The organism is Agrobacterium sp. O3.4 (assembly GCF_041414895.1).
GTDB lineage: Bacteria > Pseudomonadota > Alphaproteobacteria > Rhizobiales > Rhizobiaceae > Agrobacterium > Agrobacterium cucumeris.
Window position 1 is genome coordinate 115069 of record NZ_JALPZP010000004.1, and the last position, 115343, is coordinate 230411.

Here is a 115343-nt window from a genome sequence, read left to right on the forward strand (position 1 = left end):
GAATGGCGCGGAAACGCTCCGCCGCCCGGTCGTCGGATTGAGGTCATCGAGCGCGCCGGCTGCGATCTCAACCCACTCGATCCGTCGTCCGCCGAAGATCGCCTGCGGTTGATGTCCTATGTCTGGGCCGACCAGACCGACAGGCTGGAGCGAACGGCAGCGGCTCTACAGATTGCGGTGGAGAACGGCTTGCACGTCGAAAAGGCCGACGCTATCGACTGGCTGAAACGCCGCCTTGCCACACCACATTCGGGTGCCACCCATGTCGTCTACCATTCCGTCGCCTGGCAATATCTGCCGGATGCCTTGAAGCAGGCCGGCGAAGCCTTGATTGCCGAGGCAGGCGCCCGCGCCACGCCCGAGGCTCCGCTTGCCCGCCTGCAGATGGAGGCGGACCAGACGCCGGGCAGCGCCGCGATTACCCTGCAAATCTGGCCAACCGGCGAGAAACAGGAAATCGGCCGCGCCGATTTTCATGGGCGATGGGTGGAATGGCGCGGCTGGAAAAACCAGTCGATTTAAACCACCACGTCCTCAGCCGCCTCCTGCAGCAGCCCGCCGACATAATCGGCGAAGGAGCGCCAGCATTCCACCCGGAACGTATCATCCGCCGTGCGCAACAGCACCACTTCCGCCTTGCCGAAAACCGTGCGTGAGCAGGCCCCGACCGGGAATTTTGCAGGCGAAAGATTCTGCGGGCAACCGGCATTAAGTGCGGCTTCCGCGCCGGGACCGGAGATGATGACGGCTGTATTGCGGTGAGAAACATCGGTTGCCGAAAACAGGCCGGAGACGCCGGAGAGCATGGCCATCAGATCGCTCTCACCCTGATCGATCACCAGCCATTCATCCGGGCCGAGCCAGAGAGCGGAACGCAGACCTGACGTAACGGCGCTTTTCGGGCTCGTGGGCAAAGAAAGACCAAGCGCTTCCGACAATGCCGGCACGGCGCTTTCCCGTGCGCGCAGCGACAGCCGTGATGCGGAAGCAGCAGGTTTTAACGAGACGAAGGGCGAGCCGCCATGGAAATCCTCAAGCACGGATTTGCGTTTTGCGTGAAGCATATCAGCCATTGAGACGGGCTCCTTCCTTGTCGAGGAAGACCATGTCGGTCACTTCGACGGCAATGGTTTTATCGGCGAGCGGGATATAAAGCGTTTCGCCCATGCGCGCCCTGCCATCCGCCACCAGCGCAAAGGCAATGGAATGGCCGAGATTTTCCGACCAGTAGGCGGAGGTGACATGGCCGAGCATGGTCATGGGTTTCGGCTGATTCGGATCAACAACGATCTGGCCGCCTTCTTCCGGGACGGTCAGCCTGTCCTTCGTCTTCAGACCCACCAGCTGCTTACGGCCGGAGCGTGTGAGATCGGGGCGCTTGAGACCGCGAATACCGACGAAATCCGTCTTCTTCTTGGAAACCGCCCAGTTGAGCCCGGCATCATCAGGCGTCACCGTGCCGTCGGTATCCTGCCCGACGATGATATAGCCCTTTTCAGCACGCAGGATATGCATGGTCTCGGTGCCATAAAGGCAACCGCCAACGGCTTCGGCCCTTTCCCGGATGGCAGACCAGACGGCTGCGCCGTAATCGGCCGGAACGTTGATTTCGAAACCAAGCTCGCCGGTGAAGGAAACCCGGAAAAGCCGCGTCGGCACGCCGCAGAACTTGCCCTCGGCCACCGCCATATGCGGGAAGGCTTCCGGCGACAGATCGATGCCCTCGACGAAAGGCGCGATCACCTCGCGTGCCTTTGGCCCCTGCACGGCAATGACAGCCCATTGTTCGGTGGCCGAGGTTAGCCAGACGTTGAGATCGGGGAACTCGGTCTGGAGATAATCCTCCATGTGCTGCAGCACACGCGGCGCGCCGCCGGTCGTCGTCGTCACATGGAAACGGTCCTCGGCAAGCCGCCCGACGACGCCATCATCATAAACGAAGCCGTCTTCACGGGTCATGATGCCATAACGGCAGCGACCGGGTTTCAGCGTATCCCAGGCGTTTGTGTAGATGAGGTTGAGGAACTTCGCCGCGTCAGGGCCGACCACCTCAATCTTGCCGAGAGTCGAGGCATCGAAGACGCCAACGCTGTCTCGCACCGTCTTGCACTCCCGGTTCAGCGCTTCATGCATGTCCTCACCCGCGCGCGGGAAAAACCAGGCGCGTTTCCAGTTTCCGACATCCTCGAACACCGCACCTGCTGCCGCCTCTTCATCGTGCATCGGCGTCTTGCGGGCCGGGTCAAACAGCGCGCCGCGCGAATGATTGATGAGTGTGCCGAAGGTGACCGGCGTATAGGGCTGGCGGAAAGTGGTGAGGCCGACCTTCGGCAAATCCCGACCCAGCGCTTCGGATGCGATGGCGAGCCCGTGCATGTTGGACATCTTGCCCTGATCCGACGCCATGCCATTGGTGGTGAAGCGTTTGATATGCTCGACGGAATGCATGCCCTCTCGCACGGCAAGGCGAATATCCTTGGCGCAGACATCATGCTGGAAATCGATGAAGGCCTTAACCCCGGTTCCTTCACCCGCGCCTTCGGCCGCGCCGATCATGCCGCCGGTCCAGTCACGGGTATTCTCGCCGGAAAACTCCACGGCGGAACCGCCTGCGGCAGCCGCCTCGGCAATCAGTGCGGAGAGATCGTCCGTGCCGTTGCAGGTGCCGATGGAAACACAGTCCTGCACATGGATGTCAGGCAGGAAGCGCTGGTTAGCCGCGTCAAACTTCAGCTTGCCGCGCGATTGCGAAAAGAGATGTACAGACGGGGTCCAGCCGGCGGAAACCACGAGCGCATCAATGGCGATCTTGCGTTTGTTCGAGCCGCCATTACGGCCAACGGTCATGGACGACACGCGCAGGCGCCCGACGGTATCATAAACGCTGTGGCCCGCCAGCACCTCGATGCCAAGTGCCCGTGCCTCATCCAGCAGCAGCCGATCCGGGTTCTCGCGGCAATCGACGATGGCGGCGATCTTCACACCGGCTTTCTTAAGGTCGAAAGCCGTTTCATAGGCCGAATCATGGGCGGTGTAGACACCCACATTATGGCCGACAGCCACCCCATAGTGATTGAGATAGGTGCGTGCGGCCGAGGCCAGCATGATGCCGGGACGGTCGTTATTGGCGAAGACCATGTGGCGCTCGATCGCGCCTGCGGCCAGAACGACCTTTTTGGCACGCACCTGCCACAGCCGCTCGCGCGGCTGGTGTCTGGCGGGCGTGGCAAGATGATCGGTCACGCGCTCCGCCAGCGCCACGAAATTGTAGTTGTAATAACCGAAGGCCGTCGTGCGGGTCAGAACACGGACGTTAGGCAGGGATTTCAGTTCGGCGAGAACCTTCTGCGCCCATTCATAGCCGGGCAGGCCATCGATAACCGCCCCCGTGTCGAAGCGCAGCGCGCCGCCGATTTCTGCATTCTCATCCACCAGAATGACGCTGATGCCGGTTTTCGCCGCAGCAAGCGCCGCTGTCAGACCGGCAACGCCACCACCGGCCACCAACAGGTCACAATGGGCATAACGGCCGGAGTAATGATCCGCATCCGGTTCGCTCGGCGCTTTGCCAAGACCGGCAGCACGGCGGATGATCGGCTCGTAAATCTTGTGCCAGGCGGCCTTCGGCCACATGAAAGTTTTGTAGTAGAAACCAGCCGCAAACATCGGCGAAAGGAAGTCGTTGATCGCGCTGATATCGAAGGACAGCGACGGAAAGCGGTTCTGTGAGGCGATGATCGCGCCATCGAACACATCCTGCACCGTTGCGCGCACATTGGGCTGCTTGCGCATGCTGTCGCGTGAGACGTCGATCAGCGCATTCGGCTCTTCCGGCCCTGCAGACAGAAAGCCGCGCGGCCGGTGATATTTGAACGAGCGGCCGATCAGATGCACGCCGTTTGCGAGAAGCGCTGAGGCAACCGTGTCGCCTTCAAGCGCAGAGTAAATCTTGCCATCAAAGGTAAAGCGCGCGGTTCTGGCGGGCGTCAGGCGACCTGCACCCTTGATACGATAATCGCCGCTCATCGAGCCGCTCCCTTTTCTGCGGAAAGAACCGTCTCGGCATCCGGTTTTGGCTCACCAGCCTTGTAGGTCATCAGAAATTTGTCGCTGACGGAATCGCGGGCGGCGTTAAAGAACCGGCCGCAGCCATGGATATGCCGCCAGCGCTCAAAAACGAGACCCTTGTCATTGTCGCGGATGAAGAAATATTCGGCGAAAGCCTCGTCCGAGATATCGGCGATATTTTCAGGCCGCGCGATATGAGCTTCGCCCGCCCAGCGGAATTCCAGTTCGGAACGGTCTTCCCCGCAATAGGGGCAATGGATCAGAAGCATCGTCGTTCCACCTACAGAGAATTTTCCGGAAGGACGCTTCCGGCGGGTTGGTCACAGAGCCGCTTTCCCATTGCCACGAAGGGGGAAAGCCGCGTCAGAAGCTGCGCGAAATTATCGAAGGGACGTAGCGCCGAGGCCCGGCCCATATTGACGATGGCAACCGCCATCATGTCGGTGTCGATCGCGAAGGGATAGTCCTGCTCGCCATCCTCCTTCTCGCCGACGAAATAGACCATCTTGTCCGCGAGACTTGGAGCACACAGCAGCAGGCCTTTTTCCGCCACGAAAGGCCAGTCTTTCTCACCCTGCATCTTCGCAATTTTCTGGCTGCGAAAATCCTTGGCCTCGGGAATGATGCTGCCGACGGGCACGGCCGCGGCCGCGCCAGACATATTGATCGCGAGCACAGCCGCCGCCAGCATCAATGCGCCACCGCGGCGGCGGCGGCCTCATCGATAAGCCGGCCGGTGCGGAACCGGTCGAGTGTCAGCCCGGCGGCAAGGCGATGCGGTTCGCCGCGGGCAATGAGGTGGGCAAAGAGATTGGCGGAACCCGGTGTCGCCTTGAAACCACCCGTACCCCAGCCGCAATTAACGAAGAGGTTCGGCACCGGCGTCACGCTCTGGATGGCCGAACGATCCGGTGTGTTGTCGGTAATGCCGCCCCATTGCCGCATCATCTTGACGCGACGGAATATCGGGAACAGCTCGCAGATGGCATCGAGCGTATGGGTGATGATCTGCAGGCCGCCGGTCTGGGAATAGGAATTATACTGGTCGGTCCCCGCACCGATGACCAGCTCCCCCTTGTCGGACTGCGAAATATAGGCGTGAACCGTATTGGACATCACGACGCAAGGGAAGATCGGCTTCAGCGGCTCTGACACCAGCGCCTGCAGCGGGTTGGAATGCAGGGGCACCCGCACATCCGCCATCTTCATGAGAACCGAAGAGTGGCCGGCGGCGGAAACGCCGATCTTCTTGGCACCGATGAAACCGCGATTGGTTTCGACGCCCGTCACTGCACCGTCCGGTCCGCGCCTGATGGCCGTGACCTCGCAATTCTGGATTATGTGCACACCGCGATCGGAGGCGGCGCGGGCATAACCCCAGGCCACCGCATCATGGCGCGCCGTGCCGCCACGACGCTGGAGTGCTGCACCATTGATCGGATAGCGCGCATTTCCGGAAATATCGAGCGGCGGACAATAGGCTTTCGCTTGCTCCGGCGTCAGCCATTCATTGTCGATGCCATAAAGACGGTTGGCATTGATGTGCCGGCTGAAGGACTGCCGGTCGTGAATATTGTGCGACAGCATCATCACGCCACGCGCCGAATACATGACGTTGTAATTGAGGTCCTGGCTCAGGCCTTCCCACAGTTTGAGGGAATGCTCGTAAATATCCATGCTCTCTTCATAGAGATAGTTGGAGCGGATGATGGTGGTGTTGCGGCCGGTATTGCCGCCGCCAAGCCAGCCCTTTTCCAGCACCGCGACATTGGTGATGCCGTGTTCCTTGGCAAGATAATAGGCAGCCCCCAGACCGTGGCCGCCGCCGCCGATGATGATGACGTCATAATCCTTGCGCGGCTCGGGTGATGCCCATTGCGCATCCCACCCTTTATGACCCCTGAGCGCCTCACGCGCCACGGCAAAAACGGAATATTTGCGCATTCGCAATCTGCTCCTCAAGAACCGGCCAGAAACCGGAAGCATAGTTCCGGCCCGTATCATACACATGGCAAATCGGGATGGGAGGCAATATCCATTTTGCGACGCCGCAATGCTTTTGTTTCGACATGGCGGTGAGAATGGCGGAGGGGTCGCATTTTAGCTGTTGTTTGCGGGTTATCGGCTGGACTTGGCGTAAATGATCTGATAATGCACGACACCAATCGCACGGCTAAAAGGCCAAGCGAACGATTTTGTGTTTGCGTGCGAATGCCTTTATTCGCACAGCAAGATAACCAAACTAAAGGAACGGGTTTAACGTGCAGGTACTAGTCCGCGACAATAACGTTGATCAGGCGCTTCGCGCCCTCAAGAAAAAGATGCAGCGCGAAGGCATTTTCCGTGAAATGAAAATGCGCGATTACTACGAAAAGCCCTCCCAGAAGCGCGCCCGCGAAAAGGCTGAAGCCGTTCGCCGCGTTCGCAAGCTGGCACGTAAGCGCGCACAGCGCGAAGGTCTGATTGCGGCCCCGCGCGCGAGCCGTTAATAGGCCGTCTTTTGGACGTTTTTGAATGCTTGTTGGGCGGGGGCGATCAATTCGCCGCCGCTCTTTGTGTTTGTGGTCGGAGACAAATCGTGGGACAACGATTATGAGACCGGCCTGCGAGGGAACCCACACCGAATGATCGCTGTCGATGCCTGTGTTGTGAAAAACTCCGATGCCTCCACGCGCCGGGTGCCATTGAAAAACAACAGGGGGTTTCGCGCTTCTCTGGTCGTCTGCACCGTGCTTGCCGGTCTTTCCGGTTGCGCCACATCCAACCAGACGGAAGACGTGTTCAGGATAGACCGCGCCCAGGGCTCGCAGGAAAACATCGCCTCGCTCACCTCGGTCATCAACGCCAATCCGCAGGATCCGGAAGGCTACAATGTTCGTGGCTCCGCTTACGGCCGCGCCGGTGATTCCCGCCGCGCCATCGAAGACTTCAACAAGGCACTGCAGCTGAACCCGCGCTTCTACCAGGCTTATGCCAACCGCGCGCTCGTTTATCGCAACTCCGGTCAGCAGCAGCAGGCCCTGCAGGACTATAACGCCGCCCTGCAGATCAATGCGAGCTACGATGTGGCGCTGATCGGCCGTGGCAATCTTTACCGCCAGTCGGGACGGGTCAACGAAGCCTTCAACGACTTCTCCCGCGCCATCGAGCTTGAAACCACCGACGGACGCGCATGGCACAATCGCGGCCTGATCTACCAGCTGCGCAACCAGCACGCGCAGGCCATCGAGGACTTCTCCAAGGCGATTTCCCTGTCATCCACCTCGCCGGAACCCTATAACGGCCGTGGCCTCTCCTATGTCGCCTTGAATGACGATGAAAATGCCTTCGCGGATTTCAATCACGCCATTTCGCTTGATGGCAATGTCGCCGAATCCTGGGCCAACCAGGCGTTGGTCTATGAGCGGCGCGGCGAGATGGCCAAGGCCGCCAAGTCCTATTCCCACGCGGCGCGGCTCGATCCGAAATACAAGCCGGCGCTCGATGGTGTTGCCCGCACACGCGGTGCCAGCGCCTCCTGAAGCCAGACAGACGCCAACAAAAAAGCCGGCGGTGCACAGCACCCGCCGGCTTTTTCATGAGAAAACCAAAGCCTCAATGGCTGTCGCGACGCGCCTCGGGGGCAGCATCGCCCGACCACAATTCGGCCTGCACCGCGTTTTGAAATTCCATGACCTCGCGCCGCATGGCAGCGTCCTCATAGCCTAGTCCCGTCAGATAGGCGGCCAGCTCACGGCACTCCCTGCGCCAGAAATCATTCGCCTCCACACCATGCAGACGGTCAAGCATGGTTGCACACCGTTTTACGTCGGAAATGCGGTTCTTTGCCGGAAAGGCGATTACTTCTGAACTCGTCGTCACGCGGGCACCCTGCTCTTCGAGGAATCAATACCGACTTTTTAAAGGCGAGATGGTTAACGAAGTCTGCAGGGCGGCGACGACAGCCCGCAATAGCCGGTCAAAGAGCGATTCTATGCCTGTCGAAGCCAGAAACCGGGTTTCAAAACAGACCCGCCAGAGGGAAATCATCGATTACAAGGAATTTACCAATCAAGATTACCGAAATTTCATGCTGCGCCAGATAGAAGAAGTATATGTGTGTTGAAACAACACCAGTCTCATCGTATATTTCTTGCAAAGAAAAAAAATGCCGCAGCGCAGCCAAAAACGGAGAAATCGTTCTCGGGAGGAGAGCACCATGTATGCACCTCGTGTTTTTTTCAGCATGATCGGTGCATTGCTTACCTTTGCGGTTGCTACATATTTCATTCACGGATCGTTCTATACGGCGTTCATCCAGACCATCATCTGTGCCGTCCTTCTGCAAGTCGGTTATTTTATTGTAATTCTGGTTCTGGTCGCCCGCGAAAAGCGCCGGTTGCGTGAGACATTCGCGCATGATCGCAGCGCTGAAACCATGACGGCCGAGACAGCCAAAAGCGCCCCGCCGCATGGCGCGAAACTGAGCGATATGTGAGCTTTCAAACCTCGGCTTTTGTTGCGTCGCAAAAATATCGCTTGCATCCATATCCCTGACACTTTCTGCTGGCCAAATCCTGACGGTCGTCAAAGCATAAGGACATCCCATGGTGAGTGGTTCACAGCCCGTTTGCGTCATCATCGCTGCGAAAAATGCCTCTGAAACGATCGATATCGCCATCCGCTCCGCGCTTGTGGAACCGGAGGTCGGCGAAGTGGTGGTGATCGACGATGGTTCCACCGATACGACAAGCGATGTCGCGCATGCGGCAGATGACGGTACCGGTCGCTTGCGGGTCGTCCGCTTCGACGTCAATCGCGGACCTTCCGCTGCCCGCAACCATGCAATCTCCATTTCCTCTGCGCCGCTCATCAGCATTCTCGATGCGGACGACTTCTTTTTCAGAGGCCGTTTCACCGCCATGCTGGCCGATGACGACTGGGATCTGGTCGCCGACAATATCGCCTTCATCCAGCAATCGGTTCCGGGCGCATCCTCAATGCAGCCGGCGCGCTTTGAACCTGAGGCCCGGTTTCTGTCGCTTGCGGAATTCGTGGAAGGCAATATTTCCAGACCCGGCGTGGAGCGCGGAGAGACGGGTTTCCTGAAACCGGTGATACGCCGCGACTTTCTCGACAAACATGCGCTGCGCTACGACGAGGCCCTGCGGCTGGGCGAAGATTACGAGCTTTACGTTCGCGCGCTTGCCGCCGGTGCGCGTTACAAGGTCATCCGCCATTGCGGTTACGGCGCGATCGTGCGCGGCAATTCGCTGAGCGGACGTCACAGCACCGAGGACCTTCGCCGCTTATACGAGGCGGACAGGGCCATCCTTGCCGGCTGCAGGCTGTCCGCCGATGAGGCCGCGATCCTTCGAGAACATGAAAAACATATCCGCGCCAAATTTGAGCTTCGCCATTTTCTCGATGCGAAAAAGCAGAAAGGCATGGGCGGCGCGCTGACCCACGCTCTTGCGCGTCTGCCTGCCCTGCCCGCCATCACGCGCGGTATCCTGACCGACAAGACCGCGCGTTTCCGCAAGCCGTCGCAGCCGGTGCGGGATGTGCGATATCTTCTGGATGGCACACCGGTTTCGTGAGGGAAGAATGGACTGGATTGGGCAACACCGCGCTCAATACTCTGACGTCATCCTCGGGCCTGCCCCGAGGATCTAATCACGTCGCATAAAATCGGTCGGCTGCGGATCCTCGGGACAAGCCCGAGGATGACGACGAAGAGGTCGGTGACCTCTCTTCCAGGCAAACTTTACCCCATCCGGTGCTTTCGCCCCTAGAGATAATCCCGCTTGATCGTTTCCAGCACGGCGGAAAAACGCTCCTTGCGTTCTTCCAGCCTGCCATCCGGGCTGAGACGCGGCTCCGCCCGGCTTGCCTGCCAGAGCGCCAGGGTGGAAGGTGCAGCCAGCACCTGCTTTGCCAGTTTGCGCAGCGACATCGATTGCGTTTCCTGCGACCGCACCAGCACATCACCCTCATGCGCGGAGCTCTCATGCACCGAGACTGAGCCTGTCTCGGCAATAACAGGGGCTGGCGGCGGCGGAAAATTCATGCCCCAGAAGCGCGAGCCCTTTTTTGCCGCCTCGGCACGGGTGGAAACCGGTACGTAACGCGGCTGATATTCCACGCCGACGGTGCCTGCCCAATCGCTCCATTTGAAGCTGTTGATCGAGGGGGATGTGCTGACCGCCACCCATGGCACGCGGAAGGCATCGGCAAGGATTGCACCATGCATGGATTCGGCGACGATGAATTCCGACTGGGCAATGGCACGGATGACCGCCTTCGCCTCGCCGCGCGGGTCGAGATAGGTCAGCCCCGCCGGTTCGCACACCGTTTCCCACATGCCGAATTCCGCCGATTCCCAATGGGGAACGAAGGTCTTCTTGTGGATTTTCGGAAGGCCTTTGAAGTCCGGCATCTCGGTGACCATGACGGCGGGATCGACGATGCCCATTTCTGGCGAAAGCCCGAGCTTGGCGGCGGTTTTTTCGCCGCGCACGCAGCGAATATCCCAGAACCCGGTGCCCGTATCCGGCACCGCGCCATAACCATAACCGCTGCCGATCACCAGCTTGCGCTGCTTTGCCGGCAGCAGGGTGTCGTTGAGAACGGTGCCGACACCGACGAGCATCACATCGTCATGCACATCGCGCAGGCCCGGAAGCAGAAAATCCCACAGCCACAGATTGAGATCGTCACCGAAATTGCCATGATGCGATTCCCAGTGGTAAGGTTTCATGAGGTCACTCCTGGGTGAAAAACATATAAATTCTTGCAGGCGAGAATTCGCTCATCTTGTGCGAACGATTTTTCCTGCACCGAGCTCAAAAGCGGCCCGAAGAAGTGCGGGATCGCGCATTGCCCACTTCAGGAGCAACCCGAACTCGGGAATTTTACGCCGTTTCAGATTGCCCGCCTGGCTCCACAGCGCCTGTTTACGGGCCGTGTTTTTATAGGAAGCGATTGACGCCACATCGGCCGGCCGACGGGAAAAACGTCCCTCCAGAGTGTCGAGCGCTACCCAGGTATTGAACTGCTGGCGCAGGAATTCCGGCGAGGTATTGTCGATGCTGTGGAAGATATTGACGCCCATGCCGCGCATCGCACCGGCATCGTCACATAGAAGCGTCCGCTTCGATGCAAGGATGCAATCGCAAAAAAACAGCACATCTTCCGCAGCCAGTCTCAGCGCCGGATCGAAGCGTATCTTTTCAAACAGCGGACGGCCGATCACCATGCAGGAGAGGTGCAGGAAACTCCAGTTGCGCAGCATGACGCTTGCGAGATCCGGTAGTTCGATCACCAGCGGCTTCTCGGAAAGCCTTGCCGCACCTTCGTTCTTTTCCAGTTCCGAAATGGCAAAATGGTAATAAAATTCGTCACTTGCCTGCATCGATGCCCAGTAGCACTCGCCGCGATAGGTCTCAAGCGCGAAGGCAGCATTCTGCAGATGATCGGGCGTCCAGATATCGTCGGAATCGAGAAAAGCGACGTAGTCGCTACCAGCAGGCACATTGACGAGACCGGTATTGCGCGCGCCGCCAGGCCCGCCATTGGCCTGCTTAATGACAAGAATCCGGTCTTTCTCACCCTGCGAAAGTTCCGCAAGTTCGCTTTCGATCGGATATGGCGATTCGTCATCGACGATGACAAGATCGAAATCCTGGTAAGTCTGCGCAAAAACCGATGCGAGTGCACGTCCAAGAATTCCGTGCTGCTTTTGGTAATAGGGAATGACGACAGTAAATCTTGCCATTGTTTCGCCCCTTGCGTTGATCAAGAAGTGTCGGGCCCGATCCTAAAAGCGGCCCCGATGGTATCGGCAACTCCCAACCGGCGATCCTCCCCGCCGGCCTCCAGAAACAGGATGCTTGTATGCCCCCAGCTCCAAATGTAAAGACCATCACCACCAATGTGGGGTGGAGCGTCCTGTCAAAAACAGGGACATTCGGGCTTAAGTTTGTCACGGTCCCCATTCTCGCAAGACTGCTTTCCCCGGAAGAATTCGGCGTCGTCGCGGTAGGACTTACGGTTGTACAGTTCCTGACCATGATTGCCGGCGCGGGGCTGACATCGGCGCTGATTGTCGAAAAGGAAGAAGATATGGATACGATCCATACCGTCTTCTGGGCCAATCTGGCGATTTCCTGCACCATGGCCGCTGTTCTTTACATCTTCGCGGAATTTTTCGGCGGGCTGCTGGGCGCAGTGGAGAGCGCTTATCTCCTGCGCATCATGGCGTTTCTCATTCCGCTGCAGCTGGCCGGTGATGTCGCCTATTCGCTGCTTGCCCGGCGCATGAACTTCAGCAAGGACGCGCTGTGGAGCATGGCATCGGAAAGCATCGCGGCGGTGGTCGCAGTGGCTCTGGCGCTTCTTGGCTTCGGGGTCTGGGCGCTCATCATCCAGCTTTTCGCAGCTGCCCTCATCCGGCTTGTCGGGCTTTATGCCGTTTCCCGTTATTGCCCGCGCTTCGTCATGAAACCGCGCCGTCTGGTGCCGCTGCTCGGCTTCAGCTCCGGCCTGATGGGGTCGGAAATCGCCAACTTCGTCACCTTCCAGTCGCCGATGGTGGTGATCGCCCGGCATCTTGGCCTTGCCGATGCCGGCGCCTATTCCGCCTCCAACCGCTTTGCCAGCATTCCCAATCAGGTGGTACTATCCGCCGTCATGGGGGTTTTGTTTCCCGCCTTCAGCCGAATGATGGACGATCCGCAGCGCCGTCGCGACGCCCTGATGTTCAGCACGCAGGTGCTGACCGTGCTGCTTGCGCCGATGATGTTCGGCCTCTGGGCAGTGGCCGAACCGGCCATGCTGGTCATCTTCGGGCAAAACTGGGCCTATGCCTGGCCGGTCCTCGGTCTGCTCGCCCTGTCGAAAGCCATTTTGACACCGTGCAGCACCTTCATCCCGTATTTGAAGGGTGCGGGTTACGGCCGTGTACTGTTCTGGTCTGCGACGCTCCGCGCCATCGTGACCACGCTAGCCGTCTGGCTCGCCGCGATTTATGGCACGCTGATAGATGCCATGGTTTGGCTCTGCATCGTCAATGCGGTGACGCTGGTCGCCTATTCCTGGGCGGTGTTCAAGGCAAGCGACACGCCGTTTCTCCGCGGCCTCTATGTCAGCAGCAGGCCAATGATCGCAGCGTTGATCATGGCGGTTTCGGTGCGTTATCTGCTTCATGTGCTTGCAGACCGCATCCCGAGCGCCACCCTTCAGGTTCTCGTCGGCGCGGCCGTCGGCGGCGTCATCTATGCGTTGCTGATCCTGTTGACGGAACGCGCGCTGCTGGGGAAAATTCTCGGAATGGTGAAATCGCGGCGCATGCGGGGTGCCGCAACCCAAGGTTAGAAATCTCACGAAAAAACGCGCCTCATTTCCGCCGTTAAGCCACCTTGTCGCGGTGATTTCATTGAACTCGACAAGGTGGCGCCGCCCCTCTTTTTGCAGCGCAACATCACGACAAATGACAAATTCACACGCTTCAGCGATTTTTAACGATGCGTGATTTTTAAAAAACTCTATTTATTTCAGCACTTTGATTTTTCTCGGCCGCAGAAATAGCGCTAAGGCCAGACAATCACCCGCAAAATCTAATCTTGTGTTTTTCCCGCGTCGCCACATTTTATCCCAAAGTCGAAACCAGACTTTCCAGTGCGGGCTTAAGTTCGCTCTGGTTGCAACGCGGCGTGGGGAGACGCCGCCCAATAGGGGTGACTGATGTGACTGTCGATCAGAACCTATCCTCCCGTATCAATTTGATGCGCATATTGTTGATTTCAGGAATCGTGTTCGTCCATGTGCCGCACGATGCCGAAACCAGCCCATTTCTTGGCCTTTATGGCTTCTTTGACTGGCTGCGGGTTTTTCTGGGAGATGCGCTGTTTCGCATTGGCGTGCCCTGTCTCAGCGCCATTTCCGGTTACCTGCTGTTTCGCCGCGGCATGAGCGGTTTCGATTATCCGGCGACGATCCGCTCCAAGTCGAAAACCGTGCTGCTGCCCTTCCTTCTGTGGAATGGCGCACTGTTTGCCGCCGTGCTGCTTATCCAGCTGTTCGACCTTGGCGTCGGCTATTTCCCTGATCTGTGGAACGCCAGCCCGCGGGAAATCATTAGTCACGGAACGGCGCTTGAAGAGCTGCCGGTCAACGTGCCGCTGTATTTCCTGCGTGATCTCTTTGTCTGCATTCTGCTGTCGCCGGTGCTTGCCTTTCTGATGCGCCGTTTCGCGCTGCCAACGCTGGCAATCCTGCTCATCATCACCGCCATGCCTGATTTGACGATCTTCATCGTTCAGAAGAAATCCATCCTTTTCAGTTTTTCGCTCGGCATTGCACTTGCCCTGCATCGGGTCGATGTCAAGGCACTCGATCCTTACGCCGTGCCGATCATGGCGCTGACCTTTGCCGCTTCGGCCATGCTGGCCACCGGCCTTTATTTCACCGGCCCGGAATTCACCTTCTGGCTCAACATGTCGCGCAATCTTTTGGCCGTCTTCGGCGCGCTCGGCTTCTGGGTCTCTTCCTCGATACTGATCCGCAGCCGGCTTGGCCAGCGGCTTGCCGAGACCGGCAGCCTGAGCTTCTGGATATTCTGCGCCCATTATCCGTTGCTCGTCATCATGTGGATGGTGTGGAACAGGGGCGGGCCGGATTTCTATCCCGCCTTCTATATCAGCGCGACGCTGTCGGCCTTTGCCATTCTGGTGGTCAGCAACGCCCAGACCCGCAAATACCTGCCGGCCGTCTATGGCGTATTGACGGGAAGCCGCAACGGCAAATCCAAGCCGAAAGCCGATTTTGCGGCAAAACGGGGCGCCATCATCGGCCCGCCCACATCCGAAACACTTTATTCGCAACGACAGAGGTGAACCAATGACAACATTTGTCACCCGCGTTCAGACACGCATTCTTCTCGCCGCAGCCCTCTCGGCCACGGCTTTGGCAGCACCGCTTCATGCACAGGAAGGCAACGGCACGTCCTTCATCGAGAACTTCGACCAGATGGACAGAAGCTTCTGGTATGTCTCCGATGGCTGGAACAACGGCGCGCATCAGAACTGCACCTGGTCGAAGAAGCTGGCGACGGTGGAAAACGGCCAGCTCACGCTTGGTTTCGAGGAAGCCAAGGCCGGGGAGCGCAATTTCGCCTGCGGTGAAATCCAGACCAAGGGCCGTTATCGCTATGGCACCTATGAGGCACGCATGAAGGCTGCCACCGGCTCCGGGCTGAACTCCGCCTTCTTCACCTATATCGGCCCGACCGATAAAAAGCCGCATGATGAAATCGACTTCGAGGTGCTGGGCAGGAATACGGGCCAGGTACAGCTGAACCAGTATATTTCCGCCAAGGGCGGCAATGAGAAGCTGGTGCCGGTGGAAGGCGGAGCCGATGCCGGTTTCAATGATTACGCCTTCGTCTGGGAGCCGCAGCGCCTGCGTTATTACGTCAACGGCAAGCTCGTCCATGAAGTGACCGACGAGACGAAAATCCCGCAAAACGCCCAGAAGATTTTCTTCAGCCTGTGGGGCACCGACACGCTGAAGGACTGGATGGGCAAATTTTCCTACTCCGGCGCGACGCAGATGGTCGTTGATCGTTTTGCCTTCACCGCGCTCGGCGACAAATGCCAGTTTCCAGAGTCCATCGCCTGCGCCCTTAACTAACGGCATTTTTTATCGATCCGCTTTTTTGAACCAAACGGAATCTGCTGCGTCTTTGACGCATGAACCAACCGGAACCCCGCATGACCCATGTTCTATATCTCGCGCATGATCTGTCGGACCCCGCCATTCGCCGGCGGGTGCTGACCCTGCTTGCGGGTGGGGCGCGCGTCACGCTGGCCGGCTTCCGGCGCGGACAGAACCGGCTGGCAGAGATTGAAGGCGTCATACCCGTTGTGCTTGGGGAAACCGCCGACGGGCAGTTTCTGCAGCGCATGGCGGCGGTAGCGAAAGCCAGCCTTTCGCTGGGCAAAACCCTGCACGATATCCCCACGCCCGATGTCATTCTTGCCAGAAACCTGGAAATGCTGGCGCTGGCAAAACGCGCCATGTCGATCTATGCCCGGCAGCCGGCGCTGGTTTATGAATGTCTCGACATTCACCGCCTGCTTCTCAACAAGGGCAAGCCCGGACAGATGCTGAATGCCGCGCAGCGTTATTTCGCCCGCGACGCCAAACTGCTGGTGACGAGTTCCCCGGCTTTCGTGGAGCATTATTTCAAGCCGGTTTCCGGTCTTAATCTTCCCGTGCTGCTGCAGGAAAACAAGGTGCTGGCGCTTGACACCACCGTTGCCGCCACGCCGCAACCGCGCCCGCCCGCCCCGGGTGAGCCATGGAAAATCGGCTGGTTCGGCGCGCTTCGCTGCCGCAAATCGCTCGAAATCCTTGCCGAATTCGCGAAGCGCATGGATGGCAGGGTCGAAATCATCCTGCGCGGTCGGCCGGCCTATTCGGAATTTTCAGATTTCGACGGCTTCGTGGCTGCCGCTCCGCATGTGCATTTCCATGGGCCTTACAAGAACCCCGAAGACCTTGCCGCCATCTATAACGAGGTGCAGTTCACCTGGGCGATCGACTTTTTCGAGGAGGGCCAGAATTCCAGCTGGCTGCTGCCCAACCGGCTGTATGAGGGCTGCCTTTATGGCACCCTGCCGATTGCGCTTGCCGGCACGGAAACCGCCCGCTTCATCAACAGGCGCGATATCGGCTTTGTCCTGCAGAATGCCCGCCCGGAGGACCTCGCCGCCCTGTTCGGCCAGATGACGCCGCAAACTTACGCGGACGCCTTCGACACCCTCTCGGCAATAGACAGCAAACAATGGCTCACCGACCGCGACGATTGCCGTCAGCTGGTCCAGCACTTGTCCTCACTTGCAAAATCCGCCTCCGGCCATGCCCGTGAAGCGCAGTTTTCACCCGTGTAATGCGTAGGGGGCAAATCATGGAAGGTCGTGGCAATTCCGGCATCAGAACATTGATCGTCATTCCCTGCCTCAACGAGGCAACTACGATCGAAGGGCTGCTCAACAAGTTCACCGTCGCAATGCAGGGGCGTCTTTTCCGCATCGTGGTTGCCGATGGCGGCAGTACGGATGGAACACGCGATATCGTCACCGCCTTTGCGGCAAAGGACGAGCGCGTCACGCTGCTTGCCAATCCGAAGCGCATCCAGAGCGCCGGTATCAACCTTGCCGTCGCCACCTTCGGCGAGGATTTCGATTATCTCATCCGCATCGATGCCCATGGCGATTATCCCGATGATTATTGCCAGCGGCTGATCGAGGATGCGGAGCGCACCGGCGCGGATTCCGTTGTCGTCGCCATGGATACGGTCGGCCACGGCCTGTTCCAGAAGGCGACGGCCATCGCCCAGAATTCCAAGCTCGGCAATGGCGGCTCCAAGCACCGCGAAGGCGCGAAAGGCCACTGGATAGACCATGGCCACCACGCATTGATGCGGATTGCCGCTTTCGATGCAGTCGGCGGTTATGACGAGAGCTTCAGCCACAATGAGGATGCCGAGCTGGACTTCCGGCTGCGCAAATCCGGTTTCCGCATCTGGATGACCGACAAGACCCGCATGACCTATTATCCGCGCGCCAGCGTCATGCCGCTGTTCCGGCAATATCTCGCCTATGGCCGCGGCCGGGCGAAGAACCTGTTGAAACATCGCTCCATTCCGAAAATCCGCCAGATGATTCCGCTCGCCGTCCTGCCGGTCTCCATCTTTGCCTTGCTGTCGCTTGTGCACTGGGCCGCACTTATTCCGCTTGGCCTCTGGATCGCCGCATGTGTCGGTTATGGCTTGTGGATGGCAATTGGTCAGAAAAACCCATACGGCCCGCTCGCCGCCTTTTCGGCGATGGTGATGCATCTGGCCTGGTCCACCGGCTTCTGGCTGGAACTCCTGAAATTCCGGGGAAGAAAGGCTGTCTCATGACCGACAACACCGTCACCCGCCCAGATGATTCGAAAACCGTCGATATCGGCATCTGCACCTACAGACGCCCGGCACTCGTCGCCACACTTCTGTCACTCTTCGAGCTCGACGTGCCGGAAGGCGTGACAGTTCGGCTGATTGTCGCGGATAATGATGAGGAGCCGAGTGCCAGGGCAAGCGTCGATCGGCTGCGCGAAACTGCCCCCTTCGAGATCACCTATGTGCATTGCCCGAAATCGAATATTTCGATTGCCCGCAATGCCTGCCTGTCGGAATGCAAGGCGGATTATCTGGCCTTTATCGACGATGACGAAACCGCCCCGCCGCATTGGCTGGCCGCCCTTCTGGAAAAGGCCGATGAAACCGGTGCGGAAACCGTTCTCGGCCCGGTGACGGCCGTCTACCGCGAAAACGCGCCGGGCTGGATGAAACGCGGTGATTTCCACTCCACGGTTCCGGTCTGGGTGAACGGCGAGATCATCACCGGTTATACCTGCAACACGCTGCTTAAGATGGATGCGCCCTCGGTGAAAGGCCGGCGCTTCGCGCTGGCGCTCGGCCAGAGCGGTGGCGAAGACACCCATTTCTTCTCGCATCTTCACGCCGCCGGCGGCCGTATCGTCTTTGCGGAAGATGCCATGCTGTCGGAGCCGGTGCCGGAAAATCGCGCAAGTTTCATGTGGCTTGCCAAACGCCGCTTCCGCTCCGGCCAGACCCATGGCCGGGTGCTGGCTGAAAAGAAACCCGGTGCACGCCGTGTGGTTCAGGTGCTGAAGGCAGGTTCGAAAGTGGTCTATTGCGCCGCCTTCGCCGCATTGAACAGCTTTAACGCCGTTCGCCGCAACCGCTATGCGCTGCGCGGCGCGCTGCATATGGGCTCTGTGAGCGGCGCCTTCGGCGTGCGTGAAATCCGCCAATATGGCGCGGTGGAGGCGACCTGATGGAGAACCTTGCCCCGTCGCCCGATATCAGCTTCGTCATCGCCGCCTATAATGCCGCCGATACGATTGAAGCCGCCGTTCAAAGCGCGCTCGGCCAGCAGGGTGTGACGCTGGAAGTGATCGTCGTCGACGACCGTTCCACCGATGACACCATTGCACTCGTGGAAGGTATCGCCGTCATCGACCCGCGTGTCCGCCTGCTTGCTCTTGCCGAAAATCTCGGACCGGGCGGTGCCCGCAATGCCGGCATCGAAGCCGCGACCGGACGCTGGATCGCGGTGCTCGATTCCGACGATGTCATTCGCCCGGAGCGTTCCGCCTGCATGATGTGCCGGGCGGAAGCCGCAGGTGCGGCGATTGCGGTCGATAATCTCGATGTCGTCTATACCGATGGCAGGCCGATGGAGACGATGTTTCCGGAAGAGTTTCTGGAGGAACGGGCGGTTCTCACCCTTGAGGACTTCATTTCCTCCAACATCCTGTTCCGCGCCACTTTCAACTTTGGCTATATGAAGCCGATGTTCCGGCGCGATTTCCTCAATGCCGAGGGACTGCGTTTCCGCGAGGATATCCGCATTGGCGAGGATTACATCCTGCTCGCCTCGGCGCTCGCCACCGGTGGTCTCTGCGTCATCGAACCTAAACCGGGTTACATCTACAATATCCGCGAAGGCTCGATTTCGCGCGTGCTCGAGCTTCATCACGTCGAAGCGATGATGCGGGCGGATCAGGAATTCCTGAGCCATTACACTTTGCTGCCGGCCGCCATGGATGCGCAGCAGGCGAGAGCCCGCAGCCTGCAGCTGGCACATAATTTTTTGACATTGGTGGAAAACATCAAGAGCCGTTCGGTACTCGGCGCCTTGAAGACCACGATAAGGGATCCTGCCGTGCTGGGGCATTTGCGAATGCCGATTGCAGTGCGGCTGAGGAGGCTGCGGGACGCCATGTTTGCGCCCGCAGCAAATACAGGGGTGAAAAGACAGATTTCGTGAAATTTGCGCGTGGACGAAATCTGCGCGGGGACTGGGGACAGATCAAACCTTGATGAAGGAGAACGCGATGGACCTGAACAAAACTGTCAGAAAAGCCGTCATTCCCGTAGCTGGCAACGGCACACGGTTTTTGCCCGCCACCAAGGCGATGCCAAAGGAAATGTTGACGATCGTCGACCGGCCGGTCGTGCAATATGCTGTCGACGAGGCCATGCAGGCCGGCATCGAGCATATTATTTTTGTGACCAGCCGCAACAAGACCGCCATCGAAGACTATTTCGACAGCGCGCCGGAGCTCATCAATACGCTCACCCGCTCCGGCAAGACCGTTCAGGTATTGCAGCTGGAAAAGATGCTGCCGGTTGCCGGCACGGTGAGCTATACGCGCCAGCAGGTGCCCCTCGGTCTCGGCCACGCCGTCTGGTGCGCGCGTGAACTGGTGGGCAAGGAGCCTTTCGCCCTGCTTCTGCCTGACATGGTGTCCTACGGCGCACGCGGCTGCATCGCTGGCCTGATGGAACTTTATGACGAAGTCGGCGGCAATATTCTCGGCGTCGAGGAATGCCTGCCGGAAGAAGTGTCGTCCTATGGTGTCGTTGGCGTCGGCCAGAAGGTCAATCACGGCTTCGCCGTCACCGAAATGGTCGAAAAGCCGGAACCATCCAAGGCGCCTTCAAATTATTACCTGAATGGCCGTTATATTCTGCAGCCGGAAATCTTCGATATTCTTGCGAAGCAGGAACGCGGTGCGGGCAATGAAATCCAGCTGACCGACGGCATGAAGCGGCTTGCCGAAAAGCAGGCTTTCCATGCGCAGAAATATGGTGGTCGCACCTTTGACTGCGGCAGCAAGCAGGGCTTCATCGCCGCCAATGTCGCTTTCTCGCTTATGCGCGCCGACATGGAGGCGCAGGTTCTCGCTTCCGTGAAGGAACTGGTGGCAAACCACGAAAGCCGCGTTCGGGCGGCCTGACTTTAATCGCGCCGCCGGGGAGGCGGCCGGCGCACCAATAACGGGGGGCGGGAAGGCGAGCCAGGGCTCGGCTTCCCGCGTACCATTTTTAATTCACAAGGTAGGTCCATGCACCACAAGACCTTTAAATCCAACATCGGTTTTCCGGAGTCCGGCAAGGATTCCGACACGTTTATCGACCTCGACCGCCTGTGGGCCGCCGTGGTACGCCGTGCCAATGTCATTGCCGCTTCGGTCATCGCCGCCGTGGTTCTGGCCGGCCTTTATCTGGTGCTTGCGACCCCCGTTTACACCGCGATGACGCAGGTGCTGCTGGATGAAAGCCTTTCCCGTTATGCGGAAGAGGAATCGCCGGTGCCCGCCGCGCAGATCGTCGACAACCGCATCGCCAGCGCCGTGGAAATTTTGAAATCCAAGGAAATGGCGCTGACCGTGGTCGACAAGGCCAAGCTTGATGAGAACGACATCATCGTCAATCCGCCGATGTCGCCGGTCGAGCTCGTCAAATCCTCCGTGCGCGGCGTGCTTGATCTCGTCCTGCCCGGCGACCCACCCGCCTCCGAAGCCGCGATCCGCGCCGGACGCCGCGAAAAGGCGGCTGCCGTGCTGCAGCAGTCGCTGACAGTGGAACGCGTCGGCCGCAGCTCGGTCATTGCCATCTCCACCCGCTCGACCGACCGCCAGCTTGCCGCGCAGATCGCCAAGACCTATGCGCAGGCCTACCTCACAGAACAACTGAACGCCAATTTCGACGCCAGCGAACGCGCCTCGGTATGGCTGCAGGAGCGCATGACCGACCTTAACCAGCGCGCCCAGGCGGCGGAGCTTGCGGTGCAGAAATTCAAGTCGGACAACAACATCGTCTCCTCGCGCGGCGAGCTGATGTCGGAAGGCCAGCTTGCTGATCTGAACGGCCAGTTGATTGCCGCTCAGGCGGATGCCGCAACGGCCTCGGCCCGCTATAACCAGTACAAGTCGATTATCGACCGGGGACCTGACGTGGCTGTCGATAACGCCGTTGTTTCGGCACGCGACACCGACAATTCGGTCATTCAGGATCTTCGCAAGCGCTACATCACCATTTCTGACCGGCAGCAGGGCATCGTCCAGCAATTCGGCGCGGACCATCCGCAGGCCGTTGCGCTGGACGCCGAGAAGAAAGAGGTTTCGCGGCAGATCTATCAGGAACTGCAGCAGCTGACCGGCAGCCTGAAGAACGAATACGACGTTGCCAATTCCCGCGTGCAGTCGCTGCGCGACAATATCGAAGGCGTTGCGGGCCGCAACTCGCAGGCCAATATCACCATGGTGCAATTGCGCGAGCTCGAGCAGCGCGCAACCGCGCTGCGCACGCTTTACCAGTCCTATCTCGGCCGTTTCGAGGAAGCCTCGCAGAAGCAGTCGCTGCCGATCGCAAAGGCCCGCATCATCTCCGAAGCCGGTCTGCCGACCGCACCGTCCAGTCCGAAAAAGACCATGACCATGGCGCTTTCGGTCATTCTCGGCCTGATGCTGGGCGGCGGTATCGCAGCACTTCTCGAGTTCCGCGACCGGTTTTTCCACACCGGCAACGATGTGCGCGACAATCTGCGCATGCGTTTTCTGGGCTACCTGCCGTTTATCGGCGAAAGGGGCGTGGAAACAGCAAAACCGGGCACCAGCGCCGCCACCCCCGGCGGCGAAAATGCCACGCTTGATGAAAGCGGCCAGGTCTCGTTCCAGAAGATGCTGCGCCTTGCGGTCGACAGCCCGCGCTCCAGCTTTGCAGAGACCCTGCGCAACGTGAAACTGACGGCAGATGTCGTCATTCAGGAACGCCAGTGCCGGGTCATCGGTGTCATTTCCTGCCTGCCGAACGAAGGCAAGTCTGTCGTGGCGCTCAATCTGGCCGGGCTGATCGCCTCCACCGGCAAGCGCACGCTGGTGGTGGATGCCGATATCCGCAATCCCGGCCTCAGCCGCATGCTGACCACACGGCAATCCGCCGGTCTGGTGGAAGTCGTCCTCGACGAGGTTCCGTGGACACAGGCGGTGAAGGTGGATACGCGCACGAAAATGGGCATCCTGCCGGTTTCTACCAGCAACCAGTTCGCCCATTCCAGCGAATTGCTGGCTTCTTCCGGCATGCGCAAATTCATCGACCAGGCGCGTGAGGCCTGCGACTACATCATCGTCGACCTTGCACCCGTGGTCCCCGTCATCGACGCCAAGGCCTTTGCACCGCAGGTGGACGGTTTCGTTTTCGTCACCGAATGGGGCAAGACGCCGATCCAGATGGTGCAGAACCTGATGGCCAACGAACCGCAAATCGCCAACAAGACGCTGGGCATCGTGCTCAACAAGACCGACATGACGGAATTGCAGCGTTATGCCGGCCCGGGTGGCTCGGAACATTATCACGAGAGCTTCTCGGCCTATTACGGCGACGCAAAGCCGCCGGTAAAGGAAAATGCGTAATGGTTGAGATTTAACAGGCCGGTTGCATCCCCACTCCGTCACCCCGGCCCCCGAGCCGGGGTCCAGCCAGCCCAAGTCCTTGGGCTGAAAAGAAGACTTGGCGCCGCGCAGACGCGCGGCGGCTGGATGCCGGATCTAGTCCGGCATGACGGAAGAATCACAAATTCCCCCATTCCACCCATGGTATTGCCCGCCGAAATTGCGCATTGATGGCGTGAAGCTAAAATCGCAAGCAGGACCAGTTTCATGTCATCACCCATCGCCTTTGTTTCGCGGATGAATGCGGAAGCGGAAACCGTCTGGAAGCACGCACTTCGTGCCGCCATGCCGCAGGAGGAAATCCTCTCCTTTTCCGAATTGACCAGCGAACAGAGAGGGGCCGTGGATTTCGCCATCGTCGCCAATCCCGATCCGGCCGACATTGCCGCATTGCCGGGCCTGACATGGATTCACAGCCTGTGGGCGGGCGTTGAGCGGCTGGTGCTGGAACTGGGCAACAAGGCGCCACCCATCGTCCGGCTGAAGGATCCGGAGCTTTCGCGCGTCATGGCCGAAGCCGTGCTGGCTTGGACCTATTATCTGCAACGCGACATGCCGGCCTATCGCGACAACCAGCAGAAGGCGCTCTGGCAGGAATTAGACTATCGCCATCCGCGCGAGATGACCATCGGCCTTCTCGGCCTCGGCGCGCTTGGCACCGCTGCGGCGGAACGCCTAAGCCACGCCGGCTTCAACGTTTCAGGCTGGAGCCGTTCGGTCAAGGCGATCGACGGCGTGGAAACGCTGACCGGCGATGACGGGCTGCAGGCACTGCTGGAAAAAAGCGACATCCTCGTCTGCCTCGTGCCGCTCACCGATGCCACACGCGGCCTTCTCGATGCCGGCCGTCTTGCCGTGATGAAAGACGGCGCAGCGCTCATCAACTTCGCCCGGGGTGCAGTCATCATTGCCGAAGACCTGATTGCGGCGCTCGATTCCGGCAGGCTTTCACATGCCGTGCTCGATGTTTTCGAGCAGGAACCATTGCCCGCCTCTTCCGCCTTCTGGCAGCACCCGAAAGTCACCGTCCTGCCGCACATTTCCGCGCCGACAAGCCGCGAAAGTTCAGCCCGGATCGTTGCCGGCAATGTTCGCACATGGCGCGAAACAGGTTCGCTGCCGGAAACGGTGGATATGACGCGTGGTTACTGACCCCGCAAAAAACGACAGGCGGCCTATTCGGCCGCCACCGTTCCGCCCGCATGGGCCAATTCGACAGCCGAGATGATCTGCTGTTCATCATAGGGCTTGGTCAGCAGTACCGCATTTTCCGGCGCACCTTCGGGCAGATGGCTATCACCCGTCGCAAAAACCACGGCCAGGCCTGGTTTGCGGTGCAGGGCCTCCACCGCCAGTTCGCCACCCTTCATGTCTGGCAGGCCGATATCGGTGACGAGAACATCAATATGTTCCGCCTCGACCACCTTCAGCGCCTGTGCCGCATTTCCGGCCTCAACGACGATGAAGCCGCTATCGGACAACATCTCCAACGAATTCATCCGGATCAATTCGTCGTCTTCGACCAGAAGGACGCGTATCGCGCTGTTTTCGTTTTTCGAGGGTCGCGCAGCTTCGGCTGGCTTTGAATGACCCGATGCAGATGCCGCCCGTGCCTTTGACGACGAAACCTGTTTGCGATTGGCGATGACGTGGCGAATGCGCCGCGCCAGCGCTTCGCGCGTATAGGGCTTGGAGAGAAGTTCCACCCCGGCATCCAGCTTGCCACCATGCACGATGGAATTTTCCGTATAACCCGAGGTAAAGAGAACGGCGAGATTGGGCAGTCGTTCCTGTGCGCGGCGCGCCATTTCCCGGCTTTTCAAAGGCCCCGGCATCACCACATCGGTGAAGATGACATCGATCGGGATGCCACTTTCCACCACCGTCAGACCCGCCTGCGCATCGCGGGCGGTGAGTACACGGTAACCGAGATCGCTCAGCGTCTCGACAACGGTGCTACGCACCTCTTCATCATCCTCAACGACAAGGATGGTTTCCGTCCCGCCCTCGACGGGACCGGTATGCACCACCACTTCACGGTCTTCGTCGGCAGCCGAGCGCGGCAGATACATCTTGACCGTCGTGCCCTGCCCCAGCTCACTGTAGATATTGACGTGGCCACTGGACTGTTTCGCAAAACCATAGACCATCGAGAGGCCAAGGCCAGTGCCCTTGCCCTCCGGTTTGGTGGAAAAGAACGGCTCGAAGACCTTTTCCAGAATTTCCGGCGACATGCCGGAGCCGGTGTCGGTGACGGCGAGCATGACATATTGACCCGCCGAAACCTCCGAATGTTTGCGGGCATAATCACGATCGAGAACCGCATTGCCGACCTCGATCGTCAGCTTGCCGTGCCCTTCCATGGCATCGCGCGCATTGATCGCCAGATTGAGCAGCGCATTTTCCACCTGGTTGGGGTCGGCATAGGTGTTCCACAGACCACCGGAGGTGATGACTTCCACCTCGATCGCCTCGCCGAGTGAACGGCGCAGCAGATCATCCATGCCGGTGACAAAACGGGCGATGTTGATGACACGCGGTTCCAGCGCCTGACGCCGCCCGAAGGCCAGCAGCTGGCTGGCGAGCTTTGCGCCACGATGGACGCCGGCAAGCGCGTTTTCCAGCCGCCGCTCGGCCCGTTCATTGCCGATCACATCCTTCGACAGCAATTGCAGATTGCCCGCAATCACCTGAAGGAGGTTGTTGAAATCATGCGCCACGCCGCCGGTCAGCTGACCGATGGACTCCATTTTCTGCGCCTGCTGCAGGGCCCTTTCCGTCTGGCGACGTTCGGCCATTTCCGTCTCGACACGGGCTTCGAGGCCTTCGTTCAACTGGCGAAGCTGCTCTTCCGCCCGGATGCGATGGCGTATCTCGCGCTCGAGATTGCTGGCATGCTCCTTGAGGGTATTTTCCGCCCGCCGCTGTTCGGTAATATCGGTGTGGACACCCACCCATTCGGCAATGGCGCCGGCCTTGTCGAAAATCGGCACGCCGCGGATCGCAAAGGTGCGGTAGACGCCGTCATGACGGCGCACGCGATGTTCCCACACATAGGTGTCCCTGGCGGAAACCGCCTTTTTCCAGCTTTCGAGCGAATGTTCGCGGTCGTCAGGATGAACCGCCTCAACCCAGCCGGCACCCTGATATTCCTCGAAGCTCTGGCCGGTCAGCGCGCCCCAGGCGGGCTGCTCCCCCAGCATCCTGCCATCGGCGCTATTGGTCCACAACACGCCATGCACGGCATCCACCGCCGCACGGAAGCGGTTGTTGCTGAGCAGGATTTCCTGCTCGGACCGCTTGCGGTCCTCGATATCAATGATCAGTACATAGATGCCGTCGATCGAGCCATCGGCGATGTAGCGCGGAATATAACGGATTTCAGCGGCGCGGGTGGTGCCGTCCGGCCTGCGGATCGAGGTATCGGAAACGATCTTTTCACCGGCAAGCGCCCGGTCGAGATAGGCCCGTCGCGCCTCGAAAAACGCCTCGCCGACGATTTCGGGAACGCTGCGGCCAATCACCTCGTCGGCGCTGCGGCCGAACCATTCCAGATAACCGTCATTGGCGAATTTATAGACATAATCGCGATCGACATATCCCACCAGGATCGGCAGGGCGTTGGTAAGCCGGCTCAGTTCCTTGCGGCTCTGTTCCAGCGCCTCCACCGCCTTCACCTTGTCGGTGTTTTCAAGCACGGTGCATAAAACACCGTCCACCGACCCGCCCTCATTATAGATCGGCGTGTAAAACAGGTCGAAAATGACCTCTTCCGGTAGGCCATTGCGCATCAGCGTCATTGGCTGGTCACGATAGGCCATGACCTCGCCGCGAAAGCCGGCTTCCAGAATGCGGCTGTTCCAGTCCCATATTTCCGGCCAGATGCCGGGCACGGTTTGTCCCAGCGCCCGAGGGTGATAGTTGCCGGCGATCTCCGCATAACCGTCATTATAGATCATCACGTGATCCGCACCCCACATCAGCACCTGCGGAATGGGAGAATTAACGACGGAATTGGCTTTTTGCCTCAGATTTTGCGGCCAGTCGCAGATAGGCCCGAGCGATGTCTTCGACCAGTCAAAGCGGCGCACAAGTTCGCCCGTTTCACCGCCACCGATCGGCCATACCGGGGTAGCACGAAGATTGGTCATTCACATCACCACAAAAACCGAGAGGAAATCTCCCGTAATACACAACCGGATAAAAGTCCAAGAAAACAAAAACTTCCATTTATTGTTCCCGGCTTTTCGAAATTTCGGAAAAGTTCCATTTTTTTACAGCATGTCAGCCGGTGCATCCGGCTAGGCTGCGGAACATCGCCGCCCGATGTCGCAAATTTAGCACCTGCACCCGCCGCAGCAGGCATTTGCCGGGCAATTGATTGACAATTGCCATCCTCAATACGCCAGAAATTGCCGCAAACGGGATGGCAACAGAGCAATTATTAACGCTCAATACGCGTGCTGACGGTCGCGGTGCCGTTTGCACGCGGGTCTTCGCCACACCGCGACCAGAGGGAACAACAATGAAAATACTTTTGGGTGCCACAATACTTTCCGCCGGCTTCGCCTTTTCAGGCGGCGTAGCCTTTGCCGCCGACTGTGGAAACGTGACCATTGCCAGCATGAACTGGCAATCCGCCGAAGTCGCCGCCAATCTCGATAAATTCATTCTTGAAAATGGCTATGGATGTTCCGCCGAAATCGTCACCGGCGACACCGTACCAACCCTGACCTCCATGGCCGAAAAGGGCCAGCCGGACATCGCCCCCGAAGCCTGGGTCAGCCTGCAGCCGGAAATCGTCAAGCAGGGGCTGGAAGGCGGCAAGGTTGTCGCGGCCGCCAAGATCCTGTCGGATGGCGCCGTTCAGGGCTGGTGGATTCCGAAATATCTGGCCGACGCCAATCCCGATCTCAAGACCATTCCAGACCTCTTCAAGCATCCCGAACTCTTCCCCTCCCCCGAGGACAAGGCAAAGGGCGCCGTCTATAACGGCCCGCAGGGCTGGGGCGGCACGGTTGTCACAGCGCAATTGTTCAAGGCGTTCGGTGGTGAAAAGGCCGGCTTCACCCTCATCGATACGGGTTCTGCCGCCGGTCTCGACGGCTCCATCGCCAAGGCTTACGAAGCGAAGCAGCCATGGGTCGGTTATTATTGGGCGCCAACCTCGCTGCTCGGCAAATATGAGATGGTGAAGCTGGGTTTCGGCACGGAATATGACGCGGCCGAATGGAAACGCTGCACTTCGATTGCCGACTGTGCAGACCCCAAGCCGAACGCCTGGCAGGTGGACGATGTCCAGACGCTGGTCAGCAAGACTTTTGCCGACCGTGCCGGCCCGGCCATGGACTATCTGAACAAGCGCGCCTGGACCAACGCTACCGTCAACAAGCTGATTGCCTGGATGACCGATAATCAGGCGACCGGCGAAGATGGTGCCAAGCAATTCCTGAAGGAAAACGAAGCGCTCTGGACGGGCTGGGTGTCTCCTGAAGTCGCACAAAAGGTCAAGGCCGCCCTTTAAGGTCGGCCCGGCATATCTGCCCGGCAACCGGCGTCCGCCAGAGGCGGCGCCGAACCACATCGATGCCCGAAAACCAGCCGGTTCTCAAAAAAGCACGATGCGCCGGTTCCACAGGAATAGAGCGTCCCGCCTGGCGTCACCGACGATGCGGGCAGCGCTCTGGCGATTTTACTCCCGGAGCGCAGAGGATATTGATCCCCGCCTCCGGTTCGTCATGGAGAACAGGATATGGAATGGCTTTTCAAATTTCCGGCCATGAATGACGATGCCCTGCGTGCGCTGAAAAAAGTCATCGACGAGGGGTTCCGGGCATTTACCCGAACCTATGGCAGCGCAATAGAGGGGCTGTTCACGCCCCTTCAGAGCTTCCTCATCTGGGCGGAAAGGCTTTTGATCGGCGCACCCTGGCCGGTCGTTATTCTTATTGTCGGCGTGCTCGCCTGGTTCGCCAGCCGCAGCGCCACCATTGTTGCCCTCTGTTGCGGCATTCTCTTCGCCATCGGCTGGTTCGGCATGTGGGAAGACACGATGAAGACGATTTCGATGATCTTCGTCTGCGCCGTGCTGTCCATCGTCATCGGCCTGCCGATCGGCATCGCCATGGCGCGCTCCAACCGCCTGCAGAACGTGGTCAATCCCGTTCTCGACGTGATGCAGACGATGCCGAGTTTCGTCTATCTCATTCCCGTCGTCATGCTGCTCGGCATCGGCCGCGTGCCCGGTGTCATCGCCGTCGTCATCTACGCCATTCCGCCGATGATCCGGCTCACCAATCTCGGCATCCGCATGGTCGACCGTGATGTGCTGGAGGCGGCGGACGCTTTCGGTTCTTCTAAGCGCCAGAAGCTTTTCAAGGTGCAGCTGCCGCTGGCGCTGCCCACCATCATGGCCGGTATCAACCAGACCATTATGATGGCGCTTGCCATGGTCGTCATCGCCTCCATGATCGGCGTGCAGGGCCTCGGCCAGCCGGTGCTGAAGGCCATCGCCAACCAGTATTTCACGCTCGGCGTATTCAACGGGCTTGCCATTGTCGGCATCGCCATCATCTTCGACCGCATCAGCCAGGCCTATGGCCTTCGCCTGCAAAAACACCGGGAAGTGGCGCATGGCTAGTCAATCGATCGAAATTCGCAGCCTCTACAAGATTTTCGGCTCCAAGGCGGCGGACTATGTCGAACCCGTCAAAGCCGGCATGTCCAAGACGGAACTCAACGCCAAACATGGCCATGTGCTCGGCCTGCGTGATATCAACATCACCATGCCGGGTGGGCAGATCACCGTCATCATGGGCCTTTCCGGCTCAGGCAAATCGACGCTGATCCGCCACGTCAACCGGCTGATCGACCCGACAGCCGGCGAAATCCTCTACGGCGGAACCGACGTCTGTCGCCTGAACGAAGCGGAACTCCTGGAATTTCGCCGCCACAAGACGGCGATGGTGTTCCAGAAATTCGGCCTCCTGCCACATCGCAACGTGCTGCAGAATGTCGTCTACGGTCTTGAAGTGCAGGGCATCGACAAGCGCGAGCGGGAAGAGCGGGCCGAAGTCTGGATCCGGCGCGTGGGGCTGGAGGGATTTTCCAGCCATTATCCGAACCAGCTTTCCGGCGGCATGCAGCAACGCGTTGGCCTTGCCCGGGCGCTTACCAACAATGCAGAAATTCTGCTGATGGACGAAGCCTATTCGGCGCTCGATCCGCTGATCCGTGTCGACATGCAGACGGTACTGCTGGAGTTGCAGAAAGAATTGAAGAAAACCGTTGTCTTCATCACCCACGATCTCGATGAGGCGCTGCGGCTGGGCGACAAGATCGCCATTCTGCGTGACGGCGAAATCATCCAGCAGGGCACGGCGGCCGAAATCGTCATGTCGCCGGCCGACAGCTATATCGAGGCCTTCGTGGAAGAGGTCAATCGCGGCCGGGTCATCCGCCTCGGCGCCATTGTCCAGCCGGAATTTTCCGGCCAGTCGCGGCTTCAGCTCGATGCGGACATGACGGTTGAAGAAGGCCTGCGCGCCCTCGTGCGGGAAAATGTCGGCAGCGCTGTGGTCGTGGGGGAAAACGGCAAGGTGCTTGGCTCGGTTACCACGGATGCCATCATGCGCTGCCTTGTCAGGACTGCCTCTGGCGAGGAAGCGGGGATGGCGGAACGGCTGTCAGGCTGAGCTTGCAAGCCACCTGGCCATTCCGTTCGCCGCCGCCTTGCCGGTGGCGAAACAGGCGGTCAGCAGGTAACCGCCGGTCGGCGCTTCCCAGTCCAGCATTTCCCCGGCAGCGAATATGCCGGGGAGCTTTTGCAGCATGTAATTTTCATCGAGGCCACCCCAGGCGATACCGCCTGCCGATGAAATTGCCTCGCCAATCGGCCTCGGTCTCAGAAGCGGTATTTCCGCATGTTTCATTCTCGCTGCGACGAAATCATCCGGCATGGCCGCTATATCGGGAAAGATGTCCCGCAGCAGCCCGACCTTGACGGCGGAGAGACCAGCCGCCTTGCGCATGCGGTTTGCAAAACTCTCCTTCCGTCCGAGCTTCGCCAGATCCCGGCTGAGGCGTTCCACCGTGCGTCCGGGGGCAAGATCAACGGTGAGCGAGGCCTTGCCCGCCTGTTCCAGCCGGTCGCGCAGGGCGGCGGAATGGGCATAAACCACGCTACCCTCAATGCCGTGTTTCGTGATCACGAACTCGCCCTGAAACGCTCCGGCCGGTGAAATGGTGATGGTGGATTTCACCGCCTCACCGGCAAAACGCTGGCGGAAAACATCGCTCCATTCAACGTCGAATCCGCAATTGGCGGGACGGAACGGAGAAAACTCCACGCCTTTGGCCACCAGCGCCGGAACCCATGCGGCATCGGACCCAAGACGCGGCCAGCTTGCGCCGCCGAGCGCCAGAAGCACGGCATCGGCCTTAACTTCAACCGCGCCTGCCGGCGTCTCAAAAACCAGTTGATCGCCGGAAAGGCCTGTCCAGCGATGCCGTGTCCTGATGGTAACACCTTGCGTTTCCAGCCGGGCGAGCCAGGCGCGCAGCAACGGCGAGGCTTTCATGGCCTTTGGGAACACCCGGCCCGATGTGCCGACAAAAGTCTCCTGCCCCAACCCATGCGCCCAGTCACGCAACATGTCAGGCATGAAATCATCAAGAGCAGCGCGCAGCCCCGGTTCGGCATCGCCAAAACGATGGCGAAAACTGTCGTAATCTTCGGCATGGGTGATGTTGAGGCCGGATTTTCCAGCCATCAGCAATTTACGCGCCACGGTTGGCATCGCCTCGAACACTGTCACGGTGTGGCCCGCGGCCGAGAGCATTTCGGCCGCCATCAGCCCCGCCGGCCCACCGCCGACAATCGCGACCTGCCTCGCCTTTGCCAAAACCCTCTCCATCACCATCTTCGCCATTGAGAGCCTTATACCGATTTCCGTATGTGAATATATGCGATATTGAACGGCCATGTTCACGCTCGACCGCCCCGTTACCTTTTCACAGGATATCAAGAAAAGCCGTTTCATCGCCTTTGCCGCCCCGATAACCGGCGAGGAAGATGCAAAAAGCTTCCTCGTGGCGCATTCGGACCTTGATGCCAACCACAATTGCTGGGCGTGGCGCACCGGTCAGACCTATCGTTTCAGCGATGACGGCGAACCCTCGGGGACGGCCGGGAAGCCGATCCTTCAGGCCATTGACGGCCAACAGCTGGATAATGTCGCCGTTCTCGTCATCCGCTGGTTCGGCGGCATCCTGCTCGGCAGCGGTGGCCTGATGCGCGCCTATGGCGGCACGGCGGCGGCCTGTCTTCGGCTTGGCGAGACCTCGCCGGTCATCGCCTATGTCAGCGCCACGCTGAGCTGCCCCTTCTCCGATCTGGCGCTCGTAAAATCACGCCTTTCCGCCACGCGGAACCTGCGGCTGGAGAGGGAGGATTTCACCGGCACCGGTGCGGATATGCTGCTTTCCGTTCCGGTAGAGGAAGCCGAACGGCTCACCCGGCTTTTAAGCGACCTGACCAGCGGGCGCGTCAATCTCCACATTCCCGACTAGCACGCCTGTCCGAATGCGAGATTCGTGCTAAGGAAGCGCCATGTCATCTGAGCTTTCCAACCCCGTCTACAATCCGCCGCTCGAGCCCTGGCTCACCATTGTCCACCAGGATGATGATCTGCTGGTGCTGGACAAGCCGAGCGGGCTTCTGTCCGTGCCCGGGCGTGATCCGGCGCTCTTCGATAGCCTGATGACGCGGGTGCAGAAACAGTTTCCGAAAGCGCTGATGATCAACCGGCTCGACAAGGACACATCGGGCATCGTGCTGATGTCGTTGAACCGCAGGGCCCATGCCGCCATCGCCGCCCAGTTCGAGAACCGTGAGACGCGTAAATCCTATGTGGCCGTCGTCTGGGGTACGGTCACGGATGAAGCGGGCGAGGTGGACCTGCCGCTGGCGATCGATCCCGATAACAAACCGCGCCACCGCGTGGACCATGAAAATGGCAAGCCGGCGCAAAGCCTGTGGCGGGTGCTGAAACGATTGCCGCTTCCGGCAACCCGGCTGGCACTTACGCCCCTCACCGGCCGCACCCATCAGTTGCGTGTGCATATGAAGGCGCTCGGCCATCCGATTCTCGGCGATGAATTTTATGCCGATGGCGAGGCGCTCGCGGCCGCGCCACGCCTGATGTTGCATGCGCAGGAGGTCGGCTTCCGCCATCCCGATGGCCGTGACGTCACCTATACCGTGCCCTGCCCGTTCTGAGGCCTGCGATGAAAGAACAAGACGAAAGCTTCGTGGTGGATTTTGTCGGCGGTGCGGTCGGGCACCGTTTCCGCTCCGGCGAGGGGCGCGGGCAGGCCCTGCCCAAAGCCGCCGGTTTTACCAAGGGCCGCACGCCAAAAATCGTCGACGCCACGGCGGGGCTGGGGCGAGATGCCTTCCTGCTTGCCTCGCTCGGGGCGGAGGTTACCCTAATCGAACGCTCACCGGGCATGCATACCCATCTGGCGGACGGCATTCGCCGCGCATTGGAGGCAGGCGGCGCCTATGCCGAGGCAGCAGCACGCATGACGCTACTGCAGGGCGATTCACGCCAGCTATTGCAAGAACTGTCACCCGAGGTGGTGATCGTCGATCCCATGCATCCGCCGCGCCACAACACGGCGCTTGTGAAAAAAGAGATGCGGGTGCTGAGAGAACTGGTGGGTTCCGATCCCGATCAGGTGGAACTGATGGAAGCGGCGCTTGAACATGCAACAAAGCGGGTGGTTCTGAAATGGCCATTGCGCGCCGAGCCCATGCCGGGCATCCGCAAGCCGTCGCATCAGATAATGGGCAAGAATACCCGTTATGATGTCTTCATGATCTTCGGAAAATCTCTTGATCCCGAGGAATGATCAGCGGAAGCTCGGCTTGCGCTGCGCATTCATCAGAAGCTCGTGCCGCGAGGCGAACTCACCGAACAGCTTCCTGAGCCTCGTCTCCTCCGCCTTGTCCAGCCGGTAACGGCGGCAGAATTCCGCGACGTTCAGGATCGGTTTGGTTCTGTTCCCGTTTATGGTCTTGTTACCGATGATTTGCATGGCGTCCTCCGTCTGACAGAGGCCAAACGTGACGGCGGGCTTCCGGTTCCCTATCAATTCGCATGGATGAGAAAAGGGCGTGCGACAGTACACGACCTCATCAAGTTTTCTTGAAACTCTCGCAGGAAACGAAATCCTCCCCAAATGGTTCTCTGCCTGACGTAAACGAAGGAAGGGAGACCCATGTTCCACAACAACCGATTTCTGAGTTCGACGATCTTATGTGCGCTGCTTGCCGTGCCACTTGCCGGCGCTGCCCATGCACAGACCGCCCCGGCTGCCGAGACGAAACGGGCCAATGCGCCGGATCAGAAGCCGGCTTTCGAGGGCCAGACGCGCGCGCCGCAGGCGGACGCCCAGCCAAATGTTGAAAAAACCGTTGTCGCCGAGGGTCTGCCGCACCTCTGGTCGATGGAATTCCTGCCCGATGGCCGCATGATCGTCGCCGCGAAGGAAGGCGCCATGCATATCGTCGCTGATGGCAAGGCAGGCCCCGCGATAGAGGGTGTGCCTGAGGTGGCATCCGCTGGACAGGGTGGTCTCCTCGACATCGCGCTGGCTCCGGATTTCGAGACATCGCGTAAAATCTTCTTTTCCTTCTCCGAACCGCGTGATGGCGGCAACGGCACCTCCGTCGCCTTAGCCAAGCTGACCGAAGATGGCGGTGCGGCAAAACTGGAAGATGTCTCGGTGATTTTCCGCCAGATGCCCACCTATGACGGCGACAAGCATTTCGGCTCCCGCCTCGTCTTCGGCCCTGACAACGAACTTTACGTCACCGTCGGCGAACGTTCGGATGCGACGCCGCGCGTGCAGGCGCAGGATCTGTCGAGTGGTCTTGGCAAGGTCTTCCGCATTGATGCCGAAGGCAAGGCTTTCGAGGGCAACCCCTTCGCCGGCCAGCAGAATACGCTGCCGGAAATCTGGAGCTATGGCCACCGCAACCTGCAGGCCGCAGCACTTGATGGAGAGGGCAGGCTCTGGACCGTGGAACATGGCCCGAAGGGCGGCGATGAGCTGAACATGCCGAAAGCGGGCCTCAATTACGGCTGGCCGGTTATCACCTATGGCGTCGAATATAGCGGCCGGTCGGTTGGCGAAGGCGCCACCGCCAAGGAAGGCATGGAACAGCCGGTCTATTATTGGGACCCGGTCATCGGCCCTTCCGGCATGGCCTATTATGGCGGCGACCAGATTCCGGAATGGAAGGGCGCCTTCATTGTCGGTGGTCTGGTGAGCCAGGGTCTCGTCATCCTGCATATCGATGGCGACAAGGTCGCGACCGAAAGCCGGCTACCGCTTGAAGCGCGCATCCGCGACGTCAAGATCGGGCCGGATGGTGCAGTTTATGCCGTAACCGAACAGCGGGGCGGCAACTCGCAGATTCTCCGGATTGCCAAAGCCAGCTGAAAAACGATCGGCCGCAAAAACTGATGATCAAAGCAACAGGCCGCCGGAACGAAGGCGGCCTGTTTTTCGTTTGCCGCAGCGTGAAACCTGCCGGAAAAAACCATGCCACAACCGCCCACCCGCCTTCTTGCCAAAATCGGACTTGCCTATGTCAACGATCAGGAACCGGGGATAGCCCGCGAAAGGCGCGGGCGCGGTTTCTGCTACCGGCTGCCGGGCGGTGAACTTCTCTCCGACGGCATCGAACTGAAGCGCATCAAATCGCTCGGTGTGCCGCCAGCCTACCGGGACGTGTGGATATGCATTGATCCATCAGGACATTTACAGGCCACCGGCTTTGATGCGCGTGGGCGAAAACAATATCGGTATCATCCCGACTGGCATGCGCTGCGTGGCGAGACGAAATTCTTCCAGCTCAAGAGTTTCGGCAAGGCGTTGCCCGCCATTCGTCGCCGCGCAATGGCCGATATTGGCAAGCAGGACCATGGGGAGGAAATGACGCTGGCAGCGCTCACCCTCCTTCTTGACGCCGCCTATCTGCGCGTCGGCAACCGCTCCTATCTCGAAACCAACGGCACCTATGGCGCGACGACCCTGCTCAAACGGCACGTCTCCTTCGGTGAAACCATCGAATTGCGCTTCGCCGCCAAGGGCGGGCAAAAAGTGAAACGGCAACTGCGCCACCCCCGCCTTCAGAAAATCCTCGAGGAAATCGCCGATTTGCCCGGCAAGGAACTCTTCGTCTGGCAGGATAGCGAAAACCGGGTGCATTCGGTCGATTCCAGCGATCTCAACGCTTACCTTTCCCGCACCGGCGGAGCCGGTATTTCCGCCAAGACCTTCCGCACCTGGGGCGGTACGCTTGCGGCCTTCTGCGATGCGATGGAGCACGTGGCGGCAGGGGAAAAACCAAGCATAAAGGGCATGTGTCAGGCGGCAGCGACTGAGCTTTCCAATACTCCCGCCATCTGCCGCAAAAGTTACGTGCACCCTGCCGTGCTCGAAATTGCGACGGAGGAAAAGGCACAGAAAAAGCTTGGCCGCATTTTGAAAGTCGGGGCAAAGCCCGTCTCTGGCCTCAGGGCGGATGAAAGACGGCTGCTTGCCTTCCTGCCGTGAGGCTCAGCGGCTACCCGCCCACTCCGCCAGTTCCCGCTCGGCCCTTTCCAGCGCGCTGTAATTCAAAAGCTTTCGCAGGAAGGCCACCGTGACGGCGCGGGTTCTAAGATTATACCGGCCTTCCGCATCGTCATCACCCGGCGCCTGATGCACGTTCAGCTTTTCATAGAGGCTTTGCAGCCGGTTCTGCACGCTGCGCAGCGACAGATTACGGCGGCGCGCAATTGCCTTGTCGGTGAGGCCGAGCGCGACATCCACAAGGATTTCATATTCGGAATCGGTAAAGCCATGCGCCTTGCCGAGGCTCTTTTCCTGCAGGCCGCGCACTTCCCGGTCTATCACGCATTGCGCCTCGATGAAGATGCTGCGCAGCGCCAGCCGCAGCCGGTCATCGGAGGCCGATTTCAGCACGTAACCATAGGCGGCACCCTCGGGCACGATGCGGGAAACGCCGCGCACATAGGCCTCGTCAGAATAGTTGGACCAGAACAGGATGCGTGTATCCGGCCTCTCCTTCCAGATGGTGCGCGCCGCCTCGATGCCGTTGCGCTCGTTCATCTGCAAATCCATGACGATATGGGCGGCCCGGTTCTCCCGCGCCAGCTTTTCGCCGGTTCTGCCGTTGGACGCTTCCAGCACCTTGTCGCATTCCGGCAGGGCGGCACGCACGGCCTCATTGAGATAGGCGCGGTGCAGCGCATCGTCTTCAACGATCAGCACGTCCATGTCACACATCCTCCCGCCGGTCGAAAGCGCTTTCCGGCAGCGTCACGGTAATGCGGGTTCCGGCTCCCGCGCCGTTGCCGCCGATATCGAACCGCGCTGAAATCAGCCGCGCGCGCGTCTTCATGTTGCCGATGCCGAGACCGCCGGACGCCCCGCCGCCGCCACCGCCACTGCCGTCATCACTGACAATCACCCGCAAACCGCCATCGACGGAGGAAAGCGTCACGGCAATGGTTTCCGGCTGGGCATGGCGGATGGCATTATTGACCGCCTCCTGCACGATGCGGAACAACGAGATGGCCACCGTCTTGTCGAGCGTTTCCACCAGCCCGTCGGTCTTATCGGTTACCGACCATTCAATCACATATCCGCTGTCACGAACGGAGCGATCGACATAGGTCTCGATGGCCTGCACGACGCCGAACAATTGTAGAATGGAGGGTTTCGCCTCCTCGATGATCTCGCGCAGGTCCTGCATGCAGTGTTGAAGGCTGCGCACCACCGGCTCCAGCATCTCGCCCGAAACGTCGGCGGCATGGCTCATGCGTTCGATACGCCGCGCCAGCCGTGTGAGATCCGCCAGCGTCTGGTCGTGCAAATCCATGCCAATGCGCTGCCGCTCGGCCTCCAGCGCCTCGGTCAATTGCAGGGCGCCCAGCCGCAGGCCCTCTTCGCGGGCATTGGCGCGCGCCTCCTCGATGGCAGACCTTTTCGCCTGCTCGGCGGCGCGGATGGCGTAGAAATAGGGCGCCAGCAAATCCGCAACCGCGCGGGCATTGGCGACATCCTCCACCGTATAGGCATCCGACTGATGTGAGGAACAGCTGAGCGCGCCGATGATATCGCCATGCACCTTCATCGGCACATGCAGGCGGCTATGCAGGCCAAGTTCGATGATCGGGCTTGAAAACGAGCCTTCGAAATGAAAGCGCGGATCGGCGCAGGCATCGCCGCTCAAAAGATATTCGACCGCACCTGACAGCAGGGACCGGATCGGACTGCCGGTCAACAGCGCAGGCGGCTGCCGGCTCCAGGCGCTGACCAGACCGCTCTCATAGGCAATATGGTATTTGTCATCCAGCTGCTTGATGCAGACATCCATATGGTCATGCGGGATGATATGGCTGATCTCTGTCGCAACCGCCTGAATGATGGCATTGAATTCCAGCTGCCCGGCAAGCAGCCGCGAAATGCCCATATAGTGGTGAAAGAGCGCGCTTTTCGGCGTATCCAGCATATGCGGACGCCCTCCCAAGCGCCTGCCTTCGACCATTGCGGCTGACATGACCCGTCAGAACGCCGCATCATCCATTCTGCGCCGGGCAAGGCCGTTTCGTCCTGCGGGTTCCCGCATGCTTTCTGCGGAAACCCGCAGGAAGATTGCCGTGATCCGCCTATACAAGCCAAATCTTCTTGGTCATTCTCGCTTGTACTGGGGAACGGAGCTCCAGTGCAACGGGATTTCGTCTGCTGCGGAGGAGATTTGCGGCGGGTGAGGGTTCCGGCCCCGAAAGGGCAAGCCACCAGGGAGGAAAATCAATGGCTTTCAGGAAGATGCTTCTGGCGTCGGCCGCTGTCGCGTGCGCAGCCTTGCCGATCACCGCTCATGCCGATACGTCGGCCAAAAAAATCGCGCTTTCGAACAATTACGCAGGCAATTCCTGGCGTCAGGCGATGCTGACCAGCTGGGACAAGATCACCAAACAGGCTGTCGCCGACAAGCAGGTCGCGGCCGCCGACGCCTTCACGACCGCCGAAAACCAGGCGACCGAACAGGCGGCGCAAATCCAGAACCTCATTTTGCAGGGTTATGACGCCATCGTCATCAACGCCGCTTCGCCGACTGCCCTCAACGGCGCGGTGAAGGAAGCCTGTGATGCCGGCATTATCGTCGTATCTTTCGACGGCATCGTCACCGAGCCCTGCGCATGGCGTATCGCGGTGGATTTCAAGGCGATGGGCGAAAGCCAGATCGACTATCTGGCCAAGGCCATGCCGAAGGGTGGCAATCTGCTCGAAATTCGCGGTCTTGCCGGCGTTTCGGTGGATGACGAAATCCATGCCGGCATCGCCGCCGGTGTCGCCAAGAACCCGCAGTTCAAGATCGTCGGTTCGGTCAATGGCGACTGGGCACAGGATGTCGCGCAGCGCGCCGTTGCCGGTATCCTGCCAAGCCTTCCCGAAGTTGCCGCGGTGGTGACGCAGGGTGGTGACGGCTACGGTGCCGCACAGGCCTTCGCCGCCGCCAAGCGCCCGACACCCACCATCGTCATGGGCAACCGTGAAGACGAGCTGCAATGGTGGAAACAGCAGAAGGACGCAAGCGGTTACGAGACCATGTCCGTCTCCATCGCCCCCGGCGTTTCGACGCTGGCTTTCTGGGTGGCGCAGCAAATCCTCGACGGCAAGGATGTGAAGAAGGATCTGACCGTTCCATTCCTGCGCATCGACCAGGCCAATCTTGAGGAAAACCTCAAGACTACCCAGAAGGGCGGCGTGGCGAATGTCGAATATTCGCAGGCGGACGCACAGAAGGCCATCGCCGCCAAATAGGCGAGCCGGTTCACAACAGATAGCTGCGGCGCTCCGAAACGGGTGTCGCGGCAACTACCGATATTATCCGATTTTCACATCACTGGCGTAATTGCTCATGAATGACATCATCGAGGCGGAAGAGGTCGTCGCCGCACGCGGCGTCAAGGTCGTGTTCGGCGCCGTGCGCGCGCTGGATGGAGCCGATCTCATCATCCGTGCCGGGGAATGCCTCGGGCTCGTCGGCCATAATGGCGCGGGAAAATCCACCATCGTCAACGTCATCAATGGCGGGCTGACGCCACATGAAGGTTCCGTTTCCTATCGCGGCGAGCAAGGCCGGCATGGCATCGCCGCCGCCCGCGCAAGTGGCGTGCGCTGCGTGTTTCAGGAACTGTCGCTCTGCCCGAACCTCACGATCAGCGAAAATGTCCGCATCATGCATGCCGCAATCGGCGGCCGAAACTGGCGCGGCCGGGCGCTGACGACGATCCGGCAGACACTGGATGAAATTTTCCCCGGCCACGGCATCGATTGCGAGCTGACGATTGCCGAATTGTCCATCGCCGAACGGCAGATGGTGGAAATCGCCATCAATTTCTGCCGGACCCCGGAGACGCCAAGACTGGTGATCCTCGATGAACCGACGTCTTCGCTCGATGCCGGCCTTGCCGAACAGTTGATGGATTATGTCCGCCGTTTCGTGCGCGAGGGTGGCTCCGTCCTGCTGATCTCGCATATTCTCGGGGAAATTCTTTCGACGGCCACCCGTATCGTCGTCATGAAGGACGGCCGGGTGGTGGCCGACCGGAAGGCGGCGGAATTCACCACCCGCTCTCTGGTCGAAGCCATGGGCAGCGTCGTCAAGGAACAGGACAGGCGGCGGGGAGAAAGCCGCAAGGCAGGCGAAAAAGTGCTCTCCATGCCGGCGCGGCGCGGCGAAGGCCTCGCCTTCGAGGCCTTTCGCGGCGAGATCATCGGCCTTGCCGGCCTCGGCGGCCACGGCCAGACTGAAGCATTGCTCGATCTTTACCTTGCGCAGAACAACAGCTGGCTGCCGTCGCGAAAGACCGATATCGCCTTCGTGGCGGGCGACCGCAGTCTGAACGGCACCTTCCCGCTCTGGAGCATCCTGAAGAACCTTTCCATCGCCTCGCTCAGGGATATTTCATCGGCAGGCATGGTGGACAGGGACAAGGAAAAGGCGGTCGGCGCGCAGTGGAAACAGCGCATCGAAATCCGCACGCCCGATATGGGCAACAAGATCCTCTCGCTCTCCGGCGGCAACCAGCAAAAGGTGCTTTTCGCCCGTGCGCTCGCCACCACCGCCAGCACGGTTTTGATGGACGACCCGATGCGCGGCGTCGATATCGGCACCAAACAGGAGGTCTATGACATCTTGAGAACCGAAGCTTCCCACGGCCGCACCTTCATCTGGTATTCCACCGAAATGGATGAAATCCGCCTTTGCGACCGGGTCTATGTGTTCCGCGACGGCGCCATTCAGGCGGAACTCGTTGGCGATGACATTACCGAGCAGAATGTGCTGGCCGCCTCCTTTGCCGGCGAGGACCACGCATGAAACTCTCGGCAAACGCACTCCGCCTCATCATTCCCGCCGCCTCGCTCGCCTTCCTGCTTGCTGCCGTCTTTTACATGCAGCCGCGCGCCATGAGCTATACCGGCATGAACCTGCTGTTCAATCTGGCGGTGCCGATCGCACTTGCCACCATTGCGCAGATGCTGATCATGTCGGTCAACGATCTTGACCTGTCGATGGGCACCTTCGTCAGTTTCTGCGCCTGCGTCACCGCCACCTTCCTGCAGACGACGCCACTGCTGGGGATCGCGATCTTTGCCGGCGCGATTGCGGTTTATGCCGCACTCGGGGCCATCATCCATATCCGTGCCCTGCCCTCCATCGTCGTCACACTCGGCATGAGCTTCGTCTGGGGCGGTCTGGCCGTGCTCATTCTGCCCTCTCCTGGTGGTCAGGCCCCCGCCTTCATTCGGGCACTGATGACAGCCAAACCACCGCTGGTGCCGATCGCCATCGTCGCCAGCATCCTGATCGCGGTCGTCGCGCATTACATCGTCATGCGCTCCTCCTTCGGCGTTTTGATGCGTGGCGTCGGCGGCAATTTCCGCTCCGTCGAGCGTTCTGGCTGGTCGGTGGTCGGCATCCGCGCCGCCACCTTTGCGCTGGCCGGTTTCTTCGCGGTGCTGTCGGGCATCGCCCTTGTCGGACTGACGACCGCGGCTGACGCCAATATCGCCCTGCGTTACACGCTGCTGTCGATTGCCGGCGTGATCCTCGGCGGCGGTGAATTTGTCGGCGGAAGGGTGTCGCCCATCGGCGCTGTCATCGGCGCGCTGACGCTGACGCTTGCCGGCTCTTTCCTGTCCTTCATGCGCATTTCGCCGGACTGGCAGATCGGCGCGCAGGGCGCGATCCTCATCATCGTGCTTGCCTTGCGCATCCTGCTCAACCGTCTTGAAAAGCGGGAGAAAAATCAATGAACGGGCTGTCATCCCTCACGAAAAAACCATGGATCTGGTCTTTCGCCGCAACGGCTGCGGTGTGGATCATCACCGTGCTCTTCACCGGCGGCGCAAGTTCCTTCGGCCTGTCGCATGCAGCACTCACCTTCGCGGCCTTTTCCGTCATCGTCGGCATCGGCCAGATGTTCGTCATCACGCTCGGGCCGGGCAATATCGACCTCTGCGTACCCGCGACAATGACGCTGTCAGGCACGCTGGCGCTGAAATTCATGGATGTGTCCGATGGTCTCATTCTGCCCGGACTGCTGATCGCCATCCTGATCGGCATCGCCATCGGCATCGGCAATTATGCGCTGATCAAGCTCTTGCGCATCCCGCCGATCATCGCGACGCTATCGATGAGCTTCATCGTGCAATCCATCGCCATCTGGTCGAACCGCGGTCTGCGTATCAAGCCGCCTGAGACACTGGCGACATTCGCGATATCAAGCTCTTTCGGCATTCCGAACGTCGCACTTGTCGCGTTGCTGCTCTCGGTCGTCGCCTGGCTGCTGCTAGATCGCACTTTCTATGGGCGCTGGATTTCCGCGATCGGCCAGAGCACCTTTGCCGCCCGCATGACCGGCATTCCGGTGGATGGCACCCGTTTCGTCACCTATGTGCTTTGCGCGGTGCTGGCGGCGATTGCCGGTTATCTTCTCGCCAGCTTCTCCGGCGGTGCTGCGCTCAACATGGGTTCGGAATATCTGCTGATGTCGATCGCCGTGGTCGTCATCGGCGGAACGGCGGTGGCGGGTGGGGATTCCAACGTGCCCGGCATCTGGGGCGCCTCGCTCTTCATGTTCCTGGTGGTTTCGATGCTGAATACCTATGGTTTCGGCGCCGGCATCCGCCTCATCCTCACCGGCCTCATCATCATTTCAGTCATTCTTCTGGCAAGCGGCCCCAAGGCCACGCGCTGACCCCAAACAACAAGCCCACAAGCGGACCACGCTCATGACCACAGACAACACCTCCCCTTACGAAATCCACGACGACCGCTTCCGCCATCTGATCGTCGGCAATGCCGAGCTGGAAGAGCTTTATTCCGGCTGCCGCTGGGCCGAAGGCCCTGTGTGGTTCGCCGATCTGAACTGCCTGCTATTCAGCGACATTCCCAATCAGCGCATGCTGCGCTGGGTGCCGGATGGCGGCATCTCGGTGTTCCGCCACCCCTCCAACTTCACCAACGGCAACACACGTGACCGGCAGGGACGACTGGTTTCCTGCGAACATGGCGGCCGCCGCGTTACCCGCACCGAAGTCGACGGATCGATCACGGTTCTCGCCGACAGCTATGGCGGCAAACGGCTCAATTCGCCCAACGATGTGGTGGTGAAATCAGACGGCAGCATCTGGTTCACCGACCCCACCTACGGCATTCTCTCCGACTACGAGGGCTACAAGGCCGAGCCGGAACAGAAGACTCGCAATGTCTACCGGCTCGATCCCGCAACCGGAAAGATCGACATCGCCATCGATGACTTCATGCAGCCGAACGGCCTTGCCTTCTCGCCGGATGAAACGAAACTCTATATCGCCGACAGCTCCTACAGCCACGATGTCTCCCGCCCGCGCCATATCCGCGTCTTCGACGTGGTGGACGGCGTAAAGCTCACCAATGGCCGGGAATTCTGCAATCTCGACAATGGCCTGCCGGACGGATTCCGTCTGGATACGGCCGGCAATCTGTGGACCAGCGCCGGTGATGGCGTTCACTGCTTTGCGCCCGATGGCGCGCTCATCGGCAAGATCAAGGTGCCGCAGACGGTTGCAAACCTCACCTTTGGCGGCCCGAAAAAGAACCGGCTGTTCATCACCGCAACGAAATCGCTCTATTCGGTGTATGTGGCCGCAACCGGTGCGCAGAAGCCCTGATACGCTGAAAGCGTAGAATTCAGACCGCGAAGGAACTGGCAAGACGGCTGTGTCGCGTTATAAATGCGGCATGAGTGACGATTCCAGCCCCTTCCTGACTGATGACATGGAGTTCGACGGCGAAGCGCAGGCCGTTGAGCCTACCAGCCGAATGCTGTCCTGGGCGCGCAATTCCGCCCTCTACCGGCTGGAACAGCGGATGATGACGGAAAAGCAGCTGCGCGATGCCATCACGCGCAAGGCACGGGAAAAATTCGAGAAGATCAGCCCGGCGCAGGTAAAGGCGCTCGGCGACTTTGCCGTGACCTTTGCCTATGGCATCAAGGCGCTTGATGATACGGCCTATGCGGAAATTGCCGTGCGAAGCGGCCAGCGCAGCGGCAAATCGAAACGTGGGCTGGCGCAGAAACTTCAGATCAAGGGCATCGCCCGGGAAACGGCAACAGCCGCGTTGCAGGAGACCAATGATCTGGTCGCCGCCGTCATCTTCGCGCGCAAGCGCGCCTTCGGGCCGTTTCGCCGTGTCGAACTTGACGAGAAACGAAAGGGCAAGGAGTTTTCCGCCTTCGCCCGCAATGGCTTCGGCTTCGAGATCGGCGCGAAGGTCATGGCGATGACCTTCGAAGAGGCGGAAGAGATAATCGCGGAAGCACCGCTCTGACGATTATTGCGGCAGGGGATGCGTTTTCAGATAGGCGATCAAATCCGCAATATCGGTTTCGCTCCACAGTCCGAAAAAGCGCATCGAATTGCCCGGGATCGCCTTCTTCGGGCTGGCGATGAATTTCTGCAGTTCGTCTTCCGTCCAGACCCGGCCAGCCGCGCCGGCATCCTTCAGCGCCTGCGAATAATGGCCGTAATCGGCCACCGAAGCCATCGGCCTGCCGACCACACCCATCAGATGCGGACCCATGCGGGTGCGCGGCGTATCGGCACTGTGGCAGGTGGAACAGCGGCTGAAAACCTTTTCCCCATGCGCCGCATCGCCTTCGGCAAAGGCGCTCGCCGCGAGGAGGGAAAACACGGTCGCTGCCGCAATATATCTGGATACGGAAATCATGGCCCGGATAATACAACGCCCTCCCCGTCTGACAACGAAGAGGGCGTGTTTTGACATGCGACAGAATGCCCGGTCAAAGCACCGGGCGCTTTGCCAATCAGTTCATGGCCGTCAGCGTAACCGAGGTGCCGGTGGCGGCAAGGTTGAGACCAACCTGACCCGTCACGCTGACCGTCTGCAGCTGGATCGAGCCGGAGGTGCCGCCAACGAGGATGTTGGTGCCAACGCCAAGACCAACGGTCACTTCAGCCGTTGCGCCCTGATAAAGGCCGCCGAGCGAACCACGGTGGTAACCGGCGGTCGGGGCGAAAACGGCCCAGACCAGACGGCCCTGTGTGGTGAAGCCGAGGTCAACGCCCATCTTGCGGATGGCGCCGGTGTAATGGTCGGTGCGGCGCGCGCCCATCGTGGACTGGAAGGTGCAGTCCAGTTCCTTGGCGGAACCGAGAACATAACCAACACCACCACCGATATCGCAGCTCAGATAACCGATCTTGACGCCGTTGCGGTCGTCCTGCTCCTGCGGAGCGGGCTCATATCTCGCAAGGTCGGCAGCCAGTGCGGATGCAGCCCCACCGAGGCCCATCGTCAATGCGGCAAAAGTTACGGCAACAGCCTTTTTCATCTTATTTTCTCCTGTTTTAGTCCTACCCGCAGCAGCCCTTCTTGCCCTCTCCGGATATTGAATTCCGCACTGTTAACGTTTGTTCCCTGAAATCGATCCAAAACAACTTAATTGGATGCAAGGAAAGGAAAGCGGTTAACAATGTCTAATGGCGGTAGGATGCCATTAAGACATTGTTAGGGCGGAAAATACGTTGAAAATGACTGTCAACAACAAGCGCTTTCAGGCGTTGTTTTGCTGCAACAAGCTCAAAGCGGCAGCGCGACCGGCAAGCCGGTGGCGGCATGCATCATGACATCCATGCGCACTCCATAAATCCGCTCCAGCGCCTCTGGCGTCATGATCTCCTGCGGGGTTCCTCTTTCAATCAGATTGCCGGAATGCAGGGCGACGATCTCGTCGCAAAAGCGTGCCGCCATGTTGACATCGTGCAGCACCACGATGACGCCGAGACCCTTTTCGCGCGACAGTCTCTGCACCAGCGACAACACTTCGATCTGATGTGCGAGATCAAGCGCCGATATCGGTTCGTCCAGCAGCAGGCTTTCGGCATTCTGGGCCACCAGCATGGCAAGCCATACGCGCTGGCGCTCGCCACCGGAAAGCGTGTCCACAAGCCGGTCGCGAAAGGCCACGGTGTCCGTCAACTCGATGGCCTCATCCACCTTCTCCTGATCCGCCCTGGTGAACTGGCCGAGCGCGCCATGCCAGGGATAACGACCGAGCGCCACCAGCTCCTTGGCGAGCATGCCGGAGGCGGCCGGCGTATATTGCGGCAGATAGGCGAGTTTTCGCGCAAACTCCCGGTTGCCCCAGTCGCCCAGCGTCTTTCCCTCAAACGACACTTTACCAGCCGTTGGCTCCTGGATCCGCGCCAGAATCTTGAGCAGCGTCGATTTTCCCGAACCATTATGGCCGATCAGGCCGATTGTCTTGCCGGTCGCAAAACTTGCCGTCAGCGGCTGCAGCAATGTTCGGCCGGGCACCTCCATCGTCACGCCTTCCAGCGAAAAAAGCGGGGTATCGTCGTAGCCGGCGGCAAGCGCTGCCTCACCCATGGTTCTTATCTCCGTAAATGCCCAGACACATCATTGGCGCCTGCCTGAAAGCCAGATCAGGTAAGGCGCACCGGCCAGTGCCGCAAAAAGCCCAAGCGGCAGCTCATAGGGAAAGGTGACCGTTCGCGCCCCGAGATCGGAAAGCGCCATCAACACCGCTCCGAAAAGGAATGAAGCCAACAGATGGTCGCGCGGCGTGGTGAAGCCGGCGCGAAGCGCGATATGCGGCGCCATCAGCCCGACGAAACTCAAGGGACCGACAAGCAGCGAGGCCGCACCGGTGGCGATGCCGGCCACCGCGATAACGGCAATGCGTGCGAGACTGAGCGGCAGCCCGAGGGAAAGCGGCACATCCCGGCCGAGCGGCAGAATTGTCAGCCAGCGCGTTACCGACAGGGCACCCGAAAGCAGAACGACGGAAAGTACGGCAAGAAATATCGCCGAAGCGGGCGTGGCCGTCGAACCCGAACCGCTGAGCCAGGCAAGAATCTGCCAGGCGCGCTGGTCGCCAATGGCAAGCAGGGCCGAAAGCACCGCCGAGCAAAGCGAACTGACGGCAATACCCGCAAGCAGTATTTTTTCCGGCGCCAGATATCGGCGCACCGCAAAGAACAGCACGAGGGTCATGACCGCCGCCGAGCCGATGCCGGCACCCGCGAACAATTCAAGGAGGCCTGCCGCCGGAAAAATCGTGATGGCGGCGGCAAAACCGAGGCCTGCGCCGCCGCTGACGCCGATTACCTCCGGGCTTGCCATGGGATTGCCGGTCAGCCGTTGAAGAAGCGCACCCGCCATGGCCAGCAGACCGCCGGCAGCGATGGCCGCCACAAGCCGCGGCCAGCGGAACGGCAGAAGGCTTTGCAGGTCACCGGCACCCAGCACCGTCCAGCCATCCGGGCCTTTGCCAATGGCCAGCGCTGCAAAGATCAACACAGCCATGATGACGAACACTGGCAGCAGTGCCGCAAGCCGGCGTCTTGCCGCAACATCGCCGCCTTCGCTGCGATGGACGTCGGTCGGCCGGATTTTCGGCAACAGCCACAGAAGCAGCGGTCCGCCGATCAGCGCCGTTACCGCGCCCGTGGGGAAAACTTCGGCCGTCGTGCTCGCCAGAAGCTGAACGAGACCATCGCAGAACCAGAGCAGCAGCCCGCCCAGCAGTGGCGAAACCATGAGCACTGCGGATGACCGCCGCACGCCGAGTGCCCGGGTGAGCGCCGGTGCGGCAAGGCCGATGAAACTGACGAGGCCGACCGCAGCGGCAACGAAGGCGGCAAGCGCGACCGCAACGGCCGCGACCGCCAGCCTGATCGAAAACAGCGATACGCCGAGCGATCGCGCGCCGGCATCGCCAAGACCGAGAACCGTCAATGGCCTTATCAGCAAACCGGTCAGCACAAGGCCGGCGAGAAGCTGGAAGGCAAGGGAAAAGGCATTCGACCAGTCCTGCTGGCTGAGCGAGCCGCCGTTCCAGACGACAAGCGACATCAGATATTCGCCCTGCGCCAGCGTCAGCGCCGCCGAAACGGAGGCGGCAGTAATGCCAACCAGCAGCCCAGATACCACCATGGTCACCGGCTCGAAGGACCGCCGCCAGCCGAGAAGGAAGACAATGCCGGCGGCGGCGGCAGCGCCCGTGAGTGCCACCAATGCACGATTGCCATCCAGCGCCGAGGGAAAGAACAGGGTGGCGATGACGATGGCCAGCTGCGCACCGGCGGAAATGCCGAGCGTCGAGGGGTCGGCAATCGGATTGCGCAGCAATTGCTGGAGAAGCGCACCGGACAGGCCGAGCATCGCACCCGCCAGAATGGCGACAGCTGCACGCGGCATCAGGCTGAAGGCGAAAATCACCTGATCCATCGACAGCTTGGCGGCATCGAATGGCAGGCCGGGCCATGCACTGAAAGTTAGCCGTTGCAGGCCGGCATGCAGCGAAAGCCCGCAGGCCAGCACGAACAGAAGCCCGCAGAAAAGCTGGAGAGGCCGCGCCGTCACGGGGCTTCTCCCTGCGCCGTCAAAGCCTCGGTCAGAAGCCGCGCGAAACGCATGCCGGCGGTGATGCCGCCATAGGGACCGATATTGCCGAGCGTCACCACGCGGTTTTCCCGCACGGCCGGAAGGGCCCGCCAGATGGCGCTGTTGCGCAGGCTCTCGCGGGCTTCCACCGGAATATCGGAGACGATGACGATACGCGCCTCCGGCGACGCGGCAAGATTTTCCAGCGGCACCGGCGCTGCGAAAGTGAATTGCGAACGATCCACCCAGGCATTGGCGAGCCCCAGCCGACCAAGCACATCCCCGAACATGCTGTCCGCACCAAACGCACGAAAATGCCGGGCGTCACCAATATTGATCACATAGGTTGGCCGCGCGGAAAAACCGGCAAGGCGGGTGCGCATGGCTTGCAGCGCCGCGTCCGTTTCGCTCAAAACCCTGCGCGCCTCATCAGCCCGGCCGAGCTTCTCGCCAAGAGCCGACACTGCCGCAAGCGCCTTTCCGAAAGGGGGCTCGCCCTTCACGTAAAAGGGCAGCGAGAAGACCGGCGCAATCGCCTCAAGCCTGCCGGTGTAGCGCGTGTAAAAAGGCGAGATCAGAATGAGATCTGGCCGGGTCAATTGCAGAAGCTCGAAATTCGGTGCGCCGCGCAGACCAAGATCAACGACGCTCTCAGGGATTTCCGGCTCGACCGCACCGACCCTGAACTGGATGAGCTCGGTTGCTGCCACCGGCATGACGCCGAGCGCCACGGAGGTTTCGAGCATGGCCCAGTCGATTGCGGCGATGCGGGGCGTCACCGCCGCCCGCGCCTTGCCTGCAAGAGCCGAAGCGGCGAGCAGGCCTAAAAATTCCCGCCGCCCCCAAAGGGGGGACATCCATAGATCCTTGCGCGTCATGCCCCTGCTGCTTCACTTGATATGGCTTCACCAACGATAGGTCAGCTTGCCCATAACCGTTCTTCCGTCACCGTAATAGCATCCGAAAGTGGAGCAACTAGAAATATATTCTTTATCAGTCAAGTTTTGCACGAGGAGCGAAGCGCGATAGCCGTTCTTCTCGTAATGCACGCCGAGATCGAGCAAAGCGAGACCCTTCATTTCGAAGGTATTGGCGGCATCGCCATAACGCTTTCCGACATAACGGACGCCGCCGCCGATCCCGAAGCCTTCAAGCGCCGTATCCTCCGCAAATGTGTAGTCGAGCCACAGGCTCGCGGCATGCTGCGGTGCATTGTCCAGTTCCCTGCCGTTGTTAACGCGGCCGGCGACTTCGCTGTCCATGTAGGTATAGGCCGCACGCAGATCGAGCCCGTCGGCAATGCTTGCAGCGCCTTCAAGTTCGAGGCCTTTCACGTGCGCCTCGTCCATCTGCTGCGTCACGCCGCCCACCGTCGTCGTCACATTCTTCTGCTTCAGATCATAGATCGCCGCGGAGAAGAAACCGTCGAAACCTTCGGGCTGGTATTTGATGCCGGCTTCCCATTGCTCGCCGGTGGTCGGCTTCGGCGCATCACCGACAGCCGGCTGCGGCACCGGCTCGAAGGATGTGGCATAGCTGACATAGGGTGCGATGCCGCCATCGAAGAGATAGCTGACGCCGACGCGACCGGTGAGCTTGTGGTCGTCCTTGTCGAGTGCACGATAGGTCGTGCCGTTGAAGGTCGTGCCGCCGGTACTCGCCCAGTCCTGCCGAAGGCCAGCAGTGATGCGCCAGTTCTCAATCGCCATCTCGTCCTGGGCATAAAGGCCGATCTGCGAGATATCCGTCTTCACATCGGCATAAAGCGTGCGCGAGGTCAGGCTGATCGGCCCGCCATAGACCGGGTTGACGGGATTGAGCGGCGTCGCGGCCCAGAATTCGGTTTTGACGTTGTTATCGAAATAACGATAATCCAGCCCGACAAGCAGGGTGTGATCCACCGGCCCGGTTGAAAAATCCGCCTGCAGGCTGTTATCGATATTGAAGGTATTCAGCAGCTCGTCCTGCAATGTCGCATTCCGGCGGATGAGATTGCCGATCATGCCGCCGCTGGTCGAAGACATGCCGAGCGCCCGGTAGGACCAGTCGAAATTGGAATAACGTGCATTTTGCCGGAAGGTGAAAGTATCGTCGAAACGATGCTCGAATTCATAGCCGATATTGGTGAATTTACGGTTCGACGTATCAAAGGACGGATCGCCGACATAAAAACTGCGGTCCAGCATGTTGCCAGGCCGCGAATACGTCAGCGCCGGCGGCAGGCCGGAAGGTGAACTTGGATTATCGTGCTGATAGGACGCAAGAACCGTCAGCTTCGTATCCTCGTCCGGCTGCCATGTGAGAGCCGGCGCAATGAAATAACGATCGTTCTGCAGATTGTCGGTCTGGGCATGGGCATTGCGGGCAAGACCGGTCAGGCGATAGGCGAAGCTGTCGCTATCCGCCACCGGACCACCAATATCGAACATCGACTGGTAATAATCGAAGCTGCCGATCTGCGCGCCTACTTCACCGAAACGCTCGAAGGTCGGCCGCTTGCTGACGAGATTGATGAGTCCACCGGGATTACCCTGACCATAAAGCACCGAGGCCGGCCCGCGAATGACCTCCACCCGCTCCAGGCCATAGACTTCGTAGGAGGGTGCACCGGCCGTGCGCATCAGCCGGAGACCATTGAGGAACTGCAGCTGGTTTCCGGCGAAGCCGCGAATTCGCGGCGCATCAAAGCGCGGATCGGAGCCTGACGGCTGCGCGACGACACCAGGCACATAATTCAGCGCCTCGCTGAGATTGCGGACATTCTGCGCATCCATCTGATCCCGGGTGATGACGGAGACCGATTGCGGCGTCTCGATCAGGGATCGGCCGGTCTTGGTGGCACTGGCGCTGGTTTTCGCCACATAACCCTTCACGGGAGCCTTGGGGTCCTGTTTTTTGGCGCCTTCCACGGTGATGGTCTGGAGCACTGTCGTCCCGGCTTCTTGAGCAAGGGCAGCGCCTGAGGATAAAAACGCCACATAGGCAATGGCGGCGCAGCCGCCGGCCAGAATGGAAATGTGTTTGGTTTTTCCCTGCACGCCAAAACCCTTTATCGCCCGCACCGTCATCAACGGATATTTTTCTGGAGAATTTAAGTCATCTTATTACGCAAGGTGTAGATTGTGATCCAATAAGCTAGGCCGGTTTTTTTCAGAACTATTGATTATGAAAAACACGATCGATAATAGCTTGGAATTATTCAAATCTACTGCGAAAGGCCGCAATGATGGGCAGGAAGCCGGCAAGCCGGGCGGACACATTCGAGCTGCGCCACCTGCGCTATTTCACCACGCTGGTGGATGAGCGCAATTTCGAGCGCGCCGCCGCCCGCCTCGGCATTGCCCAGCCGGGTTTGAGCCAGCAGATCATGGCGCTTGAGGATATTGTCGGCATGCCGCTGCTCGACCGGACACGCCGGTCGGTAAAGCTGACCACGCCCGGCCAGCTGCTCTACGAGGATGCCCGGAAAATCCTCGCCAATGCCGAGGCAACGCTTGCGGCCCTCAAACGTGTGGATCGCGGTGAGACCGGCCGCATCTCCATCGGTTATGTGGCCTCTGCCGCCTATTCCGGCCTGCTGATAAAGTCCATCGCCAGTTTCCGCGCTTCCCATCCCGATGTGGAACTGCAACTCATCGAAATGGAGATGCGGCTGCAACTGGCCAAGATCGCCGACGGCAATCTGGATTTCGCCTTCATCCGCCCACCGGCGCCCATTCCGGAAGGGGTCGCCACCCAGGTGGTTCTGCGCGAACCGCTGATGGCGGCCCTGCCGGAAAATCATCCCCTGGCCTTTGCGCTGCAGGTCGACCTGAAGAACCTTGCAGGGGAAACCTTCATCACCCCGCGACAGCCGCCGGATGTCGGCTTTCATTACAATACGATAGAAGCCTGCAACGAGGCCGGGTTCCAGCCGGCGATCAGCCCGGAAGGCCGGGACTACACCACCATTGCCAGCATGGTGGCCATTGGTCTCGGCGTGGCATTGGTGCCACGCTCACTCGATTGCCTGAGGTTGCCCGGCGTACGTTATGTGCCGCTTGCCGCAAGCTCCACCACCTCTGATCTCGCCATCGCCCATCGAAAAACGGAAGCTTCTCCGGCAGTGAGAGCCTTCATTCTCCACACACGCAGCTAAGGCAGAAAGCACTCACCTCTGGCAGCGGCGTACTCCCTGATGTGAACGCAAAATCCGCCACGTCGGATTGCCCGACGGGAATGGCGACAAGGCCGGTAAAGCCAAACGCCGGAGATTGCAGGGAAAATACCCGTCTCTCGGGAAAACCGCGTGCGGGACGAAAAACCCGCCGCAGATATATCGTGCCCACTTATCCCCGCTGCCCAGATCCGCCGCATAATCACGGCAGATTTTGATTTACGGGAGACAGCAATGGCTGAGACTTACGAACACTACACCGCCGGCCTGGAATCACCGGCATCCCACGGTTTCGACATCGTGCCCGACGATACTAATCCGCTTCCTTCGCCCACGCGTGCCATTTATGTCGGCAATGGCGGGCAGCTTTGCCTCACCCTGCTTTCCGGAACGACCGTCACTTTCCAGAACCTTTCCGCAGGCAGCCTTTTGCCGGTCCGGGCAACACGCGTATTTGCAACCCGCACCACCGCAACGGGGATAATCGGACTGAGCTAGGTGACGCAACGCCAAGGCCCAGCCATCGATCTGAAAGCACCCACGCCTTGATATGACACTTTCATGACAGAGCTTTCAGGTTGATGTCAGCTAAATAACGCATCCGCCATCCATCGGCCCATGCGGCGGCGTGAACGGGGCGTTTTGCTCGTTTTCCGCCACCGCTGGCACATTTGAAATCTGGTGGACCTGGCATTGGCTCTTTTTACCGCGAAAGCGACAGGCGTTGAATCGTATCGTCCGGAAATCGGCAGCGTGCCGCTCAGCCTGCTGACGGCGGCCTATCTGCTGTTTTTCATGAACCAGACATTCTGGTCGAAGGTTCACACCTATCTTTCCGCTTATCCGGTTGCCATCGTTGCGCTTTATGTCGCCATGGCGGCGCTTTTCGGCGCCCTCATCACCATTTTTTCCGCCAAATATCTCATCAAGCCGTTTCTGGTCTTCGTCATATTCGCAGCGGCTGCCGCCTCCTGGTTCATGGACCGCTACGGCGTTGTCATCGACAGCGACATGATCCGCAACGCCATGGAAACCACGCAGGCGGAAGCGGGCAATCTGATTACCCCCGGCTTTGTCTGGCACATGGCGATTTATGGACTGGTGCCGTCCATCGTCATTGCCGCCATCCGCATCCGGCATCGACCAATCCTCGACAAGCTTTTGTGGAACACCATCAGCATCCTGGTGTGCCTCGGCATCGTCGGCATCATCAGCTTTGCGAATTCAAAGACATTCACGACTGCCATCCGGCAGCACAAGGATATCGTCAAAAGCGTCAACCCGTTGTCGCCGATGATGTCCGCCGTCCATTATTTCACGCAGGCCGGTCAGGAAGCCGAAATACAGGTCAGCCCAATCGGCAGGGATGCGAAGGTTCTTCCCGCCGCTGGAGGTGTCCATAAGCCGCGCATCACCGTCATCGTTGCGGGCGAAACCGCTCGCGCCGCGAATTTTTCCCTGAACGGCTATGGGCGCAACACCAATCCGGAACTGGCCAAGCGCGACGTGATCTATTTCCCCAACACGACCAGCTGCGGCACCGCGACGGCGATGTCCATTCCCTGCATGTTCTCGAAATTCCCGCGTTCGCAATATAGCCATAGCAAGGCGCTCGCGAATGAAAACGTCATGGACGTCCTCGTCCACGCCGGTGTCAGCGCCACATGGCTGGACAACAATACCGGCAGCAAGAACGTCGCCGACCGTATCCCCTATTTCGACCTGCCATCCACCAATGACAGCCGCTTCTGCACCGGCGGAGAATGCCGCGACGATATCTTCTTCGACAAGCTCGACGCCTGGCTCAACAACGTCACGAAGGATAGCGTCATCGTGCTGCACCAGATGGGTAGCCACGGGCCGACCTATTATCTGCGCTACACCGACGAATTCCGCAAATTCACACCGGATTGCCGCACAGCCGAGCTTGGCAATTGCAGCGATGCCGAGATCGTCAATTCCTATGACAACACGCTTCTCTACACCGACCACTTCCTCTCGACCGTGATCGACAAGCTGAAAGCACGCTCCGATAGGCTGGCGACCGGCATGATCTATGCCTCCGACCACGGCGAATCGCTTGGCGAGAACGGTGTCTACCTGCATGGTGCACCCTACCTGCTTGCCCCTGACCAGCAGACCCACGTGCCGTTTCTCGTCTGGTTCGACGATGATTTCGCCAAGTCCATGGGGCTTAACCGGGCCTGCCTTGCGAAAAGTGCTGCAGAGGGTGGACGCTCCCACGACAATTATTTCCACAGCATCCTTGGCATGATGAACGTCTCCACTTCCGTCTACGATCCCTCGCTGGACGTCTTCGGCGGCTGCACCCAGCGCCAGAGCAGCTGAACGAACAGTGCTTGACGCTTATCCCGTGAAAGCGATACGCAGGACGACGCGATAAAGGGAGCTGTCTTGCGGGTTCTGCTTGTTGAAGACGATCATGTTTTAGGTGAAGCGTTGCGAGACCATGTCGCAGCGGCCGGCCATGCTGTTGACTGGTTCAAGACGCTGGACGACGCCATGGCGGCAACGCTGACCATGGCCTATGGCCTGATCCTGCTCGACATGCGCCTGCCGGATGGCGAAGGCATCACCCTTCTGCAAGCGCTGCGCAAGCGCGACGACGCCACACCGGTGATCATCCTAACGGCACATGATCAGGTTTCCGACCGGATTGCCGGGCTGAACGCCGGCGCGGATGACTATCTGGTCAAGCCTTTCGACCTCGATGAGCTTTCGGCGCGCATGCTGGCGGTCTCGCGCCGTTACGAGGGCCGCTCGGCGCCCGTCATTCGCCTGCCCGGCATCGAGATCAACCAGGTGGCGCGCAATATCACGGTCGATGGAACGGCCCAGACACTCAGCGCCCGCGAATGGGCCGTGCTTGAAAAGCTGGTTGAACATCCCGGCGCCGTCGTCTCGAAAGCCCAGTTGCACGACACGCTTTACGAATTCGGCGCGGAAATAGAAAGCAACACGGTCGAGGTCTATATCAGCCGGCTGCGCAAGAAAATCGGCCATGACCGCGTGGAGACCGTGCGCGGCGTCGGCTACACGATCAAGTGAGCCAGACGGCTAGCAAGTAAATAACAAGTAGGCAGAGATGGCCAGACCGACCAGCATGACCCGCAAGCTCGTGACGGCGCTGACCAGCGTCGTCGCCATATCCTGGCTCCTCGCCTGCGGGCTCGGCGTCATGGTGATGCAGGACGAATTTGCCGAGATTTTCGATGCCGGCGTGCAGGAAACGGCCGAAAGGCTGCTGCCGCTTCTGGCCGACGATCTCAGGGAAAACAACACGGCGCCGGCCTCGCGCAAGCTCAACCCTTCGGCGGAAGGCGCGGAATATCTGACCTATCAGGTGCGCGACCGGGAAGGACAGGTCGTGCTGCATTCGCATGATAGTTCGACGGAGCCTTTCGAAGTCTCACTCGATCCCGGTTTTTCCGAAACCGCGACACAGCGCATCTACACGGTTGCAACGCCGGACGGCAATTATTTCCTGCAGGTCGCCGATGCCTTCGCCAACCGGCGCGAGGCGATCGAGGAAGCGGGCAGCGCGCTGCTTTTGCCCGTACTCATCCTCATTCCCGCCAGCATCTTTGCGGTGATCGTGGTGGTGCGCAGGACCCTGCAACCGATACAGACCCTGCGCGACGAGATCGGCAAAAAAGATGGCGGCAATCTTGCACCGCTCGAAACGCAGCCTTTTCCCGGCGAACTGCATCCCATCGCCCGCTCGGTCAATCTGCTGCTTGGACGGCTGCGATCGGCAATCGAAGCCGAGCGGGAATTCACCGCCAATAGCGCGCACGAATTGCGGACGCCAATTGCCGGCGCGCTGGCGCAGGCGCAGCGGCTGCATGCCGATATTCCGCCGGAACTTGCGCCGCGCGTCGAGAATATCGAGAAATCCCTGCAACATCTGGGCCATCTCGCCGAAAAGCTGCTGCAGATGTCGCGGGCCGAAGCAAGGATCGGCGTGACCGATACGGCAAATGATGTCATCCCCGTTCTCGAACTCGTCATCGACGACATGGTGAGAACGGCGATAGGCAAATCCCGCATCCGCTTCACCAATCACTGCGAGGACGGCCTGTCCTGCAGGATAGGCGCGGACGCCTTCGGCATCATCGTGCGCAACCTTCTCGAAAATGCCCTGATCCACAGCCCGGCGGGAAGCCCGGTGCAGATTTTGGCGGAACAGGACGGCACGATCCGCATCATCAATTCCGGACCGGCAATCGACGGGGCGCTGCTGCCCAAACTGACGACCCGTTTTGCCCGAGGCCCGACCAAGGCGGATGGCACCGGGCTTGGCCTTGCGATCGTCAAAAGCCTGGTGGAACAGACCGGCGGCGAATTGCTGCTTTCTTCACCCGCACCCGGCCGGCAAGACGGTTTTGAGGCGCGCGTAGTTCTGCCTGTCGAAACCGCCTGAAGGCACTGAAAACAGAAAGCCCCGCCAAAAGGACGGGGCTTTTATGTCTGGATGTACCGCTCAATCCTCGTGGATGTGGCTGTGATCGCGTGTATCGCGCATCTTCACATAGACCACCAGCGACAGCGCAATCATGACCGTTACATACCAGAAGAACCAGTTTTCATGGCCGATCTGCTTGAACTTCAAAGCCACGAACTCCGCCGTTCCACCAAAAATGGTATTCGCCAGCGCATAGGGCAGCGCCACGCCAAGCGCGCGGATATGGGCGGGGAACATTTCCGCCTTCACCACCGCATTGATGGAGGTGTAGCCGGTAACGATCAGCAGGCCGACCAGAACGAGGGCGAAAGCCATGATCGGATCGGTCGTCGTCGCCAGCGTGGTGAAGATGAGGTAGGTAAACAGCGTGCCGAGAATGCCGAAACCCACCATCAGCGGTTTGCGGCCGATCTTATCGGACAGCGCACCGGCAAGCGGCTGACACAACATGAAGACGAAAAGCGCCGCCGTGGTAATTTCAGTCGCACTTTCCTTGCTGAAACCGGAGGTGTTGACGAGGAATTTCTGCAGATAGGTGGTGTAGGCGTAGAAGGCGAGCGTGCCGCCTGATGTCAGCGCCATGACCATCAATGCTTCCCGCGGATAGTGCTTGAAAAGCGCCCATCCGCTGGATTTCGGCTTGTCGGCGTCGCCCGCCTTGGCGTTTTCGAAAGACTGCGTTTCGGCAAGGCCACGACGGATGTAAAATACCGCAATCGCCAGAATGCCGCCGATGAAGAAGGGAATGCGCCAGCCCCACTCGCCAAGCTGTATCGGCGTCAGCATCCGCTGCAGCACCAGAAGCACCGCCAGCGCCAGAAGCTGGCCGGAGATCAGCGTTACATACTGGAAGCTGGAGAAGAAGCCGCGACGGCTCTTGCCGGCCATTTCACTGAGATAGGTAGCGCTGGCGCCATATTCGCCGCCGACGCTGATGCCCTGCAGAAGGCGGGCGAAAACCAGAATGGCAGGCGCGGCAATGCCGATCGTCTCATGGCCGGGTGTAATGGCGATCAGCAGGGAGCCGAGACACATCAGCGTAACGGACAAGGTCAGGCCGGCCTTGCGGCCCTTGCGGTCGGCATAGGTGCCCATGAACCAGGCCCCGATGGGCCGCATCAGAAATCCGACGGCAAAAACGGCGGCAGCGCTCAACAGTTCGGCGGTCTGGTTTCCGGAAGGGAAGAACACCGGCGCGAAATAAAGGGTGAAGGCCGAATAGACGTACCAGTCGTACCATTCGACGAGATTGCCCGCCGATCCGCCGATAATGGATTTCAAACGGGTTTTCTGATCCGGCGCGGTGGCGGGACCATTTGCCATAATATTCACGGGTAAACTCCAATTCATCTTCGTCTGGAGATGGAAGGGCGAACGGAAGGTGTGATAATTTGTCGCTCTTGGCGGGGGTATATACCCGTCATGCTGCGATGCGCAAGTTTATGCTGCATCGCAACAATACGGTAGAAACGTCAGAAGTGACCCGCGTCCTCGTGAAGCCCGGCCCTCCATACCGGTCCGCGCCGCAGGATCGGCGACGATGATACCGGGAAAAGCAGAACCGGGCCATTGCAATCCGTCTTGTAAGCCGTGCGCGCTCAAACTAAAAAATATCAATGATTTATGATATATCGGACATCCAGATCGAAAAGCTTCTCATCGCCGCCGCCCGTGCAGGCGAAGCGCTGGCGCGGCTGGACGAGCGGATCAGCCGCTCGCCGATGAAACACGGCTTCATCGAAAGGCAGGATTTTACCGATGCGATTTCCTCCATGTGGGTCGATGGCGAACTTGTCCATATGGAAGATCTGGTCCTGCATGACGCCCATATGGACGTGCGCGCGCCTACCCACGAGATGACGGCGGCGCACCGGATATTGCGGTCGAGGCGGCTGATCTTTTCCAATGCCGCCGGCTGGGCCTTCACTGCGCCCGGCCTTTCCAGATTACGGGGCAGAGCCACACTTGCAGCCGACGAGGTGCCACGTCCCCAGGAAACCGGAGATCACACCCGCAGCGAAGAGAGCGGGACGGATGGGGAAGCGTTGCTGGACGGGGCTTTTTCCGAACTGGATGCGCTGCTGGCGCGAAGCTCCGCGACGCTTGAGGCGATTACCGCCGGTAACATGCCCGCGCCCGTGAATCAGCGGCAGGAAGGCCATCCGATCATCAACGAGCCTGACTGGGACGAGGATGAACGGCTGAAAGAATGGCTGGAACTGCATGCAAGGACGGCAGAACTGCCAACTATCCTTCGCACCGCCATTCTGCTCGACGCGTGGAACATGATCGAGGTGTTACAACGCAGCCCCTGGCTCGGCCGGCTTCTGGCCGCCGCCTTTCTGCGTGAGGGGGCCGTGACGCCCGATCACCTGCCGGCGCTCAGCGCCGGTCTCCGCGCCGTTCCGCGCGAGCGCCGACACGCCAGAAACCAGACACAGCGGCTGCTTGCCCTTCTGGACAGTTTTTACGAGGCGGCCCAGACCAGTCTGAAAGAACATGACCGGCTGACCCACGCGCGGGATCGCATGATGCGCAAGCTCACCGGCCGGCGCTCATCCTCACGTTTGCCGGAACTGGTGGAGCTGGTGGTTTCCCGGCCGGTGGTTTCAGCGGCAATGATCGTCAAGGAACTCGGCACCACACCGCAGGGCGCAATCGGGCTCGCCAATCAGCTGGAATTGCGGGAAGTTACGGGTCGCGGCCGTTTCCGCGCCTGGGGCATGCTTTAAGCCTGCATTTTGAAATACAGCCTGCCCGAAACTGGAAAATTGCCTGTCGTCCGGCCGTTTCCACCACGAAAAATGCCGCAGGAATGCGGCGATCACGAATCTTAACAAAATTTAACTATTGCGTAGGTGGGCGAAGCGTCTATGTTCCTCGCTGCGTTGCAGCACGATTTCTTCTCCGGCAACGCGGTCGCATTCGGCCCCCGGCAACTTTTCCTTGCCGCCCGCATTTAAGTGTCCATCATCAGGGAGATGCAATAATGACAATTTCAGTCTCAGAACTTAATTCCGATCACGAAACCGATGCTCCTTTTGCCAAAAAGGTCCTGACCGCGCGCACGCTCGCCGGCTATACGGTCGAACAGCTTGCTGTCACCTGCGGTCTCACCACCACCGAAATCCACGCACTGGAAGACGGCACCGACAGCGATCCATCGCGTATCAGACGCGTTGCCGCTGCCCTGCATATTCCTGTCGAAACCGTTATCTGATCGCCCTTAGCGATCACGAAAAATCTCAGCGCCGCCGGGGACGATGTTCAGGAGAACATCCGGGCGGCGCGCGTGGCCTGAGGCCGCAAATATCTTCCGGAAGATTTTCCGAAGTCCTCTCTTAACATTTTTGTTATCCGGCACCACATGGGGTTCACGAGCGACCATGTTCGATGAAGTTCGGCATGCGCCCTGCCCGTGCGATAACAGCAACAATCTCCGGAATCCTGCCATGACACTCAGTCTTAACACCGAAGAACGGGTTTCTTCAGCATTGGATGAATTGTGGCCGGCAGAGAAGACCGAAATTCTCGACTGGCTCGTGACCGGCACCAAGGACGAGCGTTTTATCGACGAGATATTCGTGGAGCTTTGCGACAGGCTGCGGGCAAGCGGAATCTCCATCGCAAGGGGCGTTCTTGCTTTCCGCATCCGCCACCCGCAATGGCTTGGCGCGCGGATATTGTGGAAAGCCGGCATGCCCACCGCCGAAATCGCCACCTATGGTTACGGCTCGGAAAGCACGCCCGAATATCTCAACAGCCCCATCAACGACATCCACCAGGGTGCGACGGAAGTCCGCCACCGGCTGAATGGCGATGACATCGATGAACCCGGTTATACGATCTATGACGAGCTGCGGGCCGAAGGGCTGACGGATTATTGCGCCTGGCCGATCGAGCACACTTTCGGAAAGCGCCACGTCGCGACATTCTCCAGTGACCAGCCGGGCGGTTTTTCCGACAGCGAAATCGCGGCCCTGAAAAACCTGCTGCCGGCTTTGGCGCTGGTCAGTGAAATACGCCTCAAAAACCGCATGACGCGCACGCTTTTGGAAACTTATGTGGGTCCGCATGCGGGCGAGAAAATTCTCAACGGCGCCACGACACGCGGTAGCGGCATAACGGTGGGAGCGGCGATCCTGATCTGCGACCTGCGCAATTTCACCCATATTTCCGACCTTTGGCCGCGCGATGACGTGATCGAGCTTCTGAACGGCTATTTCGACGCCATGTGCGACCCCATTGAAGAATTCGGCGGAGAAATCCTGAAATTCATGGGTGACGGGCTGCTGGCGATTTTTCCGCTCAGCGATCCGCAGGCCTGTGAAAACCTGCTGAAAGCCATCGCCAGCGCGCAAAAGGGTCTTGTTGCCCTCAATGAGATCAATTGCCAGAAGGGTCATGATCCCCTGGGTTACGGCATCGGCGTGCATGTCGGCGATGTCATGTATGGCAATATCGGCTCAAAAACCCGCCTCGATTTCACTGTCATCGGCCCCGCCGTCAACATCGCCTCGCGGCTGGAAACACTGACCAAGGAAACCGGCCGCAACGTGCTGTTTTCCGAGGAATTCGTTCGTATGGCCGGAAATGGGGACAGGTTGGAAAATCTGGGTCCATGGCTGCTGCGCGGCCTTGAAACGCCAGTCGAGGTCTATGCCCTTCCCCAGAATGCCGTGCAGATACCTTCCACCAATTGACGCCCGGCAGCGTTTGGGCTTCGGCTCAACCTGCCTTTCGGTATGATCAGCAGCCACATCGCGTGACCTCCAGGGGCGAATGATTTCGGCCTTGCCTGCCGCTGTCAAAACGCTTGACACGCTTCCGATGTCGATCTAGCAAAATGGAACATATATTCCATATCGAAACATTGTTTGCATTCATATTCTGTCTCTCCGGGAGTGAGGGCGGGTATGAGGAACCGGAGGAAAGATGGTTACGAAATTGGCACTGCTCGGCGCTGGACGGATCGGCAAGGTCCACGCCAAGGCGATCACCACCGACAGCCGTGCGCAGCTGGTGGCCGTTGTCGACGCCATGGCCGGTGCCGCGGAAGCAATTGCCCGCGAAGCGCAGTGCAAGGTCAGCACGATCGACGAGGTTCTGGCCGACAAAACGATCGACGCCGTCATCATCTGCACACCGACCAACACCCATGCCGACCTGATCGAGCGTTTCGCCCGCGCCGGCAAGGCCATCTTCTGCGAAAAGCCCGTTGATCTCGATGTTGCCCGCGCGGAAGCCTGCGCCAAGGTGGTTGAAGAAACCGGCGCGAAGGTGATGCTCGGTTTCAACCGCCGTTTTGACCCGCATTTTCAGGCCGTGCATAAGGCAATCGAAGATGGCCGCATTGGCAAGGTGGAAATGGTTACCATCACCAGCCGCGACCCTGGCCCGCCGCCGGCTGAATATATCAAGGTTTCCGGCGGCATCTTCCGCGACATGACCATTCATGATTTCGACATGGCCCGCTTCCTCCTGGGCGAAGAAGTGGACAGCGTGTTTGCCACCGGTTCGGTTCTCGTCAATCCGGAAATCGGCGCGCTTGGTGATTTCGACAGCGCCAGCATCATTCTGACAACGAAAAGCGGCAGGCAGGCGGTGATTTCGAATTCCCGCCGCGCGACCTATGGTTACGACCAGCGTATCGAAGTGCATGGTTCTCTCGGTTCGGCAGCGGCCGAAAACCAGCGTCCGGTCTCCATCGAGATCGCCAATGCCGACGGTTATACCCGCCCGCCGCTGCATGATTTCTTCATGACGCGTTACACGGCGGCCTATGCGGCGGAAATCACCGCTTTCATCGACAGCATCGAGAATAACGTCGCGCCGTCGCCCTCCATCAAGGACGGTCTGATCGCGCTGAAACTGGCCGACGCCGCGCTGAAATCCGCGACCTCCAAGACGGCCGTGACAATCGGCTGAAGCCGGTCTCATCGTCACCCTCGGGTTTGGCCCGAGGGTGAGTTTTCCGGTTTTTTTGAGAAAAGCCGATTATTCCCCGCGCCTCCGGAAACAGGCTGCCTGTCAAAAAGGCAGCCGCCGGACTTGCATGGCAGCTATTCGGAAAATAAGGTTGTCTGACAAGGTGCGGCCGTAACATATGGCTGTTACCCACCTCATTCACGCCGAATCCTCTTTTGCCGGCACGCAGCCGGACAGCGGTTTTTTCATGCCATCACCCAAGACCGGTTTTCTATATGCGCTTGTCGCCTTCACGATATTTGCGGCGCAGGATGGCATCTCGAAACATCTGGGCAGCGCCTATCCGCCCGTCTTCATCGCCATGCTGCGCTACTGGGCCTTTGCCGTCTTCGTTCTGTTGATGGCCGCAAGGTCGGCGGGCGGCATCCGGGGTGCCGTCATGGCCAACCGTCCGTGGCTGCAGATCGGCCGCGGCGTTCTGCTGGCGGTACAGATCGTTTTTTCGATCTTCTCTTTCGCCATTGTCGGGCTGGCGCACAGCCACTCGATCATCGCTTCCGCGCCGCTCATCGTCGCTGCACTTTCCGTGCCGCTGCTTGGCGAAAAGGTCGGCTGGCGACGCTGGTGCGCCATTTTTGTCGGCTTCATCGGGGTTCTCGTCATCCTGAAGCCGGATGGCGAAGGTTTCGACAACAGCCTGATCATAACCTTCATCGCCGCCTTCATGCTGGCACTTTACGGCGTGCTCACCCGCCTCGGCAGCCGGAGCGATACGGCAATGACGAGCTTTTTCTACACCGGTGTGGCCGGTGCAGTGGCCCTGACGCTGGTCGGGCCGTTTTATTGGGTCAGCCTCGCGCCCTATGACTGGGGATGGATGCTGGCGCTCTGCATTACCGGCATGAGCGGTCATTATTGCCTGATAAAAGCGTTCGAACTGGCGGATGCAGCTTCCGTGCAGCCGTTCTCCTATTATCAGCTCGTGCTCGTTTCCATCATCGGCGTCACCATCTATGGCGAGGTCGTGACGTCAAACATGGTTCTGGGCGCAGCAATCGTCATTGCCGCCGGCCTCTTCACCATCTGGCGGGAACATGTGGTCGGCCGGAAGAAAAGCGCGGGAGCCGGCTGAGCGCCAGCCCCACCTTGAATCTGTCCTCTCAGGCGAGAGCCGCCTCACAACGCAGCAACATGCCGAACAGATCGCGTGGCTCATCCGGATCAGCCAGGAGATCCAGCTCCGCATAAAGACCGGTGCCCGGCAGTTTCGAGCGCACATAGCGCAGCGCGGAGAAATCTTCCGTTGCAAAGCCGACGCTGTCGAACAGGGTGATCTGCCTCTCGCCGGTCCGGCCCTGTTTTTCGCCGGCAATGACCTGCCATAACTCGGTCACGGCATAATCCGCCGGCAATTGCTGGATTTCGCCTTCGATGCGCGTCTGCGGCGGATATTCGACGAAAATATCGGATCGCAGCAGGATATCCCGGTGCAGTTCCGTCTTGCCCGGACAATCACCGCCGACGGCGTTGATATGAATGCCGGGGCCAACCATGTTGTCGGTCAGGATCGTCGCATATTGCTTGTCAGCGGTGACTGTCGTGATGATATCCGCGCCTTCCACCGCCTCCTCAGCGCTATTGCAGATTTCGATGGCAAAACCCTGTCCGCCAAGATTGCGGGCGCATTTTTCGCTGGCCGACCGGTCGATATCAAAAAGCCGCAACGTGTCGATGCCAAGGATGGCCTTGAAAGCGCGCGCCTGGAACTCGCTCTGGGCGCCATTGCCGATGATGGCCATGGAGCGGGAATTGGGGCGGGCAAGATGCCTGGCGGCAACGGCCGAAGTAGCGGCAGTGCGCAGCGCCGTCAGGATCGTCATTTCAGTCAGAAGCAGCGGATAGCCGTTACCCACATCGGAAAGCACGCCGAAGGCCGTCACCGTCTGGCGGCCTTCCTTCATGTTCTTCGGATGGCCGTTGACATATTTGAAGCCGTATAGCGTGCCGTCGCTAGTCGGCATCAGCTCGATGACGCCCTCCTTCGAATGTGAAGCGATGCGTGGCGTCTTGTCGAAGCTCTCCCAGCGGCGGAAATCTTCCTCCACCACATCGGCAAGCTCGCGCAGGAAGGTGTCGATTCCCACCCGCAGAACGAGCTTCATCATATGGTCGACGCTGACGAAGGGAACGATATTGAGGTTCGGTATCACGGTCATCGCATCACCCCTTTCAGCCTGCCCGCGTCGGGCGGTCCATGACCCGCTTGCCCATCAGGCTGGCGGCGAGATCGACCATCAGCGTCGCCGTCCTGCCGCGCTCATCAAGGAACGGGTTGAGTTCCACAAGATCGAGACTGCAGACCAGCCCGCTATCATGCAGCATTTCCATCACCAGATGCGCTTCGCGGAACGTCGCGCCGCCGGGAACGGTGGTGCCGACCGCAGGCGCAATCGACGGCTCGAGAAAATCGACATCGAGGCTGACATGCAGCAAACCATTTGCCGCCTGAACGCGGGCGAGAAATTCGCGCAGCAGAACCGCAACGCCGTGCTCGTCTATGGAGCGCATGTCGTGCACGGTGATGCCGCTCTTTTCCAGCGCCGCCCTTTCGGCGGGATCGACGCTGCGGATACCGATCATGCCGATATTTTCTTCCGGCACGGCGTGGGAGAGCGGCGGGAAATAACCGGCAAACCCGTCACGGCCGCTGAAATAGGCAACGGGCGTGCCATGAAGATTGCCGCTGCGCGTCGTCTCCAGCGTGTGATAATCGGTATGGGCATCAAGCCACAGCACGAAAAACGGCCGGCCCGTCTCGGCAACCCGCCGCGCCATGCCAGCCACGGTTCCTGCCGAAATCGCATGGTCGCCGCCAAGAAAGATCGGCACGGCATCCGCACTCTCGCGATAGGCCGCCTCCGTCAGCGCCTCGGTCCAGGCCACGGTTTCTTCCAGATGATGCACGGCCGGGTTGGGGTGGTGAAATTCCTTCAGCGGCGCCGGCGTCACGTTGCCGGTATCGACCACCCGGTGCCCCAGATCCTCCAGCGCACGCATGAGGCCGGCGATGCGATAGGCGCTCGGTCCCATTTCGCATCCCAATTGCCCCGCTCCGATCTGCAGAGGTGCACCAATAAGCCTGATATCCATTCCCGTCCTCGCTTTCCCAACCAACACCATCACTAAACCATAGAGATATGGCGGATTGAACATCAAATATTGGCAAGATTATCGAAATGAACTATCAATCTGGCAAAATCACTTTATCAAACTGGTAATCATGGACAATCTCGACGAACGGCTCGTCACCCTTTTGCGGCACAACGGCAGGCGCAGCATTTCCGATCTTGCAGTGGAGACGGAAACCTCGCGCGCCACGGTTCGCTCCCGCATCGAAAGAATGGAAAACGACGGCACCATCATCGGCTACACCGTCATCCTGCGCGCCGATGCGGTGGAAGCGGCAATCCGCGGTATCATGATGATCGAGATTGAAGGCCATGTGACGGACCGCGTCATCCGCACCCTTGGCGGCTTCCCGGAAATATCCGAGATCCACACCACCAATGGCCGCTGGGACCTGATCGTGGAACTCAACGCCGCCACACTCAGCGATTTCGACGCCGTGCTGCGCCGCATCCGCCTGGTGCCCGGCATCACCGGCAGCGAGACCAGCCTGCTGCTTTCTACCCCGCGTTCCACCCGCGCAAGGCTCTGATCCGGGGATGAAACGCAAAAGAGGGGTGAAAACGCATTTTTCGATTTTTTCGACTTGCGCCCCGGCATAAATCATCTATATGACGACCCACCAAAGCAAACGCGCCACGCGCTTCACGCCTTTGGGGAATAGTTCAATGGTAGAACAGCGGACTCTGACTCCGTCGATCTTGGTTCGAATCCAGGTTCCCCAGCCAATTTCTTCAAATAAAATCAAACATCTACCCACCGACATATTTCGCGTTTCGTTCTGCGCAATGTTACCGCGCTAGTGCCGATAAACAATTGCCCCGCCGGTCAAACCGGCTCCTGCGGCGGTGAGCAATAACGTCTCGCCCTTTGCGATGCGCCTTTCAGCATTGGCCACGGAGAGCGACAGCGGAATGGTCGCGGCAGAGGAATTGCCGAAGCTCTCGACCGTGCGGACGGTTTTTTGCCGGTCGATGTCGAGATTGTCGCAAACGGCATCGAACATGCGGGCATTGGCCTGATGAGGCACGAAACGGTCGATATTCGTCGCCGATAGCTCCGCCTGTTGCAGCACACGCTGTGAGGTCCGGGTCATCAACGCCACGGCGCGGGAGAAGACCTCGCGGCCGTCGCGCATCGTCATCAGCGTTTCCCCGGTGGGCGTGTCAGCGGAGAACGGCTGGCTGCTGCCGCCTGCGGCTATCCGGATCAGATCGTAACCGCTGCCATCAGACCGCAGATCGGCCGAAAGCAGGCCACGCTGCGCTTCCCGGCACGGTTTAAGCACAATCGCCCCGGCAGCATCGGCAAAAAGGACAGCGCTCGCCCTTTCCTGAAGGTTGATGCGGCGGCTCAGAATATTGGCCGCCACGACAAGCACGGCGCGACCATGGGTGCGGACAAAACCATCGGCAAGGGTGAGCGCATAAAGAAAGCCGGAACAGGCGCCGGCGAGATCGATGCCGCCCGATTGCGCCAGGCTCAGCCGATGGGCAAGCAGCGGTGCGGAGGGTGGCAAGAGATGGTCCGGCGTGGAAGTTGCCAGCAATGTGAGCGCGATATCGTCACGGGCGATTTCCGCATCTTCCAGCGCCATGCGGCCGGCTTCGGCGGCAAGGCCGCTTAGCGTGTCGCCTTCCTGCGCCCAATAACGCCTGCGGATGCCGGTTCGCCGCTCGATCCAGCCGGTCTCCAGCCCAAGGCGCAGCTCTATCTCGTCATTGCCGACGCACCGCCCCGGAACGGCATGTCCAAAGCCGGCCATACGCGAAGAAAGTGTCTGCATTGTCTGGTCTTTCAAGAATCTTCAGGAGGATGCGGATGTCCGGTGTCACACGATTCCGGTCGCAGGTATGTCAATGGCTTCGGTGACGATCGAGGCCACCTCATCGATGGCGTCGAAGGCACGGGCCAGATCGTCTGATGTCGAACAATAGGGGGGCATAAGATAAACCGCGTTGCCGAGCGGGCGGATGACAAGCCCGCGCTCGCGGAACAGGCCCCGCATACGCGGTCCCGCTTCGGCGAGATAACCACCGGAAGGCGCCACGAGATCGAGTGCAGCTATGGTGCCCGCCTGCCGGATATTGGTGAAACGTCTGTCTTCGGCAAAGCGCCGCAGATGGTCGCCCAGCGTCTGTTCCAGTTGCCCGATACGCTGCGCCACCGGTTCATCCCGCCAGACCTGGAGATTGGCGACGGCAGCGGCGCAGGCAATCGGATTGGCGGTGTAGGAACTCGAATGGAAAAAGGTCTTGCGGCGGTCGGTCGAAAAATGCGCATCGAAGATATCGCCGCTGCACAGCGTGGCCGCCAGCGGCAGGGAACCGCCGGTCAGGCCCTTCGACGTGCACAGAATATCCGGAGAAATTCCGGCTTGCTCGCATGCGAAAAGACTTCCGGTCCGGCCCCAGCCGGTCATAACCTCATCGGCAATGAACAGGCAGCCATGGCGTTCGGCAATCTGTTTCAGCCCGACCAGAACATCAGCACCATACATCTTCATGCCGCCGGCGCCGAGCACCAGCGGCTCAATCAACAGGGCGGCGACACGGCCTGAACGGCAGAAATGTTCAAAAATATCGAGGGTGGCCTGCGCGCTGCCCTGTTCCGGAAAAGCCAGACGGTCGACACCGAAGAGCAGCGGCTCGTAAGCGGCATTGAACACACCACGTTCGCCGGTGGACATGGTGCCGATCGTATCGCCATGATAGCCATGTTCCATCACCACGATGCGATCGCGCTTTTCTCCGCGATTATGGAAATAACCGAGCGCCATTTTCAGTGCCACTTCCACTGCGGTCGAGCCGCTATCGGAATAAAACACGTGTTCCAGCCCGGCGGGGGCAATGTCGATCAGCCCTCTTGCCAGCGTCTCGGCAGGCTCGTGGGAAAACTCCGCAAAAATCACCTGATCGAAGGCCTCTGTCGCGGCACGGATGGCGGCCATGATCGCCGGGTGCCGGTGACCATGGGTGATGACCCACCAGGATGAAATCGCATCGAACAGCCGAGTGCCATCCTCATCGACGAGATAGGCACCCTGCGTCGACACGATGCGTTTCATCGGCGGCTCCAGCCCGTGCTGGGTGAAGGGATGCCAGATGGGCGAAGGGCTCATGCCGTCACCTCCAGAAAATCGGCAGGATTAAATTGCTGAGCGAAAGCCTGATGCAGCGCCCCGGCGGTCATCTGAGACAGATGCGGCAGACGGCCGAGTGCACGAACCCCGCCGATATCGGTGATGATGCGCTCATTTTCCGCGTGCTCATCGCCGATGAAAACCAGGCCATGCACCGGAATGGCCCGCAACCGCAGCGCCTCAAGCGACAGCAGCGTGTGGTTGATGGTGCCGAGCGCAGTTCTGGCGCAAAGGATCAGCGGGATTTGCCAGCCGGCGAAGATATCGGCAAACAGCAATCTGTCGGTCAACGGCACCAGAAGCCCGCCCGCCCCTTCAATTACCAGCGGCCCTCTTATTTCCGGCGGTTGCAGGAGTGCGGGATCGATCGTCACATTCTCGAGACGCGCCGAAAGATGCGGCGAGGCAGGCATTTTGAGGCAATACGCTTCCGGCAGGATGCGGGTGCGCGGCGCACCACCCAGCCGCTCCACGGTCTGGCTATCGGTCTCCTCTTCCAGCCCGGATTGGACCGGCTTCCAGTAGGAAGCCTGCAGGGCGTGGGTAAGCGCTGCGGCAAAAACCGTCTTGCCGATGCCCGTATCGGTGCCGGAAATAACGAAACGAAGGCTCATGCCCGTTTCTCCTTCAATGCGAAGGCAAGCTGCCCGACCATACCGGCAATCTGGCTCTCATCCACATTCAGCGTGATGGAAAGACGCAGGCGCGCCGTTCCCTCCGGCACCGTCGGCGGGCGGATCGCCCGTACGTCAAAACCGCTTTCACGCAGGTGCGCAGCTATGCCGAGCGAACGGGCGTTGTCGCCGATCATCACCGGCATGATCTGCGAACCGCTGGGTGTGACCCCGAGCCGGGAGTTTAGTTCTTCACCGGCAAAATTTATCAGTTCCGCCAGCCGCGACTGCCGCCAACCTTCCTCGGCGATGATCGACAAGGCTTCCCGCACCGCCGCTGCCATTAGCGGCGAAGGCGCGGTGGAATAGATGAAGCCCCGGGCGCGGTTGATGAGGTAGTCGGCAAGAACCGCAGGCAAGCTCAGAAGTGCGCCGGAAAGGCCAAGAGCCTTGCCGCAGGTGTGCAGCGCCACCACGTTGCCCCGCCCGTCCAGTTCTGCCGCAAGGCCACGACCACCGGGTCCGAAAACGCCGGTGGCATGCGCCTCATCGACCACAAGAAAACCGCCATGTCGTTCGGCAAGATCGGCAAGCGCCGCAAGCCGCGCCCGGTCGCCATCCATGGAATAAAGGCTTTCAACCGCGATCCACGGCCGTCCACGACCGCCAGCCTGACGCCAGCGGCTTATTTCCCGCTCGAATGCCTCGACCTCGTTATGCGGCACAGCGAGCGCCTGCGCCTTGCCGGCCGCTATACCATCATGCACGCTCGCATGGATCAGCGCATCGTAGAGCACAAGATCGTCCCGCAGCGGCAAGGTGGAAAAAAGTGCGACATTGGCGGCGAAACCGCTACCGAAATAGATCGTTTTTTCCGTGCCGAAAAATGCTGCTGCCTCCGCCTCCAACGCCTCATGTTCCGGGTGGTTGCCGCGAAGCAAGCGTGAGCCACCAGCGCCAACCGGCACGCCCCTTTCGATTGCTTCGGTAATCGCCGCCTTCAGCCGGGGTGCATCGGCAAGCGCGAGATAGTCGTTGGAGGTGAAATCGATCCCCTCATGGGGAGAGAGCGCCCGTAGACGCGATTTGCGGTGCAGGCCGGCAAGTTTCACCTCGTAAGCGGAGAGTGCCGATGCGTTCACCGGCCCTCTCCCGATTGTGCAGGCTGCAACTCCATCGGCTTAAGACCCAGACGCCGGAACAGTGCCGTATCGTGATCCTCACCCGGATTATCGGCCGTCAGCAGCGTTTCACCGACGAAAATGGAATTGGCCCCGGCCAGAAAACAGAGCGCCTGCGTCTCGTCGCTCATCTCGGTGCGCCCGGCGGAAAGCCGCACATGCGAACGCGGCATCAGGATTCGTGCCAGTGCGATGGTGCGGACAAAATCGATCGGGTCGACCGGATCGGCGTCAGCGAGCTTGGAACCGGGGATCGGGATCAGCATGTTGATCGGCACGCTTTCCGGTGGAACCGGCAGATTGGCAAGCGTCACCAGCATCGAAATGCGGTCCTCGACCGTTTCTCCCATGCCGAGAATGCCGCCGGCACAGACCTTGATACCCGCATCGCGGACATTGGCGAGCGTTTCCAGCCGATCCTCAAAAGTGCGGGTGGTGATGATCTGTGAATAAAAGCGCTCGGACGTATCGACATTATGATTGTAATAATCGAGCCCGGCATCGGCGAGCCGTTCGGATTGCTCCGGCGTCAGCATGCCGAGCGTCATGCAGGTCTCCATACCCATAGCCTTGACGCCCTCGACCATGGCCACCACCGCCTCCATGTCGCGTTCCTTCGGGTTGCGCCAGGCTGCACCCATGCAATAACGCGTCGCCCCACCTTCCTTCGCCTTGCGCGCCTCCGCCAGCACCCGCTCCACTTCCATGAGCTTGGAGGCCTTCAGACCCGTTGGGTTGCGGGCGGATTGGCTGCAGTAACTGCAATCTTCAGGGCATCCACCCGTTTTGATGGACAGGAGCCTGCTCATCTGGATGGCATTGGCATCGAAATGACGGCGATGCACCTGTTGGGCTTGGAAAAGCAGATCGTTAAACGGTAAATTATAGATAATTTTTGCTTCTTCGAGTGCCGAGCTTGCTTCAATTACGGGAACTTCAGCCCGATTTCGGGCGATTGGCACAATCATCTGATCCATTTGACAGCCTCTCTTTCAAAATAAATAGATAGAACTCCTTTTTATCTATTTTTTTTATCGCCGTTTTTGCAAGCGCTTTTTTCGCGAAAATTCTCTGCTCCGTTAATCCGGCTGGACAGCGGAGCTAAAAATCGACCGCTTCAGGCCCGGAAATTCATCGACCGCAAAGGTGCTCGCGAAAAAGATGAAGGCGGCCCCATGGCGTGAAAAGATCGCAATTGCTAAGGGTGGGACATGATCACACTTCGCCCCTCCACCACCCGCGACACAACCCGCATCCTCGACATATGGAGCCGGGCCGTCGATGCCACCCACGGCTTCCTTCTTCCGGCGGATCGCGCCGCGATCGGAGAGGAAGTCAAAGCCTTCCTCCCGCAAATGCCCCTGACGCTTGCGGTCGATGCTTCGGATGACCCGCTCGGCTTCATGTTTCTGCATGAAGGGCACATGGAGGCGCTTTTCATCGATCCGGATCATCACGGCAAAGGCATCGGCAAGGCGCTGGTGCAGGCGGCCATCGCCGCGCATCCCGAGCTGACCACCGATGTCAACGAACAGAACATCGAGGCCATGGGCTTTTACCGTAAGCTGGGTTTCGAGCCGACAGGCCGCTCCGATCTTGACGGACAGGGGCGACCCTATCCGCTCGTTCATCTTCGATTTCGCGCAACAGAAAAATAGGCCGCCGGGATCGTCGGGGAGGACCAGGCCACGAATACCATCATCCGCTTCGCAACCGACGATTTCCTGCCCGAGTACCGCTTTGATCAATGGCGCGAGGTGCGCGGCAAAAGCCTGTTTGGCGTAACGATCGAGCTTGCGCGGGATCGCCGCCACAGCTTTCAGGGATCATTTCAGGCGCGCGCCATCGCCAACGCCGTCGTGAGCGAGATGCGCGCCTCCTCCTACCGGGTTGATCGCACGGAAGCCGACATTGCCCGTATTGCCGGCGACAGCCTCTGCATCGGCCTGCAGATCAGGGGTTCCGGGCTGCTCTACACGGGCAGGGACCGGGTTCATGCCGTCGGCGGCGGCGATATCACCATCAACCATTCGGATCTGCCTTATGCCGGCATACCGGGCAGCGAAGACCATTTTCATTTCCGGATGCTCAAAATCCCCGTCGATTACGAGGTCATGCTCGGGCAGACGACCTATGACCTGTTTGCGGCCCGCTATGCAGACAATGCCGCCTTCTCCCGGCCGTTCCGGGCGCTCTTCAACGCGCTGAATACCGATCATGGCCGACTCATCGATCCCGCCCGCGATGTGACCCACATTACCCGGCTTGCGATGACGGCGCGCGGGCGGCTTTCTCCCGCCATGCCGGAGGTGCGCGCCGCCCTTCGAACCGGGCTTTGTTACGCGGCCCAGGACATCATGATGCGGAAAAAATCCCGCCAAAACCTCACGCCCGCCGCAGTGGCGAAAGAACTGGGAATTTCACTGCGGCAATTACACGTCGTGTTCGAAGGCGCGGAACTGTCATTTTCCCGCACCCTGTCCGCCATGCGGATCGAGGAGGCAAAACGGCTGCTGCTGGAATTTCCCGCCTTGCCGATCATACAGATTGCGCATGGCTGCGGTTTCGACAGCCTCGCCACCTTCTACCGGGTGTTTGCCGCCGCCTATGGCATGGCGCCGGGCGATGCCCGCCTCATGGGCCCACCCGCAGTTTAAAATTTCGCCTCTGCGCGCAATGAGAAGACGCCTCATCCCCGCCCCTGTAAGGCCCATGGATCGTTCAATCCATGCACCTCCATAGAGAGGTGATGCCGGCAATTCGAGGAGCGCGCGCCATGACCAATTTTTTCGATTTTGCGATTTCCCGGCTGCCGGATAATGCCACGAGGGGCAGCAGGCCACCCCTGAACGAAATCGACGCGCTGGTTCAAACCGCATCTTTCACGGCCGCGTTGCGCCTGTTGGCCGGGAGCTTCATAAGCCTTTATGAAGGTTCACCCGAGATGACTGCGCTTTTCGCCACACGTCAGAGCCGGCTTCTCTGCCACGCGCTGGTGGCGCTTTATTTCCATAAGCGCAGCATCTGCGAGACGGAAACGGGAGAACCCTTCCTGACCCGCGAGGATTTCGCACAGCTGGCGCTGAAGAACAGCCTCGCCAGCCACGAGGGTGCCTACACTTTCTTCAAGCAGGCGCTGAAACGCGGGCTGACGAGACCGGTGACCCAATCCGACAGCGACAGGGTCGATGGCGTAGCACCCTCACCATTGACGCTGGCGATGCTCGCCCATTGGTATGACGTCCGTTTTCAGGCACTGGACCTTATCGACGAGGGGCTGAGGGCCTCACGCTTCATCGAAGGGTCCCAAATCATGCTCGGACATATCCATCCTCGCGTGGCACAGGCGCTGTTATCCAATCCGGAGGTGCGCTGCCCCGGCCCGCTGTCCATCATCTTCAACTGGTTCGATGCGGGCGGCTTGCTGATGGACCGCCTGATTGCCGGTATCGACTGGGAAAGCCCTCTTGAACATGGCAGGCACCTGACGGATGTGAGGACGGCCTCACAACTGGCGCAATCGCTTTCACTGTCGCGGACCCATGTCAGCCGCAAACTTGCGGCGGCCGAAATGATCGGTGGCATCGGTTGGACCGGGCAGCGGGGCCGTTCCGCCCTCTGGATCTCACAGGGGTTTTACGAGGAATATGCCCGCACACAGGCGCGCAAGCTGCTTATTCTCGACGACGCATTCATGGAGATTTTCTAAGAACGGATAAGGTTACGGCCGTAATCGCGAACCGAATTCACCCTGCTCTGGACTATCATGACCTTCGTCTGGCGCGCGCACTGGAAGCGCACCGTCCTCTTCCAGATGCGCGTTGCCGCCAATCCTGTCATCACCTTTCGGTGGTGCGGGTTTCTGGCCGCTTTTCCGGCAAAGCGGAAATTGCCGCCGCCCCATGATGAATTGCCGCAGAAACCGCTGTCGAAGTTTCTTGTCGGCGAAATTTCCCAACAGAGGCGACCGCTTTTTCTCGGGGAGAACTTCACAGTTGCGGACCGTCGTTTTACGAAGACCGTCATGAGCGGGCTCTGGGCAGGAAAGACACTGGAGATGGGCATCGTTGCGCTGGATCGGTAGAGCCCAACCTATTTGTTGATGGTTATGGGCGATACCCATTGACAAATTTCAGGACTGCGGCTCTTCTACAGCGCATGAATGGGATGTTGCGAGCATCGAAATTGATGGCCCTGTTGTTCAGACTGGTGATGGTACTGTCACTGGCGGGCTACAGCGTTTCCACCGTCAATGCCGCAATGCATGCCGAAAACGACGTCCCGATCTCCCAGATCGAGAACGACCATTCGGCTGGACGGGGTCACCATGACGCCGCCGTTCAGGATCACGGCGACCACGCCGATCAACACGACCACGCCAGCAAGGAAAAATCGAAGAATTCCTGCTGCCAGGATTATTGTGGTGTCGCGGCCATTCCGTGCCCCTCTTCATCCCTGAGCCATCCGACCATCATTTCCCTGCGTGCGTTTATCGACGATACGCATGCCGCCGGTCTGGCACCGAAGCTTCAACGCCCCCCTAATATCTGAATATCCGGAACCGCTTAGCGGGCTTTCCTGCACCTGCATGCGTGAGCGTGCTGGAGCAATCATGATCTTATTCCCGGATTTTCACCATGAAACGTTTGTTCCTGGTGGTTGCCCTGCCGCTTTTTGCGGGCGGATGCGCAGCCACCTTACCTGAAGTCGTCGTATCGACCAACAGCCCCGACACTGTCTCCAGCGTCAGGCCCATACCCTATCAAAACCCGATCGGAGCTTACACGCACCGCGTTCCCGTCGATCCGAAACCCTGGCGTGGTCTGAACGATGCACAGGCGCCGGTAAAGGGAGGCGCGTGATGATCATGCGTCCTATCAGACTGGTATCCTCCCTTCTGTTTCCTCTCATCGCGGCAGGCTGTGTTACGACCGATTATGCCGCCAAGGATGCGGGCTTTGCCGATGCGACACTGAAAAGCGCCAAGGCAACCGGCAAGCAGACTGTCTGGGTGCAGAACCAGCAGCAGGCGCAGGTGGTGCGCGACCGCGTCAAGGCGCTGATGGCCAAAAAGACCATCGACGTCGAAACCGCCGTTCAGGTCGCACTGCTGAACAACAAGGGGCTGCAGGCATCCTATGCGGATCTTGGAGACAGCGCTGCCGACGCCTGGCAGACGCAACTCTCCGTCTTTCCGACTTTTTCCGTCAACCTGAACGGCATCGGAACGCCCGGGCTCGCCATGTATCGCGTGCTTGAAGGAGCCGTCACCGCCAATATTCTCGCTTTGGCGACCTACGACAAGAATATCAGGCTGGCGGATACACGCTTCCGTCAGGCTCAGGTCAATGCGGCGATCGCCACCGTATCGCTTGCTGCGGAAACCCGCCGGGCATGGATCAACGCCGTGGCCGCTTGGGAAAACGTCGCCTATCTCAACCAGGCGAAGGTCGCGGCCGACGCCTCTTCGGAACTTGCGAAAAAGATCGGCGAAGCGGGCTCGATGCCCAAGGCCAACCAGGCCCGCGAGCATGTATTCTATGCCGAACTGACGGGAGAAACGGCAAAGGCGCGACTGGCAGCAAAACTCGCCAAGGAAGAGCTGATCCGGCTGATGGGCCTTTCCGGCACGGACGCCGAGTTCCAGATACCCAACCGGCTTCCTTCCCTGCCCAAGACCCTGATAGCGCGCAACGATATCGAGGCGGAAGCAATTCACAAACGCATGGATTTGCAGGTGGCCCGCCTCGAATTGCAGGCAACCGCGCAATCCTATCGTCTGGAAGACGCCACCCGCATCGTCACCGATATCGAGCTCGCCGGAAACTGGGAGAAGGAACGCGAGCGCGAGGACGGGGCCACCCGTTCGGACATTGCAAGAACCGGCTCGCTGTCCTTCACGATCCCGATCTTCGATTCCGGGCAGGCGCGTCTGCGCAAGGGCGAGCTCGCCTATATGCGGGCGGCCAACCAGCTGGCCGGGTTGGCCGTCGACATCCGTTCGCAGGCCCGTTCCGCCCATCTGGCCTACAGGTCGAATTACGACATTGCGCGCCACTACCGCAACAATGTCCTGCCCCTGCGCAGCGCGATCGAGGAGCAGTCACTGCTGTCCTATAACGGCATGATTACCAGCACCTTCGAGCTGATCGCCGATACCCGCGAAAAAATCGAATCCACCATCCTCGCAGTCAACGCCAAGCGCGACTTCTGGTTGGCCGAAGCCAACCTTGCCCCCGTCATCTATGGCGGAAGCACGGGCAGTGCCGCGGCCGAAACCGAAGTCGCATCGGCGGAAGCGCCGGCAGGCGGCGGTCATTGAGAAAGGAAACGGGAATGTTCAGCAGAAGACAATTGCTTGGAGCAGGCGCCGCCGGCGCGGCGCTCGTCTCCTCCAAAACCTGGGCGCAGACTTCCAATATGGGCCTGCCGGAAGCAGCCAGCATGGAAGGCGCTGCGACCCAGGCACCCACCCGCCCCTCAACCGGCCCGGATTACAACCCGGTCGTCACCCTCAACGGATGGACACTGCCCTTCCGGATGAACAACGGCGTCAAGGAATTCCACCTCGTCGCCGAACCGGTGGAACGCGAGATGGCCGAAGGCATGACCGCCTATCTGTGGGGTTACAACGGCCAATCCCCCGGCCCGACCATCGAAGCTGTGGAGGGTGACCGGGTGCGTATATTCGTCACCAACAAATTGCCCGAACATACGACGGTTCACTGGCATGGCATGATCCTGCCTTCGGGCATGGACGGTGTCGGCGGCCTGTCGCAGCCGCATATTCCGGTTGGCAAAACCTTCGTTTACGAGTTCGATCTCGTGAAATCCGGCACCTTCATGTACCACCCGCATTCCGACGAGATGGTGCAGATGGCCATGGGGATGATGGGCTTTTTCGTCGTGCATCCCAAGGATCCGGCATTCATGCCGGTGGACCGGGACTTCGTGTTCCTGCTCAGCGCCTTCGACATCGACCCGGGAACTTACGTGCCCCGTGTCATGGAGATGACCGATTTTAATCTCTGGACCTGGAACAGCCGGGTCTTTCCCGGCATCGATCCGCTGGTCGTGTCGAAAAACGACAGGGTGCGGGTGCGGGTCGGCAACCTGACCATGACCAACCATCCGATCCACATGCATGGTTACGACTTCGAGGTCACCTGCACCGATGGCGGCTGGGTGCGACCCGAGGCGCGGTGGCCGGAAGTCAGCATCGACATTCCCGTCGGCGCGATGCGCGCTTACGAGTTCGACGCCAAATATGAGGGCGACTGGGCGATCCATTGCCACAAGTCGCACCACACCATGAACGCCATGGGTCACGAAATCCCGACATTCATCGGTGTCGACAAAAAGGAAGTCGCCAAGAAAATCCGGCAGATCCGCCCCGAATACATGCCGATGGGCACTGCCGGCATGGCTGACATGGCCGAAATGTCGATGGAGATACCCGAAAACACCGTGCCCATGATGACCGGTTGGGGTCCGCACGGCCCCATCGAAATGGGCGGCATGTTCTCGGTGGTGAAGGTCCGCGAAGGTATCTCCGCAGGCGATTACGCCGATCCGGGCTGGTATCAAAACCCGCCCGGCACACAGGCCTTTGAGTGGACGGGCAACCTGCCCGACGCACCCAAAGCCAAAGATGCAAGCACGCAGCCCCCATCGGCCCATTCGAACCATGGCTGATCATCAACATTCCCAAACGAAAAAGGAAAACGACATGAACACTGCAATTCTTGGCCTTGTGCTGGCAGCACTTGCGACCCCCGCTCTCGCGGCCGGCAGCCACGCCGGCGGACACAGCGAGGCGATGGCAGTGGGTGAGCCCGGCGACGCCACGAAAGTCACCCAGACCATCCGCGTCAGCATGAAGGAAACACCGGATGGCAAGATGATCTTCACGCCCAACAGCTTCAGGGTCCGCAAGGACCAGACCATCCGCTTCACCGTCAAGAACGAAGGCGAGCTCGATCATGAATTCGTTCTCGATGAAGAAGCGAAGGTCATGGAACACAAGGGGCTGATGGAGAAATTCCCCGAGATGGAACATGCCGATCCGAACGCCATCCGCCTGGCGCCTGGCAAGACGGGAGAAATCGTCTGGAGGTTCACCAATGACGGCGTCTTCAAGGTCGCCTGCCTTGTGCCCGGACATTACGACGCCGGCATGCACGGCGATGTCACCGTTGCCAAAAAGTAAGCAAACAAGGAAACCGATCCATGAAAACAGTCATCAACACCACCCTCGCCGCAGCCCTCTTTTTCGCCTCTGCCGCCGGCGCCTTCGCACAGGAATTCACCGCCGGCACGGTGAAGAAACTCGATACCAAGGCTAAAAAAGTCACGCTTATCCATGAGGAACTGAAAAATCTGGACATGCCGGCAATGACCATGGTCTTCGACGTCAAGGACGAAGCCATGCTGGCGAAATTGCAGGAAGGCGCGAAAGTGCAATTCGTGGCCGAGCGGGTGAACGGCAAGCTGACCGTGACGCAGCTGAAATAACAGCGGCGGAACCCGCAAGGACCAGCGCGCACCCCTATCGGCAAAACCGGTGGGGGTGCGCCTCATTCGCCTGCGGTACATTAATCGCAGGCGGGTTTTCGCACCGGGCCGAAGACCACGAAGCTGATGGCGGAAAGCAGCCAGACACTGATACCGGCATAAAGCATGACCAGGCCGAAGCCATCCGCCAGCGCCTGATGGACGAGCACCTCCGACAGGCCCTGCGCCGACGCTTCCGCGGTTCCCGCCGCAACCTTTTCAGCGAGCAACTGCAATGCGTTCATATCCGTGCCGGATGGTAGATTTGCCTGAAGCGAAGAGCGGACGCCCTCCACCAGAATGAAACCCATGACCGGAATATTGATGGCGAGCGAGATCATGCGCGCACTCATGTCGATGCCGGACGCCATGCCGGAACGCGCCGGCGGCACCGCACCCGTGGTCGTATTGGTGACCGGCGTATTGGTCAAACCGAGCCCGATGCCCGAGAGAATGCAGCCGGGCAGCATGGTGAGCCAGTTGGCATTTTCGATGCCGCTGCCCAATTTCATCAGCATGAAACCGAGACCGATGGTGAACAACCCGGCCGGAATGACAAGACGAGGCTGATAACGCAGGGACAGGCGCTCCGCCAGCGGCGGCATCACCAGCGCCGGCAGCGTGTAGGCAAGCAGGCCAAGTCCGGCGGCGACGCTGTCATAACCGAGACCCGCCTGAAACCAGATCGGCAGATAGATCATGAAGGGCCAGAAGCTGATGTTCATTGCCGCCGAGCCGATGATGGCCCCGGAAAACGGCCGGATGCGGAACACGGAAAAATCGAACATCGGCCTTGGCGTGAGCTTTTCCACGATGAGAAAGGCAATGAAGCTTGCGACGGACCCAGCGAGGATCAAAAGCGCGGCCTGACTGGCAAAGCCGAGTTCAGGGCCTTGCGTGATGAAAAAGGCAAGGAGAAACACGGCCAGCGACAGCGTGGCGATGCCGGCAAGATCAAGGCGGGTCGCTTCCGGATCAAACGATTCCCGCACGCCGCCCACTGCAAGCAGCAAAGTGCCGGCGCTGAGCGCCACGTGAACGAGGAACACCCATTCCCAGCTCCACAACGCGACGATGGCCCCGCCGATAATCGGGCCAAAGCCCAGCCCCACGCCGGAGACGATGCCCCACCAGCCGAATGCCATGCCACGTTCACCGGCCGTGCGGAACTGGTGCGACAGGATGGCGATCTGGCACACCAGCATCGCACCGCCGCTCAGCCCCTGGAGGAAACGTGCCGCAATCAGCACCACCACATTTTCCGTCATTCCGCAGGCAAGGGACGAAAGCGCAAAAGCGGCAATGCTGGCAATGAAGACACGCTTGCGGCCAAAGCGGTCGGCCAGCGCGCCTGTCGCCATCAACACTACCGTCACGCCGATCGTATAGGCATTCATGATCCACTGAAGCTGCCGGAAATCCGCATGCAGCACCTGTTCGAGTGTCGGCAGGATCGCCGGGACGCTGGAAATCTCCAGTCCGAACATCAGGGCGGAAAGACAAACGGCAGCGAGCGCCATCGCGCTTCTGCTGCCCGCGGGTGCGGTAACGGCAAGGGTCATTCTTCAGCCTTTCATGGGTCGGATCGCAAAAGCGAAATCCGGTCTGCGGAACCGGACGCAAACTAGCCAAAGCTTGACCATAACTGAATTGGATGATTGGCTATTTCAGAGACAACAAATTGGAATTACCGATATGCGCACGCTGGATGTGGATGCCGTCGAGGCTTTTGTCACCATTGCCGATATGCAGAGCTTCACCCGCGCTGCCGAAGCACTGGGAACCACGCAGGGCGCCATCAGCGTCAAGCTCAAGCGGCTGGAAGACCGGCTGGGCCAGCGGCTGCTTGAGCGCACGCCCCGGTCCGTGCGGCTTTCAGCGCAAGGTGCAGTGTTTCTGGCGCCCGCCCGCGAATTCCTCGCCGCGCATGATCGTGCCCTTGCCGGCCTTTCATCCCCGCGCCGCCGTTTCGGCCTTGGCATTGCCGCCCATGTTGCGGGGCCGGAGGTGCCAACCCTTCTGGCGCGGCTTAATGCTCATGATCCGGGGCTGACGATCGAAGTGCGCATGGACAATTCCCGCGTGCTGCTGGACGCATTCGACCGTGGAGAAATCGACGCCGCGATCATCCGGCGTGAAGACGACCGGCGCGACGGCGAGGTGCTGGGGGCGGAGCATTTCGGCTGGTACGCCGCTCCGCAGTTCGAACACCGGCAGGGCGAGCTCCTGCGGCTGGCAGCGCTTTCACCCGCCTGCGGCGTGCGCGACATTGCCGCCCGCGCGCTGGATTCGGCCGCCATTGCCTGGACGGAAGTGTTTCTTGGCGGCACCTCGTCGATGGTTACGGCCGCGGTCTCCGCCGGTCTTGCCATTTCCGCCTTTTCCTGCCGTCTTGCACCGCCCGGCACGGTCGAGGTCAGCCAGCGCTTCGGCCTGCCGTCGCTGCCCTCCACCGAGGTCGTGATGTTCTCCACCCTCACCGACAGCAGATCCCGCGAGGCGTTGCGCACGCTTGCCGCTGCATTCCGGGAACATCGGCCCTGATACGGCCTCAGGGTAGCAGCGGATAGCGCCGCCTATTTCAGCGGCTCGCGCGCCTCTTCCAATGTCTTGAGAATATCGATCAACCGTGGCGCCATCTCGCGGATTTCGGTAAGATGGATGGCGGTCAGCCGTTCCAGAACGGCCTGCGCCTTGTCCGTCAGCGCCAGCGTCTGGCGCCGCCGGTCGGCAGGGTCAGTGTGCCGGGTGACATAGTCGGCGGTGACCAGCCGGCCCACCAGTTCCGTTGCCGAATGGGGTGCGATCAGCAACCGCTCGGCAAGCCTGCCGACGGTCATCGCCTCTTCATCGCGATGCCCGCGGATGGCAAGCAACGCCTGATGTTGCTGGGCCGGAAGCCCCTCCTCTTGCGCTGCAGAGGTGCTGAAATCCATGAAGCGGCGCAGCGTGTAGCGCAGGTTGGAAAGGGCCTCGTAATCGGCATCGCTCAGCCTGTCCTTTGGCATTTTCCACACTCCCGATCTCTGCGATTCATCCTGCTCAAGGCGCTCAAGGCGGAAATATCTCCCCGGCGCCATTCGTCCGGCTTAGCGCAGGACGGCCTGCTCCGCCAGTGCGGAGCGGCTGATCGGCGCGCCACTTCCCCACACCCGTGTTGATTTATATCGTATTACGATGTATTGACGCCGCCATCAACATCACAGCAACGGAAAATGCCATGCCGAAAACCACGCCTCACCGCCGGCTACACGATTTCACGGGCGGCCTTGCCCGGCGTGAAGCGGGCGATTTTACGACCGACCGCCGCGTTCTAGCCCTTATCGGCATGGCGCTGATCGTCGGCACCGGCGGCGCTTTCGCCGCAAAGCTGCTGGTGAGCCTGATCGCGCTTGTCACCAATCTCGCCTGGTTCGGACAGCTGAGCATGGCAGCCAGCTCTCCCGCCGAAGCGCCACGTTCGTTGTGGATGGTGGCAATCCCCGTGCTTGGCGGCCTCGTCATCGGCCTGATGGCCCGGTACGGATCGGAGAAAATCCGCGGCCACGGCATTCCCGAAGCGATCGAAGCCATACTCATCGGCGGCAGTCGCATGTCGCCGAAGGTCGCCGTCCTGAAGCCGCTCTCCTCGGCAATCTCCATCGGCACCGGCGGGCCGTTCGGTGCGGAAGGGCCGATCATCATGACCGGCGGCGCGATCGGATCGTTATTTGCCCAGTGCTTCCATCTGAGCGCAGCCGAGCGCAAGACCCTTCTCGTCGCAGGTGCGGCAGCCGGCATGACCGCGATCTTCGGCTCGCCGATCGCCGCCCTGACACTCGCCGTTGAACTGCTGCTGTTCGAATGGAAACCGAGAAGCTTCATTCCCGTCGCCCTCGCCACCTGCATTTCGGCGTGCTGGCGTCCTTTCCTTTTCGAATCCGGCGCGCTCTTTCCCCGGCAATTCCACATGGACCTGCCATGGTGGGGCATCGGCCTGTGCGCCATGGTGGGTATCATCGCCGGCCTGCAATCGGGCCTTCTGACGACCCTGCTCTACCGGATCGAAGATGCCTTCGAGGCGCTGCCGATCCACTGGATGTGGTGCCCGGCAATCGGCGGCCTTGCCGTTGGTCTCGGTGGCCTCATCGAGCCCCGTGCGCTGGGGGTTGGTTACGACATTATCGACGGCCTTCTCAACGGCCGATTGCTGCCGCAGGCGGTGCTGACAATATTGCTGGTCAAGTCCGCCATCTGGCTCATATCGCTTTCGTCAGGTACATCGGGCGGCGTGCTCGCACCCCTCCTCATCCTCGGCGGCGCGCTTGGATGGCTGGTCGGTCTGGTGCTACCCGGCGATCCCGGTTTCTGGGCGCTTCTGGGCATGGCAGCGATGATGGGCGGGACGATGCGTGCGCCGCTGACCGGCACCTTCTTTGCAGTTGAACTGACCGGAGACGTCTCAACCCTGCTGCCACTGCTCGCCGCCACCATTTCCGCCTATGCGGTAACGGTGCTTCTGCTGCGCCGGTCGATCCTGACGGAAAAGATCGCGCGGCGTGGCCAGCATATTACCCGCGAATACGGCATCGACCCCTTCGAATATACCCGAGCACGCGACATCATGATCGATACGGTCGATACGTTGCCGGCGGATATGCGCGTCGGCGATGCCTCCGCGTTCTTCGCAACCACCGAAAACACGCATCGGATTTATCCTGTTGTCGATCAACAAGGCGTGCTGAAAGGCATCGTTTCACGCGGCGATGCGCTGCAATGGCAGCAGAACCCGGCGCTTGCCGATCAGAGCCTCGACGAGCGCGTTTCCGACACCTCGGCTCCCGTGGCGCATCCGGAGGATACCATCGGTTATGTCGCGGATTTGATGCTTGCGACCGACACGGGCCGCATCCCTGTCGTCGATGCGGAAACCGGTCGCCTTCTTGGTCTCGTCGCCCGCAAGGATCTGCTGCGGCTTCGCCATGCGGCCAATACGCTGGAGAACGAGCGCAAGCCCTATCTCGGACCACGCAAAGCCGATCCGGCAAAAGCAGGCTGAAATGGCCTGTCTGCGAAGCCACGGCCGGAAAGCAAGTATCCCGTCTTGCCGACCGGCCGGTTCGGCACTATAGAAGAAATGTCGAAAAAGGCACGACTTGGTGTGGTCTAGCCCAAGTCCTTTCGGAAACGAAAGCTCTGTCCATGACGCGTGCATGAGTCCCACGACGAACAACGACGCTGTCAGGGCGTCAAATTGTTCGTCCGTGTGGTTCTCAAAACGATGAGCTGCTCCGGTCGAACGACCAAAGGAGCATTTCATGTCAAATACCCCTCAGATTTACGATGTCGTGATTGCCGGCGCTGGTCCTGTCGGTCTGTTTCTCGCCTGCGAGCTACGCCTGGCCAGGGTTTCGGTTCTGGTGCTGGAACAGGCCCCCGACCCTTCCTCTCCGCTTAAGAAACTTCCCTTCGGCATGCGTGGTTTGTCTGTGCCCACCATCGAAAGTTTCCACCGCCGCGGCCTGCCGGAGGACATAACCGAAAAGCAGCCAGCGAAAGAACAGCCAAACGGCAGCCATGGCTTGACCGCGCATTGGATGCAGCAGCAACGCCGGCCGGGTGGCCACTTTGCCGGCATCCAGTTCTTCCACGATAATATCGACACGTCGAAATGGACCTATCGCTTGTCGGATTCGACGCCGGTTACCATCGCTTCCAGCATGGAAGAGATCGAAACCGTTCTGGAAAGACGTGCAACCGCAATGGGCGCCGAGATCAGACGCGGCCTTGGCGTCGAGGGCATCGAGCAGTCGGATGCGGGGGTGACCGTTTACGCCGGCGGCCAGACATTTCACGCACGGTGGCTTGTTGGCTGCGATGGCGGCCGCAGCACGGTGCGCAAGGCGGGCGGCTTCGATTTCGTCGGTACCGATCCCGAATTCACCGGCTATTCCGTTAAGGTCGAAATGGCTGACCCTGAAAAGCTCGCTCCGGGCCGTCACTACACGTCGACCGGCATGTACACCTATCAAAAGCCCGGAACCATCGCGATGGTCGATTTCGACAGCGGTCGTTTCCACCGAACCCAGCAGATAACGCCGGAGCATGTGCAGACAGTGCTGCGGCATGTTTCCGGCACCGACGTCAGGGTCACGGGCCTCAGCCTTGCAACGACATGGACGGATCGCGCCTATCAGGCCACGACTTACCGCAACGGCCGAATATTGCTTGCGGGCGATGCCGCGCACATACATTCCCCGCTTGGCGGACAGGGGCTTAATCTCGGGCTGGGCGATGCGTTCAATCTTGGCTGGAAACTTGCAGCGACAATCCGCGGCGATGCCCCGGACGGATTGCTGGACACCTATACCGGCGAGCGGCACCCGGTGGGAGCACAGGTCCTCGACTGGTCGCGCGCGCAGGTCGCTCTCATGCGCCCGAGCCGGAGCACAAGGGCGCTGGAAGCCATCATCCGCGATCTCATCGAGACCCGCGATGGCGCGACATATTTCGCCGAGCGTGTCTGGGGTGTTTCCCTGCACTATGAGCTTGGCGGCCAAAATCCGCTTGTCGGCCGCAGCGTTCCGGATTTCGTACTGACCGATGGAAGGAAGACCGGCGAACTTCTGAGAGAAGGCAAAGCTCTGCTTTTGGACTTTGGCGCGGATGCATCGCTTCAAGCGCTTGCAGGCCGTTGGAACGGGCGAATTGCTTATGTGGCGGGCAATGCCGTCAACCACCTCGACTTAAGCGCCGTGCTCGTGCGTCCCGATGGCATCGTCGCCTGGGCCACGGCGTCAACTCCTGACAAGGAGGAACTTACAGAAGCTGCTGGCCGGTGGTTCGGTACATTATAAATTACATCTGAAGCGGGAAATCAGCTTATGCAGAGTTGAAAAAACTGGCGCCGCCCCTTGAAAGCACCAATGGAGTGCTTTATGTATTTCACATGAGCACGAAACTTCTGTCCAACGTCGTTCTGGTACTCAATCTTTCAAGGGAAGATCGATCTTCCCTTGAAGAAACGCTGCTTGCCTATCGACGTGCGATGGCAATCCTCGATCAGACCGAAGGCGCCAACCTCGTGGCGCTGCATGCCGCAGCTTACGAGGAAATCAGGGTCAAGACAGGCCTCCCATCCCGCATGGTGACGCTGGCTTTGCGCGACCATAGCCAGCGTGATCCGCAGGAGCCGGTGCGCGACATCCCGCTCGACAGCAAGCTGTTTTCGGTAAAGGGTCCTGACAGCCTCAGCATCGCCACCCTCTCGGGCCGCGTCGTCGTGCCCTACACCGTGCGTGGTTATCACGACGGCTGGAATGACTTTTCAGAAGCGCGCCTCGTTTTCGAGGGCGAAACCATCAGCATCCATGCCGGCATAAAAACCGGCTTCCAACCGAACAGGGAGGCTTCGATGAACAATGAAGGTATTCTCGGGCGGCTCGGGCGTGTCATCGCCGGTGTCATGAACAATGCCGTCGACGCGGCCGAGGCGTCCAATCCGGTCGCCGTTGCACAACAGGCCGTGCGGGAAATTGCCAAGATCGCCGAGGAAGCGCGAACGGCCCTGGGCGTGGCGGTTGCCGCCGGCCATCGCCTCAAATCGAAGGCCGCCGATCTCGATGAAGAAATCAGCGACCTCGACGACAAGATCAGGATCGGGCTGGAAAACGGCCGTGAAGATCTGGCACGGGCCGCAACCGGGCTGCAGATCGATCTGGAGGCGCAGCGCGAAGCGCTGAACAAGGCGATCCTCGAGAATGCCGCCGAAATTGCCGAGGCGGAAACCACCTTGCGCAGCATCGCCTCTGCAAAGGCGGATGCGCAAAAGCGGCTCGAAGATGCCAAGCGTGCCGAACGCGCCGCACCTGCCAGCGTGGACGCCACCCCGTCCCAGCGCAATGACCGCCGTCTGGCCGAGGCGCTGGAAGCGATCGAAAGGGTGACCGGCACACCGGCCAAGCCCAATACCGGCGCAGCCGAGGTGGAGGAGCTGGGCCGCATGCAGCGACAGAGCGCCATCGAAGCGCGGCTCAAGGCTTTCCGGGAGGGCGAACGCTGATGGAAGGCATTGTCCAGCCAGGCACAGCCCCCTTCTGGATCGCCCTCTTGACGGTCGCCGGTCTCGGCATTGTCGAACTCGTCTCGGTCCTGGTAGGTGTATCGGCCTCCGGACTGCTGGACGACAGTTTCAGCTACCATGCGCCGGGCGATACCGAAGCGGGGCTGCTGGGAAGCTGGATGTCCTGGCTCAACGCCGGCGGCGTGCCGCTGCTTGTTCTCGCGGTCATTCTGCTTTCGGTTTTTGCCGTTACCGGTTTCTTCATTCAGGGGGTCGCTTCCACAGTGCTTCTCGGGCCCTTGCCACTCCCTCTGGCCATGACCGGCGCGGTTGCTGCGGCCATTCCGGCCACGCGGTCGCTCAGCCTTGCTGTTGCAAAGGTCATTCCACGCGATGAGACCAACGCGCTCGAGCAGGCCGACTTTCTGGGGCTCACAGGCGTCGTCACCATCGGGCCGCTTGATCAGGGCAAGCCCGGCACCGTGCGGGTCAAGGACCGGCATGACAATATTCACTTCCTGCGTGCGCAGGCCGCATCCGGTCACACGATCGATACGGGTGCGCAGGTATTGATCGTCGATGGGGCGGATGGGCTTTTCCAGGCCATCCCCGCACCGCCGGATCTGAAAAATTCATAATAGCGGGCACAACAGGGGTTAATTCACCATGGACTTCTTTTCTTTGAGCCTGATTGCCGGTGCCATCGTCACGGCGATCGTCGTCATCGGCATCATCATGACATCGCTTTATACGCGCTCGACGCGCGACAAGGCCTATGTCAGAACCGGCCTTGGCGGCAAAAAAGTCGTACTCGACGGCGGCGCAATCATTCTGCCGATCTTCCACTCCTATTCCTGGGTCTCGCTCAGCACGTTGCGGCTGGAAGTGAAGAGATCCGAACATGAATCGCTGATCACCAAGGATCGCATGCGCGCCGATATCACCGCCGAATTTTATGTGCGCGTAAAACCGGACGCCGAAAATATCGCGCTCGCTGCCCAGACGCTTGGCGACCGGACAAACGACGCCGATGCGCTGAAATCCCTGGTCGAGGCGAAGTTCGTCGACGGCCTGCGCTCGGTCGCCGCAACCATGTCGCTGCGCGACCTGCAGGAACAGCGCGCCGAATTCGTCAAATCCGTGCAGGCGGCCGTCGCCCATGACCTGCAGTCCAACGGTCTGGAGCTGGAATCGGTGTCGCTGACGCGGCTCGACCAGACCGACATCAAGCATTTCAACCCCAACAACACCTTCGATGCGGAAGGCCTGACGGCGCTGACGCGGATCACCGAGGAGCGCAAACGCGAGCGCAACCAGATCGTCCGCGACAACGAAGTCGAAATCGCCACCAAGGACCGCGAAGCCGTGCTGCGCCGCCTGACCATCGAGCGCGAACAGCGCGATGCGGAACTGACGCAGGAACGTGATATCGCCAACAAGACCGCGGAAACACGGGCAGAAGCCGCACGTGCCGAACAGGCCGCCCGCTTGAACGAGGAGACCGCAAAGCTCGATACCGAACGGGGCATTGCCGAGCGGGATGCGGAAGCCCGCCAGGCCCGCGAGACCGCCCGCATCGAGGCCGAGCGTGGCATCGCCGAGCGCGAGGCGGAAGCCCGCAAGATCACCGAAACCGCCCGGATCGAAGCCGCAATCGCCGTTGCCCAGAAGGTGGAGCAGGAACAGGCCGCACGTGCCAAGGCGGATGAAGCCAAGGCAGCCGCCATCACCGCCGAAGAACAGGTGGCAACCGCCCGCGAAGTGGAAATCGCCGAACGTGCCAAACGCATTGCCGTGATCGACGCTCGCAAGGCGGCCGAACAGGAAGCGACGGCGATCACCGTGAAGGCGGAAGCCGAACGTGAAGCTGCGGAAAACCTCGCCGCCGCCGCCAAGATCGGTGCCGAGGCCGAAGCACAGGCCGCCAAAATCCGCGCCGAAGGCGTCATCGCGCTCGGTGATGCCGAGGCGCAGGCGGAGCGTGCGAAAAACGATGCCCGCAATGCGCTTTCCGGCGACATCATCGAATTCGAACTTGCCCGCGCAAGGATCGCCATCATCCCCGAGGCGCTGGCCGAAGCGATGAAGCCGATCGAGAAGATTTCCGATATCCGCATCTTCAGCGCCGGAAATCTGGCCGGCGCACTCGGTGGCGGCAGCGACGGACAAGGTGGCAATGGCCTGGGCGATCTTTCAAGCCAGCTGCTGAGCTTCACCGCGCAGAAGCCGGTTCTCGATGAAATCCTCGCACAGGCCGGTTTCAAGGGAGCGGACCCGACACAGGCCCTCCTCGCAGCCTCGATCACGAATGGCACGGATCGGCCAACCTCGGAAAAACAGCCACGCAAGGAGACTTAACAGGGTCTCGGCAGTCCTTCCGTCCGGCACTCGTCTCGGCAAGAATATCAAGCGCGGCCAATCTAAGATGGCCGCGCTTTTCTGTTCTTTAGACACTCCACGAGACCCGTTATACGCCCCGGAAATGATGCCGCATCACTCGATCACCTCACCTCGCATCAGAAACTTCGCAAGTGCGACCGTCGAAACGAAGCCGAGAATTGCGAGTATCAGAATGAAGGGAAGGTACAGGGCGTTTCCGGTTTTGATCGCCAGCACCAGCGCCTGCAATATTCCAATATTGTAAATCGTATCAATTGCCATGACACGATCCTGGGCCCTTGGACCCTTGATCAGCCGATATGCGGCGAATACCATGGCAAGCAGAAGCATGCCCTGGGCAAGGGTGGCGGACCAGTAAATAATGTCGGCGCTCAACATCATCGGCACCGCTCAACAGGGTCGTGCTGAAGAAAAAATACCGGTCTGTTCGGGGCAGTTATGAGAGATCATGGCCTTGCTCCACGTGTTCTTTAGACACAGGGCCGTCCCCAATTGATCCGGATGGCGCAGGTCGTCCTGCACAACTGCGTGCTATCACCAATGGCGCCTGTCATCAAGGCGGTGGCCCGACTGCGCCATTGCTTTCAGGAACCCTGCCATGCTATCGCTGACATCAACAGCTTGACAGAGCTTCGTTCGGGACGACCCGAATGCGACAGATTGCCGGGGACGACCCCAGATAGAGGTCGCCTGCAATGTCTGACAAATCTCCATCCTTTCTCCGCACTCCCTGGCCGAAACTCGTCGTGGCCTGGCTGGTCGTCGCCGTTTTCCAGCTGTCCGGCCAGTCATGGCTCTCGCCTGATATGACGCCAACCATTGCCATCTCGTGCTTTCTCGTTCTCTTCGCCACGATCCTTATGGCGGCTTTCGGGGTAGTGAAAGAGGCCGATGAGCTGGCACATCAACTGGGTGAACCCTACGGAACACTCATTCTCACGCTGTCGATCGTTGCAATCGAAGTGATCCTGATTGCGGCGGTGATGCTGGGGCCGAATGAAGCGCCGACAATCGGAAGAGATTCCATATTCGCGGTGATGATGATCATCCTCAACCTCGTGACAGGTATCTGCCTTCTGGCGGGCGCGATGCGTTATGGCGAGCAGGAATATAATGCGCCCGGCGCCGTTTCCTTCATTGCGATGACGGTGGTTCTGGCCGGCGTCGCGCTTCTGGTGCCAAACACGCTCTCCGCAGGCAATGGCACGTTTACCGCTCTCCAGGCCATCGTCATCTCTCTCGTGACCGTGATTGTCTATGGCAGTTTCCTCGCCCTCCAGATGGGCCGCTACCGCAGCCACTTCATGCAACCGGCACCGGGCCGGATGTCGATCAGGCTGACAGAACCCGTCGAGCGTCAGGCTCCAGACCATCCGACGGACGGTCATGCCCGCAAAAAGAACATCGTTCATTCGATGTTTCTGATCGGATTGATGCTGCCGATCGTACTGCTCGCACATGACCTTGCCATCGTCATTGATTACGGCGTTGCGCAGGCTGGCGCCCCGGTGGCCGTTGGCGGCGTTCTTATTGCGATCATCGTCTTTACACCCGAATCAATCACGGCCGTAAAGGCCGCGTTGAACAACGAGACACAACGGGCAATCAATCTGTGCCTCGGCGCATTCGTTTCAACTGTCGGGCTCACGGTCCCGGCGGTCCTGACGGTTGGCCTGGTCACCGGCAAAACGGTGATCTTCGGAATTTCGCCCACCGAAACCATCCTGTTTGCCCTGACGGTTGCGCTGACAACCCTGACCTATCTGGGCAGGCGAACCTCGGCGGCGCAGGGACTGTTGCATCTGATGCTGTTCGTCATCTTTGGCCTCCTGTTGTTTACGGCCTGAGGCCACGGCATCGCGGGACGGCCCGCGCGCTTCAAACCGAACGGGGACGACCCCATGATCGCGAGATTCACGATGTGGAACGCTCCGCAAATGCTTTATCGGGACATTTCAGAAACGGTCACACAAAGTGCAAATCAACGCTCGCCAGGCTGGGTGACGCGGATTTCAGCGGCCTTGATATTCGTTCTCGTCGCCAACCATCTGGTCCGGTTTTCCCGCGCCGATGCGTTTGCCCGAAAACGATTGCCACCTGCCACCGATTTGGCTAGAAAGCCCTCGCGCGGGACGACCCGTGCCTTGAAACGTTCCGGGGACGGCCCTGACTCTCAATCTTGGGATCAGAATGGCCGATATACCGAACACCCTCCCTATTTCTGACTTTCCACCACACGCACGGTCTTCCTGCGTCCGGCACAGCCGCGACTTCGAACACCGGCGCATCCCCGTCATTGTCGCAATTTACTGAAGGACCTGTCATGGCCGGCCCCATCGACCAATTCGAAGTCAAACCTCTCGTTGAAATTACAGTCGGGGGTATCGACCTCAGCTTCACCAATGCTTCGGCATACATGTTTCTCACCGTCACACTGGCCAGTTCATTCCTGCTTCTGGCAACCGGCAAGGCCCGCCTCGTGCCCGGCCGCTGGCAATCGAGCGCGGAGATGCTTTACCTGTTCGTTGCCAAGACCCTGCGTGACAATGCCGGCGAACAGGGGATGCGGTTCTTCCCCTTCGTGTTCTCGCTTTTCATGTTCATCCTCTTCGCGAACATGATCGGCATGTTCCCTTATGCCTTTACCGTAACGAGCCAGATCATCGTCACCTTCGGCCTCGCCATGATGGTGTTCGGCACCGTCACGCTTTATGGCCTGTTCAAACACGGCATTGGTTTTTTCGGCCTATTCAAACCCGCTGGAATCCCGGCAATCCTGGCGCCGATCATCGTGCCGATCGAAATCATCTCCTATATTTCGCGCCCCGTCAGCCATTCCGTCCGCCTGTTTGCGGTCATGCTTGCGGGCCATATCACCCTGAAGGTCTTTGCGGGTTTTGTCGCCTCCCTCGCCAGCATCAATGCGCTGGGGGTAATCGGCGCCATCGCGCCACTCTTCATGACGGTCGCCATCACGGCTCTGGAATTCCTGATGGCCGGCATTCAGGCCTATGTCTTCACCATGCTCACCTGCATGTATCTCAACGATGCACTGCATCCGGGACACTAAAGCATTCACGGCGGCGCCGAGCGTCCATTGTCCGCGAAAGCCCACAAAAGGGGCGTCAGGCGCGCTGACGTTCCCCGGCAGGCCGGTGCAGGCGCTCAAGGATCAGGGGCAGGACCCCGCCAGCACGCAAAATGGCGATTTCCGCCCGGGTTTCGATCGCCGCAGATGCCTCGAAAGAGATCGAAACCCCGCTGGGCCGCGTGATCGTAACGGGTATCGCGCAACGGGGTGCGATCGACAGGACATCGGCGTTGACCATGATTGTGTCGCGGGCGGTCAATTCAAGCTGTTCGGGCTTCAGCCCTTGCGGAAGCCGCAGTGGCAGGACACCCATGCCGATCAGGTTCCAGCGGTGAATGCGCTCGAAACTTGCCGCCAGAACCGCCCGAACACCCAGGAGGGCGACACCCTTTGCGGCCCAGTCGCGGGAAGATCCCATTCCATAACGTTCACCCGCCACAACGACAACGGATTTGCCTTCGGCTTCGTATCGCTGGGCAGCATCCCAGAGCGGGAGAACTTCTCCCGTTCCCGCATGAATGGTAGAGCCCGCAGGAATATCCACCGCCAGAAGATTGCGCACGGTCCTGTTGGTAAAGAGGCCACGGATCATGACTTCCCAGTTGCCGCGCCGTGAAGAAAAGACATTGAGATCAAGCGGATTCTCGCCACGATCAATGAGATGCCGTCCGGCGTCGCCCGTCGCGGGAATGGCACCCGCGGGCGAGATATGATCGGTGGTGATGTCGTCGCCGAGCACGAGAATAGGATGGGCTTGATAGGCGCCAAGCCTCGTTCCCTTGCCGAAGCCGGAAAAAGGCGGCCGGCGGATATAGGTCGATTTTTCATCCCAGGGGAAAAGTGTCGTTGTGGGCGCGGGAAGCTCTTTCCACGCCTTGCTTGCCTCGGCCGCGTCATAGGCCGGCGCGAAATCCTCGACCCTTGACGCCATCTCCATGGCCGCATCGATCTCGGCAGCGGTCGGCCAGATCATCGGAAGCGTTACGGGAGTACCGTCTTCTGCGATACCGAGAGGATCATTCATGATATCGAGCTCGACCGTACCGGCCAGCGCGAAGGCCACGACCATGGGCGGCGAGGCCAGAAACCCGGCTTCCAGCTGCGGATGAACCCGGCCGGGAAAATTGCGGTTGCCGGAGAGAACCGCCACGGGAAGAATGTCCCGTTCCGCCATTGCCATTGCAACCGGACTGGTGAGTGAACCGGAATTACCGATGCAGGTGGTGCAGCCATAACCGACAATGCCAAAACCAACGGCCTCCAGATCGGTCATCAGCCCCGCACGCTGGAGATAACGCTCCGCCGTCGGTGAACCCGGAGCAGTCGAGGTTTTTACCCAATGCGGCGGGCGCAGACCGTAAACATTGGCTTTACGGGCCAGAAGCCCGGCGGCGATCACGAGCCGGGGATCGGACGTGTTGGTGCAGCTGGTAATCGCCGCGATTGCGACGGCGCCATCATTCGGCTCACCTTCCAGGGAAATCGTGCCGGCCTTCTTCATGGCGGAAATCGCATGGCGCGTCGCGCGGACCGAAATCCTGTCCTGAGGGCGGCATGGTCCGGCAAGGCTTGGTTCGACGCTTGAAAGGTCGAGATCAATGGTTGCGGTGTAGCGGGGATTGGCATCGGGGTCGAACCAGATTCCGACACGTCTAGCATAAGCCTCGACGAAGGCCGCGTGATCCGGTGTGCGCCCGGTCCTGAGCAGATAGTCAACGGACTGACGATCTATCGGGAAATAACCGCTATTCGCTCCGAATTCCGGCGTCATATTGGCGATGACCGCCCGGTCACCCGCCGTCAGGCCGGAAACACCCGGACCATAGAACTCGACATATTTATCCTGAAGGTCGATCTGACGCAGCAGATGCGTGATGACCAGCGCGAGATCGGTGGCAAGCACGCCCTCTTTCAACGCTCCTGTCAGCCGGACGCCAACGACGTCAGGTACGCGAAGGGCGACGGGCATGCCGAAAAATACGCTTTCTGCCTCAAGCCCGCCGACACCCCAGCCAAGCACTCCGATGCCATTGATCATCGGCGTATGGCTGTCCGTACCGATCAGCGTGTCCGGCATGGCCCATAATATCCCGTCGCGCCGCTGCGAGGTCACCACGGTTGCCAGGCGCTCGAGATTAAGCGTGTGCATGATGCCCGTGCCGGGGGGATGGGTCCGAAAATCGGCAAGCGTATTTGTCGCCCATTTCATGAAGCTGTATCGTTCCGAATTTCGCTCATATTCACGTTCCATATTGCGCGTGAGCGCCGATGAGGTCGCAAACACGTCCACGGCAACGGAATGGTCGGTCGAGACATCCACTGGAACAACTGGATTGAGCCGGGCGGGATCGCCCCCGGCTTCTGCAAGCGCAGAACGCATTCCGGCAATGTCGACCAAAGCCGGACCACAGGTCGTGTCGTGCATCAGGACCCGGTTCGGCAGGAACGGAATTTCGACTTCGCTAACACCGGTTTCAAGCCAGTCGATCATCGCCGCTTTCGCCCGTACAGCGTCGTCGTCTCCGGTGCGAAGCACATTCTCCAGCAATATGCGATGCACATAGGGCATGCGGGCCAGACAGTCCCCCGCCTCTGCGGGGAGATCGATGATGTCGTAGCTGACGCCGTTTATCTCGAATGTCGTTCGCATATTGTTTTGGTCGAGCGTCACGGCCATCCCCCCGCAGACGTTATCATTGCTTGCTTTGTAAGTGACAATTCACATACATAATGTAATCACAAAATGCAATTATCTCGACAATAAATTGATTGCCTTTTCACCCGGTGAAGGACACGAACCAGGCAAGCAATCCAACTCACAGTGAGGGAGGTTAGTGATCTAGACCTTGGGAGACTTGATGCGGCTGGCACCCATGATGTGGGTGTAGAGAAAAGCGGCGGCTTCGTTCCGGCGACCATGTTCGATCAGGTCGAGAATTTGCAGATGTTCCTCCGTCTGCCGGGGCAGGCGGCTGCGGTCGATGGTGATGTGGTATTCGATAAGCCGGCGCAGACGGTTGATGCGTCTGATCGCATCCAGGAAAAATTCATTCTGCGAGCAGGCGACGAGCATCTCGTGAAATTCGTTATTGGCCTTGAAGATTTCGGCGCGCGACCATGTTTCATATCCGCCGTCGCGCAACCGCATCTGAACCTCCCGCGCCCGCTTCAGACCCTCCGCGTTGGGCTCGAAACTCGGCAGCAGCATGGCTTGCTGCTCGATCACGGCGCGAAAGGCATAACCGTCCTCATAACTCTTCTTCGACGTCAGCGCCTGCGTGAACGCCCAGCCATTGCCGGGCAGACGCTCGATCCAGCCCTCTTCCGCAATACGCCGAAGGACCCTCAGAAGCTTGGTGCGCGGAAGATCGTAAAACCGCATGAGTTCATTTTCGCTCATGCGCTCGTCGAGCTTGCCGGCGAGGCGATCCTCGGCGATGCGGAAATAGATCGCCTCGTCACCCTCACCGTCTTCAACACCTGCGGATTTCATATCCTGAAGACTGCCGGGTTCGACCGCGAGAAAATAACCGCGATTGGGCTCCGCCCGCACGACGCCCTGGATCTCGAGTTGCTTGAGCGCGCTCATGATGGGAGCACGCGAGACACGGAAGGCGTCAGCCAGCATTTGAAGAGGAAGATGCTCACCCTTGCCGATGCCGTTCGTCTGGATGAATTCAATGACGTTTCCGACGATCTGCGGCGTAAGACTTTTCCGTACCATGGGGCTCGCTCTGTAGTTTTGCCCAGTTTTGTATGATCCTCCGCTTCAAAGCAACAGGCGGCAGTCCCCTCGGACTGCCCGCCTCACCGTTCAATCCTCGTCCTGCCGGAAGCGGGAAAGCCCTTTGAAAAGCAAGGGTGCAACAAGCGCTATCACCGCAAATGCGCGACGGGATAATCGAATTTCCGCATGAAAAAGCCGATAGCGCCATATCCGACAATTTCTTGCCTATGTTCCTCCAACAGATTTCGCGCTCCTTAATGCTGGCCCTTGCCGGATCGCAGCGAAAGCCCGAACGACACCATCGTGAAGCCTGCCACCAGGAGATCTGCCGCCAGAATGATGTCCGGGCCCCCTCCAAGTCCAAAGGAGCGATCCGCGACCAGCCATGCGACAAAGAAGAGGGTGGTCAAGCCGCCTGCGAGCAGGGATGGAGCACCCCGGTGGGGACGGATCGTTTCTCCAACCCAGAGCCGCAATAACGAAAGACCAAGAAACAGACAGCAGAAAAGCAGAAAGGCTGCAGACGACCGAAGGCTCTCATCAACACAGACGATACATCCCATCGCTGCCTGAAGGGCGCCGATGGCAATCCAGTCCGGATAAAATGCGGGGCGCGCAAGCCGCATGATGATGATTGCAAACAGCAATCCGCCCAGCATTGGCCCGAGGCCCGGCAGATAACCTTCAAAGTTCCGGTCGAGAAACCTGTTGGCGAGGGACAACACGGCAAAATCGACCAGAATGACGCCAAGCGCGACGACTCTCAGCCAGTCGGACGGTTTCCTGAAGCGGTTTTGGCCGACCTCCCGGCCACTGCGGATGAGGCGGCGAAGCCGCGGGAGAAACGACGGGGCACGCTGGTGGGGGAAAACGTGCCCCGTCCGATGTCCGGCAATGAGCGTTGCGGACATCATTGGCCCTGACGGCAGGGGACGATACGTCAGGGCCATGTTTGTCGAAGACGGAGCAGGCACGGAACCTCCGTAACCCGTGGAAACGGCCAGACTGCCGCGAAGGGCAAGAGACTGGCGCGAAATATTTTCCCGATCCTTCATCATTTTCGGAACCGCCTCCTCCATTGGACAACCGGTTCGCTTTCGGGATCACACCGGTCAACCAGCCCTGCTTGCCGGGGCAACAGTAGCCATGTCTTTATATATACATACAACACGTTTGTAAATTCGAACCTAGTCATCTTCCGTCACCAGCGCATGTCAGGCGTGGTTTGCCTGGGGTAATTTTGTCAGGATTGGTTCAGTTGAGGCCTTGGTGTTTTTGCTGAACTCCGGCGAGCAAAGTCGCGACCAGAAGGCTCCCGTCTTCGGAGAGCGTAAAGACGCTCTTGCTTAGCGCCCATTCCGTAATGAGACCGCCCATGGCCGCATAAAGCATGGAGGCAGCCTTTTCCGGCGTCCACGGTTTCACCATTCCGGGGTTTCGCTCGACTGCCCTGAATATGCGCACGAATAATTCATGCATTTCCTCGGGAAACGTGTTTTGTGCGGCCTCATCCTTTTCCGCCAGAACGATATCGAGCCGCATCATCACCCGCAGCAGGCCGCGTTGACGCGGATCCTGCTCCAGTAGCCTGAAGGTGTCGGCTATGATGTCACCGAGTTTTTCGATGGAAGCGGAGCTGCGGCCTTCGGAAAGTTCGTCGGCAAATCGCCGAAACGGTTCCTGCGCCTCGTTTCGGAGAGCGAGCAGAAGCCCGTGCTTGTTCTTGAAATGCCAATGGATTGCACCCCGGGTCACACCGGAAAGAGCAGCGATTTCTTCCAGGCTGACATTGTCGTAGCCCTTGTCCAGAAACAGGGTCTCTGCCGCCTGCAAGATCTGGCGACCGGTTTCCGCCGCCTGCTCCTTGGTTCTCCTCACGTCTCTAAACTCCCATGACTGAATTTCGCCGTTGCTTTCTACATGGACCAGCCCGGCAAAAGCAAACCGCCGTCCCGCCGCAACTCATCACGGCGAGACGGCAATGCATCGACCTCAGGCGGTTTTCGGCTCCGCCACCTTTACGCTTCTGCGGCTAAATATTCCCGATATCAGCACGAAGAAGACCGGCACGAAAACAATCGCCAGCAAAGTCCCCGTCACCGTTCCAAAGAAGGTGGCAAAGCCGATAGCCTGGCGCGCGCCGGCGCCGGCACCCGTCGATATGACCAGCGGAATGACACCGAGGCCAAAGGCAAGCGAGGTCATCAGGATCGGCCGGAAGCGAAGTTTCGCCGCCTCGCAAACCGCCTCGAATGCGCTTTCGCCCAGCTGCGCCATTCGCTCTCGCGCAAATTCGACGATCATGATGCCGTTCTTGCCCGTCAGGCCGACCACGGTCAGAAGACCCACCTGGAAATAGACGCCGTTCGACTGCCCACCGATCCATGCGCCCAGAAGCGCACCGAGAATACCGACCGGCATGGCGAGCAGAACCGCAACGGGAATGGTCCAGCTTTCATAAAGAGCCGCAAGGCAAAGGAACATGGTTGCCAATGCCAGCCCGTAGAGAGGTAAGGCGCCGGCACCGGCATCCTTTTCCTCGAGCGACATTCCCGTCCATTGCAGGCTGAAGCCCGGCGGCAGTTTCGCGGCAAGCGCCTCCATCTCCGCCAGCGCCTCACCGGAGGAGAAGCCCGGAGCCGCCGACCCTTCGATCGACATGGCGGGCAGGGCGTCATAACGGCTGACCTGCTGAGGCCCGAAGACCCAGTTCTGGCTGGCGATGGTCGAAAGATCGACGAAATCGCCATTTGCATTCGGCACCCGCCAGAGAGCAAGATCTTCCGGCCCGGTGCGTGCCAAGGGCTCGCCCTGCACGTAAACGCGCTTCATGCGTCCCTCGTAAAGGAAGTCGTTCACGTAGGAACTCGACCAGACGGTGGTCAGGAACGACCCGACATCCGCAGCGCTGAGGCCAACAGCGCCGGCCTTGCCCCAGTCGATGTTGAGTTCGAACTGAGAAGCATCCTCCACGCCGTTCGGCCGGACAGCCATGAGTTTCGGGCTTTGGGCCGCAAGACCCAGCAGCATGTTGCGCGCTTCCAGAAGCTGCTCATGGCTCTGGCCGGAACGCGCCTGAAGGAAGGCGGTAAAGCCGTTGGAATTGCCGAGTTCCGTGACCGCCGGCGGCACCAGCGGAACGACGATCGCTTCCTTGATGCCGCCCATCAAGGGCCCGAAAGCGCGCGCGGCGATGGCCTGGGCGGAGTTGTCCTTACCCTTGCGCTCTTCCCAGTCCTTCAGTTTGACGAACATCATGCCCATGTTCTGCCCCTGACCGGCGAAGGAAAAACCACGAACCGAGAAGACCGACTCGACGTTCTTGGCTTCGGCATTCATGTAGTATTTCTCCACCTTGCCCAGAACCTCCTCGGTATTTTGCGCGGTGGAACCGGGCGGTGTCTGGATGATGGTGAGCAGGGTTCCCTGATCTTCATCGGGAAGGAACGAGGTTGGCGTCTTCTGGTAAAGGAAGACCATGGCGCCCACCAGAAGCAGGTAGACAAGGAACATCCTGACCGGCCTTTTCGCCGAAGCCCTGACGATATTGCCGTATCGCGTCGTCAGCCATGAGAAATTGCGCTCGAACCAGTTGCTGAAACGGCTGGCAAGACCCGGCTTGGCATTGTGATCATGGGCCTTCAGCATCGTCGCGCAGAGCGCCGGTGTGAAGATGAGAGCAACCAGCACCGAGAGCGCCATGGCCGCAACGATGGTCACAGAGAACTGCTTGTACATTTCCCCCGTTGCGCCGCCAAAAAACGCCATGGGCACGAAGACGGCGGAAACCACCATGGCGATGCCCACGAGTGCCCCCTGGATTTCTCCCATCGACTTTTTTGTGGCCGCGACGGGATCGAGGTGCTCGTCACGCATGATGCGCTCGACGTTTTCCACCACCACGATCGCATCATCGACAAGCAGACCGATCGCCAGAACCATGGCCAGCATGGTGAGCGTGTTGATCGAGAATCCGAGCGCCGCCATGATGCCGAAGGTTCCAAGCAGAACCACCGGCACGGCCAGCGTCGGGATCAGCGTCGCGCGGAAATTATGCAGGAAGATCAGCATCACGAACACGACCAGCACGATCGCTTCGATGAGCGTGTGAATGACGGCCTCGATGGAAAGCGAGACAAACGGCGTCGTATCATAGGGAATGACATAGCTCACGCCGGCGGGAAGGAATGCGCCGAGATCGGCCATCTTGGCCTTCACCAGTTCCGCCGTTTCAAGCGCATTGGCGCCGGATGCCAACTGGATCGCCATGCCTGACGACGGCTTGCCGTTGTAGAAACTGGAAATCTCGTAGTTTTCCGTTCCGAGTTCCGCCCGCGCCACATCACGCAGCAACACCAGCCCGCCATCGGTATCGGCACGCAGCACGATGCGCTCGAAATCCTGCGGCGTCTTCAGGAGGGACTGGGCGGTGACGGTGGCATTGAGCTGCTGACCTTCCGGTGCCGGCATCGCGCCGAAGGAACCGGCCGATATCTGCGCATTCTGGGCGCTGATCGCATTAATGACGGTGGTGGGAGAGAGGCCGTAATATTTCAGCTTCTGCGGATCGAGCCAGATCCGCATCGCATATTCCGACCCGAACACTTCAACCTTGCCGACACCCTTCAGTCTCGACACCGGTTCGACCATGTAGGAGTTCAGATAATCGGCCAGATCGATGGCGCTTCGGGCTCCGTCATCAGAGATCAGCGCGATCACCATCAGGAAGCCGGTTGTCGATTTCTCAACCGTCACGCCCTGACGCGTCACTTCCGAAGGCAGGCTCGCTTCAGCCTGGCTCAGCTTGTTCTGGACCTGAACCTGGGCGATGTCGGGATCCGTGCCGAGATTGAATGTGAGTGTCACGGTGGCGCGACCGGTAGAGGTCGTCGACGAGTCGATGTAACGCAGCCCGTCAAGGCCCGTCATTTCCTTCTCGATGATCTGCACCACCGTATCCGCGACCGTTTCGGCGGATGCGCCGGGATAGGTCGCGCCGATGACCACGGATGGACCGGCGATCGAGGGATATTGCGAGATCGGCAGTCTCATGATCGACAGGACGCCGAGGCCCATGATTATGATCGCGATGACCCAGGCGAAAATGGGTCTGTCTATGAAAAACCGCGCCATGGATCAGTTACTCCCGACCCGGGCAGCCTGCTGGGCCGCTGGCTGTTGCTCTATTTCCACCGAAGCACCGGGTGCCACCTTCTGGAAACCGGACATGACGATCTGGTCCCCCGGTTTCAGGCCGCTGCTGGTGACCCAGCGATTGCCGGCACCAGTGACGATGGTTACCGGACGGGGAACAATCTTGCCGCCCTCCACGATCCAGACGGAGGCCTCGCCTTTGGCATTGCGCATCACGGCGCTTTGCGGAACGAGGATCGCGTCCTTGGTAACGGCCTGCGGCAGTTCAACCTCGACATAGAGGCCCGGCAAAAGCCTGTTATCCGGGTTGGAGAAAGAGATTCGAAGCGTGACCATGCCTGTCGTCGGTTCGACCCTGGGTTCGGCCGCCTTCAGATCACCCTTTACCGGATAAGTCTGGCCGTTCGGAAGGATCATCGTTGCAACGGACTGGGACTGGCTGCCCCCCACCCTTTTGTCGGCATTCCACCGCAACAGATCGTTTACCGACTGGGTTACGTCGACATAGATCGTGTCGAGCGCGCGGATCGTGGTCAAAGCCGTCGTCTGCTGCGCAGCCACAAGCGCACCGGCGGTCGTTTCCGAAAACCCGATGATGCCGGAGATTGGCGCGCGGATCGTTGTTCTCTCGAGGTCGATCTCCGCTGTCGTCAGCTGTGCCCGCGCCACCTGAAGTGCGGCCTGCGTCTTGTTTCTCTCCGCAATCTTGTTATCGCGGTTCGACGCCGAGCTTACATTATTGGCAAATGTCTCCTCAGCACGGCGCGCATCGACGAGGGCGAAATCGTAGCTGGCTTGCGCCTGGGCGACGTTGGCTTTGGCCGACTCCACCGCCGCAACATAGGTTTCATCCTCGATCTTGTAGAGAACCTGACCGGCCTCGACACGTGCGCCTTCCTCAAACAGTCGTTCCCGGATGATGCCGGAGACCTGCGGCCGTACCTCTGAAATCGTCGATGGTTTGATACGTCCGGGCAAACGCGCAGTCAGCGTGAAATCCGCCGCCTTGGCGGTTTCAACCGTGACCGACGGGGTGGGTTGTTGCTGCGAGAGCACTCTTCCGGGATAGAGGACACAGGATAGGATCAACGCAAGGGCCACCGTTTGCCCGCGCCGCCACTGACTTTTCTCGACCATTTTTCACCTTTTGATGCAAACGAGCTGCCGGACACATCACAAGCGTCCGATCTTTCGGTGCCATATACATACATTCCGAATGTAAATATCAAGTGAAATATTTTGGCCGACCGGCACCGGCTCTTCATGTCGGTCCTGCTTCAAAGTGCAAAATCGATCGCGATAAGTTGCTAAAATAAAAGGAAAATCAGATTGCTGACGAGATTCCCATGCGGAGCACATTTACTTCCGGCAGGCGGATCCGGAAGAAAAATTAACATTGCCGGCAGACCGGTTTTCTGGCCCAATGTCTCATCTTCAGTTCAGGACACGCGTTACCGTCCTGCGTAAAACACGGCCGATCCGGCCCCATTGCAGCCGCGGAGTCATCATGTCCCTTCCCCAGAAAATCGGTTTCATCGGAACCGGAGCGATCACCGACGCGATGGTGCGAGGCCTGCTTGGCAAGCCCGTCGCCGTGCCGCATGTCATGGTGTCGCAGCGCAGCGCGGATATTTCCGCAAAGCTCGCCGCCGATTTCCCGCAGGTGACTGTTGCCGACGATAATCAGGCAATCGTTGACGGCTGCGATACCGTCGTGCTGGCGATCCGCCCGCAGATCGCCGAAGAAGTCACCAGACCCCTGCAGTTCCGGGAGGGGCAGAAGGTCATCAGCGTGGTTGCCGCCACCAGCCGGCAAGCCCTTCTCGACTGGATCGGTGCGGATGTGCGGCTCACCCAGGCGATCCCCCTGCCCTTCGTGGCGCGGCGCAAGGGTGTCACCGCCGTTTATCCTGCCGATACGGATACGGCAGCGATTTTCAACGTGCTCGGCAATGCGGTTGAATGCGAGACCAAGGCGGAATACGACCTGCTGGCCGCCGCAAGCGCCCTGATGGCCACCTATTTCGGTATCCTTCAACATACGACGGAATGGCTGGCGGAAAACGGCCTGCCGGAAGAAAAGGGCCGCGCCTATCTTGCTCCCCTCTTCGCCGGCCTTTCCGAGGTGGCGGTGCTGGCCGGCAAGGATACTGATTTCACTGATATCAGCCGTGAATTCGCCACCAAGGGCGGCCTCAACGAACAGGTATTGCTGGATTTTGACGGCAATGGCGGTTCGCGCGCATTGAAAGAGGCATTGAGCCGTGTGCTGGAGCGGATCACCAAATAACCGGCCGGATTGTCTTTGCTCAGCAATAAAAAAGGGGCCAGTCGGCCCCTTTTCCTTGCTTCATGCTCTTCCCGGACGATTGATCGTCAGGAAGTGCCGCACGACTGGTCTTTCCAGCCCCGAGTGATAGGCAAGCACCTTGCCCTGTAGATCCGCGTCGGCGTTGGAGACCCGTTTGTGCTGGCGCAGATGTTCCGCCCAGGATTCCACCATGAACCATTCAACGATCTTCTGCGGATCGGCGGAGTCCTCGGTGACACCCCAGCCATAGGCACCATCACGCCGGCGTTCCTGGGAAAGCTCGTCAAGCGCATGCAGGAACGCGCTGCGATGATGCTTTTCGACGTTGTATTCGATCAGAATCAGCACCGGGCCGCGGTCATGGGCCACCGGCTCGGCAACCAGCGGTTCCGGCCAATGATTGGACGGTACCATATCGGCATCGCCAGCAGGCAATTTCAGGCGATGCATGACAAGACCGGCGATAAACAGACCGGCAGAGCCGATCAGCAACGTTCCGGGCACGCCTGCCGCTTCGCCAACAGCGCCCCAGCCGATGCTGCCTGCCGTCATCGCGCCGTTGAAGACGGTAAGATAGATCGCCAGCCCACGGCCACGCACCCAGTTCGGCAGAATGGCCTGGGCCGCGCCATTCAACGTCGTCAGTGCCGTGATCCAGGCACCACCGAGAAACAGCAGGATGACGATGGCCAGCCACTTGGGCGGAGCAAACGACAGACCGGCCATGACAAGCGCGGTAATGACAGCAGCCCCCAGAAGCAGGGCGTCGGCATCAAAACGGGCGCGCAGTTTCGGCATGATCAGGGCGCCGCCAATGGCGCCGGCACCGACCGCGCCGAGCAGAATGCCATAAAAGCTGGCATCTCCGCCGAGCAATTGCCGTGCGACCAGTGGCAGAAGCGCCCAGACGGCACTGGCGAATGCAAAGAAGATTGCAGCCCGCAGCAGGACGACATGCAGCGGCCGGCTGGCGCGCGTGTAACGAAGGCCGGCCCGGAATGCGCCGAAGAAACCTTCCGCCAGCACATCATTGGCGTTCTTCGCCCGCGGCCACCACAGGAGCGCCGCGATGACGATAAAGTAGCTGGCGACATCTGCACCGTAAGTAACGGCCGCACCGAAGGCAGCAAGCAATATGCCGCCGACCGCAGGACCGATGGAACGGGCAATATTGATGCCCAGCGAATTGAGCGCGACAGCGCTTTTGATATCCTCGCGTTTCACCAGTTCCGGCACGATGGCCTGCCAGGTCGGTCCCATCAGCGCCGCACCGATACCGCCAAGGAAGGTAAGGCCGATCAGGGCGCTGACGGACAACAATCCAGTATGGGCGAGAACCATGAGGGTGAGGCTGACAGAGGCCAGGAGCAGCTGGACCGCAATCAAAAATTTGCGACGGTCGAGAATATCCGTCAACACGCCGGCCGGGATCGCCAGCAGAAAGATCGGTAGGGTTCCCGCCGCCTGGACCATGGCGACTGCCGCCGGCGAGGCCGAAAGATCGGTCATAAGCCACGAACTGGCGACATCGCGCATGAAACTGCCGGTATTGCCGAGCACGGTTGCGGCCCAGAGGACGGCAAAAACCGGCTGCGCAAGCGGAGCAAAGCTGCTCGTTGAGGATTTTGCGGCATTCATTTGCCTGTTCCTTTCGTGAGATCGATTGCGGCGACGATAACAAAGGCGCCAGCCAGACCCAGATGTTCAAAGAAGGCGTTGGTTGCCATCATGCGGTCCATGCCGGGTGCCATTTCCCAGAACCGAAGAGCAATGAAGGTGGCCAGAAGCGTGAAGCCCGCAAGCGCCAGAGCGCCTGCCCAGCGCAGAAAGCCGGAAACCACCATGGCCGAGGCGGTAAGCTCGAACACAATGACGACAACGGCAAAGACCGCAGCGGGATGAAGCCCAAAATGGTTCATCTCGGCAATCGCACCGGGAAAGTCGAAAATCTTGGTCAGCGGCCCCTGAATATAGGCCGAGCAAAGCGCCAGAAGCGCAAGGATTCGTGTGACAGGCGAGGCAACAACGCCCGTAAGAAGCCCGTGAGGGCGAAGTGTTGAAGATGGTTCGGTCATTGTCTGCTCCTGCGATCTTGGCCGTTCGGTTCGACCGGCACTGCGTTCATCTGATGGAGCGATATTGGCTGAAACAATTATCGCCAACAATTGCATCAATAGTTTCGATATAATTGCATATTTCGCAACATTAGCCCGCCTGAGAGGGCTTCCTTCGCGTCGGATGCGGGCAGCGACAATCCGCTGCCCGCATGGTCGATCTGGCATTCAGCGGGTCGGGCTTAAACCGCCCAGCACGAGCAGCCAAGCGCTCCGAAAAAGCCCTTCAGATCGGCGATGGGCAGCTTCGATGTCCAGGCTCCGGCATGGTCGTGGCCATGCACACCGCAATCGCTGGCGCAGCCGCAGGACGTGATTGCCGCCCGTCGCAACGAGTTCTTTCCAGCCCCTTGCGGCTCACCCCAGGCGGCATAACCCCCGAAAGCACGAACCGGCGACCAGTCGGGCATGGCGGGAGGCACGTCGTTCTCATCGAGTGCCCTGAAATCACCGGCACCATAGACGATCTTGCCGCCAACCATGGTCAGCTCGGAGGTGAGGAAGGAAATTTCATCCTCGGCACAGGCGAAATAATCCTTGTCCGGCACCACCAGATCGGCGAACTGGCCTTTTTCGATGCGGCCCTTTTTGCCCTCCTCGTTCGAGAACCATGTGACTTTTTCGGTCCACATGCGCAGTGCCGTTTCGCGATCGAGGCAATTGGCGCGTGGATAGAGCTGCATGCCGCCGACGGTCTTGCCGGTTACCATCCACGAAAGGGAAACCCACGGATTGTACGAGGCGACGCGGGTGGCATCGGTACCGGCAGAGACATTGACGCCCTTGTCGAGTATTTTCCGGATCGGTGGCGTCGCCTCGGCAACTCCCTGTCCATACCGTTCGACGAAATATTCGCCCTGATAGGCCATGCGGTGCTGGGTGGCGATGCCACCACCAAGCGCTGCGATGCGGTCGATGGAGCGGTCCGAGATGGTTTCGGCATGGTCGAAGAACCAGTTCAGGCCCTCGAGCGGAATATCCCGGTTGACCTTTTCGAAGACATCCAGAGCCCGCGAGATCGTCTCGTCATAGGTGGCGTGCAGACGCCAGGGCCAGCGGTTCTCCGCAAGAATTCGGACGACGTCTTCCAGTTCGCCTTCCATTTCCGGCGGCATGTCCGGTCGTGGCTGGCGGAAATCCTCGAAATCGGCAGCGGAAAAGACCAGCATCTCACCTGCACCATTGTGCCGGAAATAGTCATTGCCCTGCTTGTATTTGACCGAAGAGGTCCAGTTGAGGAAATCCTCCTTTTCCTGCTTGGGTTTCTGCGTGAAGAGGTTGTAGGCAAGACGCACGGTCATCTGGCCTTCGTCGGAAAGCTTCTGGATGACCTCATAGTCATCGGGATAATTCTGGAAACCGCCACCCGCATCGATCACGCCGGTCACACCCAGCCGGTTCAGTTCACGCATGAAATGACGGGTGGAGTTGACCTGATAATCGAGCGGCAGCTTCGGTCCCTTGGCGAGTGTCGAATAGAGGATGCCGGCATTCGGCTTGGCGAGCAGCATGCCCGTGGGATTGCCGTTCGCATCGCGAGTGATCTCGCCGCCGGGCGGGTTCGGCGTATCCCGCGTATAACCAACCGCGCGCAACGCAGCACCATTCAGCAGCGCCCGATCATAGAGATGCAGCAGGAAGACCGGCGTATCTGGAGCCACCGCATTGATTTCCTCAATGGTCGGCAGGCGTTTTTCGACGAATTGATGCTCGGTGAAGCCGCCAACGACGCGCACCCATTGCGGGGCGGGCGTGATCGCCACCTGACGTTTCAGCATGTCCATGGCGTCCGCCAGCGAGCGCACACCATCCCAGCGCAGTTCCATGTTGAAGTTCAAGCCGCCGCGAACGACGTGAGTGTGATTGTCGATCAGGCCGGGCAGCACACGTTTACCCTTCAGATCGATGACTTTCGTCTCCGGCCCGGCGAGCGCCATGACATCGGCATCGGTTCCCACTTCAACAAACAGACCATCCCTGATGGCAACTGCCGTTGCATTCGGATTGCCGCGGTCAAGCGTCGTCAGGCGGCCATTGTGAAGAATGGTGTCGGGATACATGGAATAAGCTCCGGTCTGAATGGAATCAGCGGCCTTGGCCGGTGAAAAGAGATGCGGAAAGGCAAGGCTCGATGCCGCGCCGAGAAAGGTGCGTCGCGTCGGCATCAGCTTCTCTCCCCATCCACAGGCTGTTTCGCTCTGGCGAGATCCACGGTCTCTCCGCTGCCCTTCGGCATATGGCCGAACACATGCGGCTTGATCTGGTTGATCCACGAAACGGCGGCCGGTTCCTTGCCGATGATCGACCTTGCAAAAGGAATGACCTGTTCCCCAAGCAATATGCCAAGCAGGCCGACAAGAGCGATGATGGGCGGCGCAGGTGAACGCACATTGAGCAGGCTGTAAACAATGCCGACCAGCAGGCCGGCGCCAAGCGACAGAAGATAGACTTTCATGGGAACCTCCTAGATGGATGAAAGCCGCACCGGAGGGGACATCGATCCTTCCGGTGCGGCGCGGTTGAAAGCTTATTTTTGGGCTGGGTTGGGGCCGATGCGCTTGCCGTGTTTGACGCGTTCTTCACCGCCATGGACGTGGGTGACGGCATAGTCGATGCCCATGCCATAGGCGCCGGAATGTTCCTTCACCAGCGAGGTGACCGCGTCATAGGTTTCCTTGCGTGCCCAGTCGCGCTGCCACTCAAGCAGCACCTGCTGCCAGGTGACCGGGATGATACCGGCCTGCACCATGCGGTCCATCGCATATTTGTGTGCATCAACAGAGGTGCCACCGGAAGCATCCGCCACCATGTAGATCTCGTAATCCGCGACATCGTGGAGCGCCGAGAGCGCGAAGGTGGTGTTGCAGACTTCCGTCCAGAGGCCGGAAACGACGATCTTCCTGCGGCCACCGGCAGCGTTCTTCGCCAGGGCGTCGCGGACATTCTGGTCATCCCAGGAATTCATCGAGGTACGCTCGAGGATATCATTCTCCGGGAAAACCGCGAGCAATTCCGGGAAGGTGTTGCCGGAGAAGCTTTCCGTTTCGACCGTCGTGATGGTCGTCGGGATGTTGAATATCCGGGCAGCCTTGGCGAGGCCGACGACATTGTTCTTCAGGGTCTGACGATCGATCGATTGCACACCGAAAGCCATCTGCGGCTGCTGGTCGATGAAGATCAACTGGCTGTTGGCGGGGGTCAGGACTTCGAGCTTGGACATTTTCGTTCTCCGTTCAGGTGGTGATTGCCGATCTGCGGCGGTGGAAATTGACAAGGCTTCGCCAGTGGACTGCCCGGCGCGGGCAGCCATCTTTAAAAGGCGTGAATGTGTATCGGTCAGTCTTTTCGGATCAGCGATCCGTCTCAGGCGGCAAGCGGAACCAGGCTCGCCTCGATCTTGTTGCGGAACGGCTCATACCGGTTCGGCAGCTTGAGTGCTTCACCAAGATGCGCGGTATCCTCGTCCCGGTCGAAACCCGGTTCATTGGTGGCGATCTCGAACAGGATACCGCCCGGGGTGCGGAAATAGATCGCCCAGAAGTAATCGCGGTCGATGACCGGGGTTACCTGATAGCCGGTATCCATCAGCGCCTTACGCACTTCGAGCTGCTTTTCGCGGTTCTCGACCGCAAAAGCGATGTGGTGCACCGAACCGGCTCCGGGGCGGGCAAAGGGTGTCTTCGGCAGCGCCGCCAGATCGATCGTATCCGCGCCATTGCCACCAGGGATGGCGAAACGGGTGACGTTCCCTTCAACTTCGGCCCGCTCATAACCCATGAAACGCAGAAGCTCCTCGGTCGCAGCCGTGTCGTGAAGATTGAAGCGCGCGCCGGTGAAACCGCGTATGGCGTTTTCTTCTGATATGCCTTCGGCCAACCAGCCAGCACGTGCATCATTGCCGGTTTCGATCAGCGCGAGACCGTCGCCATCGCGACCGGTGAAGCGCAGGCGATTGTCGCCGAAAACCGTGTCGGCCTGAATGCCGGCGGCACCTTTGGCAATGAGACGATCTTTCCAGAAGCCGAGCGAACCCTTCGGAATGGAGAACTGGGTCTCGCCCACTTCACCGACACCGGGACGACCGGCCATCATCTGGGCGAAGGGAAAATAGGTCATGACCGTGCCGGGCGTTCCCGTTTCATCACCGTAATAAAGGTGATAGACGCTGGGCTCATCAAAGTTGACGGTCTTCTTCACCCGGCGCAGGCCGAGCGTTTCGGTGAAAAAACTGTTATTCTGCCGCGCATCCGACGCCATGGAGGTAACGTGGTGCAGGCCCTTGATATCCTTGATCATCGTCGGCGCTTTCTTCGTTGGTGTGTCCGTTTCGATGACAAAGATATACGCCGCTTGATTGCATCGAAGAATTGCAATATTTCTTGCGACTGAATTGCGGTTTTTGAAATAATAGAGATGAACGACCACAAAGCTCTCAAAACATTTCTGATGGCGGCCGAAAAGCGCAACTTCGCGCAGGTGGCCCGCGAACTGGGCATGACGGCAGCAGCCGTCACCCGCGCCATTGCCGCGCTTGAATGTGATCTCGGCGTGCAATTATTCGTCCGCACCACCCGCCAGGTGTCGCTGACGACCGACGGAGCCGTTTTCGCCGCGCAGATACAGCCGGCAATTGAAGCGCTCGAAAATGCCCGGCGCGACGTCAGGAATGCTCACAAGGCCGATCAGGGAAGACTGAGGATCAGCGCGCCGACATGGCTCGGGAAAACCGTTTTGCCACCGATACTCTCGGGTTTCCGGGAACTTTACCCGAAAATGTGCTTCGAGATTTCGCTGTCCGACGGCTTGGTCAACATCGTCGATGACGACTACGACCTCGCGATCCGCATTTCGTCTGCTCCATCAGACAAATTCACCATCTGGCGCAAGATCAGGGCCGTGCCGAGAATATTGGTGGCGGCGCCGGGCAGCCGGTTCACGCAGATGGAACATCCAGGCGAGCTGACGCCCGACGACTGCCTTGCCTATAGCGGTGAAAGCCGGCGGGAGAACTGGGTCCTTTCGGATGGCGGATCAAGCATCACGATTTCCGCCGGCCGCAGATTCAGCGCCAATAATGGCGAGGTTCTGGCAGATTTGGCGGCGGATGGTTCCGGGGTGGCCATGTTGCCGGGGTTTCATATCGCCGAACATATCCGCAGCGGCCGGCTGACACATGTTCTGCGCGGCTGGTCGCCGCCGGAACTCTGGCTGACGCTCTATTATCCGCCCTACCAGAAGCTGCCGCCCCGCATCGCGACCTTCTCGAGGTTTTTCGAGGAGCAACTGCCCGCGCATATGGTGATGCTGGATTGAAGACGACGCCGGTGGATAAAATTCGTCACCGGCGGCGCATCACCGACGCTTATGACAGATGCTCAATCCCGGCACTCGTGCCACGCAGCAGCTTTTCGACCATGGCAAGCACGGAATTGAGCGGCCGGTCATCGCGGTAAAAGGGAACGTCTGCGCGAACACGCTGGTAGAGGGCATTGGTGCCGGGCGCCATGCCGGCGTTTCCAGGTTGCATGTCATAAGCCTGCGCCGCACACATGATCTCGATTGAAAGAATCGTTTCCAGATTGGCGATGATGGAAAGCGCCTTGTCGGCCGCCGACGTGGCGTGAGTGAGAATATCCTCCTGCAAGGCAGAGGTAATGCCGCCATCCAGACTGGCGGGCGCAGCCAGCCGCCGGTTTTCCGCCACCAGCGCCGCTGCCGTATATTGAATGATCATGAAACCGGAGCAGACACCGCTGCCTTCCGCCAGAAAAGCCGGCAGGCCGCTGACCAGCGGATTGACGAGACGGTCGATCCGGCGCTCCGCAATGCTTGCCAGTTCTGCAGCGGCTATGGCCAGACCATCCATGGCAAGCCCCAATGCCGCGCCAACCGCATGGGCCTGCGAATGCACCTGCGGCATATCAGGCGAACCGGTAACGACGGGATTGTCCGTAACACTTGCCAGTTCGCGATTCACCACTTCGCCGATCTGAGCGACGCTGTCGCGAATGGCGCCATGGATTTGCGGCACGGCGCGAAGACTGAGCGGATCCTGCGTGCGCGACCCCGCCGAGCGCGCCAAGAGGGGACTATCCGCCAGCAGACGGCGGAGATTGTTCCCAACGGCCTGAAGCCCAGGAGATGTGCGCAGAGCGAGCGGCGCTGCCGAAAAAGGATCGGATTGCGCGCCCAGATTTTCATAGCTCATTGCCGCCGCCGCATCCGCCCAGTCCAGCAGATTTTCCATTTGCGACAGCGCCAGGCAGGCAAGTCCGGTGGCACAGGGCGTTCCGTTGACGAGGCTCAGCCCTTCCTTGGCCAGAGGCACAAGCGGAGAGAGACCGACAGCCCCCAGCGCCTGCCGGCCGGAAAGCCTTTCGCCATCACGCACCGCTTCGCCTTCGCCGATCAATACCAGCCCGATTGCCGCAGCATGGGTGAGATATCCGACCGAACCGCGTGAGGGAATGACGGGCAAAACATCCGCATTCAAAAGCGCCAGCAGCGCCTCGACGGTTTCCACGCGGACGCCGGAAAAACCATGGGCGAAATTGACGATCTGCGCGGCCATGATCGCACGTGTCTGCTCCCGCCCCAGCGGCTCTCCGACCCCGCAGGAATGGCTGAGCAGGATGTTTCGCGACAGAACCTGTTGCCGATCCCTGTCCACGATCACATCGCACAGGGCACCGACACCGGTATTGATGCCATAGCCGCGCACGCCTTTCGACACCAGCGCCTCGACAATGTCACGCGCGGCGGCGATACGCTTCCACGCGGCATCGGCAAGCTGCATTCGTGCACCTTTTGCCACCATGGCGACATCCCGCCACGAGATACCCTGATCGATGATAACGCTCTCAATCATGGTGGGCGACCGCCGCACCCGTGCGGCGCTGCACGAAGCGGGCGACATAATCATTGGCGGGACGATTGAGAATATCGTCCGGCGTCCCGACCTGCACCAGTTTCCCGTCCTTTAGAATCGCGATCTGCGCACCGATACGCAGCGCCTCATCAAGATCATGCGTGATGAAGACGATGGTTTTCGAGAGGTTCTTCTCCAGCTGCAGAAGCTGATCCTGCATATCGGCGCGGATCAGCGGATCGAGAGCGGAAAATGCCTCATCCATAAGAATAACGTCGGTATCGGCCGCGAGAGCCCGCGCAAGGCCGACACGCTGCTTCATGCCGCCGGAAAGCTGATGGGGCATCTTGTTTTCATAACCGGCAAGCCCGACGGTCTCGATCCATTGCATGCCGATCGGGTTTGCTTCCGCCTTCGAAAGCCCGCGTACACGCTGGCCATAAACGACATTCTGCATAACCGTGCGGTGTGGCATGAGGCCGAAATTCTGGAACACCATGCTGACACGGCGATTGCGGAAATCCCGCAGGTCCTTGGCGTTAAGATCAAGCACATTGCTGCCGCCAACCAGGATTTCACCGCTCGTCGGTTCGATCAGGCGGTTGATATGGCGCACAAGCGTCGATTTTCCGGAACCCGACAGCCCCATGATAACGAAGATGCGGCTGCCAGCAATATCGAGGCTGACATCATCGAGGCCGACGCTGCAACCGGTCTTGGCCAATATTTCAGCCTTGTCGGCGCCGTCCTTCGTCATGGCGAGCGCGGCTTTCCAGTTGCCGCCGAAAATCTTGGAAACGTTACGGATTGCGATATCAGTCATCGCCGCGCTCCTTCCGGCTGGATTGGCCGAAGCCCTGCGTAATACGGTCGAGGACGATGGCGAGAATGACGATGCCCAG

The 115343-nt window shown here is 59.8% G+C and carries 106 protein-coding genes and 1 tRNA gene (2 of these 107 only partly in view); 62 read left to right on the plus strand and 45 right to left on the minus strand.

What is annotated here, in order from left to right:
* Positions 1 to 522: the final stretch of a DUF2332 domain-containing protein gene (locus M0412_RS19445; RefSeq protein ID WP_269701634.1), read on the plus strand. The gene continues 531 nt to the left of window position 1, outside the view; the window shows 522 of its 1053 coding nt (coding positions 532–1053); the start codon falls outside the window, past its left edge; it ends in the stop codon at positions 520 to 522.
* Here the strand turns inward: M0412_RS19445 and M0412_RS19450 are convergent.
* The 5 genes from M0412_RS19450 to M0412_RS19470 are packed head-to-tail and all read right to left on the minus strand — an operon-like array spanning position 519 to position 6012.
* Positions 519 to 1073, minus strand: a complete 555-nt coding sequence (locus M0412_RS19450) for a sarcosine oxidase subunit gamma (RefSeq protein WP_269701631.1) — start codon at positions 1071 to 1073, stop codon at positions 519 to 521. The genes M0412_RS19445 and M0412_RS19450 overlap by 4 nt on opposite strands.
* Positions 1066 to 4026 carry a sarcosine oxidase subunit alpha gene (locus M0412_RS19455; protein ID WP_269701629.1) on the minus strand — a complete coding sequence of 987 codons (2961 nt, stop codon included), beginning with the start codon at positions 4024 to 4026 and terminating at the stop codon, positions 1066 to 1068. The genes M0412_RS19450 and M0412_RS19455 overlap by 8 nt, the downstream gene beginning before the upstream one ends.
* Positions 4023 to 4337, minus strand: coding sequence for a sarcosine oxidase subunit delta (locus M0412_RS19460; protein ID WP_137087356.1), 315 nt, complete (start codon positions 4335 to 4337; stop codon positions 4023 to 4025). The genes M0412_RS19455 and M0412_RS19460 overlap by 4 nt, the downstream gene beginning before the upstream one ends.
* 11 nt (positions 4338 to 4348) lie before the next feature.
* Positions 4349 to 4759 carry a hypothetical protein gene (locus tag M0412_RS19465; RefSeq protein ID WP_269701624.1) on the minus strand — a complete coding sequence of 137 codons (411 nt, stop codon included), beginning with the start codon at positions 4757 to 4759 and terminating at the stop codon, positions 4349 to 4351.
* Positions 4759 to 6012: a sarcosine oxidase subunit beta family protein gene (locus M0412_RS19470; protein ID WP_046801680.1), complete on the minus strand. Its 1254-nt coding sequence runs from the start codon at positions 6010 to 6012 to the stop codon at positions 4759 to 4761. Before M0412_RS19470 ends, M0412_RS19465 begins: the two co-directional genes overlap by 1 nt.
* Positions 6013 to 6329: 317 nt before the next feature.
* Here M0412_RS19470 and rpsU point away from each other — a divergent pair, with 317 nt between their 5' ends.
* The gene (gene rpsU / locus M0412_RS19475; RefSeq protein ID WP_006313768.1) at positions 6330 to 6557 is read left to right on the plus strand and encodes a 30S ribosomal protein S21; all 228 of its coding nucleotides are present in this window, start codon (positions 6330 to 6332) and stop codon (positions 6555 to 6557) included.
* Positions 6558 to 6692: 135 nt separating this feature from the next.
* Positions 6693 to 7589: a tetratricopeptide repeat protein gene (locus M0412_RS19480; RefSeq protein ID WP_142842476.1), complete on the plus strand. Its 897-nt coding sequence runs from the start codon at positions 6693 to 6695 to the stop codon at positions 7587 to 7589.
* A 73-nt stretch (positions 7590 to 7662) separates the two neighbouring features.
* On the opposite strand, the gene M0412_RS19485 is transcribed toward M0412_RS19480, so the two are convergent.
* A complete protein-coding gene (locus M0412_RS19485) occupies positions 7663 to 7929 on the minus strand; it encodes a DUF6074 family protein (protein ID WP_269701604.1) in 267 nt (88 codons plus the stop codon).
* 337 nt (positions 7930 to 8266) lie between these two features.
* Between M0412_RS19485 and M0412_RS19490 the strand changes: the two genes are divergently transcribed.
* Both M0412_RS19490 and M0412_RS19495 read left to right on the plus strand, forming a co-directional pair.
* On the plus strand, positions 8267 to 8545 hold the full coding sequence (locus M0412_RS19490; RefSeq protein WP_269701791.1) for an exopolysaccharide production repressor protein: 279 nt from the start codon (positions 8267 to 8269) through the stop codon (positions 8543 to 8545).
* A gap of 109 nt (positions 8546 to 8654) precedes the next feature.
* Positions 8655 to 9647, plus strand: coding sequence for a glycosyltransferase family 2 protein (locus tag M0412_RS19495; protein WP_269701602.1), 993 nt, complete (start codon positions 8655 to 8657; stop codon positions 9645 to 9647).
* Between the two features lie 191 nt (positions 9648 to 9838).
* Here M0412_RS19495 and M0412_RS19500 read toward each other — a convergent pair whose 3' ends face one another.
* Together M0412_RS19500 and M0412_RS19505 are read right to left on the minus strand one after the other, a co-directional pair.
* Positions 9839 to 10807 carry a polysaccharide pyruvyl transferase family protein gene (locus tag M0412_RS19500; protein ID WP_269701600.1) on the minus strand — a complete coding sequence of 323 codons (969 nt, stop codon included), beginning with the start codon at positions 10805 to 10807 and terminating at the stop codon, positions 9839 to 9841.
* 51 nt (positions 10808 to 10858) lie between these two features.
* Positions 10859 to 11824 carry a glycosyltransferase family A protein gene (locus tag M0412_RS19505; RefSeq protein WP_142842479.1) on the minus strand — a complete coding sequence of 322 codons (966 nt, stop codon included), beginning with the start codon at positions 11822 to 11824 and terminating at the stop codon, positions 10859 to 10861.
* 119 nt (positions 11825 to 11943) lie between these two features.
* Between M0412_RS19505 and M0412_RS19510 the strand changes: the two genes are divergently transcribed.
* The 10 genes from M0412_RS19510 to M0412_RS19555 all read left to right on the plus strand — a co-directional run bounded on the left by M0412_RS19510 (position 11944) and on the right by M0412_RS19555 (position 24573).
* Positions 11944 to 13422, plus strand: coding sequence for a lipopolysaccharide biosynthesis protein (locus tag M0412_RS19510; protein ID WP_269701598.1), 1479 nt, complete (start codon positions 11944 to 11946; stop codon positions 13420 to 13422).
* Positions 13423 to 13832: 410 nt separating this feature from the next.
* Entirely contained in the window at positions 13833 to 14942 is a 1110-nt protein-coding gene (locus tag M0412_RS19515) for an acyltransferase (RefSeq protein ID WP_269701789.1), read from the plus strand.
* 4 nt (positions 14943 to 14946) lie between these two features.
* Positions 14947 to 15738: a family 16 glycosylhydrolase gene (locus M0412_RS19520; RefSeq protein ID WP_142842482.1), complete on the plus strand. Its 792-nt coding sequence runs from the start codon at positions 14947 to 14949 to the stop codon at positions 15736 to 15738.
* 80 nt (positions 15739 to 15818) lie between these two features.
* Complete coding sequence (locus tag M0412_RS19525; protein WP_142842483.1) at positions 15819 to 17000, plus strand: glycosyltransferase family 4 protein; 1182 nt, start codon at positions 15819 to 15821, stop codon at positions 16998 to 17000.
* A 17-nt stretch (positions 17001 to 17017) separates the two neighbouring features.
* Positions 17018 to 18016, plus strand: a complete 999-nt coding sequence (locus M0412_RS19530) for a glycosyltransferase family 2 protein (RefSeq protein ID WP_269701594.1) — start codon at positions 17018 to 17020, stop codon at positions 18014 to 18016.
* The gene (locus M0412_RS19535) at positions 18013 to 18957 is read left to right on the plus strand and encodes a glycosyltransferase family 2 protein (protein ID WP_269701592.1); all 945 of its coding nucleotides are present in this window, start codon (positions 18013 to 18015) and stop codon (positions 18955 to 18957) included. The genes M0412_RS19530 and M0412_RS19535 overlap by 4 nt, the downstream gene beginning before the upstream one ends.
* On the plus strand, positions 18957 to 19952 hold the full coding sequence (locus M0412_RS19540) for a glycosyltransferase family 2 protein (protein WP_269701590.1): 996 nt from the start codon (positions 18957 to 18959) through the stop codon (positions 19950 to 19952). Before M0412_RS19535 ends, M0412_RS19540 begins: the two co-directional genes overlap by 1 nt.
* A 67-nt stretch (positions 19953 to 20019) precedes the next feature.
* Positions 20020 to 20925, plus strand: coding sequence for a UTP--glucose-1-phosphate uridylyltransferase (locus M0412_RS19545; protein WP_269701588.1), 906 nt, complete (start codon positions 20020 to 20022; stop codon positions 20923 to 20925).
* Between the two features lie 108 nt (positions 20926 to 21033).
* Positions 21034 to 23382, plus strand: a complete 2349-nt coding sequence (locus M0412_RS19550; protein WP_142842488.1) for a polysaccharide biosynthesis tyrosine autokinase — start codon at positions 21034 to 21036, stop codon at positions 23380 to 23382.
* A 246-nt stretch (positions 23383 to 23628) separates the two neighbouring features.
* On the plus strand, positions 23629 to 24573 hold the full coding sequence (locus tag M0412_RS19555; protein WP_269701585.1) for a glyoxylate/hydroxypyruvate reductase A: 945 nt from the start codon (positions 23629 to 23631) through the stop codon (positions 24571 to 24573).
* Positions 24574 to 24596: 23 nt separating this feature from the next.
* On the opposite strand, the gene M0412_RS19560 is transcribed toward M0412_RS19555, so the two are convergent.
* Complete coding sequence (locus M0412_RS19560) at positions 24597 to 27572, minus strand: PAS domain S-box protein (RefSeq protein ID WP_269701583.1); 2976 nt, start codon at positions 27570 to 27572, stop codon at positions 24597 to 24599.
* Between the two features lie 374 nt (positions 27573 to 27946).
* Between M0412_RS19560 and M0412_RS19565 the strand changes: the two genes are divergently transcribed.
* The 3 genes from M0412_RS19565 (at position 27947) to M0412_RS19575 (ending at position 31115) form a co-directional block, all read left to right on the plus strand.
* Positions 27947 to 28945, plus strand: a complete 999-nt coding sequence (locus M0412_RS19565) for an ABC transporter substrate-binding protein (protein ID WP_142842492.1) — start codon at positions 27947 to 27949, stop codon at positions 28943 to 28945.
* A gap of 228 nt (positions 28946 to 29173) precedes the next feature.
* Positions 29174 to 30061, plus strand: a complete 888-nt coding sequence (locus M0412_RS19570; RefSeq protein WP_142842493.1) for a proline/glycine betaine ABC transporter permease — start codon at positions 29174 to 29176, stop codon at positions 30059 to 30061.
* Complete coding sequence (locus M0412_RS19575; protein ID WP_269701579.1) at positions 30054 to 31115, plus strand: glycine betaine/L-proline ABC transporter ATP-binding protein; 1062 nt, start codon at positions 30054 to 30056, stop codon at positions 31113 to 31115. The genes M0412_RS19570 and M0412_RS19575 overlap by 8 nt, the downstream gene beginning before the upstream one ends.
* Here M0412_RS19575 and M0412_RS19580 read toward each other — a convergent pair.
* A complete protein-coding gene (locus M0412_RS19580) occupies positions 31107 to 32351 on the minus strand; it encodes a TIGR03862 family flavoprotein (protein ID WP_371338327.1) in 1245 nt (414 codons plus the stop codon). The genes M0412_RS19575 and M0412_RS19580 overlap by 9 nt on opposite strands.
* Before the next feature lie 52 nt (positions 32352 to 32403).
* Here M0412_RS19580 and M0412_RS19585 point away from each other — a divergent pair, with 52 nt between their 5' ends.
* From M0412_RS19585 to M0412_RS19595, 3 genes are read left to right on the plus strand one after another with little or no spacing between them, the layout of a single operon-like run.
* Entirely contained in the window at positions 32404 to 32991 is a 588-nt protein-coding gene (locus M0412_RS19585) for a YigZ family protein (protein WP_269701575.1), read from the plus strand.
* A 40-nt stretch (positions 32992 to 33031) separates the two neighbouring features.
* A complete protein-coding gene (locus M0412_RS19590; RefSeq protein WP_269701573.1) occupies positions 33032 to 33700 on the plus strand; it encodes a pseudouridine synthase in 669 nt (222 codons plus the stop codon).
* Between the two features lie 8 nt (positions 33701 to 33708).
* A complete protein-coding gene (locus M0412_RS19595; protein ID WP_269701571.1) occupies positions 33709 to 34335 on the plus strand; it encodes a class I SAM-dependent methyltransferase in 627 nt (208 codons plus the stop codon).
* Here M0412_RS19595 and M0412_RS19600 read toward each other — a convergent pair whose 3' ends face one another.
* Positions 34336 to 34521 carry a hypothetical protein gene (locus M0412_RS19600; RefSeq protein WP_269701569.1) on the minus strand — a complete coding sequence of 62 codons (186 nt, stop codon included), beginning with the start codon at positions 34519 to 34521 and terminating at the stop codon, positions 34336 to 34338.
* 183 nt (positions 34522 to 34704) lie between these two features.
* Between M0412_RS19600 and M0412_RS19605 the strand changes: the two genes are divergently transcribed.
* Entirely contained in the window at positions 34705 to 35931 is a 1227-nt protein-coding gene (locus M0412_RS19605) for a PQQ-dependent sugar dehydrogenase (protein ID WP_269701567.1), read from the plus strand.
* 102 nt (positions 35932 to 36033) lie between these two features.
* Positions 36034 to 37050, plus strand: a complete 1017-nt coding sequence (locus tag M0412_RS19610; RefSeq protein WP_262517579.1) for a DNA topoisomerase IB — start codon at positions 36034 to 36036, stop codon at positions 37048 to 37050.
* Positions 37051 to 37053: 3 nt separating this feature from the next.
* Here M0412_RS19610 and M0412_RS19615 read toward each other — a convergent pair whose 3' ends face one another.
* Both M0412_RS19615 and M0412_RS19620 read right to left on the minus strand, forming a co-directional pair.
* Positions 37054 to 37776, minus strand: a complete 723-nt coding sequence (locus M0412_RS19615; RefSeq protein WP_065116286.1) for a response regulator transcription factor — start codon at positions 37774 to 37776, stop codon at positions 37054 to 37056.
* A 1-nt stretch (position 37777) separates the two neighbouring features.
* Positions 37778 to 39013: a GAF domain-containing sensor histidine kinase gene (locus M0412_RS19620; RefSeq protein WP_269701563.1), complete on the minus strand. Its 1236-nt coding sequence runs from the start codon at positions 39011 to 39013 to the stop codon at positions 37778 to 37780.
* A gap of 302 nt (positions 39014 to 39315) precedes the next feature.
* Between M0412_RS19620 and M0412_RS19625 the strand changes: the two genes are divergently transcribed.
* The 6 genes from M0412_RS19625 to recX all read left to right on the plus strand — a co-directional run bounded on the left by M0412_RS19625 (position 39316) and on the right by recX (position 45388).
* Complete coding sequence (locus tag M0412_RS19625) at positions 39316 to 40329, plus strand: ABC transporter substrate-binding protein (RefSeq protein ID WP_269701561.1); 1014 nt, start codon at positions 39316 to 39318, stop codon at positions 40327 to 40329.
* 97 nt (positions 40330 to 40426) lie between these two features.
* Positions 40427 to 41890 (plus strand): ATP-binding cassette domain-containing protein, encoded by a 1464-nt coding sequence (locus tag M0412_RS19630; RefSeq protein WP_269701559.1) that lies wholly within the window; start codon positions 40427 to 40429, stop codon positions 41888 to 41890.
* A complete protein-coding gene (locus M0412_RS19635; protein ID WP_142842503.1) occupies positions 41887 to 42828 on the plus strand; it encodes an ABC transporter permease in 942 nt (313 codons plus the stop codon). The genes M0412_RS19630 and M0412_RS19635 overlap by 4 nt, the downstream gene beginning before the upstream one ends.
* Complete coding sequence (locus M0412_RS19640; RefSeq protein ID WP_065116281.1) at positions 42825 to 43772, plus strand: ABC transporter permease; 948 nt, start codon at positions 42825 to 42827, stop codon at positions 43770 to 43772. The genes M0412_RS19635 and M0412_RS19640 overlap by 4 nt, the downstream gene beginning before the upstream one ends.
* Positions 43773 to 43806: 34 nt before the next feature.
* Entirely contained in the window at positions 43807 to 44727 is a 921-nt protein-coding gene (locus M0412_RS19645; RefSeq protein WP_142842504.1) for an SMP-30/gluconolactonase/LRE family protein, read from the plus strand.
* Between the two features lie 70 nt (positions 44728 to 44797).
* On the plus strand, positions 44798 to 45388 hold the full coding sequence (gene recX, locus M0412_RS19650; protein WP_142842505.1) for a recombination regulator RecX: 591 nt from the start codon (positions 44798 to 44800) through the stop codon (positions 45386 to 45388).
* 3 nt (positions 45389 to 45391) lie between these two features.
* Here the strand turns inward: recX and M0412_RS19655 are convergent, their stop codons facing one another.
* The 6 genes from M0412_RS19655 to M0412_RS19680 form a co-directional block, all read right to left on the minus strand.
* Positions 45392 to 45787, minus strand: coding sequence for a cytochrome c family protein (locus tag M0412_RS19655; RefSeq protein WP_161991403.1), 396 nt, complete (start codon positions 45785 to 45787; stop codon positions 45392 to 45394).
* A gap of 97 nt (positions 45788 to 45884) precedes the next feature.
* Complete coding sequence (locus M0412_RS19660; protein ID WP_142842507.1) at positions 45885 to 46412, minus strand: DUF992 domain-containing protein; 528 nt, start codon at positions 46410 to 46412, stop codon at positions 45885 to 45887.
* 248 nt (positions 46413 to 46660) lie between these two features.
* On the minus strand, positions 46661 to 47470 hold the full coding sequence (locus M0412_RS19665) for an ATP-binding cassette domain-containing protein (protein WP_142842508.1): 810 nt from the start codon (positions 47468 to 47470) through the stop codon (positions 46661 to 46663).
* Positions 47471 to 47500: 30 nt separating this feature from the next.
* Positions 47501 to 49468 carry a Fe(3+)-hydroxamate ABC transporter permease FhuB gene (fhuB, locus tag M0412_RS19670; protein WP_269701552.1) on the minus strand — a complete coding sequence of 656 codons (1968 nt, stop codon included), beginning with the start codon at positions 49466 to 49468 and terminating at the stop codon, positions 47501 to 47503.
* On the minus strand, positions 49465 to 50367 hold the full coding sequence (locus M0412_RS19675) for an iron-siderophore ABC transporter substrate-binding protein (protein ID WP_269701550.1): 903 nt from the start codon (positions 50365 to 50367) through the stop codon (positions 49465 to 49467). The genes fhuB and M0412_RS19675 overlap by 4 nt, the downstream gene beginning before the upstream one ends.
* Before the next feature lie 27 nt (positions 50368 to 50394).
* The gene (locus tag M0412_RS19680) at positions 50395 to 52557 is read right to left on the minus strand and encodes a TonB-dependent siderophore receptor (RefSeq protein WP_269701549.1); all 2163 of its coding nucleotides are present in this window, start codon (positions 52555 to 52557) and stop codon (positions 50395 to 50397) included.
* A 155-nt stretch (positions 52558 to 52712) separates the two neighbouring features.
* On the opposite strand from M0412_RS19680, the gene M0412_RS19685 reads away from it, so the two are divergent.
* The 5 genes from M0412_RS19685 (at position 52713) to M0412_RS19705 (ending at position 58089) form a co-directional block, all read left to right on the plus strand.
* Positions 52713 to 53627 carry a LysR family transcriptional regulator gene (locus tag M0412_RS19685; protein WP_269701547.1) on the plus strand — a complete coding sequence of 305 codons (915 nt, stop codon included), beginning with the start codon at positions 52713 to 52715 and terminating at the stop codon, positions 53625 to 53627.
* A 252-nt stretch (positions 53628 to 53879) separates the two neighbouring features.
* A complete protein-coding gene (locus M0412_RS19690; protein ID WP_142842511.1) occupies positions 53880 to 54143 on the plus strand; it encodes a hypothetical protein in 264 nt (87 codons plus the stop codon).
* Between the two features lie 183 nt (positions 54144 to 54326).
* Positions 54327 to 55994 (plus strand): phosphoethanolamine transferase, encoded by a 1668-nt coding sequence (locus M0412_RS19695; RefSeq protein WP_269701544.1) that lies wholly within the window; start codon positions 54327 to 54329, stop codon positions 55992 to 55994.
* Between the two features lie 66 nt (positions 55995 to 56060).
* Positions 56061 to 56714, plus strand: a complete 654-nt coding sequence (locus tag M0412_RS19700; protein WP_142842513.1) for a response regulator transcription factor — start codon at positions 56061 to 56063, stop codon at positions 56712 to 56714.
* 37 nt (positions 56715 to 56751) lie between these two features.
* Entirely contained in the window at positions 56752 to 58089 is a 1338-nt protein-coding gene (locus M0412_RS19705) for a HAMP domain-containing sensor histidine kinase (protein ID WP_269701542.1), read from the plus strand.
* Between the two features lie 60 nt (positions 58090 to 58149).
* Here M0412_RS19705 and M0412_RS19710 read toward each other — a convergent pair whose 3' ends face one another.
* A complete protein-coding gene (locus M0412_RS19710; RefSeq protein ID WP_269701787.1) occupies positions 58150 to 59454 on the minus strand; it encodes an MFS transporter in 1305 nt (434 codons plus the stop codon).
* Between the two features lie 293 nt (positions 59455 to 59747).
* Between M0412_RS19710 and M0412_RS19715 the strand changes: the two genes are divergently transcribed.
* The 5 genes from M0412_RS19715 to M0412_RS19735 all read left to right on the plus strand — a co-directional run bounded on the left by M0412_RS19715 (position 59748) and on the right by M0412_RS19735 (position 65191).
* Positions 59748 to 60863 (plus strand): RHE_PE00001 family protein, encoded by a 1116-nt coding sequence (locus M0412_RS19715; RefSeq protein WP_269701540.1) that lies wholly within the window; start codon positions 59748 to 59750, stop codon positions 60861 to 60863.
* A 257-nt stretch (positions 60864 to 61120) separates the two neighbouring features.
* Positions 61121 to 61351 carry a helix-turn-helix domain-containing protein gene (locus M0412_RS19720; protein ID WP_046801638.1) on the plus strand — a complete coding sequence of 77 codons (231 nt, stop codon included), beginning with the start codon at positions 61121 to 61123 and terminating at the stop codon, positions 61349 to 61351.
* Positions 61352 to 61583: 232 nt separating this feature from the next.
* Positions 61584 to 62834, plus strand: a complete 1251-nt coding sequence (locus M0412_RS19725; RefSeq protein WP_142842517.1) for an adenylate/guanylate cyclase domain-containing protein — start codon at positions 61584 to 61586, stop codon at positions 62832 to 62834.
* A gap of 232 nt (positions 62835 to 63066) precedes the next feature.
* Positions 63067 to 64059, plus strand: a complete 993-nt coding sequence (iolG, locus tag M0412_RS19730) for an inositol 2-dehydrogenase (RefSeq protein WP_142842518.1) — start codon at positions 63067 to 63069, stop codon at positions 64057 to 64059.
* 247 nt (positions 64060 to 64306) lie between these two features.
* The gene (locus M0412_RS19735) at positions 64307 to 65191 is read left to right on the plus strand and encodes a DMT family transporter (protein WP_269701785.1); all 885 of its coding nucleotides are present in this window, start codon (positions 64307 to 64309) and stop codon (positions 65189 to 65191) included.
* 28 nt (positions 65192 to 65219) lie between these two features.
* Here M0412_RS19735 and M0412_RS19740 read toward each other — a convergent pair whose 3' ends face one another.
* Together M0412_RS19740 and rocF are read right to left on the minus strand one after the other, a co-directional pair.
* Complete coding sequence (locus M0412_RS19740; RefSeq protein WP_269701533.1) at positions 65220 to 66275, minus strand: ornithine cyclodeaminase; 1056 nt, start codon at positions 66273 to 66275, stop codon at positions 65220 to 65222.
* A gap of 13 nt (positions 66276 to 66288) precedes the next feature.
* On the minus strand, positions 66289 to 67209 hold the full coding sequence (gene rocF, locus M0412_RS19745; RefSeq protein ID WP_269701531.1) for an arginase: 921 nt from the start codon (positions 67207 to 67209) through the stop codon (positions 66289 to 66291).
* 130 nt (positions 67210 to 67339) lie between these two features.
* Between rocF and M0412_RS19750 the strand changes: the two genes are divergently transcribed.
* Both M0412_RS19750 and M0412_RS19755 read left to right on the plus strand, forming a co-directional pair.
* On the plus strand, positions 67340 to 67777 hold the full coding sequence (locus tag M0412_RS19750; protein WP_065116260.1) for an Lrp/AsnC family transcriptional regulator: 438 nt from the start codon (positions 67340 to 67342) through the stop codon (positions 67775 to 67777).
* Positions 67778 to 67899: 122 nt separating this feature from the next.
* Positions 67900 to 67973, plus strand: a tRNA-Gln gene (locus M0412_RS19755).
* Between the two features lie 71 nt (positions 67974 to 68044).
* Here the strand turns inward: M0412_RS19755 and M0412_RS19760 are convergent.
* From M0412_RS19760 to bioB, 5 genes are read right to left on the minus strand one after another with little or no spacing between them, the layout of a single operon-like run.
* Positions 68045 to 69031 (minus strand): beta-ketoacyl-ACP synthase III, encoded by a 987-nt coding sequence (locus M0412_RS19760; RefSeq protein ID WP_269701525.1) that lies wholly within the window; start codon positions 69029 to 69031, stop codon positions 68045 to 68047.
* Positions 69032 to 69076: 45 nt separating this feature from the next.
* Entirely contained in the window at positions 69077 to 70366 is a 1290-nt protein-coding gene (locus M0412_RS19765; protein WP_269701523.1) for an adenosylmethionine--8-amino-7-oxononanoate transaminase, read from the minus strand.
* Positions 70363 to 71001 carry a dethiobiotin synthase gene (gene bioD / locus M0412_RS19770; RefSeq protein WP_269701521.1) on the minus strand — a complete coding sequence of 213 codons (639 nt, stop codon included), beginning with the start codon at positions 70999 to 71001 and terminating at the stop codon, positions 70363 to 70365. The genes M0412_RS19765 and bioD overlap by 4 nt, the downstream gene beginning before the upstream one ends.
* Positions 70998 to 72143 carry an 8-amino-7-oxononanoate synthase gene (locus M0412_RS19775; protein WP_269701519.1) on the minus strand — a complete coding sequence of 382 codons (1146 nt, stop codon included), beginning with the start codon at positions 72141 to 72143 and terminating at the stop codon, positions 70998 to 71000. The genes bioD and M0412_RS19775 overlap by 4 nt, the downstream gene beginning before the upstream one ends.
* Complete coding sequence (gene bioB / locus M0412_RS19780; protein WP_269701517.1) at positions 72140 to 73159, minus strand: biotin synthase BioB; 1020 nt, start codon at positions 73157 to 73159, stop codon at positions 72140 to 72142. The genes M0412_RS19775 and bioB overlap by 4 nt, the downstream gene beginning before the upstream one ends.
* Before the next feature lie 234 nt (positions 73160 to 73393).
* On the opposite strand from bioB, the gene M0412_RS19785 reads away from it, so the two are divergent.
* From M0412_RS19785 to M0412_RS19830, 10 genes are all read left to right on the plus strand, one after another.
* Complete coding sequence (locus M0412_RS19785) at positions 73394 to 73840, plus strand: acetyltransferase (RefSeq protein ID WP_269701515.1); 447 nt, start codon at positions 73394 to 73396, stop codon at positions 73838 to 73840.
* A gap of 99 nt (positions 73841 to 73939) precedes the next feature.
* A complete protein-coding gene (locus M0412_RS19790) occupies positions 73940 to 74839 on the plus strand; it encodes a helix-turn-helix transcriptional regulator (protein ID WP_269701513.1) in 900 nt (299 codons plus the stop codon).
* 119 nt (positions 74840 to 74958) lie between these two features.
* On the plus strand, positions 74959 to 75891 hold the full coding sequence (locus M0412_RS19795; protein ID WP_269701511.1) for a hypothetical protein: 933 nt from the start codon (positions 74959 to 74961) through the stop codon (positions 75889 to 75891).
* Between the two features lie 57 nt (positions 75892 to 75948).
* Positions 75949 to 76266: a DUF535 family protein gene (locus tag M0412_RS19800; protein ID WP_269701509.1), complete on the plus strand. Its 318-nt coding sequence runs from the start codon at positions 75949 to 75951 to the stop codon at positions 76264 to 76266.
* Between the two features lie 104 nt (positions 76267 to 76370).
* Positions 76371 to 76733 (plus strand): hypothetical protein, encoded by a 363-nt coding sequence (locus M0412_RS19805; protein ID WP_269701507.1) that lies wholly within the window; start codon positions 76371 to 76373, stop codon positions 76731 to 76733.
* Positions 76734 to 76819: 86 nt separating this feature from the next.
* Positions 76820 to 77044 (plus strand): hypothetical protein, encoded by a 225-nt coding sequence (locus M0412_RS19810; protein ID WP_269701505.1) that lies wholly within the window; start codon positions 76820 to 76822, stop codon positions 77042 to 77044.
* Positions 77044 to 78504 carry a TolC family protein gene (locus M0412_RS19815; RefSeq protein ID WP_269701503.1) on the plus strand — a complete coding sequence of 487 codons (1461 nt, stop codon included), beginning with the start codon at positions 77044 to 77046 and terminating at the stop codon, positions 78502 to 78504. The genes M0412_RS19810 and M0412_RS19815 overlap by 1 nt, the downstream gene beginning before the upstream one ends.
* A gap of 14 nt (positions 78505 to 78518) precedes the next feature.
* Positions 78519 to 79877 (plus strand): multicopper oxidase family protein, encoded by a 1359-nt coding sequence (locus M0412_RS19820; protein ID WP_269701501.1) that lies wholly within the window; start codon positions 78519 to 78521, stop codon positions 79875 to 79877.
* Positions 79878 to 79911: 34 nt separating this feature from the next.
* Entirely contained in the window at positions 79912 to 80391 is a 480-nt protein-coding gene (locus M0412_RS19825; RefSeq protein ID WP_269701499.1) for a plastocyanin/azurin family copper-binding protein, read from the plus strand.
* Positions 80392 to 80411: 20 nt separating this feature from the next.
* Positions 80412 to 80696 (plus strand): copper-binding protein, encoded by a 285-nt coding sequence (locus tag M0412_RS19830; protein ID WP_174032639.1) that lies wholly within the window; start codon positions 80412 to 80414, stop codon positions 80694 to 80696.
* Between the two features lie 80 nt (positions 80697 to 80776).
* Here M0412_RS19830 and M0412_RS19835 read toward each other — a convergent pair whose 3' ends face one another.
* Entirely contained in the window at positions 80777 to 82297 is a 1521-nt protein-coding gene (locus M0412_RS19835; RefSeq protein ID WP_269701496.1) for an MFS transporter, read from the minus strand.
* A gap of 133 nt (positions 82298 to 82430) precedes the next feature.
* Here M0412_RS19835 and M0412_RS19840 point away from each other — a divergent pair, with 133 nt between their 5' ends.
* Positions 82431 to 83279, plus strand: coding sequence for a LysR family transcriptional regulator (locus tag M0412_RS19840; RefSeq protein WP_269701494.1), 849 nt, complete (start codon positions 82431 to 82433; stop codon positions 83277 to 83279).
* Between the two features lie 32 nt (positions 83280 to 83311).
* Here the strand turns inward: M0412_RS19840 and M0412_RS19845 are convergent, their stop codons facing one another.
* Complete coding sequence (locus tag M0412_RS19845) at positions 83312 to 83743, minus strand: MarR family winged helix-turn-helix transcriptional regulator (RefSeq protein WP_065116569.1); 432 nt, start codon at positions 83741 to 83743, stop codon at positions 83312 to 83314.
* A 212-nt stretch (positions 83744 to 83955) separates the two neighbouring features.
* Between M0412_RS19845 and M0412_RS19850 the strand changes: the two genes are divergently transcribed.
* The 5 genes from M0412_RS19850 to M0412_RS19870 all read left to right on the plus strand — a co-directional run bounded on the left by M0412_RS19850 (position 83956) and on the right by M0412_RS19870 (position 91134).
* Positions 83956 to 85773, plus strand: a complete 1818-nt coding sequence (locus M0412_RS19850) for a chloride channel protein (protein ID WP_269701488.1) — start codon at positions 83956 to 83958, stop codon at positions 85771 to 85773.
* A 259-nt stretch (positions 85774 to 86032) separates the two neighbouring features.
* Positions 86033 to 87571: an FAD-dependent monooxygenase gene (locus tag M0412_RS19855; RefSeq protein ID WP_269701486.1), complete on the plus strand. Its 1539-nt coding sequence runs from the start codon at positions 86033 to 86035 to the stop codon at positions 87569 to 87571.
* 92 nt (positions 87572 to 87663) lie between these two features.
* Positions 87664 to 88776 carry a PspA/IM30 family protein gene (locus tag M0412_RS19860; RefSeq protein WP_142842537.1) on the plus strand — a complete coding sequence of 371 codons (1113 nt, stop codon included), beginning with the start codon at positions 87664 to 87666 and terminating at the stop codon, positions 88774 to 88776.
* Positions 88776 to 89414, plus strand: coding sequence for an OB-fold-containig protein (locus M0412_RS19865; RefSeq protein WP_269701484.1), 639 nt, complete (start codon positions 88776 to 88778; stop codon positions 89412 to 89414). Before M0412_RS19860 ends, M0412_RS19865 begins: the two co-directional genes overlap by 1 nt.
* A 28-nt stretch (positions 89415 to 89442) precedes the next feature.
* Positions 89443 to 91134 (plus strand): flotillin family protein, encoded by a 1692-nt coding sequence (locus M0412_RS19870; RefSeq protein WP_142842539.1) that lies wholly within the window; start codon positions 89443 to 89445, stop codon positions 91132 to 91134.
* Positions 91135 to 91269: 135 nt separating this feature from the next.
* On the opposite strand, the gene M0412_RS19875 is transcribed toward M0412_RS19870, so the two are convergent.
* Positions 91270 to 91554, minus strand: a complete 285-nt coding sequence (locus M0412_RS19875; protein WP_142842540.1) for a K+/H+ antiporter subunit F — start codon at positions 91552 to 91554, stop codon at positions 91270 to 91272.
* 317 nt (positions 91555 to 91871) lie between these two features.
* On the opposite strand from M0412_RS19875, the gene M0412_RS19880 reads away from it, so the two are divergent.
* The 3 genes from M0412_RS19880 to M0412_RS19890 all read left to right on the plus strand — a co-directional run bounded on the left by M0412_RS19880 (position 91872) and on the right by M0412_RS19890 (position 94246).
* A complete protein-coding gene (locus tag M0412_RS19880) occupies positions 91872 to 93023 on the plus strand; it encodes a calcium:proton antiporter (RefSeq protein WP_269701480.1) in 1152 nt (383 codons plus the stop codon).
* A 54-nt stretch (positions 93024 to 93077) separates the two neighbouring features.
* On the plus strand, positions 93078 to 93401 hold the full coding sequence (locus M0412_RS19885) for a hypothetical protein (RefSeq protein WP_269701478.1): 324 nt from the start codon (positions 93078 to 93080) through the stop codon (positions 93399 to 93401).
* A gap of 98 nt (positions 93402 to 93499) precedes the next feature.
* On the plus strand, positions 93500 to 94246 hold the full coding sequence (locus M0412_RS19890; RefSeq protein ID WP_269701476.1) for a F0F1 ATP synthase subunit A: 747 nt from the start codon (positions 93500 to 93502) through the stop codon (positions 94244 to 94246).
* 55 nt (positions 94247 to 94301) lie between these two features.
* Here M0412_RS19890 and acnA read toward each other — a convergent pair whose 3' ends face one another.
* The 6 genes from acnA to M0412_RS19920 all read right to left on the minus strand — a co-directional run bounded on the left by acnA (position 94302) and on the right by M0412_RS19920 (position 104285).
* Complete coding sequence (gene acnA, locus M0412_RS19895; protein ID WP_371338328.1) at positions 94302 to 96917, minus strand: aconitate hydratase AcnA; 2616 nt, start codon at positions 96915 to 96917, stop codon at positions 94302 to 94304.
* Positions 96918 to 97106: 189 nt separating this feature from the next.
* A complete protein-coding gene (locus M0412_RS19900) occupies positions 97107 to 97991 on the minus strand; it encodes a GntR family transcriptional regulator (protein ID WP_269701472.1) in 885 nt (294 codons plus the stop codon).
* A gap of 257 nt (positions 97992 to 98248) precedes the next feature.
* Complete coding sequence (locus tag M0412_RS19905) at positions 98249 to 99052, minus strand: hypothetical protein (RefSeq protein ID WP_269701470.1); 804 nt, start codon at positions 99050 to 99052, stop codon at positions 98249 to 98251.
* A gap of 196 nt (positions 99053 to 99248) precedes the next feature.
* Positions 99249 to 99872 (minus strand): TetR/AcrR family transcriptional regulator, encoded by a 624-nt coding sequence (locus M0412_RS19910; protein WP_269701468.1) that lies wholly within the window; start codon positions 99870 to 99872, stop codon positions 99249 to 99251.
* A gap of 114 nt (positions 99873 to 99986) precedes the next feature.
* Positions 99987 to 103127 carry an efflux RND transporter permease subunit gene (locus tag M0412_RS19915; RefSeq protein ID WP_269701466.1) on the minus strand — a complete coding sequence of 1047 codons (3141 nt, stop codon included), beginning with the start codon at positions 103125 to 103127 and terminating at the stop codon, positions 99987 to 99989.
* 3 nt (positions 103128 to 103130) lie between these two features.
* A complete protein-coding gene (locus M0412_RS19920) occupies positions 103131 to 104285 on the minus strand; it encodes an efflux RND transporter periplasmic adaptor subunit (RefSeq protein WP_269701439.1) in 1155 nt (384 codons plus the stop codon).
* Between the two features lie 370 nt (positions 104286 to 104655).
* Between M0412_RS19920 and M0412_RS19925 the strand changes: the two genes are divergently transcribed.
* Entirely contained in the window at positions 104656 to 105438 is a 783-nt protein-coding gene (locus M0412_RS19925; RefSeq protein ID WP_269701438.1) for a pyrroline-5-carboxylate reductase, read from the plus strand.
* A 60-nt stretch (positions 105439 to 105498) separates the two neighbouring features.
* Here the strand turns inward: M0412_RS19925 and M0412_RS19930 are convergent, their stop codons facing one another.
* The 6 genes from M0412_RS19930 to M0412_RS19955 form a co-directional block, all read right to left on the minus strand.
* Positions 105499 to 107097 (minus strand): MFS transporter, encoded by a 1599-nt coding sequence (locus M0412_RS19930; RefSeq protein ID WP_269701437.1) that lies wholly within the window; start codon positions 107095 to 107097, stop codon positions 105499 to 105501.
* Positions 107094 to 107534 (minus strand): DoxX family protein, encoded by a 441-nt coding sequence (locus M0412_RS19935; protein WP_269701436.1) that lies wholly within the window; start codon positions 107532 to 107534, stop codon positions 107094 to 107096. Before M0412_RS19935 ends, M0412_RS19930 begins: the two co-directional genes overlap by 4 nt.
* A gap of 221 nt (positions 107535 to 107755) precedes the next feature.
* On the minus strand, positions 107756 to 109738 hold the full coding sequence (locus M0412_RS19940) for an amidohydrolase (protein WP_269701435.1): 1983 nt from the start codon (positions 109736 to 109738) through the stop codon (positions 107756 to 107758).
* Positions 109738 to 110028 carry a XapX domain-containing protein gene (locus M0412_RS19945; protein WP_269701434.1) on the minus strand — a complete coding sequence of 97 codons (291 nt, stop codon included), beginning with the start codon at positions 110026 to 110028 and terminating at the stop codon, positions 109738 to 109740. The genes M0412_RS19940 and M0412_RS19945 overlap by 1 nt, the downstream gene beginning before the upstream one ends.
* A gap of 72 nt (positions 110029 to 110100) precedes the next feature.
* Complete coding sequence (locus M0412_RS19950) at positions 110101 to 110793, minus strand: hydrolase (protein WP_142842553.1); 693 nt, start codon at positions 110791 to 110793, stop codon at positions 110101 to 110103.
* A 143-nt stretch (positions 110794 to 110936) separates the two neighbouring features.
* Entirely contained in the window at positions 110937 to 111869 is a 933-nt protein-coding gene (locus tag M0412_RS19955; protein WP_269701433.1) for a VOC family protein, read from the minus strand.
* Between the two features lie 117 nt (positions 111870 to 111986).
* Here M0412_RS19955 and M0412_RS19960 point away from each other — a divergent pair, with 117 nt between their 5' ends.
* Positions 111987 to 112886 carry a LysR family transcriptional regulator gene (locus tag M0412_RS19960; RefSeq protein ID WP_269701432.1) on the plus strand — a complete coding sequence of 300 codons (900 nt, stop codon included), beginning with the start codon at positions 111987 to 111989 and terminating at the stop codon, positions 112884 to 112886.
* A gap of 49 nt (positions 112887 to 112935) precedes the next feature.
* Here the strand turns inward: M0412_RS19960 and hutH are convergent, their stop codons facing one another.
* The 3 genes in view from hutH to M0412_RS19975 are tightly spaced (each overlapping or abutting the next) and all read right to left on the minus strand, a layout consistent with a single transcriptional unit that may run on beyond the window.
* Positions 112936 to 114441: a histidine ammonia-lyase gene (gene hutH / locus M0412_RS19965; protein ID WP_269701431.1), complete on the minus strand. Its 1506-nt coding sequence runs from the start codon at positions 114439 to 114441 to the stop codon at positions 112936 to 112938.
* Positions 114434 to 115264, minus strand: a complete 831-nt coding sequence (locus tag M0412_RS19970) for a glycine betaine/L-proline ABC transporter ATP-binding protein (protein WP_149901305.1) — start codon at positions 115262 to 115264, stop codon at positions 114434 to 114436. The genes hutH and M0412_RS19970 overlap by 8 nt, the downstream gene beginning before the upstream one ends.
* A protein-coding gene (locus tag M0412_RS19975) for a proline/glycine betaine ABC transporter permease (RefSeq protein ID WP_142842558.1) crosses the window boundary here: on the minus strand, positions 115257 to 115343 show its 3' portion. 771 nt of this gene lie beyond the right edge of the window; 87 of the gene's 858 nt are visible here — the last part of the coding sequence; its start codon lies beyond the right edge, outside the window — the gene reads right to left on this strand; the stop codon is at positions 115257 to 115259. The genes M0412_RS19970 and M0412_RS19975 overlap by 8 nt, the downstream gene beginning before the upstream one ends.

Bases quoted from the DNA above. Each gene is read 5' to 3' on its own strand.
- M0412_RS19590 (WP_269701573.1), top strand. From the start codon at position 33,032: ATGTCATCTGAGCTTTCCAACCCCGTCTACAATCCGCCGCTCGAGCCC.
- M0412_RS19600 (WP_269701569.1), bottom strand. From the start codon at position 34,521: ATGCAAATCATCGGTAACAAGACCATAAACGGGAACAGAACCAAACCG.
- M0412_RS19690 (WP_142842511.1), top strand. From the start codon at position 53,880: ATGGCTGAGACTTACGAACACTACACCGCCGGCCTGGAATCACCGGCA.
- M0412_RS19920 (WP_269701439.1), bottom strand. From the start codon at position 104,285: ATGGTCGAGAAAAGTCAGTGGCGGCGCGGGCAAACGGTGGCCCTTGCG.
- iolG (WP_142842518.1), top strand. From the start codon at position 63,067: ATGGTTACGAAATTGGCACTGCTCGGCGCTGGACGGATCGGCAAGGTC.
- M0412_RS19460 (WP_137087356.1), bottom strand. From the start codon at position 4,337: ATGCTTCTGATCCATTGCCCCTATTGCGGGGAAGACCGTTCCGAACTG.
- bioB (WP_269701517.1), bottom strand. From the start codon at position 73,159: ATGGATCAGATGATTGTGCCAATCGCCCGAAATCGGGCTGAAGTTCCC.
- M0412_RS19900 (WP_269701472.1), bottom strand. From the start codon at position 97,991: ATGGTACGGAAAAGTCTTACGCCGCAGATCGTCGGAAACGTCATTGAA.
- M0412_RS19940 (WP_269701435.1), bottom strand. From the start codon at position 109,738: ATGCCGACGCGACGCACCTTTCTCGGCGCGGCATCGAGCCTTGCCTTT.
- M0412_RS19705 (WP_269701542.1), top strand. From the start codon at position 56,752: ATGGCCAGACCGACCAGCATGACCCGCAAGCTCGTGACGGCGCTGACC.
- M0412_RS19565 (WP_142842492.1), top strand. From the start codon at position 27,947: ATGAAAATACTTTTGGGTGCCACAATACTTTCCGCCGGCTTCGCCTTT.
- M0412_RS19885 (WP_269701478.1), top strand. From the start codon at position 93,078: ATGATCGCGAGATTCACGATGTGGAACGCTCCGCAAATGCTTTATCGG.
- M0412_RS19860 (WP_142842537.1), top strand. From the start codon at position 87,664: ATGAGCACGAAACTTCTGTCCAACGTCGTTCTGGTACTCAATCTTTCA.
- M0412_RS19735 (WP_269701785.1), top strand. From the start codon at position 64,307: ATGCCATCACCCAAGACCGGTTTTCTATATGCGCTTGTCGCCTTCACG.
- M0412_RS19765 (WP_269701523.1), bottom strand. From the start codon at position 70,366: ATGAGCCCTTCGCCCATCTGGCATCCCTTCACCCAGCACGGGCTGGAG.
- M0412_RS19480 (WP_142842476.1), top strand. From the start codon at position 6,693: ATGATCGCTGTCGATGCCTGTGTTGTGAAAAACTCCGATGCCTCCACG.
- M0412_RS19855 (WP_269701486.1), top strand. From the start codon at position 86,033: ATGTCAAATACCCCTCAGATTTACGATGTCGTGATTGCCGGCGCTGGT.
- M0412_RS19890 (WP_269701476.1), top strand. From the start codon at position 93,500: ATGGCCGGCCCCATCGACCAATTCGAAGTCAAACCTCTCGTTGAAATT.
- M0412_RS19505 (WP_142842479.1), bottom strand. From the start codon at position 11,824: ATGGCAAGATTTACTGTCGTCATTCCCTATTACCAAAAGCAGCACGGA.
- M0412_RS19840 (WP_269701494.1), top strand. From the start codon at position 82,431: ATGCGCACGCTGGATGTGGATGCCGTCGAGGCTTTTGTCACCATTGCC.
- M0412_RS19880 (WP_269701480.1), top strand. From the start codon at position 91,872: ATGTCTGACAAATCTCCATCCTTTCTCCGCACTCCCTGGCCGAAACTC.
- M0412_RS19800 (WP_269701509.1), top strand. From the start codon at position 75,949: ATGACCTTCGTCTGGCGCGCGCACTGGAAGCGCACCGTCCTCTTCCAG.
- M0412_RS19495 (WP_269701602.1), top strand. From the start codon at position 8,655: ATGGTGAGTGGTTCACAGCCCGTTTGCGTCATCATCGCTGCGAAAAAT.
- M0412_RS19550 (WP_142842488.1), top strand. From the start codon at position 21,034: ATGCACCACAAGACCTTTAAATCCAACATCGGTTTTCCGGAGTCCGGC.
- M0412_RS19970 (WP_149901305.1), bottom strand. From the start codon at position 115,264: ATGACTGATATCGCAATCCGTAACGTTTCCAAGATTTTCGGCGGCAAC.
- M0412_RS19865 (WP_269701484.1), top strand. From the start codon at position 88,776: ATGGAAGGCATTGTCCAGCCAGGCACAGCCCCCTTCTGGATCGCCCTC.
- M0412_RS19450 (WP_269701631.1), bottom strand. From the start codon at position 1,073: ATGGCTGATATGCTTCACGCAAAACGCAAATCCGTGCTTGAGGATTTC.
- M0412_RS19635 (WP_142842503.1), top strand. From the start codon at position 41,887: ATGAAACTCTCGGCAAACGCACTCCGCCTCATCATTCCCGCCGCCTCG.
- M0412_RS19825 (WP_269701499.1), top strand. From the start codon at position 79,912: ATGAACACTGCAATTCTTGGCCTTGTGCTGGCAGCACTTGCGACCCCC.
- M0412_RS19815 (WP_269701503.1), top strand. From the start codon at position 77,044: ATGATCATGCGTCCTATCAGACTGGTATCCTCCCTTCTGTTTCCTCTC.
- M0412_RS19820 (WP_269701501.1), top strand. From the start codon at position 78,519: ATGTTCAGCAGAAGACAATTGCTTGGAGCAGGCGCCGCCGGCGCGGCG.
- M0412_RS19630 (WP_269701559.1), top strand. From the start codon at position 40,427: ATGAATGACATCATCGAGGCGGAAGAGGTCGTCGCCGCACGCGGCGTC.
- M0412_RS19905 (WP_269701470.1), bottom strand. From the start codon at position 99,052: ATGATGAAGGATCGGGAAAATATTTCGCGCCAGTCTCTTGCCCTTCGC.
- M0412_RS19510 (WP_269701598.1), top strand. From the start codon at position 11,944: ATGCCCCCAGCTCCAAATGTAAAGACCATCACCACCAATGTGGGGTGG.
- M0412_RS19575 (WP_269701579.1), top strand. From the start codon at position 30,054: ATGGCTAGTCAATCGATCGAAATTCGCAGCCTCTACAAGATTTTCGGC.
- M0412_RS19490 (WP_269701791.1), top strand. From the start codon at position 8,267: ATGTATGCACCTCGTGTTTTTTTCAGCATGATCGGTGCATTGCTTACC.
- M0412_RS19515 (WP_269701789.1), top strand. From the start codon at position 13,833: ATGCGCATATTGTTGATTTCAGGAATCGTGTTCGTCCATGTGCCGCAC.
- M0412_RS19665 (WP_142842508.1), bottom strand. From the start codon at position 47,470: ATGGGTGAGGCAGCGCTTGCCGCCGGCTACGACGATACCCCGCTTTTT.
- M0412_RS19605 (WP_269701567.1), top strand. From the start codon at position 34,705: ATGTTCCACAACAACCGATTTCTGAGTTCGACGATCTTATGTGCGCTG.
- M0412_RS19875 (WP_142842540.1), bottom strand. From the start codon at position 91,554: ATGTTGAGCGCCGACATTATTTACTGGTCCGCCACCCTTGCCCAGGGC.
- M0412_RS19850 (WP_269701488.1), top strand. From the start codon at position 83,956: ATGCCGAAAACCACGCCTCACCGCCGGCTACACGATTTCACGGGCGGC.
- M0412_RS19620 (WP_269701563.1), bottom strand. From the start codon at position 39,013: ATGCTGGATACGCCGAAAAGCGCGCTCTTTCACCACTATATGGGCATT.
- M0412_RS19500 (WP_269701600.1), bottom strand. From the start codon at position 10,807: ATGAAACCTTACCACTGGGAATCGCATCATGGCAATTTCGGTGACGAT.
- M0412_RS19610 (WP_262517579.1), top strand. From the start codon at position 36,034: ATGCCACAACCGCCCACCCGCCTTCTTGCCAAAATCGGACTTGCCTAT.
- M0412_RS19465 (WP_269701624.1), bottom strand. From the start codon at position 4,759: ATGCTGGCGGCGGCTGTGCTCGCGATCAATATGTCTGGCGCGGCCGCG.
- M0412_RS19810 (WP_269701505.1), top strand. From the start codon at position 76,820: ATGAAACGTTTGTTCCTGGTGGTTGCCCTGCCGCTTTTTGCGGGCGGA.
- M0412_RS19615 (WP_065116286.1), bottom strand. From the start codon at position 37,776: ATGGACGTGCTGATCGTTGAAGACGATGCGCTGCACCGCGCCTATCTC.
- M0412_RS19580 (WP_371338327.1), bottom strand. From the start codon at position 32,351: ATGGCGAAGATGGTGATGGAGAGGGTTTTGGCAAAGGCGAGGCAGGTC.
- M0412_RS19710 (WP_269701787.1), bottom strand. From the start codon at position 59,454: ATGGCAAATGGTCCCGCCACCGCGCCGGATCAGAAAACCCGTTTGAAA.
- M0412_RS19935 (WP_269701436.1), bottom strand. From the start codon at position 107,534: ATGACCGAACCATCTTCAACACTTCGCCCTCACGGGCTTCTTACGGGC.
- M0412_RS19785 (WP_269701515.1), top strand. From the start codon at position 73,394: ATGATCACACTTCGCCCCTCCACCACCCGCGACACAACCCGCATCCTC.
- M0412_RS19530 (WP_269701594.1), top strand. From the start codon at position 17,018: ATGGAAGGTCGTGGCAATTCCGGCATCAGAACATTGATCGTCATTCCC.
- M0412_RS19750 (WP_065116260.1), top strand. From the start codon at position 67,340: ATGGACAATCTCGACGAACGGCTCGTCACCCTTTTGCGGCACAACGGC.
- M0412_RS19805 (WP_269701507.1), top strand. From the start codon at position 76,371: ATGGCCCTGTTGTTCAGACTGGTGATGGTACTGTCACTGGCGGGCTAC.
- M0412_RS19625 (WP_269701561.1), top strand. From the start codon at position 39,316: ATGGCTTTCAGGAAGATGCTTCTGGCGTCGGCCGCTGTCGCGTGCGCA.
- M0412_RS19955 (WP_269701433.1), bottom strand. From the start codon at position 111,869: ATGATCAAGGATATCAAGGGCCTGCACCACGTTACCTCCATGGCGTCG.
- M0412_RS19680 (WP_269701549.1), bottom strand. From the start codon at position 52,557: ATGACGGTGCGGGCGATAAAGGGTTTTGGCGTGCAGGGAAAAACCAAA.
- M0412_RS19545 (WP_269701588.1), top strand. From the start codon at position 20,020: ATGGACCTGAACAAAACTGTCAGAAAAGCCGTCATTCCCGTAGCTGGC.
- M0412_RS19830 (WP_174032639.1), top strand. From the start codon at position 80,412: ATGAAAACAGTCATCAACACCACCCTCGCCGCAGCCCTCTTTTTCGCC.
- M0412_RS19950 (WP_142842553.1), bottom strand. From the start codon at position 110,793: ATGTCCAAGCTCGAAGTCCTGACCCCCGCCAACAGCCAGTTGATCTTC.
- M0412_RS19455 (WP_269701629.1), bottom strand. From the start codon at position 4,026: ATGAGCGGCGATTATCGTATCAAGGGTGCAGGTCGCCTGACGCCCGCC.
- M0412_RS19760 (WP_269701525.1), bottom strand. From the start codon at position 69,031: ATGCAGACACTTTCTTCGCGTATGGCCGGCTTTGGACATGCCGTTCCG.
- M0412_RS19525 (WP_142842483.1), top strand. From the start codon at position 15,819: ATGACCCATGTTCTATATCTCGCGCATGATCTGTCGGACCCCGCCATT.
- M0412_RS19655 (WP_161991403.1), bottom strand. From the start codon at position 45,787: ATGATTTCCGTATCCAGATATATTGCGGCAGCGACCGTGTTTTCCCTC.
- M0412_RS19560 (WP_269701583.1), bottom strand. From the start codon at position 27,572: ATGACCAATCTTCGTGCTACCCCGGTATGGCCGATCGGTGGCGGTGAA.
- M0412_RS19835 (WP_269701496.1), bottom strand. From the start codon at position 82,297: ATGACCCTTGCCGTTACCGCACCCGCGGGCAGCAGAAGCGCGATGGCG.
- M0412_RS19740 (WP_269701533.1), bottom strand. From the start codon at position 66,275: ATGACCGTGATACCGAACCTCAATATCGTTCCCTTCGTCAGCGTCGAC.
- M0412_RS19685 (WP_269701547.1), top strand. From the start codon at position 52,713: ATGATGGGCAGGAAGCCGGCAAGCCGGGCGGACACATTCGAGCTGCGC.
- M0412_RS19570 (WP_142842493.1), top strand. From the start codon at position 29,174: ATGGAATGGCTTTTCAAATTTCCGGCCATGAATGACGATGCCCTGCGT.
- M0412_RS19960 (WP_269701432.1), top strand. From the start codon at position 111,987: ATGAACGACCACAAAGCTCTCAAAACATTTCTGATGGCGGCCGAAAAG.
- M0412_RS19660 (WP_142842507.1), bottom strand. From the start codon at position 46,412: ATGAAAAAGGCTGTTGCCGTAACTTTTGCCGCATTGACGATGGGCCTC.
- M0412_RS19945 (WP_269701434.1), bottom strand. From the start codon at position 110,028: ATGAAAGTCTATCTTCTGTCGCTTGGCGCCGGCCTGCTGGTCGGCATT.
- acnA (WP_371338328.1), bottom strand. From the start codon at position 96,917: ATGCGAACGACATTCGAGATAAACGGCGTCAGCTACGACATCATCGAT.
- M0412_RS19675 (WP_269701550.1), bottom strand. From the start codon at position 50,367: ATGACGCGCAAGGATCTATGGATGTCCCCCCTTTGGGGGCGGCGGGAA.
- rocF (WP_269701531.1), bottom strand. From the start codon at position 67,209: ATGGATATCAGGCTTATTGGTGCACCTCTGCAGATCGGAGCGGGGCAA.
- recX (WP_142842505.1), top strand. From the start codon at position 44,798: ATGAGTGACGATTCCAGCCCCTTCCTGACTGATGACATGGAGTTCGAC.
- M0412_RS19585 (WP_269701575.1), top strand. From the start codon at position 32,404: ATGTTCACGCTCGACCGCCCCGTTACCTTTTCACAGGATATCAAGAAA.
- M0412_RS19715 (WP_269701540.1), top strand. From the start codon at position 59,748: ATGATTTATGATATATCGGACATCCAGATCGAAAAGCTTCTCATCGCC.
- M0412_RS19795 (WP_269701511.1), top strand. From the start codon at position 74,959: ATGACCAATTTTTTCGATTTTGCGATTTCCCGGCTGCCGGATAATGCC.
- M0412_RS19915 (WP_269701466.1), bottom strand. From the start codon at position 103,127: ATGGCGCGGTTTTTCATAGACAGACCCATTTTCGCCTGGGTCATCGCG.
- M0412_RS19535 (WP_269701592.1), top strand. From the start codon at position 18,013: ATGACCGACAACACCGTCACCCGCCCAGATGATTCGAAAACCGTCGAT.
- M0412_RS19595 (WP_269701571.1), top strand. From the start codon at position 33,709: ATGAAAGAACAAGACGAAAGCTTCGTGGTGGATTTTGTCGGCGGTGCG.
- M0412_RS19930 (WP_269701437.1), bottom strand. From the start codon at position 107,097: ATGAATGCCGCAAAATCCTCAACGAGCAGCTTTGCTCCGCTTGCGCAG.
- M0412_RS19470 (WP_046801680.1), bottom strand. From the start codon at position 6,012: ATGCGCAAATATTCCGTTTTTGCCGTGGCGCGTGAGGCGCTCAGGGGT.
- M0412_RS19725 (WP_142842517.1), top strand. From the start codon at position 61,584: ATGACACTCAGTCTTAACACCGAAGAACGGGTTTCTTCAGCATTGGAT.
- M0412_RS19520 (WP_142842482.1), top strand. From the start codon at position 14,947: ATGACAACATTTGTCACCCGCGTTCAGACACGCATTCTTCTCGCCGCA.
- M0412_RS19645 (WP_142842504.1), top strand. From the start codon at position 43,807: ATGACCACAGACAACACCTCCCCTTACGAAATCCACGACGACCGCTTC.
- M0412_RS19720 (WP_046801638.1), top strand. From the start codon at position 61,121: ATGACAATTTCAGTCTCAGAACTTAATTCCGATCACGAAACCGATGCT.
- M0412_RS19870 (WP_142842539.1), top strand. From the start codon at position 89,443: ATGGACTTCTTTTCTTTGAGCCTGATTGCCGGTGCCATCGTCACGGCG.
- hutH (WP_269701431.1), bottom strand. From the start codon at position 114,441: ATGATTGAGAGCGTTATCATCGATCAGGGTATCTCGTGGCGGGATGTC.
- M0412_RS19845 (WP_065116569.1), bottom strand. From the start codon at position 83,743: ATGCCAAAGGACAGGCTGAGCGATGCCGATTACGAGGCCCTTTCCAAC.
- M0412_RS19555 (WP_269701585.1), top strand. From the start codon at position 23,629: ATGTCATCACCCATCGCCTTTGTTTCGCGGATGAATGCGGAAGCGGAA.
- M0412_RS19640 (WP_065116281.1), top strand. From the start codon at position 42,825: ATGAACGGGCTGTCATCCCTCACGAAAAAACCATGGATCTGGTCTTTC.
- bioD (WP_269701521.1), bottom strand. From the start codon at position 71,001: ATGAGCCTTCGTTTCGTTATTTCCGGCACCGATACGGGCATCGGCAAG.
- M0412_RS19540 (WP_269701590.1), top strand. From the start codon at position 18,957: ATGGAGAACCTTGCCCCGTCGCCCGATATCAGCTTCGTCATCGCCGCC.
- M0412_RS19925 (WP_269701438.1), top strand. From the start codon at position 104,656: ATGTCCCTTCCCCAGAAAATCGGTTTCATCGGAACCGGAGCGATCACC.